We start from the raw sequence: 112,275 nt of genomic DNA on the forward strand, positions 1-112,275 counted from the left end.
CAAGACGAGCCAGATGGGCGTGTACGGCCAGTTGAGCTTCAACGTGGCCGACCCGCTGACGCTGATCGTGGGCGGACGCCAGAGCTGGTATCGCACCTCGACCCAGGCCACCCTGCCGGTCGCCGGCGACACGCGGCGCGACCCCGAGGTGCGCAAGTTCGTGCCTTACTACGGCGCGGTGGCGCAGTTGAACTCGTGGCTGTCGGCCTACGCCAGCTATTCGGACATCTACGCCTTCTCGGAGGCCTGGCAGATGACGGCCGATGGCAAGCCGCTCAAGCCGCGCACCGGCAAGCAGTACGAGATCGGCCTGAAGGGCCAGTTCCTGGACGGCGCGGCCAACGCCTCGCTGGCGCTGTTCCGCATCCGCGACAAGGACCGCGCGGTGCCCGACGACGCCAACCCGGGCCGCTACCTGGCGCAGGGCGAGGCCCAGAGCCAGGGCGTCGAGGCCGAGATCACCGGCCGCCTGCTGCCCAACTGGGACGTGTACGCCGGCTACACCTACCTGCAGACCCGCTACCTGTCCGACCCGACGCAGGAAGGCCAGATCGTCAATCCGGAAACGCCCAAGCACCTGTTCAAGGTCTGGACCACCTACCGCTTCACGCCCGACGTGTTGCCGGGCTGGCGCGTCGGCGGCGGCGTGCGCACGCAAAGCCGCACCAGCCGCAACAACGTCTCGTGGCAAGGCGGCTACGCGGTGGTCGACGCGCAGATCGGCTACAAGGTGAACCGCAACCTGGACGCCTCGCTGACGCTGAACAACGTCTTCGACCGCCACTACTACGCCCGCGTGCCGTCCAACTTCTACGGCATCTACGGCGAGCCGCGCAACGTGATGCTGACCCTGCGCGCCACGTACTGAGCCCGCGCCCTCCCCCGGTCCGACAACGGGCCGGGCGGGCCCGCCATGTCAAACGGACACCAGGATGGATCGGTTAAGGTGTAGCCCCACACCCCTTAACCCTTCATTCCTGGAGTAATGAATGACCGGATTGATTATCGTGGTGGCGGCGCTGGCATTCCTGATGCTGGCGGCGTATCGAGGCTACAGCGTCATCCTGTGCGCGCCCATCGCGGCCATGGGCGCGGTGCTGCTGACCGACCCGTCGGCGCTGGCGCCGGTGTTCTCGGGCATCTTCATGGAGCGCATGGCGGGCTTCGCCAAGCTCTACTTCCCCGTGTTCCTGCTGGGCGCGGTGTTCGGCAAGCTGATCGAACTGTCGGGTTTCTCGCGCGCCATCGTGCGCGCGGTGCTGCGGCTGATCGGCGCCGAGCGCGCCATCGTCGCCATCGTGCTGGTGTGCGCGGTGCTGACCTACGGCGGCGTGTCGCTGTTCGTGGTGGTGTTCGCGGTCTATCCGTTCGCGGCCGAGATGTTCCGCCAGGGCGGCATCCCGAAGCGGCTGATGCCGGGCGCCATCGCGCTGGGCGCGTTCACCTTCACCATGACGGCGTTGCCGGGCACGCCGCAGATCCAGAACATCATCCCCACCACCTTCTTCGAGACCACCACCTGGGCCGCGCCCTGGCTGGGGCTGATCGGCGCGGCCTTCACGCTGACCGTCGGGGTGGCCTACCTGGAATGGCGCCGCAAGCGCGCCGCGCTGGCGGGCGAAGGCTACGGCACCGAGCTGCGCAACGAGCCGGACACGCCGGCCGGCGGACGCGAGCATCATCCGCTGATCGCGCTGCTGCCGCTGGTGGTGGTGGGCGTGGCCAACTACCTGCTGACGCGCTGGATTCCCGGCTGGTACCCGGCCGGCTCGCAGGTCGACCTGCCCGGCCTGCCGCAGCCCATGCCGGTCAACGCCCAGGACCAGGTGGCGCTATGGGCGGTGATGGGCGCGCTGATCGCGGGCATCGTCACCATCCTGCTGTTCTCGTTCTCGCACATCAAGGCCCACTTCGCCGAGGGCAGCAAGAGCGCGGTCTCGGGCGCGCTGCTGGCCTCCATGAACACCGCGGCCGAATACGGCTTCGGCGGCGTGATCGCGGCGCTGCCCGGCTTCCTGATGGTGGCCAGCGCGCTCAAGGCGATTCCCGATCCGCTGGTGGGCGAGGCGGTGGCGGTGACGTCGCTGGCCGGCATCACCGGCTCGGCCTCGGGCGGCATGAGCATCGCGCTGGCGGCCATGGCGCAGACCTTCATCGACAGCGCCCAGGCGGCCGGCATTCCCATGGAAGTGCTGCACCGCATCGCCGCCATGGCCAGCGGCGGCATGGACACGCTGCCGCACAACGGCGCCGTCATCACGCTGCTGGCCGTCACCGGCCTGACCCACCGCCAGTCTTACGGCGACATCTTCGCCATCACGCTGATCTCGACGCTGTCGGTGTTCCTGGTGATCGCCGTCTACTACCTGACCGGCATCGTCTGACCGGCCGGCCCGAAGGCCTGGCCGAAGATCTCGGCCAGCCACTGGCTGAACACCCGTACCCGCGCCGACACCTGGCGGTTCTGCGGGTACAGCACCGACACCGGCATCGGCGCCGGCGGCGCGTCGGGCAGCACCACCCTCAGGCGGCCCGACGCCAGTTCGTCGGCGACCCGGTAGCGCGGCACCTGCGCCAGTCCCAGGCCGGCCAGCGCCGCGCTGGCGTAGAGTTCGGCGCCATTGACGCTGATCACCGAACCGGGCCGCGCCAGCACGTTGCGGCCGTCCACCATGAAGTCCAGCGGCAGGCTGCGGCCGGTCGATGACGAGATGTAGTCCACCGCCCGGTGGCCTTCCAGGTCGTCCAGCGTGGCCGGCTCGCCGTAGCGCGCCAGATAGGCCGGGCTGGCCACGGTGACCTGCGGCATCAGGGCGATCTGCCGCCCCACCAGCGACGAATCCTGCAGCGTGCCGGCGCGCAGCACGCAGTCCACGCCCTCGCGCACCAGGTCGATCAGGCGGTCGTCCTCGCCCAGGTGCAGCACGATGTCCGGATAGCGTTCGAGAAACGCCGGCAGGCCCGGCATCACGAATACCCGCGCCAACGTGCCTTGCAGGTTGACCCGCAGCAATCCCTTGGGCGCGGTGTTCAGGAACGCGCCGTCCGCTTCCTCCAGGTCGGCCAGCAGGCGCACGCAGCGCCGGTAATAGGCCTCGCCGTCATGGGTCAGCCGCACCTGCCGGGTGGTGCGTTCCAGCAAGCGCGCGCCCAGCCGCTTTTCCATGCGCTTGATCAGGTTGGTGACGGTGGCGCGAGGAATCTGCAGGTCTTCGGCGGCCTTGGAGAAACTGCGCCGTTCGGCGATGCGGACGAACACCTGCATTTCCTGGAAGCGATCCATGCCGGTCCTTATTATTAATGCAAATGAAATTATGATAGCAAAACCAAGGTAATTATCTTCCACTTGGAATAGTCCATGATTCGTCTCACCCACTCACCCAAGGACAATCCATGACTTCCCAAGCTTCCCAACGCGTCGCCCTGGTCACCGGCGCCTCGCGCGGCATCGGCGCCGCCATCGTCCGCCGCCTGGCCGCCGACGGCTTCGCCGTCGCCATCAACTACGCCTCCAGCGCCGCCGAGGCCGACGCCCTGGCCGGCGAGATCCGCGCGGCCGGCGGCCGGGCGCTGGCGGTGCGCGCCGACGTCTCCAAGGCCGCCGAGGTGCGCGCCATGTTCGACCAGGTCGAAGCCGGCCTGGGCCGTATCGACGTGCTGGTCAACAGCGCCGGCGTGCTCAAGCTGCAGACGCTGGCCGAGGCCAGCGACGAACTCTACGACCAGACCTTCGACATCAACACCCGCGGCACCTTCAACACCCTGCGCGAGGCCGGCACGCGGCTGGCCGACGGCGGCAGCATCGTCAACGTCTCCAGCACCACGCTGGCGCTGAACATGCCCACCTACGGCATCTACATCGCCAGCAAGGCCGCGGTGGAAAGCTTCACCCGCGTGTTCGCCAAGGAACTGCGCGGCCGCCGCATCACGGTCAACGCCGTGGCGCCCGGCCCCGTCGCCACCGAACTGTTCAAGCAGGGCAAGAGCGCCGAGCTGATCGAGCACTTCGCCAAGATGCCGCCGCTGGAACGCCTGGGCCAGCCCGAGGACATCGCCGGCGTGGTGTCGTTCCTGGCCAGCGCCGACGGCGGCTGGATCAATGGCCAGGTGCTGCGCGCCAACGGCGGCCTGGCCTGAACCACGACCCGTTTCCGGAGACTTCCATGGCATCCGTCATCCTCATCACCGGCGCCGGCAGCGGCATCGGCAAGCTGTCCGCCGAAACCCTGGCCCGCGCCGGCCACACCGTCTACGCCACCATGCGCGATATCGCCGGCCGCAACGCTGGCCGCGCGCAAGCCATGCGCGACTGGTCCGCGGCCCACAAGGCCGACCTGCATCCGCTGGAACTGGACGTGCTGTCGCAGGCGTCCGCCGACGCCGCCGTCGCCGCCATCATCCGCGAACAGGGCCGGCTCGACGTGGTCATGCAGAACGCCGGCCACCTGGTGATCGGCCCGACCGAGGCGTTCACGGCCGAAGACATGCAGCACGCCTTCGACACCAACTTCTACGGTGCCCAGCGCGTCAACCGCGCCGCCCTGCCGCAGCTGCGCCGGCAGCAGTCGGGCCTGATGCTGTGGATCAGCAGCACCACCACCAAGGGCGGCTTTCCGCCGTTCATGGGACCGTACGGCGCGGCCAAGGCGGCGATGGATTCGCTGGCGGTGAGCCTGTCGTACGAACTGGCGCGCTTCGGCATCGAGACCTCGATCGTGGTGCCGGGCGCCTTCACCCGCGGCACCGAGCACTTCCCCAGCGCCGGCAAGCCCAGCGACCAGGCGCGCGTGGCGGCCTATGCGCGCTACGACGGCGTGATGGACCAGGTCGGCGCGCGCCTGAGCGCGCTCACCCCCGACGACGCCACGCCGCAGGCGGTGGCCGACGAGATCACGCGCATCGTCGGCCTGCCGGCGGGCAGCCGGCCGGCGCGCTCGGTGGTCGACTTCGTCGGCGATGGCGCCGAGCAAGTGCTGGCGCTGGCCGAGGAACTGCGGATCGCGTTCGCCGAGCGCATCGGCATCGCCGACCTGCTGCATCCGTCGGCGCCGCGCGCCTGAAAAAGGCGGCGTCCTCGCCAGACGGCAACGCGGGCGGGAACGGTAGAATCCGCCATCCCTCGCACTCGCTCGACGACGCGCGACGAATGGCTTTTCATGGGGAACCGCCATGCCCGCACCGCAGCCTTCAGCATTGCCGCAAGACCGCCGCGCCGCGCGCGACGGACGCCAGCAACAGGCCCCCGCGTGGACACGCATCGGACGACGCAAGCCGGCCGGCGCGTGGGCCGGCGCCTTCGCCGCGGCCGCGCTGTGCGCCGCGTCCTGGACCGCCCGCGCCGCGCCGGACGTGCAGACCGGCGACCTGATCTTCCAGCAATCCCGCTCCGCCCAGAGCCTGGCGATCCAGCAGGCCACGCACTCGCCCTACAGCCACATGGGCATGGTCGTGATACGCCAGGGCGCGCCCTACGTGCTGGAAGCGGCCGCCACGGTCAGCTACACGCCGCTGGCCAAATGGGCGGCGCAGGGCGAAAACGGAAAATACGTCGTCAAGCGCCTGCGCGACGCCTCGCGGCTGACGCCCGAGACGCGCGAACAGCTGGCCAGTACCGGCGCGCGCTATCTGGGCAAGCCCTACGACGCGGCCTTCGGCTGGTCGGACGAGCGGATCTACTGCTCCGAGCTGGTCTGGAAAATCTACCAGCGCACGCTGGGCCTGCAGATCGGCGCGCTGCAACCGCTGAAGCAGTTCGACCTGAATTCGCCCGACGTGCGCGCCAAGATGCAGGAACGCTACGGCAAGGACATCCCCTGGGATGAACCGATCATCTCGCCCGCCGCGATGTTCTCCTCGCCGCTGTTGGCCACGGTGCCGGACCGGTAACGCGGCGGGTGGCGTGACCGGTCACGCAATCGGCTGCGCCACCGGCCGCCCGGCCCGCGCCTATTGCGGCATGTCGAAGCCCTGCTCACGCAGGAATTTCGCCACCACCGGCTCCCACTTGCGCGGCGAATGGGTGAACAGGCTGTGGCCGTTCTCGCCGTCCGGCCCCATCGGCACGAAAGTGGCGTGGCCGCCGGCCTGGTTGTAGGCCTCGACCCAGCGCTTGGGCCAGTCCGGCCCCCAGTACAGGTCGTTCTCGGTGTAGACCCACAACATCGGCAGGCCCGTGGCCTGGCCGTAGGCGGCGTAGCTGGCCTCGATCCGTTCCGGCCCGCACGGCTTGCCCGGCGAACGAACGGGATCGCCGCCCGCGCCGCCGGCGAAGTTGATGGCGGCCTTCACCCCCGGCGGGTTCTGCGCCGCCAGCGCCACGGTGGACCCGCCGCCCACCGACTGCCCCAGGACCACCACCCGGTCCGGGTCCACATCCGGGCGCTGCGCCATCACCCGCAGCACCTGGTCGATCTGGCTGGCGGCGCGGTCGAACATGGGCGTGAAGCGGCGGTCGCCGCAGGGGCCGCTGTTTTCCAGGTCGGGACCGCCGGTGACGCCGTAGCCCAGCCGCACCGGCAGCGCGACCACGAAGCCGGCGTCGGTGAAGAACCTGGACGCCGCCGCGTAGCGCGCGCGTCCCAGCTTGGCGCGGCCGGCCGCATCGCCGGCCCGGCCGTGATTGATCAGGATCAGCGGATGGCGACCCTCGCCCGCCGGGGTGAAGACGGTCACCACCAGTTCGCCCGTGGCGCTGCCGCCGTTTTCCAGCGCCACCCGCACCGGCACTTTCTGCACGCTCTCGTTGGCGGCCAGCTTGGGCGGCGGGGCGGCGCACGCCGTCAGCAAGCCGATGCCGCCGATCATCACGATTCTTGCCAGAACACCCATGTTGCCCCTCGTCAGGAATAGGCTCGCCGCCCGGGTGAGCGCAAGATACTCCGAGCGCGCCCGCCCCGCCATCGTCGCGAACCCGGCCCGCGGCGATTTATTCCGGGTTGGACTCATTCCATGAAAATTACTTGTTTGTCGTGATCAACGGCCGGGCCTAGCATGACCGGCATCGCCCACGATTCCAATGGAGACAGCAAGCCCATGAGCGCCCCGATTCCCGCCTTCCCCCACAGCCACATCGAGCGCGACGCGCGCGGCGTCTACACGCTGCGGATCGACGACGCCAAGAGCCTGAACATCCTGGCCTCGCCGGTCACGCTGGGCCTGACCCAGGCGGTGCGCTGGATCGCCGCGCAGGCCGACGCCCGCGCGCTGGTGCTGCGCGGCAGCGGCGACAAGGCCTTCGTCGGCGGCGCCAACATCTATGAAATGGCCGAGCTGGATCCCGACGGCGGCCGCGCCTTCATCACCCGCCTGCGCGACCTGTGCGAAGCGGTGCGGGCGGTGCCGGTGCCGACCATCGCCCGCCTGCCCGGCTTCTGCCTGGGCGCCGGCATGGAACTGGCCGCGGCCTGCGACATCCGCCTGGGCTCGCGCGACGGCGTCTTCGGCATGCCCGAGGTGCAGGTCGGCATTCCGTCGGTGATCCACGCCGTGCTGCTGCCGGCGCTGATCGGCCCGGGCGCCACCCACTGGCTGCTGCTGACCGGCGCCACTGTCGACGCCGAGCAGGCGCTGCGCTGGGGCTTCCTGCAATTCCTGTGCGAGGCCGGCGAACTGGACGCGCTGGTCGAGCGCACCGTCGCCCCGATCGCGCACAGCGGACCGCTGGCCGTGCGCTCGCAGAAGGCGCTGCTGCGCTATTGGGAAACGTCCACGGTCGAGGCCGGCCTGGACCGCAGCGTCGACGCCTTCGGCGCGGCCTTCACCACCGACGAGCCGCGCCAGCACATGGCGCCGTTCCTGGCCCGCAAGCGCGCGCGGGAGGCGCAATGACGACGGCAGCTCCGGCCAGCGGCCCGCTGGCCGGCGTGCGCGTGATCGACATGACCTCGGTCGGCATGGGCCCCTACGCCACCCAGATCCTGGGCGACATGGGCGCCGAGATCATCAAGGTCGAAGCGCCCGAGGGCGACGTGTTCCGCGCCTCGGCGCCGGCCGCCTCGCCCGGCATGGGCGCGGTCTACCTGAACCTGAACCGCAACAAGCACAGCGTCACGCTGAACGCCAAGGACCCGGACGACCTGCAACGGCTGCTGCGGCTGATCGACGGCGCCGACGTCTTCATCTCCAACGTGCGGCCGCGCGCGCTGGCGCGGGCCGGCCTGGACGCCGCCAGCCTGCGGGCGCGCAACCCGCGCCTGATCTATTGCTCGGCGGTGGGCTTCAGCCAGGACGGCCCCTACGCCGCCCAGCCGGCCTTCGACGACATCATCCAGGCCATGAGCGGCCTGGCCGACCTGCAGGGCCGCAACAGCGGCGCGCCGGCCTACATCAACACCATCATGGCCGACAAGGTGGCCGGGCTGACACTGGCCTACGCCATCCCGATGGCGCTGTACGAGCGCGAGAAATCCGGCCAGGGCCAGGCGATCGAGGTGCCGATGTTCGAGACGCTGGTGTCCTTCACCCTGATCGAGCACATGGGCGGGCGCACCTTCGAGCCGCCGCGCGGCGGCATGGGCTACAGCCGCGTGCTGTCGCCGGAGCGCCGGCCCTACCGCACCCGCGACGGCTTCCTGGCGCTGCTGCCGTACACCGATGCCCAGTGGCAGCGCTTCTTCACCCTGGCCGAACGCGCCGACCTGGCGGCCGACCCGCGCTATGCCAGCGCCCAGACCCGCGCCCGCAACTTCGACGCGCTCTACACCGACCTGGCGGCCATCGTCGCGCTGCGCACCACCGGCGACTGGCTGGCGCTGCTGGCGGACGCCGACATCCCGCACTCGCGCGTCAACCCGCCCGAGGCGCTGTTCGACGACCCGCACCTGGCCGCCACCGGCTTTTTCCAGCGGGTCGAACACCCCACCGAAGGCACGCTCACGGCCACCGCGATCCCGGTGCGCTTCTCGCGCACGCCGGGGTCCATCCGCCGCCTGGCGCCGCGCCAGGACGCGGATCGCGATATGCTCGATCCGGATTGATCCCCCGGGACGCGGCGGGCGCGTGCTTGCGCGTCCCGGCACCACCCGGGGCGCCCGCCCCCTTTCCGTCGCGACCATGAACGTCACCCTGAAGCAGTTGCGCGTGTTCTGCGCGCTCTACGAGTTACGCAGCTTCACCGCCGCCGCCCGCGCCGCCTTCGTCACGCAATCGGCCGTCAGCAAACTGTGCGCCGAACTCGAGGCCGAGGTCGGCCAGCCGCTGTTCGAGCGCTCGACCCGCAGCGTCACGCCGTGCGAGGGCGCGGCCGACTTCTACGCCTATGCCCAGGAGATCCTGGGCACGGTGCGCGCGGCCGAGCGCAGCATGTCCGGCCTGCGCTCGCTGGAACGCGGCGTGGTCGGCGTGGCCTGCTCGCCGATGATGATGGTCGGCCTGCTGGGCGGCGTGATCGCGCGCTACCACCGCCGCCATCCGGGCGTGAAGCTGGACCTGTTCGAGCTCAACACCGACGAGACCATCGAGCACGTGCGCCATGGCCGCGCCGACTTCGGCATCGTCTCCACCGACATCGACGGCGACGAACTGGCCGCGCGCGTGATCTACCGCGACACCATGCATGCCGTCTTCGCGCCCGACCATCCGCTGGCGCGCCGCAAGCAGGTGCGCTGGGCCGACCTGGCCGCCCACGAGCACATCACGCTGCGCAATGTCTACAGCGTGCGCCGCGCGGTGGACCGCATCAGCGGCGAACTCGACCTGCAATTCCAGTCCGGCATCGAGGCCGGCATGCTGACCTCGGTGCTGAACCTGGTGCGCGCCGGCCTGGGCATCACCGTGGTGCCCGGCTACGTCTGCGCCTTCGCGCGCCAGCTGGGCCTGACCACCGCCCCCATCGGCGGCGCCGGCCAGCGCGGCCACGCGCTGTGGCTGATCCAGCGCCACAGCGCGCGCCTGTCCTTGGCGGCGGACGCGTTCCTGGCCGACCTGGAAAAGACGCTGCGCGCCCGCGAGGCCGCGCCCGATCCCACCCGCTACGACGAGGACGCCGCCGGCCAGTGAGGCCGCGCCGGGCCGATGCGCACGACGCGGGACTTATCCGGATACGGAATAGGTCTATGAAAATTAGTCCCTTGTTGCGATAAGCCACGCGGCCGCATCATGGCGGAAATCGCGGCCGCCACATGCCATCGCGGCCGGAGAAAAACACAGGAGACTTTCATGACCCGATCCCCGGAACGCAGCCGCGCGCGCCAGTTCGCCGCCGCCTGCGCCCTGGCCCTGGCCGCCGCCAGCGGCGCCGCGCAGGCCGACGACGCCTACCCCAGCAAGCCCATCACCATCGTGGTGCCGTTCTCGCCCGGCAGCGCCACCGACACCAGCGCCCGCATCCTGACGGAAAAGCTCGGCCCGCGCCTGGGCGTGCCGATCGTGATCGAGAACAAGCCCGGCGCGTCCGGCACCATCGGCTCGTCCACCGCCGCGCGCGCCGCGCCCGACGGCTATACGCTGATCCTGACCAGCAGCTCGACGCACTCGGCCACGCCGGCCCTGTTCCGCAAGCTGCCCTACGACCCCACCGGTGATTTCATCCACGTCATCCGCATCGCCACCATCCCGATGATGCTGGTGGTGCGCGCCGACTCGCCCTACGACTCGGTGTCCAAGCTGGTGCAGGCCACCCGCGCCAAGCCGCTCAACTACGCCTACGGCTCGCCCACCAGCCAGATCGCCGGGGCCACCTTCAACAGCGTCGCCGGCGCCGCCGCCAACGCCGTGCCCTACAAGAGCCAGCCGCCCGCCGTCACCGACCTGCTGGGCGGCCACGTCGACTACCTGTTCGCCGATCTCTCCGTGGTGACCTCGTTCATGCACAGCGGCAAGCTCAAGGGCATTGCCTTCACCGGCCAGGCGCGCTCGAAGGATTTCCCCGACGTGCCAACGCTGGCCGAGCTGGGCTACAAGAATTTCGACCTGGTGGTGTGGGTGGGCGTGGCCGCGCCCAAGGACACGCCGGCGCCGGTGGTCGAGCGCCTGAACCGCGAGATCACCCGCATCCTGCACGAGCCCGACAGCGTGGCCAAGTTCGAGACGCTGGGCATGCAGGTCGCCCCCAACACGCTGGCCGAGCACCAGGCCTTCGCGCAGTCGCAGCGCCAGATCTGGACCCAGCGCGCGATCGACGCGAAGATCGAGCCGCAATAAACGCCCCGGGCGCGGCCTCAGCCCATCCGGACCGGGGCCGCCGCATCCGCCCGCGGCACCACGGTCAGCCGCAGGCCCATCGCCCTGAGAATCGCCAGCAGGCTGGCCAGCGACGGATTACCCTTGGACGACAGCGTGCGATAAAGCTGCGTCGGATTCAGCCGCGCCTGCTCCGCCACCGCCTGCATGCCACCGAACGCCTGGGTCATCTGGCGCAGCACCACCAGCAATTCCCCCTGGTCGCCATCGGCGAGAATGCTGTTGACTGTCTCCAGCGCGAGGGCGGGGTCGCTGCGATAGACCTCGACCATTGCTTCATCATGGGGCTTGCTTCTCATCATCCGTTCTCCGTTGCCAGTCATGCCAATACTCCACCGCGCGATGGATGTCGGCATCCTGCGTGCGCTTGCTGCCTCCGGCCAGCAACAGCACCAGCCGTTCACCGGACAGCGCGTAATAGACGCGCAGGCCCGGCCCTGAATCGATACGCAATTCCCACACGCCCTCGCGGCAGAAGCGGTGATCGCCGAAATTGCCGGACGCCAGACGCGCCACACGGCGAATGACCGCCACCTTGTCGCGCATGCCGCGCAGGCCGCGTAGCCAAGTGGCATAGGAATCCTTGAGTTTTCCGGGGGTGAGGTAGTGTTCGATTCGGTACATACCATATTCGTCAAAAGACGAAGTCCAGTCAAGTCAGCACAGTCAGTCCGCCAACAAGATAAGACACTCCCTTGGTTCCTGCCGGGCGGTGCGTGACCTTTTCCTCCCCACTCGCGCGTCTTCCTGCAAAGAGAAAACGGGCGCCGAAGCGCCCGTCCGTCCTGCCTGGATCGTGTCTACCCGTCAGAACCGGTACTGCGCCGTCGCCACCACCGTGCGCGGTTCGCCCACGCGGATCTGGGCGGCGCTGGTGGCGGAGGCGTAATAGGTCTTGTCGGTGATGTTGCGCACCGCCAGGCGCCAGTCCCACTGGCCGGTGCGGTAGCCGACCAGCGCGTCCCAGGTGGCGTAGCCGGGCAGCACCGCCGTGTTGGCGTTGTCGGCGTAGCGCTGGCCGACGAAGGTCAGGCCGGTCTCGCCGTACAGGCCCTCGGCCGGCTTGTAGGTCAGGAACACGCTGCCGTTGCGCCGCGCCACGTTGCTGACGCGGTTGCCGGCGAGGCCGTTGTTGTCCTCGACGATGGAGGCGTTTTGCATGCCGATGCCGCCGCGCAGGTACCAGTTGCCCGTCAGGCGGCCGGCGGCGGTCAGCTCGATGCCGCGCGAACGCTGCTTGCCGGTCAGCAGCACGATGGTCGGATCGACCGGGTCGGTGGTGCGGCGGTTGTAGAGTTCCAGCTGGTACAGCGCCAGGGTGGTGCTCAGGTTCCCGTCGAGCCAGTCGCTCTTGACGCCCACTTCGTACTGGCGGGTCTGCTCCGGATCGACGTCATTGGTGTTGCCGCGCGCGTTCGGCGTAATGCCGATGAGGCTGCCGCCGACCGGCGAGAAGGTCTTGCTGTACGACGCGTAGAACGAGTGGTCGCGCACCGGCGTCCACACCACGCCGGCGCGCGGGCTCAGGCCATGGCTGTCGCGGCGGGCCGAGAGGTCCAGCAAGCGGTTGGTGGAATCGACGCTGAAGCGGTCCATGCGCAGGCCCAGCAGCACCTGCCAGGCATCATCCAGCTTGATCTGGTCCTGCACGTAGTAGCCCTGGCTGCGGGTCTTGTGGCGGGCGGAACTGTTGAGCGCCATGGCGCCGTTGTGCTGTTGGGACAGGTCCGGGTCGTACAGGTCCAGCGACGGCACCGGCTGCGCGCCCGGCCCGCGGGCCAGCGTGGTGTAGAGATCGGGCGTACGGTCCTGGTTGGCCACTTCCACGCCGAACAGCACCCGGTGCTCGATGCTGCCCGTGTGGAACAGGCCCTCGGCTTCCAGGTTGTTGCTGATGCTGCGGGTGGTCAGGTCCTGCTGCCAGCGGGTGCGCGTGACCTTGCCGGTGGCGGCGTTGTAGCCCGTCAGGTAGGTGTTGTCGAACTTGCTGTCGAGCGCGAACACGCCCAGCGTGTAGCGCAGCTGCCAGCCCGGCGCCAGGGCGTAGGCCAGGCGCGAGCGGAACGATTGCGCGCGGTCGTCGATGTAGTCGCGGTCGGGGTCGCCATAGACGGTCGAGCGGCCGACGTCGGCGGGCCGTCCGTTGACGCTGGGGATGCCGCGATCCGGCGTGCGGTCATAGCGGCTGTATTCGTATTGCACCAGCCAGTCCAGGTCGGGCGTGATGCGCCAGTTCAGCGACGGCGCCACCAGCTGGCGGGTGCCGCCGATCTTGTGGCGGAAACTGTTGCTGTCTTCCTGGCCGAGGTTCAGGCGCACGCTGACGTTCTCGCCGGGGTCGGCGCTCAGGTCGCCGTAGAAACTGCGCAGGTCCCAGCTGCCGGCCTTGACCTCGAGCGTGGATTCGCGGCCCGGCTGCGGCGCCTTGCTGACGCGGTTGACGATGCCGCCCTGGCTGCCGCGGCCATACAGCACCGCGGCCGGGCCCTTGAGCACCTCGATGCGCTCGATGTTGTGCAGGTCGCGCACATATTGGCTGTCGTCGCGGATGCCGTCCAGGTAGAAGTCATTGCTGGCGTCGAAGCCGCGGATGCGCAGCGAATCGAAGCGCGTGTCGGCGGCGTTGGTGACGTTGGGAATGCCGGCCAGCGCCTCGCCCAGCGTGCTGATGCCGTAGCTCTGCACGTTCTCGACCTTGATCGTGTCGATGGCCTGCGGCACGTAGCGCGCGGGGGTCTGGGTGCGGGTGGCGGTGGTGACGTCGGGGACCCGCGGATCGTCGGCGTTGGCGCCTTCGACGCTGATGGCGGGCAGATGGGCCGGCTCGGCCTGGAGGGGTACGACGGGGGCCATCAGGGCCAGCGCGGCCCCCAGGGTCAGGGTGCGCGGGACAGGGAAAACGGGCATCGCAAGCTATCTGTAAGTTTTATCGAGCCGCGATAATATCGAGAATGAAACTTATTTGTAAATGAGAATCCTATCATTTACATAGGCCTCGCCTGCGCTGTTGCAACGTCACAACGGCGGGCGCGCGCCAGCCCCTCATTCATCGTTCCGGGCGCCCTGCCCCCCGCCATTCGCATGAGTCGATCATGCCGCTCGCGCGCATCGTTAACCTCGCGAATTTGCGACGGTCCTCGTCCGCATCGGCGAGGCGCGCGTCCTCCATGCGGACGACGACACGACACACAACGCAATGTTTTTCAAACAATCACTCCGATATCCGCACTAGGGAGAACTCTGGCCGATCGGACGAGGTTTGCATGAGCGGAACGAGGCGCCAGCTGTATTAGGCTGGCCCCGCAGTACTTCGACTCACCTTGACCGATTGGACGAAAGCAAATGAATCAACTCATTCATCCGGACTGCCATCCCTTTACCGCCGCAGGCAATATGCAGCAAGTCTCCGCGTTCTATGAAGAAGGACGACGTGTCATGTGGATGATGCTGCGCGCCCAGCCGCGCCCCTGCTTCAATCACGAACTGATCGACGAAATCATGACCCTGGCGCGCGCCGCCAAGGACTCCGGCCTGCCCATCGACTTCTGGGTCACGGGCTCGCTGGTGCCGCAGATCTACAACGTCGGCGGCGACCTCAACTTCTTCGCCGAGGCCATCCGCACGGGCCGCCGCGAGGCGCTGCGCGCCTATGCCCGCGCCTGCGTCGATTGCGTGCACGCCGCCACCCGCGGCTTCGATACCGGCGCCGTGTCGCTGGCCATGATCGAAGGCACCGCGCTCGGCGGCGGCTTCGAGGCGGCGCTGGCGCACCACTTCGTGCTGGCGCAGAACAACGCCCGCATGGGCTTCCCCGAAATGGCCTTCAACCTGTTCCCGGGCATGGGCGGCTATTCACTGGTGGCGCGGCGCTCGGGCATGAAGCTGGCCGAGGAGCTGATCAGCAGCGGCGAATCGCACACCGCCGAATGGTTCCAGGCGCGCGGCCTGGTGGACGTGGTGTTCGAGCCGGGCGACGCCTACAAAGCCACCCGCACCTTCATCGACGTGATGCGGCCCAAGCTCAACGGCATGCGCGCCATGCTGCGGGCGCGCCAGCGCGTGCTGCAGCTGACCCGCTCCGAGCTGATGGACATCACCGAGGACTGGGTCGACGCGGCCTTCTCGATCGACCCGAAGGACCGCGCCTACATGGAACGCCTGGTGATGGCGCAGAACCGGCGCGCGCCGGCCGGCCCCGAGGGCATGATGGACGCGACCATGCATTGAGCGCGGCGGACGCCGGCGGTGTCAGGCGATCAGGTGCAGCCGGCGCCGCTGCGCCAGCCAGGTGGTCAGTTCGGCCGCGGGCATGGGCTTGGCGTACAGGTAGCCCTGCTTGGCGTCCACGCCCAGCGTGTCCAGGAAGGCGGTTTCTTCCTGGGTCTCGACGCCCTCGGCGATCACCTTCAGTTCGAGCGTGCGGGCCACCGCGACGATGGCCCGCGCCAGCGCCTGCGACACCGGGTTCTCGTTGACGCCGCGCACGAAGCTGGCGTCCAGCTTGATCGCGTCCAGCGGGATGCGCGCCAGTTGCGACAGCGACGAATAGCCGGTGCCGAAGTCGTCCAGGTGCACGCGCGCGCCCAGCTGGCGGAACTGCTTCATCAGCTCGATCGCGGCGACCTCGTCCTCGATCAGGCAGCTTTCGGTGAGTTCGATGTCGAGCAGGCAGGGATCCAGGCCGGCATCGTTGACCGCGCGCATGAATTCGCTGACCACGCCCTTGTCGTCCAGTTGCCGCGCCGACATGTTGATGGCGACGCGCAGGTCCAGGCCCTCGCGCTTCCAGGCGGCGGCCTGGCGCGCCGCTTCGCGCATCACCCACACGCCCAGCTGCGAGATCAGGCCGGATTCCTCGGCGTACGGAATGAAGACGCTCGGGCAGATCATGCCGCGCTCGGGCGAGCGCCAGCGCAGCAGCGCCTCGACGCCATCGACCTCGCCGCCGCGGCCGGCCAGCTTGGGCTGGTAGTACAGCATCAGGTGGCCTTCGGCCAGCGCCTTGCGCAGGTTGGTGTCGAGCCAGACGTAGTCGGCGTTGCGCCGGTCCATCTCGGGCTGGAACACGCGGTAGGTATGGCGCCCGGCTTCCTTGGCCACGTACATGGCGATGTCGGCGCTGCGCACCACGCTGTCGAGGTCATCGCCGTGCTCGGGGTACATGGCGATGCCGATGGAGCAGCTGGTGTAGACCTCGATCAGTTCCTGGCGGAACGGTTCGCGCAGGCGCTCGATGATGCGCGCGGCGGTGGCCTCCAGGTGGCAGGCCTCGGCGCCTTCCTGCAGCACCAGGAATTCGTCGCCGCCCAGCCGCGCCAGCGTCTGGCCGGGCGACAGGCAGCTGGAGATCGCCACCGCCACCGATTTCAGCAGGCGGTCGCCGAAGCCGTGGCCGTAGTGGTCGTTGATGCGCTTGAAGTTGTCCAGGTCCAGGAACAGCACGCCGCCGCTGGCGCCCTCGCCTTCGGCCAGCGCCGCCTTCAGGCGCGTGGTGATGGCGTGGCGGTTGGGCAGGTTGGTCAGCACGTCGGTGTTGGCCAGCACCCGCAGGCGTTCCTGCGCCTGGCGTTCCTCGGTGATGTCGGTGCCCGAGCAGATCAGGTAGACGCGCTTCTCGCCGCTGCCGCTGGTGACGAACTTGTTGCGGAACAGGAACAGCCGCGGGCCCTTGACCGTGTTGATCAGGCGCTCGACCTCGTACGACTGTCCGCGCTTGTAGAACTCGGCGATGTTGCGGCGCGAGGCCGCGGCCTCTTCGCGCGTCATGAACATCTCGAACACGCTGCGTCCGACGATGTCCTGCTCGCGCTTGCCGGTGTATTCCTCGCTGACCTTGTTGAAGCGCTGCACGCGGCCGTGCTGGTCGACGATGACGATGACCGAGTTGGCCTCGGACACCACGGTCTCGGCGAACGACAGGCCTTCGACCAGGTCGCGCGCGACCGAGTCGGTGTCGGTGTGGGCCGACGCGGTGCCGGCCCATTCGGTGGGGTTGATCTTGCGGCCGACCAGCCGCAGCTGGATCGGGTCGCCATACAGCACGATGTCGATGCGCAGGCTGGCCGTGATGCCGGTCAGGGCGCGGATGGCCTGCGCCTGGTCAGGCTGCAGCGCCAAGGCAATGTTGGTGGCGCCCTTGACGGCGGCCAGTTCGATCGCGTTGCTGTCGGCCGCCAACCGCCAATAGGGGCTGGACGTACCGAAATGCAGGTACAGGATCGATTTTTCGTCCTGAGTCTCAGTCATTGGAGTCCCCCGCCATCCTAGGAAGGCCTGCGAGAAACATACGGCCTAGTCAGTTCGGGGTCAACCACCCGCGTGAACAGCGTTTTAGCTGTATTGCGGATTATTTCAACAGACTTGGCAACTGTCTCCCGTCACCCCCTACCCACGCTACGAATATTTCGCGGGAGGAATGCAGGCCTCGCGATTGTTGCTCATCTGGCGGCGCAGCATGCAAACAATAACGTCGAAAATTTGTGACCATTTCCTGCATGTGGCGTAAAAGAAGCAACAAGAGGGGACATATGTCCCCTCTTGTTCGCATCGCCTATTCCGGCTTGACGCCGGCTTCGTCGATGACCTTGGTCCAGCGCGCCAGTTCGGCCGACACGCGGGCGCCGGCATCGGCGGGCGTGGTCCACTCGGCGATCGCGCCCTGGTTCAGCAGCGACGCCTTGACGCCCGGCTTGGCCAGGATCTTCTTGAGCTCGCCGTTCAGGCGGTCGATCACCGGCGCCGGCGTGCCGGCCGGCGCGACGATGCCGAACATAGAGCTGACCTCGAAGCCCGGCAGGCCCGCCTCGGCCGCGGTCGGCACGTCCGGCAGCGCCTCGACGCGTTGCGCCGAGGTCACCGCCAGCGCGCGCAGCTTGCCCGCCTTGATGCTGGCCTGGGCCGCCGGCACGGTCTCGATCATGCTGAGCACCTGTCCGCCCATCAGGTCGGTCATGGCCGGGCCGCTGCCCTTGTACGGCACGTGCAGGATGTCCACGCCGGCGGCGCGCTTGAACATTTCGCCGGCCAGGTGCTGCGGCGAGCCGTTGCCCGCCGAGCCCATGGTGATGTAGCCGGGACGCGACTTGGCCAGCGCGATCAGCTGCTTCAGGTCATTGGCCTGCACCGACGGGTTGACCACGAACACCAGCGGCACCGTGCCGACGATGGACACCGGCGCGAAGCTCTTTTCCACGTCGTAGGTGACGCGGCCGCGGTACAGCGCCGCGTTGATCGAGTGGCTGGTCAGCGCGCCCATCAGCAGCGTGTAGCCGTCGGGCTGCGCCTTGGCGACCTGGTCGGCGCCGATGTTGCCGGCGGCGCCGGCGCGGTTCTCGACGATCACCGACTGGCCCAGCGCGCCGGTCAGCTCCTGCGCCAGCACGCGGCCGATCACGTCGGTGGCGCCCCCGGGCGGGTACGGCACGATCAGGCGGATGGGCTTGTCGGGGTACGCGTCGGCGGCCAGGGCCGGCGCGGCGGCGCCGGTACACAAGGCCAACAGGGAAAGCAGCAAGGCGCGGCGGGGCCGCAGACGCAGGTCTGACATGTAGGTCTCCTGCCGGGATGGGTATAGGAATGGAACGGACGCCCGGCTCGTCAACGGCGCCAGTGTAGGAGGCCATTCTTGATTGATGAATCAGAATTTTTCTATCGACTGATCTTTTTTCAAGATCAATAAATATTTCAACGGTAAACCCTTGCATGCCATTTCCAAGGGTGGATATGATCTCGATCCTGGATTATCAATAATATTATCGGGAAGAAAAATGACGGACGAGACCAAGGGCGGCAAGCCCGCCAAGGGCCCCTTCGACAGCGACGGCGAGCGCAGCACCGGCGTGGCGCGCGGGCTCACCAACTACGGCGACACCGGCTTTTCGCTGTTCCTGCGCAAGGCCTTCATCAAGGGCGCCGGCCTGTCCGACGACGCGCTGGCGCGTCCCATCATCGGCATCGTCAACACCGGCAGCAGCTACAACCCGTGCCACGGCAACGCGCCGCAACTGATCGAGGCGGTCAAGCGCGGCGTGATGCTGGCCGGCGGCCTGCCGATGGACTTCCCCACCATCTCGGTGCACGAGAGCTTCTCGCAGCCCACCAGCATGTACCTGCGCAACCTCATGTCGATGGACACCGAGGAAATGATCCGCGCCCAGCCGATGGACGCGGTGGTGCTGATCGGCGGCTGCGACAAGACCGTCCCGGCGCAGCTGATGGGCGCCTCGTCCGCCGGCGTGCCCGCGATCCAGCTGGTGACCGGCTCGATGCTGACCGGCTCGCACCGCGGCGAACGGGTCGGCGCCTGCACCGACTGCCGCCGCTACTGGGGCCGCTACCGCGCCGAGGAGATCGACGCGCCCGAGATCGCCGACGTCAACAACCAGCTGGTGGCCAGCGTCGGCACCTGTTCGGTGATGGGCACCGCCAGCACCATGGCCTGCCTGACCGAGGCGATGGGCATGATGGTGTCGGGCGGCGCGTCCGCCCCCGCCGTCACCGCCGACCGCGTGCGCGTGGCCGAGCGCACCGGCGCCACCGCCGTCGCCATGGCGGCCTCGCGCCTGACGCCCGACCGCATCATCACCGGCAAGTCGATCGAGAACGCCCTGCGCGTGCTGCTGGCGATCGGCGGCTCGACCAACGGCATCGTGCACCTGACCGCCATCGCCGGCCGCCTGGGCATCGGCATCGACCTGGCCGGGCTCGACCGCATGAGCCGCGAGACCCCGGTGCTGGTCGACCTGAAGCCCTCGGGCCAGCACTACATGGAAGACTTCCACCACGCCGGCGGCATGCTGGCCCTGCTGCGCGAGCTGCGCCCGCTGCTGCACCTGGACGCGCTGACGGTGTCGGGCCGCACCCTGGGCGAGGAGCTGGACGACGCCCCCGCGCCGTTCAAGCAGGACGTGATCCGCAGCGTCGCCGCGCCGATCTATCCGGTGGGCGGCCTGGCCGTGCTGCGCGGCAACCTGGCGCCCGGCGGCGCCATCATCAAGCAGTCGGCCGCCAATCCCAAGCTGATGGAGCATGAGGGCCGCGCGGTGGTGTTCGAGGACGCCGAGGACATGGCCCGCCGCATCGACGACGAGGCGCTGGACGTGACCGCCGACGACGTGCTGGTGCTCAAGCGCATCGGCCCCACCGGCGCGCCCGGCATGCCCGAGGCCGGCTACATGCCGATCCCCAAGAAGCTGGCGCGCGCCGGCGTCAAGGACATGGTGCGCATTTCCGACGGCCGCATGAGCGGCACGGCGGCCGGCACCATCGTGCTGCACGTCACGCCCGAGGCCGCGATTGGCGGACCGCTCGCCTACGTGCAAAATGGCGACCGGATCCGCCTGTCGGTGGCGCGGCGCGAAATCGCCCTGCTGATCGACGCGGCCGAGCTGGCGCGCCGCATGGCCGCCGGCCCGGTCGAACGCCCGGCGGCCGACCGCGGCTACCGCAAGCTGTTCCTGCAGACCGTGACCCAGGCCGACCAGGGCGTGGACTTCGACTTCCTGCGCGCCAGCGCCACCCGCGACACCGTGCCCAAGCAATAACCTTCCCGCCACGCCCATGAACGCCATCACCCCCGCCGCCCTCGAACCGCAAGCGCCCGACGCCCTGGCGGCGGCCGTGGCCGCGCTGGAGGAAGACATCGTCTTCGGCCGGCTGCATCCGCGCGAGCGGCTGACCGAGGACGAACTGATGGCGCGCTTCGACATGAAGCGCCACGCGGTGCGCCAGGTGCTGGTGGAGCTGGAGTTGCTGGGCGTGGTCGAGCGCAAGCGCAACGTCGGCGCGGTGGTGCGGGCCTTCTCGGCGCGCGAGGTGCTGGAGCTGTATGCGCTGCGCGAAGTGCTGGAGGTGCACGCCGCCAGCCTGATGCCGCTGCCGGTGCCGCCGGCGCGGCTGGCGGCGCTGACCGCGGTGCAGCGCGAACACGACGCCGCCGTGGCCGAGGGCGACGCGCGCCGCGTGTTCCGCAGCAACCAGCGCTTTCACCGCGAGTTCTTCGGCCTGCTCGACAACGCGGTGCTGGGCCAGGCGATCGAGGAATACGCGCGCCGCACCCACCCGATCCGCTTCGGCTCGCTGGCCGCCGCCAATTACCGCGAACGCGCCCGCCAGGAGCACTGGGCCATGATCCACGCGCTGCGCGATGGCGACCGGACGGCGCTGATGACGCTGTGCCGCGAGCACCTGCTGCCCTCGCGCGACGCCTACCTGGCGTCGGAACAGGCGCGCCGCGGCGCCTGAGCCGCACCGCGCGCGACACCGATACGCCGGGCGCCTGAGCCGGCCGGCATACTGCGCCGCGATTTCCGGACGCCGCCCGCTCGCCTCGATCACCCCCGCCGCGAACTCAACGCGCCTCGTCCGCCAGGTACTGCCGCAGCAGCGCCACCAGCGCCGCGGCCGCCGGCGGCAGGCTGCGGTTGCGCGCCGTCACCAGCCCGATCGAACGCTCGGCCACCGGGCCGGTCAGCGGCCGCTGCACGATGCCGTTCTGCGCCACCGCGCCCGCCGCGATCTCGGGCAGCGCCGCCACCCCGAAACCGCACTCCACCATCGCCACGATGGTGGTCAGGTGTTCGGCCTCGAAGGCCGGCGTGAAGCGGATGCGGTTCTGCAGGAAAGCCCATTCGGTGTACTGGCGCACGCTGCTCGGGTGCACCATCGACACGTGCGCCGCGCTGGCCGTGTCGGCCCAGCGCAGCGGCCCCTTGGCGCGCGCCAGCGGGTGCGCCTCGGGAATCAGCAGCAGGAAGCTGTCGGACATCAAGGGCTGGTAATGCAGGTCGGCGTGCTGCGGGTCGGCGGCGGTCAGGGCGAAGTCCACGTCGCCGGCGCGCACCAGGTCGAAGGCCGGACCCGACAGCGTGTCGCGCACCTTCAGCGCCACCTGCGGGTGCGCCTGGCGGTAGGCCATCAGCACCCGCGGCAGCAGCCGCGCGGCCAGCGACGGCAGCGCCGCCACCGACACCTGGCCGTGCTCGGCGCTGGCGATGCCGCTGACCGCGGCGATGGCGTCGCGAAACGCCACCTGCAGGGCGGCGGCCTGCTGCATGAAGACCTCGCCCGCCGCCGTCAGCCGCACGGTGCGGGTGGTGCGGTCGAACAGCCGCACGCCCAGGGCGTCCTCGATGCGCTGGATTTGCGTCGACAGGGCCGACTGCGACAGGTGCAGCTGCGCCGCCGCCTGGCGGAAGTTGAGGGTGCGGCCCAGCACCAGGGTGGTGTCGATGTCGCGCATCGAAAGATTGATCTGCATGCCGCCGGGCGCCTTGTCCATTGATCCGATTTATCGATCATTCTATCCAAAAAATCTGATTCATCAATCAAACAAGCTTCTCTACACTCGGCGCCCAATACAGACACAGGCGCAGACACAAGCGCAGATGCAACAGCGGTTTCAGAACAAGGAGCAAACCATGCAGACGGACGCGAAGGCCCTGCCCAATCCGGGCGCGGCGCATGCGGTGGTGGTGGGCGGCGGCACCATGGGCGCCGACGTGGCGGTGGTGCTGACGCGCGCCGCCTGCCGCACGACGGTGATCGAGCCGGACGCGGCGCGCGCGGCCGCGCTGCCGGCGCGCGTGGCCGACAATCTCAAGACCATCGGCCGCGAGGCCCAGGTGGCGCAGCTGGCCACGGCGGCCAGCCTGGACCAGGTGGACTGGGCCAGCGTCGACCTGGTGATCGAATGCGTGCCGGAACGGCTCGACATCAAGCAGGCGCTGTTCGCCGAGCTGGTGCGCCACGCGCGGCCCGACGCCGTCCTGGCGAGCAACAGTTCCAGTTTCCCGATCAGCGCCATCGGCCAGGGGCTGGCCACGCGCGAACGCATGCTGGGCCTGCACTTCTTCATGCCGGCGCACCTGGTGCCGCTGGTCGAGGTGGTGATGGCCGAGACCAGCGACGAAGCCCGCGCCGATGCGCTGATCGCCTTCATGCGCCGCTGCGGCAGCGTGCCGGTGAAGGTGCGCCAGGACCTGCCGGGCTTTCTGGCCAACCGCCTGCAGCACGCGCTGTCGCGCGAGGCGTTCAACCTGATCGACCGCGGCATCGCCTCGCCCGAGGACGTGGACGCGGCGGTGCGCTTCGGTTTCGGCTTCCGCTTCCTGGCGGCCGGGCCGGTGATGCAGCGCGACCACGCGGGCATCGACGTGCACGCGGCGGCGGGCGCGACCATGTACCCGACGTTCTGCAATGACGACCACCCGGCGCGCTGCCTGACCGAGCGCGCCGCCGACGGCCGCTACGGCATGAAGGCGGGCGAAGGCTTCTACGCCTGGACGCCGGAGACCATCGCCGCCGAGCGCGCGCGCTATGACCGGCTGCTGCGCGCGGGCCTGGACCTGATCGCGCCGGAATTGCCGGAGATCCAGCCGTGAGCGCCGTGAACATTCCCCGTCCGGCCCTGGCCGAGTCGCCCGTCATCGTGACGGTGGCGCCCAACGGCGCCTACAAGAAGGCCGCCGACCATCCGGCGGTGCCGCTGACGGCCGAGGCCCTGGCGCTGGAGGCCCGCGCCTGCCTGGACGCGGGCGCGGCGATGATGCACATGCACGTGCGCAAGCCGGACGGCAGCCATCTGCTGGACGCGCAGGCGTACCGCGACGCGCTGGCGGCGGTGCGGCGCGCGGTGGGCGACGAGCTGCTGGTGCAGGTGACGAGCGAAGCGGCGGGCGTGTACCAGGCGGCCGAGCAGATGGCGCTGGTGCGCGAGCTGGAACCGGAGGCGGTGTCGATCGGCCTGCGCGAGATCGCGGTGCCGGAGATCGCGGAGGCCGAGCTGGCGGCGTTCCTGGCCTGGGTGGCCGAGCGGCGCATCATGACGCAGATCATCCTGTACGACGAGGGCGACGTGCGGCGCTGGCTGTCGCTGCGGGCGCGGGGGCTGGTGCCGCCGGGCGCATGGTCGGTGCTGTTCGTGCTGGGGCGCTATAGCGTGGGGCAGACGTCGTCGGCCTATGACCTGCTGCCGTTCCTGGCGGCGTATGACCACTCGCTGCCCTGGGCGGTGTGCGCGTTCGGGGCGCAGGAGAATGCCTGCGTGACGACGGCGGCGGCGTTCGGGGGGCATATGCGGGTGGGGTTCGAGAATAATTTGAAGCTGCGGGATGGGGCGGTGGCTTCGGGGAATGGGGAGTTGGTGCGGCAGGCGGTGGAAGGGGCGATTGCTTTGGGGCGGCCGCTGGCGGATGCTGCGCAGGCGCGGCGGATCTATGGGGCGGTTGCCTAACGGCTGGGTTTGCGCTCGATGTGTCGAGGCCTGGTTGCGGGTAGGTGATCCGATCGGCCTGGTCTTTGATTGCACGTCTTTGATTGTCTTTCTTTGATTGCCCGTTTTTGATTGCTCGCTCTGGGCAATTTGCTTGGGCCGCCAGGGGCGTCGGCCCCCCGGCGGGCGCGGCCTCCGGGGGTGGTCCGGCCCGCGGGGGCCGGACTGCCCCGCGCTCATCCTCGTTGGCGCCTGCGGCGCCTGCCTTCGGATTCCGCCGGGCACCCCCTGGACGGCCGCGCCCGCCGGGGGGCCGACGCCCCTGGCTACAGTTCTTGCTGGCCTTGGGGAGCTGGGACGACGAGGGATCCTGGCGTTCTTTTGGCGGGATTTTTTTGCTGGAAGACTTTGTATTGCCCGTCATCGAGGGCCGCCCTGCGCGGCCCTCGATGACTTACACGCTGACTTACACGCTGACTTACACGCTGACTTACACGCTGACTTACACGCTGACTTACACGCTGACTTACGCGGTGGCTTGTTCGGTGACTTGTGCGGTGGCTTGTGCCGGGGTGTTTTTAGGGGGGTGTTTCTTTCTGGGTTGGGTTGCGCAATATATATAAGTACATAGCGGCGGCGCGGGGTTTTGCGCTGTGCTGCAACATTGCGTGTTGAAAAGGCATCTGCTAAAAACTTCGACATCCGCACGTTAAACGCAATACCCCGACTGTCTGGTGAGGTGGTGTGTGTCAAACGAGTCTGATGGCTACACGAAGCCGCAGGAGCTGCGCAGTTTTCTGTTCCTGACGGCGGTCATGGCCCCCGTTCTTACGGTGATCATCGTCGCGGGCTACGGTTTCATTGTCTGGTTCTATCAGTTGTTTGCCGGTCCTCCGGGCAGCTGATGCGTACCGACGGAACCGCCCTCATGTCCGCGCCTCCTTCCCTGCCGGCCGCTGCGCCGGTTTCCCCTGAATTGCATATCGCCAGCCTGGTCGTGCATGCCACGCCGCGTCGGCTGGACGAGGTGCGCCGTGCGGTGCTCGCGATCGCGGGCGCCGAGATCCATGGCGCGTCCGAGACGGGCAAGCTGGTGGTGACGCTGGAAGCCCCCTCCACTGACGACATGATGGCGCGGATCTCGCAGATCCAGCGACTGGATGGCGTGCTGGCATCGGCGCTGGTGTACCAGCACGCCGACACGCTGGCCGCGATGAACGAGGAGATCGACGATGGCAATGGCCCGTAGGGAGTTCATCAAGCAGTCCGCCGCCGCCGCGGCCGCCACGGTGGCGGGGATTCCGGTGGTGGGCTACACGCAGAACATCGTGACCGAGTCGGAGGCCGCCAAGCTCAAGTGGTCCAAGGCGCCCTGTAGGTTCTGCGGGACCGGCTGCGGCGTGAACGTCGCGGTGAAGGACAACCAGGTGGTGGCCACGCACGGCGACTTCAATGCCGAGGTCAACAAGGGGCTGAACTGCGTCAAGGGCTATTTCCTGTCCAAGATCATGTATGGCAACGACCGGCTGACGCAGCCGCTGCTGCGCATGAAGGACGGCAAGTACGCCAAGGATGGCGAGTTCGCGCCGGTGTCGTGGGACCAGGCCTTCGACGTGATGGCCGAGCAGTTCAAGCGCGTGCTCAAGGACAAGGGGCCGGAGGCCGTCGGCATGTTCGGCTCGGGCCAGTGGACGGTGTGGGAAGGCTACGCCGCGCTCAAGCTGATGAAGGCGGGGTTCCGCTCCAACAACCTGGACCCGAACGCGCGCCACTGCATGGCGTCGGCGGCGGTGGGATTCATGCGCACCTTCGGCGCCGACGAGCCGATGGGCTGTTACGACGATATCGAAAACGCCGACGTGTTCGTGCTGTGGGGCTCGAACATGGCGGAGATGCATCCGATCCTGTGGACCCGCGTCACCGACCGGCGGCTGTCGGCGCCCAAGACCAAGGTGGCGGTGCTGTCGACCTTCGAGCACCGCTCGTACGAGCTGGCCGACCTGACGCTGACCTTCACGCCGCAGACCGACCTGGCGATCCTGAACTACATCGCCAACCACATCATCCAGACCAAGCGCGTGAACCGCGAGTTCGTCGACAAGCACACGGTGTTCCGCGAGGGCAATACCGATATCGGCTACGGCCTGCGGCCCGACCACCCGTTGCAGCAGGCGGCCAAAAATGCCGGCGATGCCGGCGGCTCCAAGCCGATGACGTTCGACGAGTTCGCCAGGTTCGTGTCGCGCTACGACCTGGACTACACCGCCAAGCTGACCGGCGTGCCGAAGAAATCGCTGCAGGACCTGGCCGAGCTGTACGCCGACCCCAAGCTGCGGGTGACGTCGTTCTGGACCATGGGCTTCAACCAGCACACGCGCGGGGTGTGGGCCAACAACATGGTCTACAACATCCACCTGCTGACGGGCAAGATCTCGACGCCGGGCAACAGCCCGTTCTCGCTGACCGGGCAGCCCTCGGCCTGTGGCACGGCGCGCGAAGTGGGCACGTTCTCGCACCGGCTGCCGGCCGACCTGGTGGTGACCAATCCCAAGCACCGCGCCCACGCCGAGGACATCTGGCAGTTGCCGGCCGGCACCATCCCCGAGAAGGTCGGCGCGCACGCGGTGCTGCAGAACCGCATGCTGAAAGACGGCAAGATCAACGCCTACTGGGTGATGGTCAACAACAACATGCAGGCGGCCGCCAACCTGATGAACGAGGGGCTGCCGGGCTACCGCAATCCGGACAACTTCATCGTCGTGTCCGACGCCTACCCCACCGTCACCACCATCTCGGCCGACCTGATCCTGCCGGCCGCCATGTGGGTGGAAAAGGAAGGCGCCTACGGCAACGCCGAGCGCCGCACGCAGTTCTGGCACCAGCTGGTCGACGCGCCGGGCCAGGCGCGTTCCGACCTGTGGCAGCTGATGGAGTTCTCCAAGCGCTTCAAGGTCGAGGAAGTCTGGCCGGCCGACCTCCTGGCCAAGAAGCCCGAATACCGCGACAAGACCCTGTTCGACGTGCTGTTCGCCAACGGCAAGGTCAACCGCTATCCCAACACCGAGCGCGACAAGGACTACGCCAACCAGGAGGCCGAGGCCTTCGGCTTCTATGCGCAGAAGGGCCTGTTCGAGGAATACGCCGAGTTCGGCCGCGGCCACGGCCATGACCTGGCGCCGTTCGACACCTACCACGAGGTGCGCGGGCTGCGCTGGCCGGTGGTCAAGGGCAAGGAAACGCTGTGGCGCTACCGCGAGGGCAGCGATCCGTACGTGAAGCCGGGCGCCGGCTTCGAGTTCTACGGCAACCCGGACGGCCGCGCCATCATCTACGCCCTGCCCTACGAGCCGCCGCCAGAGTCGCCGGACAAGGAATACCCGTTCTGGCTGTCGACCGGGCGGGTGCTGGAGCACTGGCATTCCGGCTCGATGACGCGGCGCGTGCCCGAGCTGTACCGGGCCTTTCCCAACGCGGTCTGTTTCATGCACCCCGACGACGCGCAGGCCATGGGCCTGCGGCGCGGGGTCGAGGTCGAGATCATCTCGCGGCGCGGCAGGATGCGCACCCGGCTGGAGACCCGCGGGCGCGACAAGCCGCCGCGCGGGCTGGTGTTCGTGCCGTGGTTCGACGCCGGCCAGCTGATCAACAAGGTCACGCTGGACGCCACCGACCCGATCTCGTTCCAGACCGACTTCAAGAAGTGCGCGGTCAAGATCGTCAAGGTCTGACGCGCGCACCGGAGACAGCCATGAACCGACGCGCTCTCGCTTTCGTATTGTGCGCAGCCTGTAGCATCGCGGCCTGGGCCGCGCCACCGCTCGAGGTGCAGGACCCGATGCGCGGCCCCACGCCCATCGCCGACGAGACCGACCCGCCGCTGATCAGTCCGATCGAGAACAAGGACATCAAGCGGATGCGCACCTATTCGATGCAGCCGCCCACCATCCCGCACAGCATCGACGGCTACCAGATCGACAAGAACTTCAACCGCTGCCTGGCCTGCCACGCCCGCGTCAACACCGAGGAGACCCAGGCGCCGCCGCTGAGCGTGACCCACTACATGGACCGCGACAGCAACGTGCTGGCCGAGGTCTCGCCGCGGCGCTACTTCTGCGTGCAGTGCCACGTGCCGCAGGCCGAGGCCAAGCCGCTGGTGTCCAATACCTACCAGGACATCGACGTGATCCTCAAGCGCCTCTCCGCCCCGGCGTCCGGCAAGAAGTAAGGCACGGGGAACCGCCATGGTCAAACTCATCAAGCGCTACTGGAACATCATCCGCCGGCCCAGCGTGCACTTCAGCCTGGGCTTCCTGACGGTGGGCGGCTTCATCGGCGGCATCCTGTTCTGGGGCGCCTTCAACACCGCCATGGAGTTCACCAACACCGAGAAATTCTGCACCGGCTGCCACGAGATGCGCGACAACGTCTACGCCGAGCTCAAGGGCACCATCCACTTCACCAACCGTTCCGGCGTGCGCGCGCTGTGTTCCGACTGCCACGTGCCGCACAACTGGACCGACAAGATCGCCCGCAAGATGCAGGCGTCCAAGGAGGTCTGGGGCAAGATCTTCGGCACCATCGACACGCGCGAGAAATTCGTCGACAAGCGGCTGGAACTGGCCAGGCACGAGTGGGCCCGCTTCAAGGCCAACGATTCGCTGGAATGCCGCAACTGCCACAACTACGACTACATGGACTTCACGCGCCAGAGCGTGCGCGCGCAGAACATGCATTCGACCTACCTGGCCGACAAGAGCAAGACCTGCATCGACTGCCACAAGGGCATCGCCCACAAGCTGCCCAACATCCCGCCCGGCGAACTGTCGTCGGTGCCCGGCCTGAACGGCCCGGACGGCCCGCATGCGGCCCGTTGAGCCGCCCTTCGCCGCCCTGGCCGGCGCCGCGGCGGACAGCGCCGGGACGGACAGCGACACCGCCACGGCGGACGCCGGCCTGCGCGCGGTCGGCCTGGTCGGCCGGCGCGGCGCGGCGGCCCCGATCGACCTGGCGCTGGCCCCGGGCCAGCTGCTGCGGGTGCGCGGCGCCAACGGCAGCGGCAAGACCAGCCTGCTGCGCATGCTGGCCGGCCTGCTGCGGCCGCTGGCCGGCGGCGTGCAATGGCGCGGCCGCGACATCCGCCGCGACCCGGCCTCCTATCACGCGCGGATGGCTTTCCTGTCGCACGGCAACGGCCTGTGCGGCGAGCTGAGCGCGGCCGACAACCTGCGCTATGCGCTGGCGATAGCCGGCGCGCCCGCCATCGACACCGGGCCGGCCCTGCGCGCCTGGCGTCTGGAAGCCTGCGCCGAGCAGCCGGCGGCGCGGCTGTCGCAGGGCCAGGGCCGGCGGCTGGCGCTGGCGGCCACGGTGCTGGCGGGCAAGCCGCTGTGGCTGCTGGATGAACCCGACGCGGGGCTGGACGCCGCCAGCCTCGACCTGCTGGACCAGGCGCTGGCCGCGCACCTGGCCGGCGGCGGCCTGGCCGTGGTGGCCTCGCACCGCCCACCCGGCCTGGCCTTCGCCGATATGCAAACCCTGGACATGGATGACTACGCCGATGCTGGCAACGCTGTGGCAGTTGGCGCGCCGTGAACTGCGGCTGGCCTGGCGGCGGCCGGCGGAAACGCTGGGCGCGACGCTGTTCTTCGTGGTGGCGGGCTCGCTGTTCCCGCTGGCCATCGGCCCCGACCCGGCGCTGCTGGCCGCCATCGGCCCCGGCGTGCTGTGGGTCTGCGCCCTGCTCGGCATCCTGCTGACGCTGCAACGCCCTTTCGCCCAGGACTACGACAACGGCGCGCTGGAACAGCTGCTGGTGTCGCCGCATCCCCTGCCCGTGCTGGTGGCCACCAAGCTGGCCGCGCACTGGTTCAGCAGCTGCCTGCCGCTGATCCTGGCCAGCCCGGTGCTGGCGCTGCAGTTCGGCCTGACGCCGGGCGCCATCGGCGTGCTGGCGCTGTCGCTGCTGTTGGGCACGCCAACGCTGGCGCTGGTCGGCGGGCTGGGCGCGGCGCTGACGCTGGGCCTGCGCGGCGGCGCGCTGTTGCCGCTGCTGGTGCTGCCGCTGTACGTGCCGGTGCTGATCTTCGGCAGCGGCGCGGTGGCCGCGGTGCATGCCGGCCTGGGCGCCGGCCCGCAATTGTCGTTGCTGGGCGCCGGCCTGTGCCTGGCGTTGCTGCTGTGCCCGTGGAGCGCCTCGGCCGCGCTGCGCGTGGCGTTGGACTGAGGACCGGCCATCATGCATTCGCCTCCGCATCTGACCCTGCTGCCAACCCCGCCCGCGCGCCCCGGCTGGCTGCGCTACGCCGCGCCGCAGCGCTTCTATCCGCTGGCCGGCCGGCTGATCCCGTGGCTGGCGCTGGCCGCGGCGCTGTTCGCCGCCGCCGGCCTCTACGTGGGCCTGGTCAAGGCCCCGGTCGACAGCCAGCAGGGCGAGGTCTACCGCATCCTCTTCATCCACGTGGCGGCGGCCTGGATGTCGATGTTCCTGTACCTGGTGATGGCGCTGTACGCCGCGCTCGGCCTGATATTGCAGACGCGGCTGTCGTTCATGATGATGCGGGCGCTGGCGCCCACCGGCGCGCTGTTCACCTTCCTGACCCTGTGGACCGGCGCGCTGTGGGGCAAGCCGACCTGGGGCGCCTGGTGGGTGTGGGACGCGCGCCTGACCTCGGAACTGATCCTGCTGTTCCTGTACCTGGGCTTCATGGCGCTGCAGGCGGCCAGCGACGATCCGCGCCGCGGCGACCGCGGCGGCGCCATCCTGCTGCTGGCCGGCGTGGTCAATGTGCCCATCATCTATTTCTCGGTGCGCTGGTGGAGCACGCTGCACCAGGGCGCCTCGATCAACCTGACCACCGCGCCCAGCATGGCGCGCGTCATGCTGGCGGCCATGCTGCTGATGGTGGCGGCATTCTGGCTGTACAGCGCGGCCGCGTCGCTGGCGCGGGTGCGCGGCATCATCGCCGAACGCGAACCGGCCTCGACCGAACCGCCCCGGGAGCGCCGATGAGCTGGGACGCGCTGTTCTCGCTGCAGGGCCACGGCCCCTACCTGCTGGGCGCCTATGGCGTGACGCTGGCGCTGATCGCCTGGGAAGCCGGCACGCTGTGGCGGCGGGCGCGGGCGCGCCGCCGCGCCGCCCGCCTGCACGCCGGAGGCGGCCGATGAGTCCGCGCCGGCGCCGCGTGCTGGCGCTGCTGGGCGGCCTGGGCCTGCTGGCCGCGGCCGTCGCGCTGGTGCTCAATGCGCTGCAATCGAACCTGGTGTTCTTCTTCACGCCGACCCAGGTGGCGGCGCGCGAGGCGCCGACCCATGGCAGCTTTCGCGTCGGCGGCCTGGTGCAGGAAGGCTCGGTGCAGCGCGACGGGCTGAAGCTGCGCTTCATCGTCACCGACACCGCGCACGCGGTGCCCGTGACCTACCAGGGCCTGCTGCCCGACCTGTTCCGCGAGGGCAAGGGCGTGGTGGCCGCCGGCAAGCTCGACGCCGACGGCGTGTTCCAGGCCTCCGAAGTGCTGGCCAAGCACGACGAGAACTACATGCCGCCCGAAGCCGCCGACGCGCTCAAGCGGGCCGCGGCCGGCGCCACCGCCAACGCGGCGCGGGCGGACGCGCGATGATCCCGGAAATCGGCCTCTTCAGCCTGATCCTGGCGCTGCTGGCGGCGCTGGTGCAAGGCACGCTGCCGCTGCTCGGCGCCGCCACGGGCTGGCGGCCGGGCATGGCGGTGGCGCGACCCGCCGCCGTGGCGCAGTTCGGCCTGGCCACCGTGGCCATCGGCTGCCTGGCCTGGTCGTTCCTGCAGAACGATTATTCGGTGCTGTACGTGGCCGCCAACTCGCACGCCGACCTGCCCGCCGCCTACCGCTTCGCCGCCGTCTGGGGCGGCCACGAAGGCTCGCTGCTGCTGTGGCTGTACCTGCTGAGCGCCTGGACGCTGGCGGTGGCGCTGCGCAGCGGGCGCCTGCCGCTGGCCTTTCTCGCCCGGGTGCTGGCGGTGATGGGGTGGATCAGCGCCGGCTTCCTGCTGTTCCTGCTGTTCCTGTCCAACCCCTTCGAGCGCCTGATGCCGCCGGCCATGGCCGGCCGCGACCTCAACCCGCTGCTGCAGGACCCCGGCATGATCGTGCACCCGCCCATGCTGTACATGGGCTACGTCGGCTTCTCGGTCGCCTTCGCCTTCGCCATCGCGGCGCTGCTGTCCGGCGAGCTGGACGCGCTGTGGGCGCGCTGGGTGCGGCCCTGGACGCTGGCGGCCTGGACCTTCCTGACCATCGGCATCCTGCTCGGCAGCGCCTGGGCCTATTACGTGCTGGGCTGGGGCGGCTGGTGGTTCTGGGACCCGGTCGAGAACGCCTCCTTCATGCCCTGGCTGGCCGGCACGGCGCTGATCCACTCGCTCATCGTCACCGAACGGCGCGGCGCGTTCCGCAGCTGGACGGTGCTGCTGGCCATCTGCGCGTTCTCGCTCAGCCTGCTGGGGACCTTCCTGGTGCGCTCGGGCGTGCTGACCTCGGTGCATGCCTTCGCCGTCGATCCCGGGCGCGGCCTCTACATCCTGGGCTTCATGACGCTGGTGGTGGGGGGCTCGCTCACGCTCTATGCCTGGCGCGCGCCCAAGGTCGGCCTGGGCGGCGGCTTCGCGCTGCTGTCGCGCGAATCGCTGCTGCTGGCCAACAACGTGGTGTTGACCGTGGCGGCCGCCTCGGTGCTGCTGGGCACGCTGTATCCGGTGGTGCTGGACGTGCTGGACTGGGGCAAGATCTCGATCGGCCCGCCCTACTTCGAGGCCGTCTTCGTGCCGCTGATGACGCCGGCCATCTTCCTGATGGGCGTCGGCCCGGTGGCGCGCTGGAAGCAGGCCAAGGTGCCCGAGCTGGGCCGCCGGCTGCGCATCGCGTTCGGCGTCAGCGTGGCCACGGCGGTGCTGCTGCCGCTGGCCATGCCGGGCCCGGCGCGGCTGGGCTCGCCGCTGGTGATCCTGGGCCTGTGGCTGGCGGCCTGGTCGATCGCCAGCGCGGCGGCGCATGCCTGGCAGCGCCTGACCGACGGCGATGGCCACTGGCCGCGGCGCCTGGGGCGCCAGCCGCGCGCCTGGTACGGCATGCTGCTGGCGCACGCCGGCATCGGCGTCTTCATCGCCGGCGCCACGCTGGCCAACGGCTACGAGGTCAAGCAGGAATTGCGGCTGGACCTGGGCGCGGCGCAGGACGCTGGCGGCTACCGCTTCACCTTCGCCGCGCTGGCGCCGGCCAGCGGCCCCAACTACAGCGCGCAGCGCGCCGAGTTCCGCGTCACCCGCGCCGACGGCCGGCCCGCGACCACGCTGTACCCGGAAAAGCGCCACTACACGGTGCAGGACATGCCGCTGAGCCAGGCCGCGATCGATAGCGGCTTCACCCGCGACCTGTTCGTGGCCCTGGGCGAACCGGCCGGCGGCACGGCCTGGACGGTGCGCATCCAGGTCAAGCCGTTCATGGCGTGGATCTGGTCGGGCTGCCTGCTGATGGCGCTGGGCGGCCTGCTGGCGGCGGGCGACAGGCGCTACCGCCAGGAAGCGGCGCGCGCGCCGCTGCCCCGGTCGCACGCCGACCCCGTGCCGGCCACGCCGCGCGAGGGCTACTGATGCTGCGCTACCTGGTGCCGCTCGCCGTCTTCCTGGCCATGGCCGTGTTCCTGGCCATGGGCCTGTCGCGCGATCCGCGCGCCGTGCCCTCGGCCATGATCGACAAGCCCGCCCCCGCCATCGGCCTGCCGCTGCTGCACGCGCCCGGCGAGCGGCTGGACGTGCGAGCGATGCGCGGCAAGGTCTGGCTGCTGAACGTGTGGGCCTCGTGGTGCGCGCCGTGCCGCGAGGAACTGCCGGTGCTGCGCGAGGTGGCGCGGCGCCACGACGTGCCGCTGTACGGCCTGAACTACAAGGACAAGCCCGAGGATGCCCTGGCCTGGCTGGGCCGCCACGGCGATCCGTACATTGCGTCCGCCAGCGACGTCGACGGCCGCGTCGGCATCGAATACGGCGTGTACGGCGTGCCCGAGACCTTCGTCATCGACGGCGCCGGCCGCATCCGCTACCGCCAGCTGGGCCTGATCACGCCGGAGATCTGGCGCACCCGGCTGCAACCGATGATCGAGGCGTTGCAATGATGGCGCGGTCCCTCCATCCCGCGCCCGCCCCGGCCTGGCGCCCGGCGCAATCGCCGGGCATCCAGGAGGGGCGCGGCGTCCAGCCGCCGCGGCGCCGCCCGGGCCATGGCCTGGCCGCGCCGCTGCTGGCATTGCTGCTGGCGCTGGGGTCGCTGGCGCCCGTCCAGGCCCAGGCCCCGTCGCCCCCGCTGCCGCCCGCGCTGGAGCAACGCGCCGAGCAACTGGCGCACGGCCTGCGCTGCCTGGTGTGCCAGAACCAGTCGCTGGCCGAATCCAACGCGCCGCTGGCGCACGACATGCGCAACCTGATCCGCGGCCAGCTGGCCGAGGGCCGCAGCGACGCCCAGATCATGCGTTTCTTCGAAGACCGCTACGGCGATTTCGTGCGCTACGAACCGCCCTTCAAGCCCGTCACCTGGCTGCTGTGGCTGGGCCCGTTCGCGCTGCTTGTGCTGGGCTTCGTGGTGCTGTGGCGCACCGTCGCGCGGCGGCCCCGCAGCCGGCCGCCGCTGACCGCCGACGAACGCGCCCGCGCGGCGCGCTACCTGGATAGCGGGTCATGACCGCGCTCTGGCTATCCGTACTGGCGCTGTTGCTGGCCACCCTGCTGTGCCTGGTGCCGCCGCTGCTGCGCCGTCCGCCGCCGGCCGAGGACAACGCGGCCGATGCCGGCCTGCGCGCCTTCTACCTGGCGCAGCGCGAGCAGTTGCGGCGCGACCAGCGCGATGGCGCCCTGAGCGCCGACGCGGCCATGCGCGCCGACGAGGAACTGCAACGCGACCTGCTGCAGGACCTGGCCCGGCGCGGCGCGGCAGCGCCGTCGGCCGCGGGCCAGCGCGCCGGCATCGCCGTCGCCTGCCTGTTGAGCCTGGCGGTGCCGCTGGCGGCGGCCCTGCTCTATCAGCACCTGGGCAACCCGCGCGCCGCCGCCACCGTGGCCACGGCCAACGCCGCCGAACCGCACGCCGGCGACGACGGCGACGCCATGGCGCTGGCCATCAACGCGCTGGCCCAGCGTCTGCGTGCCGCGCCGGACGACGCCGACGGCTGGTACACGCTGGCGCGTTCCTATGAAACCCTGGGCCGCTACGACGACGCGGCCGCCGCCTATCGCGAAGTGCTGCGGCTGGCGCCGGCGCAGCCGCAGGTGCTGGCCGACCTGGCCGACGCGCTGCTATCCGCCAACCAAGGCGCGCCGGACGCGGCCTCGATCGCCGCGGTGGCGCAGGCGCTGGCGGCCAACCCCGACCAGCCCAAGGCCCTGGCGCTGGCTGGCATGATGGCCCTGCGGCGCGGCGACGCCGCCCAGGCGCTGGAATACTGGCAACGCCTGCAGGCGCTGCTGCCGCCGGATTCCGAGGCCGCGCGCCAGATCGAATCGAATATCGCCCAGGCGCGCGCGGTCGCATCGGCCGGTGGCGCGCAGCCCGCGACGCCGGGCCAGGCCCAGGCTACGGCGCAATCCTCGCCCCCGCGGACGTCCGCCACCACGCCCCCGCCAGCCCGGCCGCCGCCCCGGGCCGCGTCAGCGGCCAGGCGCGCATCGCGCCCGCCCTGATGGCCCAGGTGCAGCCGACCGACACCGTCTTCATCCTGGCGCGGCCCGCCTCGGGCTCGCGCATGCCGCTGGCCGTGCTGCGGCTGCGCGCCGCCGACCTGCCGCGCGCCTTCACGCTCGACGACAGCAACGCCATGTCGCCGCAGGCCCTGCTGTCCAGCGCCGGCCGGGTGCGCGTCGAAATCCGCGTCAGCCGCTCGGGCACGGCCATGCCGCAAGCCGGCGACCTGGGCGGCACGCCAGTGGAGGTCGACGTGCCGACCAGCGGATTGGAGCTGGTGGCCGACACCGTGCTGCGCTAGCGCGGCACTTCACGCCCTTTCGATGCGCGCCGGCAACCCCTGCCGCACCGCCGCCCCCGAGACCCAGTCGATCCAGACGTTGGCATGCTCGCCGCGCGTCGCGTCGCCAAAGCCCAGGTCGTTCAGGTTCACGCCCGCCGCCAGCGCCGGATCGTGCGGCATCGGCTTGCCGTCGACCAGGTGGGCGCGCGCGCCCAGCTCGGTATGGCCATAGCCATGCTCGATGCCGACCGCGCCCGGCTGGATGCCGTCGCGCAGCAGCGCCAGGCCGGTCACCGCGCCGCCCGGCGTGACGATGCGCACCCGGTCGCCGTTGCGCAACCCAAGCCGTTCGCCGTCCTGCCGGTTGATCGACACCGGATTGTGCGGATGCACCTGGCGCAGACGGTCCACCCCGATCGACATCGAACTCATCAGGTTGGACTTGAACGAACTCAACAGGAACGGCCAGTCCGCCCGCGGATACTGCTGGCGCACGTCGCGCCCGTCCGCCAGCCGCGCCGGATACCAGGTGGGGCAGCCGCTGTAGCGCTCGCCCGTCATGGCGTGGCGGAACCCGGCCAGTTCCTCGCTCCACACCTGCAACGGCTTGGCCCAGGCCTGGCGGGTCTGGCCGGCGTCGTTCCAGGCATCCGGCATGCGGTCGAAGCGCCCGCCGCGGCTCATCACCATGGCCACGCGGCGCCACTCTCCGGGCTTGAGCTTGCCTTGCAGCACGTCGCGGTAGCGTGCCACGCCGGTCAGTTCCAGGTCGTCGTCGCTGGCCTCGGGCACGGGCCGCCCAGCGCCGAAGGCGATGTTGGCGATGCCGCGCAGGAAGAAGTCCTCGGCCGTGTCCAGCGAATAGCGGTTGCCGTCCGCGTCGGCGATGGCGTTGGCGCCGAAGCCCGGCATGCCCAGCCGCTTGGCGCAGGCAATCAGGAAAGATTCCAGGCACACCGGCGCGCCGTCGGCAGTGCGCGTCACCGTGGGCTCGACCGCCGGCCAGCGCACCGTCGAGGCCTTGGCCACCACGTCCGCCCACGGCGCCGACACGCCCCAGCTTTCGTAGGTGACGGTGTCGGGCACGATGTAGTCGGCCAGCGCATTGGTCTCGTTGATGAACGGATTGATCGACACCGACAGCGGCAGGACCTTGGGATCCTTCATCTTGTCCAGCAGCACGTTCTTCAACCCGGCGATGCCGTAGATCGGGTTGCTCATGTGGTTGAACCAGACCTTGGCGCGGTACGGATAGCCCGCCAGCGCCGACGCCAGCATCTCGGAACTCAGGCCGCCGGTGGCCGGATACCAGGGCGCGGCGGCCGGATAGACCGGCTGGCCGGCGGCCTGCTTGCGCTTGAACTCGCTCGACTTCTCGTACGGGAAGCGGTTGCGCGACAGGCCCACGCCCTTGGGCGTGGCGCGGTTGGCAAAGCCCGCGATGTTGTAGCGCGGCCCCGCGCCATAGGGCGGGAACGGGCCGGCGTCCAGCACCAGGCCGCCCTCGACGTTGAGGTTGCCGACCAGCGTGTTGAGCATGGCGATGGCGTAGGCGGTGTAGAAGCCCGCGCCGCTCATGGTGCCGCCGTGCGCATCGGCCACGGCGCGCTTGCCGTGGCTGGTGAAGCGCTCGGCCAGCTCGGCGATCTTGGCCGCCGGCACGCCGCACAACGCGGCGTATTCCTGCGGCGACTTGCGCCGCGCCTCGTCGCGCAGCAGCGCCAGCGCGCTGCATACCCGCAACGTGGCCGGCGCGCGCGCCAGGCCCGGCGCCGCCACCGCCTCGTCCACGAACAGCGTGGCGGGCAGCTCGCCGGTATGCGGCGCCAGCGTGCCGTCTTCCCGCCGCACCACGTACACGTCTTCCCATTTGTCGCCGGCGTCGGCCGGCTTGGCCCAGCCCAGGTCGGCGCCGCGCAGGAAGCTGCCCAGGCGCGCATGGCCGGGCTCGGCGATCACCAGGTGCGTGGCATTGGTCCACGCCGCCTCGCCCGCCGCCTTCATCGCTGCCGGGCCGGGCTGCGCCAGCGCCCGCGCATCGAAGCGCTCGTGGTCCAGGATCCAGCGGATCAGGCCCATCGCCAGCGCCAGGTCGCTGGCCGGATTGACCGGCACCCATTCATTGCCCGATCCCGCCGACAGGCTGGACGAGGCCGGCAGCATCGGCGACACCACCACATAGGTGAAGCCGGCTTCCTCGGGCCGGGTGCGGGCCTCGGCCAGCTGGCGCGCCTGGCGCTGGAACGGGTTGCCGGCCTGCGCCGGCGCCGCGCCGATGAACAGGCCGAAGCGGGCGTTGTCCCAATCGGGCTTGCCGTGCGGCATGCCCTTCAGGTCGCCCAGCGCCGCGCCCGCGCCGACGCGGAAGCTCTGCCCGCAATACGAGCCGTGGTTGCTGAAGTTGACGGTGCCGAACGACTGGCCGGCAAAGCGCTGGATCAGCGGCGTGCGGCCTTCGTTGGAGGCATCGGTGAACAGGAACTGGTTGACCTTGGCGCCGTACTCCGGGTTGGCCGGATCCAGCGGCGTGTCGCGGTCGAAAATCGCGCGCAGGCCCTCGACGTGGCCCTCGCCGAACAGGTCGCCGCCCTCGCACACCTCCTGCACCAGCTGCTCGAAGGAAATCGTCTGCCACTTGCCTTCGCCGCGGCCGCCGACGCGCTTGAGCGGCTGCAGCACGCGGTACGGGCTGTGCATCTGCTCCAGCATGGCCGAGCCGCGCGCACAGGACGTGGCGCGCCCTTCCAGGCCGGCGTCGCCGCCCAGTTGCGCGTAGGTCTCGCGCACCGGCGTGTCCATCGCGGCCGGCCGGGTGGTGGCCAGCGGATGATAGGGGTTGCCGGCCACCCGCAGGATGCGGTTGGTCGCGGTATCGACGCGCAGGCGCACGCCGCATTGCGTCCAGCACCCCAGGCAGCTGGAGGGACTGACGGTCTGGCCCGGCTGGGTCGACAGCAGGCCCGTGACCGCGTCGATGCGGAATTCCGGCGTCAGCGAATTGCCGCGCACGGCATGCGCGGTGGGCACGCCGGCCGTGCCCTGCGCCAGGCCCTTGACGGCCTTGGCGACGGTCTCGCCGTAGCCGGCCGCGAAGGCGGCCAGGCCACCGGCCACCACGCCGCCGCGCGCGATCAGCTTGCGGCGCGCGGCGTTGTCGGGTTGATCGGGTCCGTCCGCGTGGGCGTCGGGCGTATCGTCTTGGTGTTGCTTGTCCATGGTCATCTCGATGCGAATTCGTGTCGGGCCGGCGGCGTCAGGCCGCCAGGCCGCGGGTGCGGGCCGGGAACAGTTCCAGCGCGTAGGTCACGGCGGCCACCAGCGCGACGCACAGGCCCAGCACGCCGATCATGCCGAGCAGGCCGTCGCTGCCCCAGGGCATGTCGTAGAGGTACAGGCCGGCGCCATACTTGGGCACGCCCTGCACGCTCATGAACACCACCCAGCGGAAGATCCAGGCGGCCGCCAGCATGGTCAGCGCCAGCGCGGCCGACGGCAGCGGCGCGGCCAGGGTGCGCGGCGCGCGCTGCAGCAGCGCGATCATGCACAGCCCGGTGATCACGGCGCCCGCCAGGCTGGCGCGCCACACCGGGAAGCCGCCGAACAGGCGCAGCGCGGCGTCGAACGACGGGTCCTGGCCCAACAGGCCCAGCAGCACCCAGGCGCCCGCCCCGATCAGCATCATCACCACCGCCGTCACGCTCAGGCGGCGCAACAGCTCGACCGGCAGCGCCTTCAGGCCGCCCGGCAGCCAGCGCGCCACCAGGAACATCGCCCCCAGCGCCCCCAGCCACGCGGTCAGCGCGAAATTCAGCGGCAGGAACGGCGTGTGCCACAGCGGCCGCGCCCGCAGCACCATCACTTCGGCGCCGGTGTAGACCAGGATCGACACGGCCGACAACGCCAGCGCGATGCCCAGCAGGCGCACCCAGACCATGCGCCCCCACCACCAGGCGGCGCAGAACAGCACCGCCAGCCCGGTGAAGACCGGCAGCAGCAGCGCGCCCAGCCACATCCACGACCACGGCGTCAGGCGGGTATAGAAATGCCAGAAGCGGCCCGGCTGGTGCAGGTCGGCCAACAGCGACACGGGCGCGGCGATGGCGCACACCAGCAACACGGTGACCGCGGCCGGCAGCAGGCGGCGCGCCGGCGATCCGGCCTCGCCAAAAGCGGCGCCGGCGGCGGTCAAGGCCGCGGTGGCGGCGATGCCGATGAGGAAAAAGTACTGCACGGCCCACGGCAGCCAGGCGGCGTCGTAGACCGGCGTCAGCAATTCGGTGATCTGCATGGTGGTCCCCTTCTCAATGGCCGCCGGCCAGCCGCACGCCGGCCTGGCCATCGATCTGGTGCACGAAGGCATCGGGCAGGCCGATGTAATAGACGTGGGGGTCGGTCTTCATCTCGGGCTTGAGCACCTTGATGTCGGCGCGATGCTCGGCCAGCTGCCGCGAGATGGCGCTGTCCGGATCGTTCAGGTCGCCGATGACGCGGGCGCCGCCCACGCAGCTTTCGACACAGGCCGGCAGCAGGCCGGCTTCGAGCCGGTGCTCGCAGAAGGTGCACTTGTCGGCGGTCTGGGTGTCGTGGTTGATGAAGCGGGCGTCGTACGGACAGGCTTGCACGCAGTAGCCGCAGCCGACGCAGCGCTGGTTGTCGACCAGCACGATGCCATCTTCGCGCTGGAACGTGGCCTGCACCGGACAGACCGGCACACAGGGCGGGTTGTCGCAGTGGTTGCACAGGCGCGGCAGCATCACCATGGCACAGGGGCCGCCGCTGTCGGGCTGCACTTCGTATTGCAGGACGGTGGTGCGGAACTGGCCGACGGGCGGCAGGTTCTCGAGCGAACAGCTGACCGTACAGGATTGGCAGCCGATGCATTTGCGCAGGTCGACGAGCATGCCATAGCGCTTGCCGGGGATGCCGGGACGACGGGGGGGTTGCTGGTTGATGCCGGTGCCGGCTTCGGCACGGATGGGGATGATGGTGGCCGCGGCGCTCAGGCCGAGCAGGTTTTTCAGGAAACCGCGTTTGCCCGGGAGGGGGACTTCGGGTGGGGGGTGAGGCACAGACTTCTCCGCGAATTATGTCGTTGTGCCATTAACTTATCGCTTTTAGTTATATAGAGAGTTGATGCCGATCAATGGGGGACGGGTTTATATCAGACCCTCCCTAACCCCCTGCCTCGAAAGACCCCAGGTAGTCCCGATCCAGGTGAACAAAGGCGACCAGCAGCGCCGCGACCGCCGGATAGAAGCGGAACGCCAAGGTGTCCACGGCATCCATCCTGGCCTGCCACTGCCCCACCCAGGGCATCAGCGCGGCGTCCAGATAGACGGCCTGCTCCCTCGCGCAGCCGGCAACATCATCCGCCCGCCCGCACTCCCGGCTCCAGCGCGCCAGCACCCCCAGGATGACGGCAATGTGGTCTTCGGGCTCCTTGAACTGCGCGTCGAGCTGCAACTGGCTGGACACCAGGAACGCGCGCATCACCCGCGCCGATTCGCCGTACAGTTGCCCGCCCCCTTCCAGGTAATGCGAGGCGTAGGGAATCGGCGCCCCCCGGCCTTCCAGCAGGAACAGCGCGGCGAAGTCGGCCGCGTTCTCCAGCGGCGCGTCGGAGTGTCCCGCCCACGCCTTGAACACGGCGGCCACGGCATCGGCCCGCCGGCCCAGCCCGAGCGCCTTGAACACCGCCAGCAAATGCTCGGCGCCCCCCTGCAGGCACAACGCCATCGCGTCGGGCTCCATTTCCCTGGCAAAGACGGTGGAAAACCACCCATACAGCTGCGACCGCATCTGGCAGGCCGCGCCCCAATCCGGGTCCGATAATGCACCGTTCAACGCGCGCTCCATGAAATCACAGGGTTCACTCCGGCCAGCCACATCGCGCCGGCCGCGGCCTCAATGCCGGACCAGCGCCTTGCCATCGATGTCCACCTCGATCGGGCCGCCAAACGCGGTCACGGGCGGCGCCACGCCCTTGTACGGTTCGATTTCCACCAGGCAGGTATTGGGGCTCGGCGCCTGCGCCAATTCCGAGGTGCCGATGTCGAGCGTCAGCGTGTTGGGATCGCCATAGGTGTCCAGCGCGCCGATCTCCGGCCCGGTCGGCCCATACCAGGCGCCCTCCTGGATGCGCACCACCCCAGGGGGAAAGTTGGTGGAAAGAGACGCGCCGGCCAGCAACTGGCCACGGTCGTTGAACACCCGCACCAGGTCGCCATGCCTGATACCGCGCCGGCGGGCGTCATCGGGGTTGAGGTAGACCGGTTCGCGCCCCTGGATGGTGTAGGTGGCGCGCCGCGTGGGCGATTCGCAGGTCTGCGAATGCAGGCGGGTATCCGGGTGCGCCGACTGCAGCCACAGCGGATACTTGTCCGAGCACGGGCCGTTGTGGGACCGCTCGGCCTTTTCCATCCAGACCGGATGCCCCTTGCAGTCGCGGTAGCCGAAGCCGGCGATCTTGCGGCTGTAGATCTCGATGAACCCGGACGGCGTGCCCAACGCGTTGACCTCGGGATCCGCGCGGAAATCGGCATGGCGCACCCATGGCTTGCCCTCGGGGAACAGCACGTAGCCCTGCTCCCAGAATTGCGCGAAAGGCGGCATGTCGAAGCCCTTGCCGGCATTCTCCTTGCGGCACTCCTCGTACAGCGACTCGACCCATTGCATCTCGCTCATGTTGCGCGTGTATTCCACGTCGCGGCCCATGCGCTTGCAGAAGTCCGTCCAGATGTCGAAGTCCGAACGCGAGTGGTACAGCGGATCGACCAGCTTGTGCATGGCGATCACCCCGCGGTTCGAATAGGAACCGTAGGCATCGATGTCGTTGCGCTCGTAGGGCGTGCAGGCCGGCAACACGATATCGGCGAAACGGCAGGTGGCGGTCCAGTTGTAGTCGATGGCCACCACCGTTTCCAGTTCCTGGTAGGCGCGCTTCATGCGATTGCGGTCCTGCTGCCGGTGCCACTGGTTGCAGCCCGAGAAGATCGCCACCTTGTAGGGCGGCAGCTTGACCTTGTGGCCGTTGAAATTGATTTCCTTGCCCGGCTCCAGCAATGCGTCGATCACCCGCGACACCGGCACGACGGCGCTGTACCCCTGGTAATCGTCGTTCTCGTGCCGCGGCTTGCGGCCGGTATCCAGGTTCAGCGGAAACGCGCCCGGCATCGAGGCGCCCGAGGCCGACACGCCCACCGAACTGTAGTGGTGCGAATAACTGATGCCGCCGCCGGGCAGGCCGATCTGGCCCAGCATGGCGGCCAGGATCGCCCCCATCCAGTAAGGCTGCTCGCCATGCTGCTGGCGCTGGATCGACCAACCGAACATCAGCTGCGTGCGATTGGCCGCCATCAGGCGCGCCAGCTCGCGGATGCGCTGCGCCGGCACGCCGCAGATCGATTCGGCCCATTCGGGGGTGCGTTCGATCTTGTCCTCGGTCTTGCCCTCGACGTAGGCGATGAACTCGTCGAAGCCCACCGCATAGGTCTCGAGGAACTTGGTGTCGTACAGGCTCTCTTTCCACAAGGTGTGGGCGATGCCCAGCATGAAGGCCACGTCGGTCAGCGGGTTGACGTACTGGTGTTCGCAGTCCAGGTAATTGCGCGTCTTGCTTTTCACCGGGTCGACGCAGATCACCGTGATTTCCCGGTTCGCGACCTTCCGCTTGAGCTGCTCGAAATAGGCATAGGCCTCGTGCGTTTCGGTGTTCCAGCCGACCTGCAGGTTCTTGATCGGATCGCTGGCCCAGAACACCAGCACCCGCGTTTCCTTCAGGATGATGTCCCAGGACGTGCCCTGCGAATACACCTCGGTCGAACCCAGCACGTAGGGCAGGATGGTCTGGCCAGCCCCGGTCGAATAGTCGCCCGCCGTGCCGACGCTGTAACCGTGCATGCCCATGGCGCGCAGCATGTGGTTGCCGCAGCTGTGCATCAGCCCCACCGAGCGCCAGCCGACGTTGCCCACGTGCAGCGCCCAGGGGCCGTGGTCCCGTTGCACCCGCTCGAGCTCGTGGTAGACCAGGTCCAGCGCCTCGTCCCAGCCGACCCGGATGAAGCGGTTGTCGCCGCGCAGCGCTTGGCCTGCCGCGCCGCGCTTGCGATACCAGTCGAGCCGCACCATCGGATAGCGCACCCGCGAGGCGCTGTACAGCACGTCCAGCGTGCCGTCGAGGATCGGCGTCGGATGCTTGTCGAACTCGAAGGGCTTGATTTCCACCACGTGGCCGGCCACGACCCGGGCGCGGAATGCGCCCCAGTGCGCGCCGGAGAACCGCCAGCGGCCCGCTCCGGCGCCCTCCTCGTCAAGCGTGGCGGCGCGCAGCACCCGGCCATTGCGCAGCAGCGGCGGCACCACCATGGAACCCAGCGAGGCGGCGACACCGCCCAGGAAACGACGACGGGAGAGTTTCATGTCTTTCTCAGTGGGCCGCGGCCACACTGTCCTTTGCAGCAAAATCGGAGGAATGCAGTTGCAGGTATTTCAGGACCAGCTTGGCGGTCTGGTCGTCCATGTTGGTGAAGCCGACCATGCCGCCGAACAGCCCGGGCCATTGGTTGGCGTCGTGCGAGGCCTCGTTCGGCTGGCGGTGGCAGACGCTGCAGCTTTGCGAATAGCTCTTCCTGGCCACGGCCCAGATCGGCCCGACGTCATCGACCAGGCCGCCGCCACGCAGCCACACCGTCGCGGCGATCTTCTGCCATTGCAGGCCGGTCACGTCGTCGATCCGGCTTTCGACCACATGGACCACGCTCTCGTCGCGCGACACCTCCTGGCTCAACACGGCGCTGGTGATGTTCAGGCCGAACCGGCCGTACAGCACCCGGGCGTAGCCCTTGTTCTTTCTCCAGAGCTGCAACTCGACCTGCACCGCGTCCTTGTTCTTCTGCAGCACCTTCACGCCGGTGGCGATCTCGATGGCGCCGATTTCCCGGGCCAGCCCCTCGTCCGCGTAGATCGGCTGCGGCATGACGCTGTAGTAATCGTGGCCGGCGTCGATGGCCGCGCCACGAGCGCCGGCCGTCAGCGCCGCCAGCGCCGGATTGCCCTGTGACTTGACCTCGGGCAGCCGGTGCGCGATGCCCTTGTGGCAGTCGACGCAACTGGCATTGCGCTCGGCCGCGCCGTGCATGGTGGTCTGCGAGGTCACCCGCATCTTGTCGAAATCCATGCTGGCGTAATCATGGCAATTGCGGCATTCCTTGGAATTGTTGGCCTTGAAGCGGGCCCACTCGCGCGTGGCCAGCACGATGCGATGTTCCTGGAATTTTTCGGGCGTGCCGATCGTGCCCATCAGGTGCCCCAGCACTTCGCGCGAGGCCTGCATCTTGCGCGCGACCTTGGAAGTGAAGTCGTGCGGCACGTGGCAGTCCGGACAGTGGGCGCGCACGCCCGAACGGTTCTTCCAGTGCACGCTCTGCTGCAGCTCCGGCAGCACGGTGTCGCGCATCGAGTGGCAGGAAATACAGAACGCCTCGGTATTGGTGGCGTTCATGCCGGTGTTGAACAGCGCGAGGAACGTCACGCCGCCCAGGAACCCGCCGATGACCAGCACGCCCAGGCCGATGCGGGTGGCGGGGCGCAGCAACAGCGCGCCCGTCCATTGGAAGACGGATTTAGCGATCTTGAAGGGATTTTTCATGTCGATGGCTCAGGCTGCGTTTTTCTCGGACCACGCATTCATGTCGGCGGCCCCCAGAACAGGATCTGGCCGAACCACACGATGAATCCGTACACGCAGATCATCAGAAACGCCACGACGGGACACGCCACGAAGGCCAGCGAGAGGAACTTCGTCCACTCGGCCCCACCACCACTACTACTGTGCTTGGGTTTGTTTTTCACGGGATACAACGATTTGGAGATGAACGACTACCGCCTCGAACCGCGCCGCGACTAAAGCAAGGCCGCGAGTCCCGCGAGGGCCGCTGGCGGTTCGATGCCTTTCCATGATCGACGCGCGACCGGCACCCGCATGTTGATCTCCGTCAAGTGCCCCATGCCGCGCGCGCCGCGGCGCGCATTACTCAGACCGATCTGAAGCCGCGGCCGGGATACGCCCCAAAAACGCACACCGGAGCGTGGCAATCGACATCGCGATGTCCGGGACGGTAAACGCGTCCGACATAAATCGAAATGCGCCGCGGCCGCGCAAAACCGCGGTCCGGAGTCATTAATATCCCATCCCGTTATCGGCTTCGCGCCGCCCTTGATGCAGCGGGGATTGTTGTCATGAGTATCTGGATGGGCACCGGCCATGCTTGAGGCGGAAGGGCTCACCTGTTCGAAAGGAACCCGTCTTCTGTTCGAAGACGTGTCGTTCCAGTTGCCCGCGGGGCAACTGCTGCGCGTGACCGCGCCGAACGGCCATGGCAAGACCAGCCTGCTGCGCATCCTGTGTGGCCTGGCGCGCGCCGACGCCGGCACGGTGCGCTGGTGCGGGATCGACATCCACCGCCTGGGGCCGGCCTTCCGCCAGCATCTGCTCTACCTGGGCCATGCCGACGCCCTCGCCGACTCCCTGACTCCGCTCGAGAACCTGCGCTTCCTGTGCCAGGCCCAGGCCGATGCCGTCTCCGCGGCGGCCTGTCGCGACGCCCTCTGCCAGATGGACCTGGCGGCGATGCTCGACCTGCCGGCGCGCGTCCTCTCGCGCGGCCAGCGGCGCCGCGTGATGCTGGCGCGGCTGTCGCTGCGTCCGGCGCGGCCGCTGTGGATCCTGGACGAACCCTTCAACCTGCTCGATGCGGCCACGGTGGCGGCGCTGACGCGGACGCTGGCAAGCCATTGCGATAACGGCGGACGCGTTCTCCTGACCACGCACCAGGAGGTTGCCTTCGACCGTCCGGTGCGTACCCTCGATCTCGGTCCGGACGCGCCATGACGTGGCTGGCCAGCCCCTTCTTCGCCGTCCTGCGGCGCGACCTGCTGCTGCTGGGCCGCGGCCGGGCCGACGTCATTGTCTCGCTGCTTTTCTTCGTGCTGGTCGCCTGCCTGTTCCCGCTGGGCGTCGGCGCCGATGCATCCTTGTTGCGCACGCTCGGGCCGGGCGTCCTGTGGGTCGCCGCGCTGCTCGCCACCCTGCTGTCGCAGCATCGGCTGTTCGCGCAGGACCACGCCGACGGCACGCTCGAACAACTGCTGCTTTCACCGGGCGCCGCCACGCTCTGGGTGCTGGCCAAGATCACGGCGCACTGGATCGGAACCGGTCTGCCTTTGGTGGCCGTGGCGCCCGTCATGGGCCTGCTGTTTGACCTGGGTCAGTGTTCCCGCCTGACCCTGTCGCTATCTTTCGCGCTGGGAACGCCGGTACTGGCCCTGGTCGGCGCGATCGGCGCCGCGCTCGCCCTCGGGGTGCGCGGCGGCGGCGTGCTGCAGGCGCTGTTGCTGCTGCCCTGGTTCGTGCCGGTGCTGATCTTCGGCGCGGGCTCGGTGGCCTCCTGTGCCACCGACCAGGCGCCGACGACGGCGTTCCTGCTGCTTGGCGGTGCGCTGCTGGCGGCGCTGGCGCTGGCCCCGCCCGCCTGTGTCCTGGCGCTGCGCTTCGCCGTCGAAGAATGAGGATGCCTGCCATGCCGCCCACTCCCCCCGCCCGCCGCGCCACGCGCCTGCTGCGGTTCGCCGCGCCGCAGGCCTTCTATCCGCTGGCGGGCAGGCTGGTTCGCTGGTGCGCCGCGCTCGCCGCCGTGCTCGGCGCCTGCGCCTTGGCGATCGGCTTTTTCGTCGCGCCCACCGACGCCACCCAGGGCGAGGTTTACCGCATCATTTTCATCCACGTCGCCGCCGCGTGGATGTCGCTGTTCATCTATCTGCTGATGGCGTTCTGGTCCGCGCTCGGCCTGATCCTGCGCACCCGCCTGTCGTTCATCATGGCGCGCGCGCTGGCCCCCACCGGCGCACTGTTCTGCTTCGTCGCGCTCTGGAGCGGCGCGTTGTGGGGCCGGCCCACCTGGGGCGCCTACTGGGTCTGGGACGCGCGGCTCACCTCGCAATTGATCCTGGGGTTCCTGTACCTGGGCTACCTGGCGCTGACCGCCCTGACCGTCGATCCCCATCGCGGCGACCGCGCCGGGGCGCTGGTGGCGCTGGTGGGCGCCATCAACGTACCCATCATCTATTTCTCCGTGTCCTGGTGGAGCACGCTGCACCAGGGCGCCTCGGTCAGCCTGACCCGCGCGCCGTCCATGGCGACGACCATGCTGGCCGCCATGCTGCTGATGGCGCTGGCCGCGTGGGCCTACACCGCCGCCGTCGCACTGGCGCGTGCCCGCGTTCTGGTGCTGGAACGGGAATGGCCGGCCGGCTGGGTGCGCGACCTGGCGCGCCGCGAGGCGGTGACACGCAAGGAGCCGGCATGATGCACTGGGAATCCTGGGCCGCGTTCTGGCACATGGGCGGGCGCGCCGGCTTCGTCTGGGGCAGCTATGGCGCGCTGGCCCTGCTGGTGCTAGCCGAATGCGCATCGCTGGCGCGCCGGCGCCGCCGCGCGCTGCAACGCCTGGCCGCGCTCGATCGCGCCACCCGCCCGGCGGCCAGGCGGCAACGGCAGGACGGAGGAACCGCATGACGACACCCCGCCGCCGGCGCCTGTTCCTGCTGCTCTGTGCCTTCGCGCTGCTGAGCGCGGCCGCCGCCCTGATCCTGACGGCCATGCGCCAGAACCTGGTGTTCTTCCACACGCCCAGCGAAATCGCGCGCGGCGAGGCGCCGCGGCAGCGGCTGTTCCGCGTCGGCGGCATGGTGCTGGCCGGATCGCTGCAACGCCACGCCGACGGCCTGGGCGTGCGTTTCATCGTCACCGACACCGCCCACGACGTACCGGTGGTGTATCGCGGCGCCCTGCCCGACCTGTTCCGCGAAGGCACGGGCGTGGTAGCCCAGGGCACGCTGGACGCCGACGGCGTGTTCACCGCCACCAGCGTGCTCGCCCGCCATGACGAGAACTACACGCCGATCGAGGTCCGCGACGCCATCGAGCGCGCCCACGACGCCGGCAGGACGGTGCGGCCATGATCGCCGAGGTCGGCCACTTTGCCCTGATGCTCGGCTTCGCGCTGGCGCTGGTGCAGGCCATCGTGCCGCTGTATGGCGCCTGGCGCGGCCGCGCCGCGCTGATGGCGGTCGGCCGCGGCGCCGCGCGCGGGCAACTGCTGTTCGTGCTGCTGTCATACGCCTGCCTGCACCTGCTGTTCATCGCCAATGATTTTTCCGTGCGGCTGGTGGCCGACAACAGCCACACCCGCACGCCGCTGATCTACCGGATCACCGCGGTCTGGGGCAACCACGAGGGCTCCATGCTGCTGTGGATCGTCTCGCTGTCGCTATGGACGGCGGCGGTGACGCGCTGGAGCCGCGCGCTGCCCGAGGCGTTCACGGCGCGGGTCCTGGGCGTGCTGGGCGCGGTCAGCGCGGGGTTCACCGCCTTCACGCTGCTGACCTCCAACCCCTTTGCGCGCCTGTTGCCCGCGGCGCAGGAGGGCCGCGACCTGAATCCGCTGTTGCAGGATCCCGGCATGATCATCCACCCGCCGTTGCTGTACCTGGGCTACGTGGGTTTCAGCATTGCCTTCGCCTTCGCCATCGCGGCCCTGATGACGGGGCGGTTCGACGCCGCCTGGGCGCGCTGGTCGCGGCCCTGGACCGTGGCCGCCTGGGTCCTGCTGACCGCCGGCATCGCGGTGGGATCGAGCTGGGCCTATTACGAGCTGGGCTGGGGCGGCTGGTGGTTCTGGGATCCGGTCGAGAACGCCTCGTTCATGCCCTGGCTGCTGGGCACCGCGCTGATCCATTCGCTGGCCGTGACGGAAAAGCGCGGCGCGTTCCGCGGCTGGACCGTGCTGCTGGCGATCGGCACCTTCTCGCTGTCGCTGCTTGGCACGTTCCTGGTGCGGTCCGGCGTCGTCACCTCGGTGCACTCATTCGCCACCGACCCGGCGCGCGGCCTGTTCATCCTGTGCCTGCTGGCGGCGGTGGTCGGCACATCGCTGCTGCTGTACGCCTGGCGCGCCCCGCGGCTGCAAGGCGGCGGCCACTTCCAGCTGGTCTCGCGCGACGCCGCCCTGCTGGCCAATAACGCGCTGCTGTCCGTGGCCTGCGCGGCGGTGCTGCTCGGCACCCTGTACCCGCTGTTGCTGGACGCCCTGGGACTGGGCAGGATCTCGGTGGGTCCACCCTACTTCGACACCATCTTCGTGCCGTTGATGACGCCGGTGCTCATCCTCCTGGTGCCCGGCGCCCTGGCGCGCTGGAAGGCCGACACCTGGCAACGGCTGGCGCGCCGGCTGGGGCCGGCCGCGCTCGCCAGCATGCTGCTGGGCCCGGCGCTGGGCTACGGGCTCGGGCACCTCACCTGGCGCACCTGCCTGGGCCTGTCGCTGGCCGCCTGGATCGTGCTGGGCAGTGTGCAATTGCTGGGCGAGCGCCTGCGCGGCGGCGGCCGGGCCGACGCCGCTACCCGCCTGCGCGGCATTCCCGGAGGCTGGTGGGGCATGTGGCTGGGCCACCTCGGCCTGGGCGTGTTCATCGTCGGCGTCACCATGGTCAACAGCTTCCAGTCCCAGCTGGACGTGCGCATGCTGCCCGGCCAGACCGCCCACCTGGCCGGGTACACCTTCACCTTCGGCGGGGTCGAGCAGGTCGCCGGCCCCAACTGGATCGCCGCGCGCGCCACCCTCGATGTCACGCGCGGCGACAAGCATGTCGCCACGCTGCGACCCGAAACCCGCCGCTACGTGGCGCAGGCGATGCCGATGACGCAGTCGGCCATCGACGTCGGCCCCTTGCGCGACCTCTACACCGCCCTGGGCGAGGCCCTGCCCGACGGCGGCTGGATCGTGAACCTGTTCCACAAACCGTTCATCAGCTGGATCTGGGCCGGTTGCGCGCTGATGATCCTGGGCGGCCTGGCCGCCGCCGGCGACCGCCGCTACCGCAAGCCGGCGTCGCGGCGCGACGCCGCGCCCCCGGCCTCCCCCCAGCCACCCGAAGGCGGACAACCATGAAACTCCGATCCCTCGTGCCCCTGCTGCTGTTCCTCGGGCTGACGGCCATGCTCGCCGTCGGCCTGGGGCTGGACCCGCGCGAACTGCCCTCGCCCCTGGTGAGTCAGCCCGCGCCGCCTTTCACCCTGGCACGGCTGGACGCGCCCGACCGCCGGTTCGGGCTGGACGACATGCGCGGCCAGGTCTGGCTGCTCAACGTCTGGGCCAGCTGGTGCGTCGCCTGCCGCGCCGAACACCCCGTGCTGCTGCGCGCCGCCCGCGAAGGCCGCATCGCCATCGTCGGGCTGGACTACAAGGACGAAGACAGCGCCGCCCGGACGTGGCTGGCGCGCCTGGGCGACCCCTATACCGCCACGGTGGTCGATCCCGGCGGCAAGCTCGGCATCGACTATGGCGTCTACGGCGTGCCCGAGACCTTCCTCATCGACGCCCGCGGCGTCATCCGCTACAAGCACGTCGGGCCGGTCACGCAGGACGTGCTCGACAACATCCTGATCCCCCGGGCGCGGGAGGCGCTGAATGAACCTTGACATCTCCCGCCCCGCAACCGCACGGGCCGCCTTGGCCAGCGGTCTGCAGGCGACCTGCCGCGGCATCGGGCTGGCGCTGGTCATCGCGGCCCGGGCCGTGGCCGGCGAAGCGCCCGCCGCCGCGCCCGACCCCGCCCTGGAGGCGCACGTCCAGGCCTTCACGCGCGACCTGCGCTGCCTGGTGTGCCAGAACGAATCCCTGGCGGACTCGCGCGCGCCATTGGCGCGTGACCTGCGCGACGAAGTGCGCCGCCTGTTCCAGGCGGGCCAGGGCGACGTCCAGGTGCGCCAGTTCCTGGTGTCGCGTTATGGCGATTATGTGCTCTACCGCCCACCGCTGAAGACCCGCACCGCGCTGCTCTGGATCGGGCCCGGCGTGCTGCTCGCCGGCGCCATGGGGGGCCTGCTGTGGCGCTTGCGGCGTCATGCCCGCACGCCCGAGCCGCCCCTGCCAGCGCGGCAGGCGCAAGCAGCCCGGGCCCTGCTGGCCGAGCCTGCCGAAGGCGCCGGCCCGTTCCCGCCCGACCGGGAGCGCGCGCCGTGACCCTGTTCTGGATCCTCGCGGCCGGCATGGTCGCCGTCGCGCTGCTGTTCGTGCTGCCGCCCCTGCTGGCGCCGCCTGCCACCGGCCGCCGCGACGGTCCGCCCCAGGCGCAGGCAGCGCTGGCGGTGTTGCGCGAACAACTGGCACAGTTGCAGGCCGACCATGCCTGCGGGCGCATCGCGCCGGACCACTATGCCCTGGCGCGCGCCGAGATCGAACGGCGCGCCCTGCGCGAAGGACGCCCGGCGCCGGACAGCCGCGACACCCGGCCCGCGCCACGCTGGGCGCTGGCCGTGGCCTTGGGGCTGGGCGCGACCAGCGTCGGCCTGTATGTCGCGCTCGGCACGCCATCCGCCCTGGTTGCAGCGGATGCCGGCCCGGATGCGTCGATCCCCGCCGGCGCCGGCGACGACGCCGGCGATCCCGTGGCCCAACGGCTGGCCGGCTTGATCCGACACCTGCAAGCCCACCCGGACGACATTGCCGGCTGGACGACATTGGCCCACACCTACGCCTCGCTGGGTGATTTCGCCGGCGGCGCGGCAACCTGGGCCCGCATCGGCGCCCGCGCGCCGCAAGATCCCGGCGTGCTGGGAGAATGGGCCGACCTGCTGGCCACGGCGGCGGACGGGGATTTTGCCGGCGAACCCGACCGCCTGATCGACCGGCTGCTGGCGCTCGCGCCCGATGACGTGAAAGGCCTGGCCCTGGCCGGCACCCGCGCGTTTTTCCGCGGTGACTTCCACGGGGCCATTGGCTACTGGGAACGCCTGCTGCCCCTGGTCGACCCGGAGGGTCCCGTCCATGAACAGGTCCAGGCCAGCCTGGCGCAGGCCCGCCGCGCGGCCGATCGTGCGGCGTCCGGCGCCGAAGGCGCCGCTTTCCCGCCCGGCTCTTCAGCCGCTGGCGCAGGGAGTCGCGGCCCGCAGGATTGACCGGCTGCACCTCGGGGGCACCGGCTGCGCCGGCGCCCCGGACGCAGGATCAGGCGGGCACCGTCAGCGCCTCGCGCCAGGCGGCCAGCTTCTTCTCGAACGACGCGGCCGCGTGCGCCGGGCTGGTGGATGGCAGGTCGACGTACTGCAACGGGTGGTCTGCCAGCCGCGGCAGCACGTGGCGGCGGTAGAGGGTGGCGGCCTTGGCGCCGTTGAAGCAGATGCGGATGAGGTGCGGGTGGGCCTGGAGGAACGCCGGGAAGTCGTTGGGGACCAGGGTGTCTGCGCGGATGTCGGCGTCGAGGCTGCCGGGGCGTTCGCAGGCCTGCAGCACGTCCCAGAGGGCGATGCCGGCGTGTTGCAGGGCCTGCAGGCGCGCGGGGTAGTCGGCGGCGGGGTCGAAGCCGAGGACCTGGGCGGCGATGGGCCAGAAGGCGTTGCGGGGATGGGCGTAATAACGCGCCTGCCTGAGCGAGGCGACGCCGGGCATGGAACCCAGCACCAGGATGCGGGCGTCGGCGGCGGCGACCGGGGCGAAGCTCTGGACGTGGAGGGATCGCGCTGTCCCGGCGGTATCGGCTTGAGGTGGCATGGTGCAAGGATACCCGTACGGCAGTCAGCGTCCTATTCCTGGAACGGTGCTTATCAATAGGGGGGACTACCGCAACCGGCGTCCCGCCCTTATCTTGATAGATATGACGAACGGCCCCGCAGGGGCCGCGCAACAGGAATGACGATCATGAAGAAGATTCTGGGTGTGCATGCCAGCCCGCGTCCCCACTGGGTGGGCGACGGCTTTCCGGTGCGCTCGATGTTCTCCTACAACGACAAGGGCAAGAACGTAAGCCCGTTCCTGCTCCTGGACTACGCCGGGCCGGCGCAATTCACGCCGGCCACGCAACCGCGCGGCGTCGGCCAGCATCCGCACCGCGGCTTCGAGACCGTGACCATCGTCTACAGCGGCGAGGTCGAGCATCGTGACTCCACCGGCAACGGCGGCGTCATCGGGCCCGGCGACGTGCAGTGGATGACGGCCGCCTCGGGCATCCTGCATGAAGAGTTCCACTCCCCCGCGTTCACCCGCAAGGGCGGCGAGCTGGAGATGGTGCAGCTGTGGGTCAACCTGCCGGCCAAGGACAAGAAGGCGCCGGCCGGCTACCAGAGCCTGCTGAATGCGGATATCCCGGTGGTGTCGCTGCCCGACGGCGCCGGCTCGCTGCGCGTCATCGCCGGCAGCTACGGCGGCCAGACGGGTCCGGCGCGCACCTTCACGCCGATCGACGTGTGGGACGTGCGCCTGTCCGCGGGCAAGCGCGCGACCTTCGCGATCCCGGCGGGCCGCAACAGCATGCTGGTGATGCTGCGCGGCACGGTGCTGGTCAATGGCGACGCCGTGGCGCGCGACGCGCAGCTGACGCTGTTCTCGCAGGACGGCGACGAGATCACGGTCGAAGCCAACAACGACGCCGTGTTCCTGGTGCTGAGCGGCGAGCCGATCGACGAGCCGGTGGTGGGGTATGGCCCGTTCGTGATGAACTCGCAGGCCGAGATCGTCGAGGCGATCCAGGACTTCAATGCCGGGAAGTATGGGCAGATGCACTGAGGGGCGGGGCCGGCGTTGATTCGTCGGCGCCGCTGAGTGGGGCCGCGTTTCCTGTCGGGGGAACGCGGCCTTTTGCTTTGATCCGCGGGATAGCGCGAGCGTCCCGCTACGACGCGCAGCGGTCAGCTGCCCTCCACGGTCATCGGTTTTGCAAGACGTCAGGATCTGCGGGATCCATGTCCGAAACTTCACTGTCATGCACCAGTCCCCAACGGCTATAAAGCCTGGGGCGCCAACTCGGCGCGGCGCAATTTCATGTATCGAACCTATCTCCAATTGGCCAAGCCAGGCATCGTGGCCGGCAATCTCATATCCCTCGCTGGAGGCTACTTGCTCGCATCGCAAGGCGTCGTGCAGGCAAGTCACCTTGCACTGGTGATATCTGGCGCCGCGCTCGTGATCGGATCCGGATGCGCCGCCAACAACGTGATTGACCGCGACATCGACAGGCTCATGGAACGCACCCATGCGCGGCCGATGGCCACCGGGAGCATTTCGATAAGGGCGGCGCTCGCCTTCACCTGTATTCTGGCGCTCATCGGGTTCTCGCTCCTGTATGCCGCGACGCATCGCATCGAGCCGCTGTGCCTGATGCTCATCGGATACATCGTCTATGTCGGCCTGTACTCGCTTTTCCTGAAACGCAGATCGGTCCACGCCACCCTGGTCGGCAGCATATCGGGAGCGATCCCTCCCGTGGTGGGCTATTGTTCGGTGCGCGGAACCATCGACACGGCGGCCGTCGCGCTCTTCGTGATCTTCGGGATATGGCAAATGCCTCATTCGTATGCCATCGCCATGTTCAGATGGAAGGATTACGAAGCGGCGTCCATCCCCGTCCTGCCCCGGGTGAAGGGACGACCTCAAGCGAAGAGACGCATCGTCCTGTACATCGCCGCATTTCTCGCGGCCGCGCTTTCGCTCCCGGCGTTGGGATACGTGGGTAATCTCTACATCTCAGCGGTGCTGCTGAGCGGCCTCTACTGGCTGAAAACCGCGCTGGCCGGGTTCTCGGCCAGCGATGATGCGCGCTGGGCGCGGCGGGTGTTCGCGGCCTCCATCGCGGCGGTGGTCGTGATCAGCGTCGCGATGTCCATCGATGCGGCTTGAGGAATTCAGCAGTCCTGGAGATTGGGACGAATGAAATCCAGAAACGCCCGGACTCTCGCCGGCACCTTGCGCGTGGGTAGCAAGGCGACCAGGGGAACCCGCGGCAGGGACCATCGTTCCAGGACATGGGCAATCTTGTCGCCGCCGCTGGCTCCCCCGGCCTCGAACTTCAAGAGGGGCCCGATTCCGACTCCCGCGCGGACCAAGGATCGAATCATGCCGGAATCGTTGGCCGCCACCTTGCCCGATACGCGCACCCTCTCCTCCCGCGCTTCTGATCGCAATACCCATTGGAACTCGCCTGTCGGCGCGCCGACCAGGCATTGATGCCTGGCCAGGTCGGCCGGCGTCCGCGGTGCGCCGTGTCTATCGAGATAGTCGACGGAGGCATACAGGCGCGGCGTCATCGCGCTGATGACGTGGACGATCAGGCTGGAACTCGGCTGCTGGCCAAAGCGCAGCGCGATGTCGCAGGTGCTGCTGATCGGGTCGACACGCTGATTGCCCAGTTCGAAATGGCAATGGATGTCCGGATACCGGCGGTGGAAGGCGTCGATCACCGTCGGCACGAATACCTGGGCCAGCGAGGCCGGCAGCGACACGCTCAGCTGGCCACCGGGGCAGGCGATGCCGGCCTGCAACTGCTCATGCGCGACGCGCGCTTCATCGATGAGGTCCCGGCAACGCTCGAAGTAGAGCGCGCCGGCCTCGGTCAAGCCGATTTTCCGGGTGCTGCGCTTGAGCAGCGGCATCCCCAGATCGCGTTCCAGTTCGCTCACTCGCCGCGACAGCGTCGAGGGGGGAACGCCGAGCGCGGCGGCGGACAGGCTGAAGCTGCCCCGCCTCGCGACCTCGACGAACAGGGCAATATCGTTCAGCTGTATGTTCGCCCGGGGCGCGCCGGCCGATGCGCGGGCCGCGCCGGGATCCGCGGCCTGGCGTTCTGTTTTCATGCCTTGCGCCCTCCTTCCAGAAACAAACCGCCCCCCCCTCCATCCGGAAAACCGCGGGCTACCTGGCCACCACGCGCTCGGCGCTGGCAGACTCCCAGCCTCCGCCAAGCGCCTTGAACAGGTCCACCTGTGCATTCACGACCCGCGCGTCGCCCTCGGCAAGCTGCGCCTGCGCGTCGGCGTAGGTGCGCTCCGCGTCCAGCAAGGCCAGGCTGTCTGCGCGCCCTTCCCGCGCCTGCGCCCGGACGATGCGCGCCACGTTCTGCGCCTGGTCCCTGGCCGCGGCCAGGGACACGCGCCGGTCCAGGCTTTGGGCGTAGTTCGAGAGCGCGGTTTCCGTTTCGCTCAAGGCCTGAATCATCGTGCCGTCAAACGCCGCCAGCGCGGCCTGGGCGTCGGCGGTGGCGCCGTCGATACGGGCGCGGATCGCTTCCTGGTTCGGGAACGACCAGGACAGGAGCGAGCCGGCCAGCCAGCGTAGCGGGCCGCTCCCAAAGAAATCGTTCAGGCCGAGCCCGGTGGAGCCGACCGACGCGCCGATGGATACGCGCGGGTAAAGCTCGGCCGTCGCCACGCCGATCCGGGCCGTTTCCGCCGCCAGTCGCCGCTCCGCGGCGCGCACGTCGGGACGCCGGGCGAGCAGAGCCATGCCGTTGCCGACAGGGATGGGCTGCAGGATCGTGGGCGGCGCCGCGAGCGCGCCGGCCTCGGACGGGAGGTCCTTGGGCGATCGGCCGGTCAGCAGCGAGAGCCGGAACAGCTCGGCCTGGCGCTCGGCGACGATCTGGGGAATGTCGGATCGCCGCTGGTCCCGAAGCGCCGCGATACGCGCGGTGTCCAGGGAAGTCGTCAGGCCCGCGTCCTCCCTGCTGCGCGTCACGCTGACCGCGCGGTCCAGCAGCTCCACGATCTGTCTTGCCACGGCCAGGCGATGCGCGGCGCTGGCGGCGCCCAGGTAGGCGCGGGTCGTCGCCGCCACGGTCGATACCCGCACGGCGTCCAGCTCGGCCTGCGCCGCCTGGTAGTCGCCGCGTGAGGCTTCGACGTTCCGTCTCACGCGGCCGAACAGGTCGACCTCATACGCCACGGACAGACCCGCATCGACCACGGTATTTTCGCGATCGACGCTGGGCGAGGCCTGGATGGCGGATTGCCGCTGTCGGTTCGCGCTTGCGCCAATCTCGGTGGTCGGCAGCCGATCGGTGGACGTTTGGCGAAGTTGGGCGCGCGCGCGGGCGAGCCGCGCGATCGCCACGCGCACGTCGGTGTTCGCGGCGAGCGCATCCTGCACCAGCCTGTCCAGCACCGGGTCCCGGTACAGCTTCCACCAGTCCCCGGAAACGGGAACGGCATCAGGCGCGGTGGCATCGCTTCGGGACAGGAACGGCCCCGCCGCGGAAACCGGCACCGGCGGCTTTTCGTAGTTCGGGCCGACCGCGCACGCGCTCAGGAGCAGCGGCGCAACCAGCATGGATAGGGTGTGCAATCGAGTCACGTGAGGGTTCCTGGTTGTTCGTGTCGCGGCGCCAGCGAACGGGCGCCGGTCCGTCGGGACAGCCGATCTCCGAGCTTGCGGCACACGACGTAGAACGTGGGGGTATAGAGCAGGCCGAAGACGGTGACGCCGACCATGCCGAAAAAGACGGAGGTGCCCAGCGCCTGCCTCAGCTCGGCGCCCGCGCCCGTGGCCAGGAGCATCGGCACGGCGCCAAGAATGAAGGCAAAGCTCGTCATCAGGATCGGGCGCAGGCGGGTCTGCGCCGCGCGCACCGCCGCGGCCGCCGGACTCAGGCCGTCTTCCTCTTCCGCCTGTTTCGCGAACTCGACCACCAGGATCGCGTTCTTGGCGGCAAGGGCGATCAGCACCACGAGACCGATCTGCGTCAGGACGTTGTTGTCCATCCCGCGCAGATTGACGCCGACCATGGCCGCGAACAGGCACATGGGCACGATGAGGATGATGGCCAGGGGCAAGGTGAGGCTTTCATATTGGGCGGCCAACACCAGGAACACGAACACCACCGCCAGCGCGAAGACGAGGCCGGCGGTGTTGCCCGCGATCTTCTGCTGGAACGCGATGCCCGTCCATTCGTAGCCGTATCCCGAGGGCAGCGTCTCGCCGGCGAGCCTTTCCATCGTGGCGAGCGACCTGCCCGTGGAAGAGCCCGGCGCGGTGTCGCCATCCACCTCGACCGCCGGGAACAGGTTGTAGCGCACCACCCGGAACGGCCCGGTTTCGCTCTTGAACGTGGCCACCGAGCCGATGGGCACCATTGCCCCGCTGTCGGAGCGCGTCTTCAGATTGGCGATGTCGGATTCGCTGTTGCGCTGGCCTTGTTCGGCCTGCGCGATCACCCGGAACGTGCGTCCCAGCAGGTTGAAGTCATTCACATAGGCCGATCCCAGATAGACTTGCAGCGCTTCGAAGACGCGATCCGGCGGGACGCCCAGCGCCTCGGCCTTGCGCCGGTCGATGTCGGCGAAGATGCGGGGCGTGGCTGTGTTGAAAAACGAGTAGACCTGCGATAGCCCCGCGGTGCCGTTCGCCTTGGCCATGAGCTGATCGGCAGTCGACCCCAGCGGCTTGTAGCCGTGGCCGCCACGATCCTGCACCATCATCCGGTAACCGCCCGCCGAGCCGATGCCGTCGATCAGCGGAGGCGGAATGATGAGCACCCGCGCCTGATCGATGTCCGCGACGGCCTTGCGGGCTTCATCCAGGATGGCGCTGGCGGGCCGGGACCGTTCTTCGAATGGCTTGAGCGGGATGAAGGCGGTAGCGGTGTTCGGCGAATTCGTGTTCGACGCGGCGTCGTAGCCGGGCAACATGATCGTGCCACGAATCCCGTCGATCTTCAGCAGCCGCCTGGATACCTCCTGCACCACGGCGTCGGTGCGCGCCAGCGAGGCGCCTGGCGGAAGTTGGGTGATCGATATCAGATAGCTCTGGTCTTGCGCGGGAATGAAGCCGGTGGGCGTCACCCAGAAAATGCCCAGGGTCGCCAGCACCAGGCCGCCATAGCTGACCAGGACGCGCTTCGGACGGGCCACCAGCCACTGCGTCAAGCGGCCGTAACGGGCGCTGAAGCGGTCGAATCGTTCATTGAACCCGTCGCCGGCAAGCTGCATGCGCCGGATGACGGAATGCCGGCTTTTCTCCTTGCTGTGCGTGCGCAGCAGCACCGCGGCCAAGGCGGGCGACAGCGTCAGCGACAACACGAGGGAAATGACGGTGGCGCCGGAAATGGTGAGCGCGAACTGCTTGTAGAACGCCCCGGAAAGGCCGGTCAGAAAGAACGTGGGAATGAATACCGCGCAAAGCACCAGCACGATGGCCACCAGGGCCGCCGACACTTCGTCCATCGAAACGCGCGCGGCTTCCAGCGGGCTCAGGCCCAGCGCCAGGTTTCGTTCCACGTTTTCGACCACGACGATGGCGTCGTCCACCACGATGCCAATGGCCAGGACCAGGCCGAACAACGACAGGCTGTTCAGGCTGTAGCCAAACATGGCCAGCAAGGCGAAGGTGCCCACCAGCGAGATGGGAATCGCCACGACCGGGATGATTGCGGCGCGCCAGTTCTGAAGGAAGATGAAGATGACGAGGACAACGAGTGCCGCCGCTTCGAACAGCGTGTCCCGGACCGCTTCGGTGGACTGCGCGATGAAGCGCGTCGAATTCCACATGATCCGGTACTCAAGGCCCGGTGGAAACGCCTTTGCGGCCGCCTGCATCTCGCGTTCGAGGGTGATGCCGGTTTCCAGCGCGTTCGTGCCAGGCCGCTGGAAAATGGCGATCATGACCGATGGCTTGCCCGAGAGATAGGAATTGGTTCCGTAGTCGTCGGCGCCCAGTTCGACCCGGGCGACGTCGCGAACACGCGTCTGGCGGCCAGCGGCATCCGTGCGGATGACAATGTCGGCGAACTGCTCCGGCTCGCTCAACCGCCCCTGCGTTCGGACGTTCAGCTGGAAGGCCTGGGCGCCCGGGTTGGGCGGCTGGCCCAGCGCCCCGGAGGCGACCTGTACGTTCTGGGCGCGCATGGCGGCGACAATCTCGCCGGCGGTCAGCTCAAGCGCCGCGGCGCGCCGGGGATCGATCCAGACGCGCATGGCCACTTCGCGGCTACCGAAAATCCGGGCCTCTCCGACGCCGTCGATACGGCTCAGCTTGTCGCGCAGTTGGGTAAGGGCGTAGTTCGACAGATAGGCTTGATCCAGCGAGCCATCCGGAGAAACCAGGTTGATCGCCATCAGGGCGCTTGGCGACGTCTTGCGGGTGGTGACCCCCAGCCGCTGCACCTCTTGCGGCAGGCGAGGCACGGCCGCCGCCACCCGGTTCTGCACCAGCATCTGCGCGGCGTCGAGATCGGTCCCGACCCTGAACGTAATCGAGATGGACACCTTTCCATCCGCCGTGGACTGGCTGGACTGGTAAAGCATGTTCTCCACGCCATTGATCTCCTGCTCGATGGGAGCGGCGACGGTTTCCGCGACGGTTTCGGCCGATGCGCCGGGGTAGGTCGCGGACACGACGACGGTGGGTGGAATGATGTCCGGGTATTGCGCAACGGGAAGCGCGAAATAGGAGATCGCCCCCACGATCGTGATGACGATCGCCAGCACCGCGGCGAATATCGGGCGCGTAATGAAAAAGCGCGACAGGCGCATGAGATTTTTTCCTTTATGGCAGCCGCCGGGGCCTCGTTACGACGCGAACGCCGGTTCTGGCTTCGTCTGCACCTTCGCGCCCGGAATGGCGTGCTGCAGTCCGCCGACGATCACCCGGTCATCGGCGGCCAGGCCGGCACGCACGATCCGGAGCCCGTCGACGAGCGGGCCCAGTTCGACGGTCCTGACAAGCACCGTGTCCTCGGCGGAAACGGTGAGAACCGTCTTGCGCGTCTGGTCGATCTGGACCGCGGAGTCGGGAATCAGCAAGGCAGGCGCGCCGGATCCGCTTGCCAGCCTCATGTTTCCGAACAACCCTGGCGTCAGGAACAACGTCGGATTCTCAACCACGGCGCGCATGCGTATGGTCCCCGAGCGGGGGTCGATGCCGTTATCCGTGAAGTCGAGCTTTCCGCGCCAGGTGTAGTCCGGTTCATCCTGAAGCCGCACCTCGACCTGGGTTTGCGCCGCACCCGGTTCCCGAGCACGCATGGCTTTCAGGTACAAGGCTTCGGATGCGTCGAATGTGAAATAGATCGGGTCCAGCGCATTGATGGTGGTCAGGCGGGTGCCGTTGCCCGCTTCTCCACTCATGACCAGGTTGCCGGGGTCGACACGGCGATCGGAAACCCTGCCCGTTATGGGCGAGCGTACCTCCGTGAATTCGAGTTCGAGCGACTTCAGCGCAACGCGGGCTTGCGCACCGGCAACGTTTGCCGTGCCGGCCCGCACGCGCGCCTGCAACTGATCGATGTCGCTCTTTGAAATCGCGCTGTCGCCCACCAGCCGCTGCGCTCGAGCCAGGTCGGCGCGCGCGAGCTCGAGCTCGCTGGTCGCGCTCGCGAGGCCGGCCTGCGCCTCGGCGTAGGCCGCCTTGTAGGGGCGCGGGTCGATGGAGAAGAGCAACTGGCCCTGCTGGACGATTTCGCCGTCCTTGAAATGCACCCCCACGATTTGGCCAGACACCCTGGGCCGGACTTCCACCCGGCGACTGGCCTCGAAACGGCCGACATAGTCGTCCCATTCAACGACGGTGCGCTGCTCCGGCAATGCCACGGATACCGTGGGAAGCGCGACGGCGCTGACTGCCAGCGACTTTTTGGGGGGCAGGAGAAACAAGGCGCAGGCCGTCGCCGTGGCGAGCCCCGCGGCCAGCAGCGCCGTGCGCAGGAAGACCGGTTTTTTACCCGTGCGAGAGGAAAGGCGTGGAGGGGTCATGCGGCCGCTCTCCGCGCAAGGTTGGACTTTCTAGGGTTCATGTTGAATGTCACTCTGTAAGAGAACTCGGATTCTCCCGCTGGCGCGCCGATGCCAAAAGGACTTAGTTCCCTCCTTTTTCGCCACGCCGGGTCAGGCGGACTTCCCGCATGCGTCGCTGCGTGGGCCATGCAATCCGGCTTGCCTGCGCGCCGCGTCACATGTCTTTTTTTGAGGGATATATGTCTTACTGGCCACCATGAAGGCTGGGTAACATCCATTCCAGGCCACGCGCCGGCCATGGCCGGGATGCGCTGGAACCTGCTTCCGAACGTGGTGCAAGAGTGTCATGAACCCAATATCATCCGGCGCGAGCCGCACCCCGCGGGATATCGCTTTCCTCGTATTCCACGATTTCCAGATCCAGGACCTGACGGGTCCGCTGGCGGCGTTCGAGGTGGCCGGCGGGCTCCTGGGCGATCATTCCTACCGATACCAGGTCATATCGCTGGCGGGAGGCCCCGTGCGCAGCTCGGCAGGCCTGGAAGTCACCACGCAGAGGGCTGGGTTTTCCCCCTACGACACCGTGATCGTGGCGGGCGCCGGCCTTGGCGCCTACCCCGACGCGGCATTGCCGGAAACCTGCGACTACCTGAATCACGTCGTCGCCAAAGGCGCTCGGCGCATCGCAAGCGTATGCACGGGCGCCTTCATATTGGCGGCAAGCGGCCTTCTTGACGGCCTGTGCGCGACGACGCATTGGAAATACGCCGCACGCCTGCAACGCGAGTACCCCAGGGTGAAGGTGGATGGCGACCGGATCTTTACCCGGGAGGGCGGCATCTGGACGTCGGCAGGCGTCACCACCGGCATCGACATGGCATTGGCGATGATCGAAGAGGATCACGGCGCAGGCTTGTCTCACGCCGTCGCCCAGATGCTGGTCGTCTACCATCGCCGGCCCGGCGGGCAATCCCAATTCTCAGCCATTGCCGATATGGAGCCCGAGTCCGACAGGATTCGCAACGTGCTGACTTATATTCGCGAACACCTGCATGAATCATTGTCGACCGAGCTTCTGGCTTCCGTCGCCTGCTTGAGTCCCCGGCAGTTCGGACGCGCATTCCTTGCCGAAACGGGGGAAACGCCGGCCAAGGCCGTCGAACGCCTGCGCGTCGAGGTGGCCAGGCAACGCGTCGAGCGCGGCGCGGAACCGATCGAAATCATCGCTCACAGAATCGGCTTCACCGATCCCGAGAGAATGCGCAGGGCCTTCATTCGCGTACTGGGGCATCCGCCGCAGAGCATCCGACGCATGGCTTCGCGGCCAGCGCCGCTACTGGCCTGACGCGGGTTCCGGCGCGGCCGCGAGGCCGGTCTTTGCATTTGGCACCTTTCCGGCGGTTCGCGGCGACTGTCCCCCCGCGGGAGGCGCCGGCCCACCCGCCGATCAAACGTGCTGGCCGCCGTTCACGTCGATTTCCGCGCCGTTCACATACGAGGCGCCGTTCGAACACAGGAAGAACATGACGCCTGCGATTTCCGTCGGGTCGCCCAGCCTGCTCATCGGCACGCTGGCCTCGACCAGGGCCTCGGTGCCCGGAGACAGGATGGACGTGTCTATCTCCCCGGGCGCGATTGCATTGGCCCGGATTCCCATCGGACCGAACTCGAAGGCTTGTTCGCGCGTGAGCGCGGCCAGCGCCGCCTTGGAGCAGGCATAAGCCGCGCCCGCAAAGGGGTGAACGCGAGAACCGGCTATCGACGTCACGTTGACGATCGCGCCTCCCGCCAAGCGGAGCTCCGGCAGAAGCAGGCGGACGATCATCGCGGCCGAGAAAAGATTGACGTTGAAAAGCGAGAGCCACTCTTCGTAGGTCGTCATGCTGACGCCCTTGCGCCCGCCATTCGCCAGCTTCGGTGAAATCGCCGCATTGTTGATAATCGCGGCCAGCTTCGCGCCGCCCAGGCGCCGGCGCACTTCGGCCGCGATCCGCTCATACGAACTCGGGTCCGCCAGATCGGCGGTAATGTGGTCGTCGACACCGCCCGCCCACGCGCATTCGCTAGAAAAGCTCGCTCGCGATACGGTCAAGACACGCCACCCGCTTTGGTGAAACAGTTTCACCGTCGCATGGCCGATACCACGGCTCGCGCCGGTTAGCAGGAGAGTGGGCCGCGCCGGGCAGGCGCCCGCCAAGTCGTTCATGCTTCGGTCCTTTTTTTGCCAAAGGTGCCAGCCTTTGCATAGGCAATACCGAAGTTTCTCCCGCCAGGCGCTCTGCGTAAAAGACGTTGATCCCTCAGATTTCGTCAGTGCGGCCGGCGCGCTTGCACCCGGTCATGGGTCGTTGGGGATCCCGCGGCACGCATGCGCGACATGCGAGCCTTTTTGCATGGCGCTGTGCGCAGCGCCCACCCAGACTCTGTTTCGGGGGGCATCGTGGCGACTGACGCCGAGCAACGTAAAATGTCAGGTCTCCAGCCTCCACATGCTTACCTTATGAACCTTGACCGACTGCGTCGCGAATTTCCCGACTTCGACATCACAACCCTGCCGACCCTGCCCGAAGGGTATATCGACACGTCGAGCTACATCGATGCAGCGCCTTCTTTCGAGAACGCGGAGCGCGGCTTGAAAGTCTATGTCGACTACGCCAACTACGACGACCGCGAATCCGGCAGGAGCCAGCGCTTCTGTGTTTCGCGCTACGACGAGGAAGAGGGCGACTACGAGGACGTCGCCCTGTCGACCAACGATTGGGCCGAAGTCACGCGCTTCCTGACCGCCTGAACGCCTTCGCCCGCGGGCGATCGGTTTCCCCTCCGATCGTCGGATGATCGGCCGAATCGCCCATCTCAGACAAACCCGATTTCCCGCCCGTCCCCTCCGAATTCGCCGGATTCCCCCACCCCATCGACTATAAAAACATAACGCTTTCCATTCGCACTCCCATCCCGCCGTTCCTCCATGAAAAAGTGCCTCGCCACCACCGCCCACCAGGTCGGAGGCCTCTACCGCGAGCATCACGGCTGGCTGCGCAACTGGCTTCGCACCAAGGTCCGCCGCGCCGAGGACGCCGATGACCTGACCCAGGACACGTTCGTCCGCGTCCTCTGCGCCGCCCCTCCCCCCCATACCGACACCTCCCGCCTGCGCGAACCCCGGGCCTACCTGGCTACCGTGGCCGGACGGCTGGTCGCCAATTTCTACCGCCGGCAGGCGCTCGAGATCACCTATCTCGAAGTGCTGGCGACGCTGCCACCGCAGCAGGTCCCTTCCGTCGAGACCCAGGCGCTGGTGCGCGAAGCGCTGTTCGAGTTCGACCGCATGCTCGACGGCCTCGACCCGAAGGTGCGCCTGGCCCTCGTGCTATCGCAATTCCAGGGGCTGCCCTACGCGCAGATCGCCGTGCGCCTGAACGTTTCACTGCGCACGGTCAAGAACTACATCGCCCAGGCCATGGCGCACTGCTGCCTGGCCGCCGTCTGACGGCCGATTGACCGCATGGCCGAGGCCCTCACCCCCGCCCCGCCCTGCGCCGAACAGTTGGCCGTGCACGAGGCAGCGCGCTGGTTCGCCTGCCTGATGGCCGAAGACGCCACACCGCGCGATCATCTCGACTGGCAGGCCTGGCTCGACGCCAGCGCCACGCATCGTCAGGCCTGGGAACGGTTGCAGACCGTGCGTTGCGCGTTCGGTCGCGTGCCCGGCAACGTCGCCGCCGCCGTGCTGAGCCAGCCCACCCGCCGCCAGGCGCAGCGCCGCAGCCTGCTGTCGCTGGCGGGCATGGGCCTGCTGGCCGGCAGTGTCTATGGCGTGGTGCGCGACAGGGACCCGGACGCGTGGCATACCGCCACCGGCCAACAGCGCCGGCTGCGGCTGGACGACGGCTCCGAGCTCTATCTCAATACGGCCACCCGCGTGACGCTGGATTTCAACGACGCGTGGCGGCGGGTCGTGCTGCGCACCGGCGAGATCCTGGTGCAGGCGCACCCGGACGACGCCGCGCGGACGACGCGGCGCCCCTTCGTCGTCAGCACCCCGCACGGCGACATCCTGCCGCAAGAGGCCCGTTTCACGGTGCGTCTGCATGATCGCTCCACGCGAGTCGAGGTGCTGCAACAGCGCGCCACGATTCGACCTGGCCGTGCGGCGTATCCGCCCGCCGTTCTGCTGCAGGCTAGCCAGGCGGTGTCATTCGACGGCAGCGGCGCCGGCCCGGTAGGCGCCGCGGTCGCCGACGCGGCCGCATGGCTGCACGGCCAACTGGCGGTGGTCGACCGGCCGCTGGCCGAGGTCATCGCCGAACTGGCGCGCTATCGCCCCGGCATCCTGCGCTGCGACCCGGCCGTGGCGGACCTGAAGGTCTCCGGTGTCTTCTCGTTGCGCGACACCGACGAAGCGCTTGCGGCAATCTCGGACAGTTTCCCCGTACAGGTGCGACGGCATACGCGCTACTGGGTAACGGTCATGGCGCGCCCGGTGGCGTAGCCGGGCGGCGGCGGGCGGCTCGCCCATGCGTGGGTCGCCGGCCTCCAAGCGCAAATACGATCACATAAGTATTTTTTTCAATCGCATTTGCACTTTTGCATCGCGTCGCGTGTCCTCGTAGCGATGGCGCCCGCCCTGAACGCGAACCGAACTGCTTCCGGGCCCGCCGCATGTTCAATCTTCCTATCGCCGCATCGCCATGTCCGCTACTTCCCTCGCATCACCGACCACCCGCCCCGTCCACCCGCGCACGCGGCGTCCATCGCGCCAATTCACGCTGAATCTCACGCTGCTATGCCTGCTGGCCGCTTTCGCGCCGCTACGTGCCGGCCATGCGCAAACGCCACCGGCATCCCTGGCCGCCAGCACCTTGCAGGTGGACATCCCGGCCGGTCCGCTGGCCAATGTGCTGAACCAGTTTGCGCAGGCGACCGACGTCAGCCTGTCGTTCGACGCATCCCTGCTGGCGGGAAAGGAATCCGCCGGGCTGCGCGGCAGCTTTGACGTGGAGACGGGTTTCCGCCGCATCCTGCAAGACAGCGGCTTCGAAGCGGTAGCGCGCGCGCCGGGACGCTACATGCTGCGCGGCTTGCCGAAGGCGGCGGATGCGCGGGGCTCGGGTTCGGACTCGTCGGACGTGACCCAGCTGAACGCCGTCACCGTCAGCGGCTACCGCGAAGGCGACGCGCCCAACCGGGGCTACACCGTCAGCAGCACCTCCAGCGCCACCAAGCTCGACCTGGCGCCGAAGGAGACGCCGCAGAGCATCACGACGTTCACGGCGCAGCAGATCCAGGATCAGGGCTTGTTGACGGTGGGCGAAGTGCTGGACCAGACGCCGGGGATCACGCTGATCACCGCCGGGGTGGCGGGGGCCGGCAACCAGCCGATCTTTTCGCGCACCTTCCCGGTCACGTCGGTGCAGATGGACGGCGTCATGGCCAGCAGCTACATCCTGTCGGGCCGTGCGGATGGCAACATCGGGCTGCAGGACTCCTTCCTCTACGAGCGCATCGATATCCTGCGCGGCTCCACCAGCCTGACCGGCGGCGAGGGCGACGCCTCGGCCAGCCTGAACTTCGTGCGCAAGCATCCCTACCTGGACCGCCACCTGTCGGCGAACCTGAAATACGGCAGCTGGAACAATCGCCGCGCCGAGCTGGACTTTTCCACGCCGATCAATGATCGGCTTCGGGTGCGGCTTGCGGCGGCCATGCAGAAGGGCAACCACTGGGTCGAGCGGGTCAAGAGCGACCGCTCGGCGGTGTCGCTGATCGGGGACCTGGACGTGACCGAGAACAATCGTATCAGCGCCGGGGTGACGCAATTCGACTTCAAGCTGGACGGGGCCTCGCCGCATGGCGTAGCGCGGTTTTCGGAGGTGTACAACAATAGGTTTACAAAAAACGAAATCAAATATCTGCCCGAGGGCCTGCGCGACCTGCCGCCAGGCACCACCATCTTGCCGACGACCGGCGTTGCGCGCAGCTTCAACAACGCCACCCCGTGGTCGCGCACCCATCGCGCCTACACCAATCTGTTCCTGACCTGGGATCATGATTTCAACGACGACTGGTCCTTCAATGCGAGCTACAACCATGCCAGCAACAAGGACGATATCCTGTACGGGGAAATGGGCAGCGCGTTTTACGTGCCGCAGGCGGCGGCCGATTACGCGCCGGGCGGCATCGCCAGTTACGTGGCGCGGCGCGACAATGATGTGAACATCGTCAACGCCGTGGACGTCCACCTGAAAGGCCGTATCGAGGTGCTGGGCCGGACGCAGGAATTCGTCGTGGGCGCCAATGCCTATAACACGCATCACATGAGGTATGGCGGTTATGCCAGTTACGGGACAACGGACTATCCGTATCTCGGGCTCAACCCGTGCAGCCGCTGGGGTAATTTAAATCGGTGCGACCCCCCCCAAAAAAACCCACTAAATACGATATCGAGCGGCATTCCCATCGACAGCATTGCCTCCAGACCTCCAGAGGATTGGGGCATCCTTTGGGGGGATGATAGTAGTGGCCGCAATATGTACCGCTCAGTAGAACGATACCTCACCACGTATCGGCAGACCGGATACTACTTCAGCAGCCATTTGCGCCCCATGGAGCGCGTGCACCTGATCCTGGGCGGCCGCTGGGCCAAGGATGAAAAGAGGGATGCCGGAACTGACTGTTTCGAAGAGGGGCGCTGCTCCAATTATGAGACCACGGCCCCGCTCACCAACCCTGTGCTGCGCCCGAAATTCCTGCCCTATGGCGGCCTGATCGTCGAACTGACGCCGCAGATCAACGCCTACTACGGCTATGCCACGTCCTACGTGCGCGACCCCCAATACAACGGCGAAAATGGCGGCACCAGCCTCCAGACCGGGGCCTATCTGCCGCCGGTGCGCTCGGTCACGGAGGAAGGCGGCGTCAAGGGCGCGTTCTTCGATGACCGGCTCAATGTCGCGGCCTCGTATTTCCGGATGACACAGAAGGACTTCCCCAGCCAAAGCTACGATCCCAATGCCCCGACCACCAACAACAAGGGCTGGCGCGTCTATGGCTGGGAGTTCAACGCCACCGGCGCCATCACCAAGGACTGGAACATCGCGCTGGGCTATGTAAAGCAAAAGCAGATCCTGCCGCCCTACGAGGGCGAAGTCATGTTCTCCGCCGTGGACGACCTGACCGGCAGCTATCGCGCCCCCGAGAAGTCCCTCAAGCTGTTCACCACCTACCGCCTCAAGCGCCTGACCTTGGGCGCGGGTGTGCGCTGGCAAAGCGCCACGCAGTCCGCGTGGATTCCCATGGACACGCGGAAGCGCAAACAGGACTGGATGATGAAGCAGGATGCCTACTATCTGGTGGACCTGATGGCGCGCTACCAGATCGACCAGCGTTTCGCCGTGCAGTTGAACGTCAACAACGTGTTCGACAAGATCTATTACCAGCATGAGCGGTCCCTGAATTCTGGCGCGCCGCGCAATGCGCTGTTGACTCTGAGCTACCGCTTGTGAGTGATCGAGCCAATCCTTCTACAGCCCGCAAGGAAAACCCATGCAGATACAAATTTTTCGGGCCAACCCTTGCACTTTCGCGGGCCGTCGCGTGTCCTCGGTAGTGTGGGCACTGACTGGACCGGATTTCCTTGAATGTTCCGGAAACGCCGTCGGGCAGTGAATTCACGTCCCCCAGGACCAACCCGGTTGTTCCTTGGTTGCCACTGGGATTTCTTACCCTCCTTTTTCAAGGAAATGATCATGAACAGACTCACCCAGATCTCCGCCGCGCTGCTTCTGGCCGGCTTTGCCGGCGCCGCCTCCGCCGGATGGAACCAGTTGGACCTCAACCAGCCCAGCAACCTGGAAGGTCAGACAGACGTGGTCTACCAGGGTTCGTTCAACTACAACGGCCAGACCTACGGCCCGTCCACCGCCGTGGCCGCGCCCACCCAGGCCAGCGCCGGAATCGCCAACGTGTTCGACCTGAACGCCCTGCAAGCCTTCACCCTGTACGGCAAGAACGGCCCCGGCGGCACGGGCCACAACGATGACTTGAGCCTGACTTCCAACGACAGTTCCTCGGCCGCTGGCGTCAAGACGCCGGTGGTCTACCGTGTGTACCGCCAGAACTATTCGGCAGCGGTGGTCAACCTGGCGCGCGGCACCGAGGCCCGCCATTTCGTCAAGAGCATCGTCGGCGACCGGACCGCGCCGGGCACGTTGGTGAACGGCACGTACAACTACGCCGGGGTGACCTTCTCCAACTTCCCGCGCGGCATGTTCGACTATCAGGTCACGGTGACCGGGCCGAGCGCGGCCACGGGAGAGGGATCGTTCTCGCTGGACGGCATCAAGATTCCGGCCAGGATTTCGCCGACCGCCAAGGATATCGTCTTCAACATCGACGATGGCAAGCTGGATCAGACGGCCCTGGCCGCGACCGATAACGGGTTGGTCTTCAAGGGGTCGGTGACGGTCAACAGCGCGGATGTCAGCAATCCGGAGGCATGGAAAGAAATCAACAAAGGACCGCAAGGTACGCCAGAGTACGCCCTGACCCTGTTCGGCCCGAACGGCGCGGAAATCGCCGGCGCCATCACCGGCCTGCCGGATCGTATCGGCGGCGTGGCCGTCATCGGCGCCAAGCAGTAAACACCGTGGCAAAGCCGGATCAGGGATTTTCATTTAATAGATATCAATCTCACTTGCACTTCTATTTGAAATTTCAAATTCCCTGACCGCCGGTCTCGCCCATCACGGACTGCAAGGAGTTTTCCTTGCAGTCCTTTTGCCTATCTCTCTTCACCGCCGCATCCGGGAGACCCGTGCCCCCTCGTCCTCCGCGCCACCCCGTGCATTTCGCCGCGCCCGCGCTCATCCTCGCGCTGCTCACCCTGGGCCTGCCACCCGTCCTCCAGGCCCAACCCGCCGCGCCGCTCCCCGCCACCCTGCCCGCCCCCGTCCGCCCCTTGGAGCCGGACACCCCCGCCCTACCGCCCCCGCCGCGCCCCACCCCCGCCATCACGCACCGCCAGCCCGCCCAGCCCGCGAATCCACCGCTGGAACTGACCGACCAGGACCTGGCCCACAACCTCAAGCTGACCGAACGCATCCTCAACCAGGCCATGCTGCAGGAAGACTGGAGCACCTTGCGCCGGGTGATGCGCTTCTACCCGTGGATGGCCGGCGTCGACCCGATCCTGCGCGACTACGTCCATGGCGCCCTGCTGCGCCACGACGGGCGGCTGGCCGAGGCCATCGCGCTTTACCGCCAGTTGATCGCGCAGCATCCCGACCTGGACTACGTGCGGCTGGAATTGGGCACCCTGTTGATGGAGGACCGCCAATTCGCGCAGTCCGACGCCGAACTGGCCGACCTGCGCCTGGCATCGCTGGAGCCGGCGGCGCAGCGCAGCGTGATGCAGTACCGGCAGGCGCTGGCGCAGCAGCGCCGCTGGAATTTCCGCCTGGGCGCGGGCACCGTCTACAGCGACAACGTCAACTCGGCCAACCGCGATCCGATGTTGTATCTGCCGGTCGCGACGCGGCGCGGGCCACTGTGGGTGCCGTTCGCCAAGAGCCGGGATGCCCTGCCCAAATCGGATTGGGGCTTGAAGTACAGCGGCGGCGCCAATGTCGAGCGCAATCTCGGCGGACATCACTACTACACGCTGGGCGCGGATATCGATGGCACCGCCTACCGCATGCAGCGCGACTACAGCGACCGCGCCCTGACCCTGCGCGGCGGCTACAAGTGGCAGGACGCCACGCGTTGGTTCGCCGCGACGCCGCAGGCGGGCCGCAGCTGGATGGGCAGCCGGCGCTACAGCCACAACCACGGCATGAGCCTGGAATACGGCTGGCGGCCAACGCCCGGGTGGCAATTGATGGGAGCCTGGCTATGGCTAAAGCGCGGCTATGACGACCGCGCCTACGCCGCCTACGACGGCCACCTGGACGTGCTGTCGTTGACGGCGATCCGCATCTTCTCGCCGGCGCTGCTGGCCTACGGCAGCGTTGGCCTGCAGCGCGAGGCGGTGGCGGCGGGCGAGTACGGCTATCGCTTCCCCTGGGCGCAGCTCGGCGTGGTCAAGACCTTCGGGCGGATGCTCGGCGCGCGCTTGAGCGCCCGCTACGGCCAACAGTCGTATAAGGCGCCCTACGCCCTGTTCCTGAACCAGCGGCGACACGATCATGAATTGCGCGTGGACGCTTCGGTCTGGACGCCGGATTTCACGATCGCCGGCCTCGAACCGAAGCTGAACCTCAGCTACCTCAAGGTCACCAGCGACTTGCCCATGTATGCGCGGGACAGGACCGAGGTCAGCCTGATGTTGGAGAAACGGTTCTGACGGCATCCACGCCGGGTTCGGCTCAAGGTGGACGTGTTGAGCACAGCCTCCCTAACGAAGCTTGCCCGCCTGGGTTACGTTCACACATCGTGACTGGCCGTCTCACTCGACATATGTCGGCGGCCAACGCCGCCCCCTGAGCGAGGTTTCGCAAATAGGACGAAAGCCCCTGCGAAATACGCGCTTGAGCGACCCAAATCATGCCCGTATCGGGTACATTTAGGAGACACCGATGAAACGCATGCTGAAGCGAAAGCGCTTTGCCCGATGGCAGGCAGAGGAACGCCTGCCTGACGCCGCGCTCTGCATGGCAGTCAGGGCAATGGAACACGGCTTGATCGACGCCAGCCTGGGAGGCCTGCTCTACAAACAACGAGTCGCCCGGCCGGGCGGGGGCAAGAGCCATGGATATCGCGCGCTGCTTTCCGCCCGACTTGGTCACCGCTACGTGTTTCTGCATGGCTTCTCCAAGAACGATCAGGAGAACATAGCGCCGGACGAACAGAAGGCACTGCAATTCGCAGGAAGAGTGTTCCTCGATCTATCCCTGAAGCGCTATCGAAAGCGATAGCGTCCGGCATCTTATTGGAGATCCCTTGTGAGCAAGATCATTGAAGGCATCCGCGACGATCTGGCCGCGCTGCACGATGCGGGCGTAGTCAGCAAAGTCACCATGCGCGAATTCGACAGCATCTGCCCGCCGCCGGTCCGTCCCCTTGCCGCGGCCGACATCCGCCGCCTGCGCGAATCCCTGAATTTCAGCCAGCCGGTGTTCGCGTTGCACCTGCACACCACCGCCTCGACCGTGCGCAAGTGGGAACAAGGCGAAACCCGCCCCACGGGCCCGGCGCTCAAGCTGCTCAATCTGATCGCGGACAAGGGGTTGCGCGCCATCCTCTGATGGCACCCGCCGGCCCCTTCCCCCAAGAACAGCCGCCGGCGCCGGACAGTTTTCGCAGTCGGTGGACAGGCTGTGCAGAAAACGGATAGCCCGATACCGGCTGGGACGGGTTTTCCAGCAGTCCCGCCCGGGGCGCGGCGTTTTACTATGAGGACCATCATAAAGGCCTGCCGCGGACGTGGCAGCCAGGGGAACCGGTGGCCGTTGCCCGCCGGACATCAGGACCAGCGCAAGGAATCCCGGCCATGCTGAACACGATGCAGTCCGATGCCGAGACATCATGGCAACCCGCCGAGCCGCGCCCGGCAGGCGCAGGAACGGCCGGCGCCTCGGGATGGCGCATCGACACCATCCTGGCGACGCCGGCGCAGCAACTGTTCGCCTCGGGCGACCTGGACGAGGCGCGCGCGATGGTGGGCCGGGTGATGCGGCCGCACCACCTGGGCGTGGTGGGGTCGACGCAGCGCCTGAACGCGCGCATGCACCACCAGCCGCTGGGCGAGGTATCGCTGAACCGGCTGCGCTACGGCGCGAACGTCGAGATCCGGCCGGGGCCGCTGGAGGACTTCTTCCTGGTGCAGATGCCGCTGTCGGGCACCGCCCTGATCGAAAGCGGGCCGCAGCGGGTGGATTCGACGCCGGACGTGGCGTCGGTGGTCAGCCCGGACGACGACCTGGCGATGCATTGGGCCGACGACAACGACCAGTTCATGTTGCGCGTGGGCCGCTCGCTGCTGGAGCGCACGCTGGTGGGCCACCTGGGCTGTACGCTGGAGCGGCCGCTGCGCTTCCAGCTGGGGTTCCGCTGGCGCGAGTGTCCGGCCTGGCGCTGCCTGATGGCATACCTGCTGGATTGTTCATCGCAGCATGCGGATCTGGCCGAGCACAAGCTGATCGTGCACCAGATGGAACAGCTGGTGGCGGCGACGCTGCTGTCCACCCTGCCCCACAACTACAGCGCCACGCCGGCGGGCCGGCGCGGCGCGGTGCTGCCGCGCCACGTGCGCTGCGTGCAGGATTATCTGCAGGCGCATGCGCATGAACCGGTCAGCGCCGAACAACTGGCGCGCATCGCGGGGGTCAGCGTGCGCAGCCTGTATGCGGGCTTCAAGGAATTCCTGGGAATCAGCCCCATGCATTATCTGCGCGACCTGCGCATGGAGCGGGCACGCGCCGAGCTGGTGGCGGGCGAATGCCAGAACGTCGCGGGCGTGGCGCTGCGCTGGGGTTTCGCCCACCTGGGGCGCTTCAGCGCCAGCTACAAGGCGCGCTATGGCGAAAGCCCCAGCCAGAGCGTGCGGCGGCACGGCTGAAGCGGCAACATCAACCGCACGCGCGGGACCTTCGGTTCAAACCACCGTGGGGAGAGCCCATCGCAGACGATCATCCGCGCGCGCTGAATGCGTTCAGCGCGGCTTCCAGGTCAGCCCGTCGGTCGAGCGGTATTCCGGCGTGCCGGTGCAGCAGCCGCCGGCGCCGAACGCCTGGCGGCCGATGAAGGCCTTCACGTAGCCCTTCTCCGCCGTCAGTTCCTGGCGCACGCAGAGCGTGGGCAACAGGTAGAAATCGCCTTCCAGCACTTGTGTCCAGGTGACATTGCCGCCCTCTGCCGGGTCCACCTTGTAGACCTTGCATTCATGCATCAGCAGGTGGATGGGCTTGCCCGCCAAGGTGCCCTTGAACTGGAGTTCGGGCGGCGTCTCCTGCGTGGCCAGGGTCTCGGCCGTCAAGCGGGACACGGCGGGCGGCGGCAGCGACGAATCGCAGCCCGCCAGCGCAACCGCCGCGCACAGGGCAAGGCGGGCGGCGCGTGTCATGGCGCGGCCCGGTCAAGCCACGTTTGCGTAGCGTTGTTCAAGGTACGCGATGATGTCGTTGGACTCGTACATCCAGCGCGTGCCGCCCGCTTCTTCGATGCGCAGGCACGGCACCTTGACCTTGCCGCCGCCGGCCTGCAATTCAGCGCGCGCCTGGGGATCCCCCTTGGCATCGCGCAGCGCGACGGGCACGTTCAGGCGATGGATGGCGCGCCGCGTCTTGACGCAGAACGGGCAGGCATGGAATTGGTAGAGCGACAGCGCGGTCGCCTCGCGGTCGACGGCGGCCTGGCCCTGCGCCGAGCGTTGCTGCGGGCGCGGACGTGTCAGCGCATCGCCCAGAACAATCAATTGACCCAAACCGACACGCAAGGCTTTGACAATCATGGATGGCAACTTGAAACGAAAAGAGGCCTTGAGTCTAGCCGATTCGCGGCGACAGGCGGTTTACGCCCGCCTTGCCATCGCCCCTTCCCCGCGGCGGGCCCGCTGCCGGGCCGGCCCGCCGCACGCTGCCCCAAGGGCCTGTTCACCCAAAAAGGCGCCTGGCACAGGTCCTAGAACGGAATCGCCAGCTTGACGTACAACTGCGCGCCTTCCGGCCGGTTCTTGACCTGGAATTCCTGCTGCCACTTGGCGGTGAACAGCCAGCCGCGGTCGTTCATGTAGCGCACCGACGGCCCCACCCCAAAGGCGCGGGCGCGGCCGGCGGCGCTGTTGGGGCCGTTGTCGTCGGTGACCTGCTGGAAGGCATGGCCGCCCACGCCCAGCACCCAGCCCTTGCCCACGCCCCAGCCCAGCGCGTAGTCGGCGTGGATGGCCTGGCCGGAACGGGTGTCGGTGGCGCTGTTGCGGAAGTTGAAGTCGTACATCAGCTTGAGGTCGGCGTTGAAGCCGTCGGGGCTGATGCGGCTGAGCGCGAACACGGGCTGGGCGGTCCAGTAGTTCTTGCCCAGGCTGGACGGGTCCTTGCGGTCGTATTCGCCGGTGGGCGCGTACATGTCCAGGCCAACCACGTAGTGCAGCGATTCGGACAGGTGATAGCCGAGCGCCACGCCCAGCGTCATGTCGCCCAGGCCGGTGCTGCGGTAGCGCTGGCCGCCGGCCTTGAAGGTGACGTCCAGCAGCGGCGCGATGGCATGGAAGGCCAGCTGGCCGCCGAACACCTGCTGTGGCGTGACCCAGATCAGGCGCGGGGCCAGCACGTTGACGTCGACCTTGAAGTCCGGCACCGGCAGGCGCTCGCCGTCGTTGCCGCGCAGCTTGTCGTAGCGGGCGCCGCCGCCATAGACCAGCATGTGCACGCCGGGCGGCGGCAGCGCGCCCGACATGAAGTTCTCCAGGCCGTCCGGATAGATGCCCAGGCCGCCGCCTTCAGTGGCGTGCGCCACGCCGCCGGCCAGCGCCAATGCCGCGGCGCAAGCCAGCCGGCGTGTCAGGTGTCTGCTCATGTTCCGCTCCTGCCCCCGCGGGGCGCGAGATGTTGTGCGACGAGATAGCCGGAACCGCCGCCCAGTCCGGGACCCGGGTGGGTGGCGGCGCCGATGTGGAAAAGGTTGCGCAGCGGCGTGCGGTGTCCGCGCGCGCCATGGCTGCCGGCAAAGGGCCGCAGCCAGAAAAACTGGTCGGGCGAACAGACACCCGAATACGGATCGCCGCCCACCAGGTTGCAGTTCAGCGCCTCCAGGTCGGCCGGCGAGTAGCTGCGGCGGCCGATGACGCGCTGCGCCAGGCCCGGCATGACCTGCTCCAGGCGCGCCTGCACGCGGTCGGCGACGGCTTCGCGCAGGGCCTCGGTCCAGCGGCCGTCGGCGGGCGTCTCGATCTGGCCGGCGGCGTCGCCTTTGACGCGCACCGGCAGTTCCTGCATCTGCACCCACAGGATCCAGCCGCCGGCCGGCGCGCGCGACGGGTCGACGGCGACCGGCTGGCCGATGGCCAGCGTCGGCCGCGCAGGCAGCAGGCCATTGTTGGCTTCGGTGACCGAGGCGCAGACCTGCTCCATGCTTTCCGTCAGGTGCACCAGCGGCACGTGGCGCAGTTCCGGCGTGCGCCAGTCGGGCGGCGCGTCGAGCGCGAAGTGGATCTGCATGCCGCCACGGCCGTGGCGGTAGCCGGCGGCGCGGCGCCGCACCGGCTCCGGCGCGTCGGGCAGCAGCGTGCCGTACAGCTGGCCCGGCGTGACGTTGCAGACCACGGCTTCGCTGGCGCGGTATTCGCGGCCGGCGGCCACCACGCCGACGGCGCGGCGGCGGCGGCCCTCGCCGCGCGTCAGGATGCGTTCGACCGCGCAGCCGGTCAGCAGCTGGCCGCCGTGGTGTTCGATCACCTTGGCCAATGCGTCCACCACGCCCTGGCTGCCGCCCTTGACCACCGGCATGCCGCCGGCCACCACCGCGGCGAAGGTCAGTTTGCCGATCAGCGCCGAACAGGCGTCGTCCGGGCCCAGGCCGGTGTGCAGCACCCACGGCGCGATCAGCGCGCGCACGGCGTCGGATTGCAGTTCGCGGTTCGACCAGCGGCGAAAGCTCTCCAGCGAATCGGCGGCGAACGCCATCAGGCCGTCCAGGCCGCGCCGGCGCCACTCGCCGAACAGCAGCTTGAGCATGCCGGCGCCATAGGGGTTCTGCCCCAGCAGGCCGAAGGTCAGCGCGGCGTCTTCGCCGAACAGGCGTTGCGCCATGGCGCCGAAGGCGGCGCCGTCGCCGGGCGCCCAGGCGTCCAGGCGCCGCGCGCTGTCCGCGATGTCCTGCTTGAGCGCGATGCCGCTGCCGTCGGGCAGCACCAGGCCGGTGGTGTAGTCGCACTGGGCGAATTCCAGGCCGGCCGCTTGCAACGCCGGCTTGAGGGCGGCGTAGGCGGGACTGCCGACGAACAGCGGGTACCAGCTGGACAGCACGTCGTGGCGGTAGCCGGGAAACAGCTCTTCGGTACGGATGCAGCCGCCCAGGCGGTCGTTGCGTTCCAGCACCAGCACCGATTTGCCGCGCTGCGCCAGCAGCGCCGCGCACACCAGCGAATTCATGCCGCTGCCCACCACGATGATCTGGGCGTCGGACGCTGAAGGTAAGGACATCACAGGCTCCGGCCGGTCACGCGGACCGGGAAGGTTGATGAAGCAAGAACGCGCGGGGTGCCGGACTTGTCGCGCCATCACGCGCTGGCGCGTCAGGTCAGCGCGGTGAAGCGTCCCGCGTGGAACACCAGCGGCGTGGCCTCCAGGCTGGCCACGCGCAGCACCCGGCCGAACAGCAGCAGGTGGTCGCCGGCCGGGCTCTGCTGATCGTTGGCGCAGACCAGCGTGGCCACCGCGCCGGCGATGGCGGGCACGCCCTCGGGCACCTCGTGCAGCTCGGCGCCCTCGAACTTGTCCGGCACCGCCGGGTCGGCGAAGCGCCGCGCCAGCGCCTCCTGGCCGCAGGCCAGCACGCTGATGGTGAAGTGGTCGCAGTCGCGGAACGCCGCCAGGTTGGGCGAGCGGTTCACCAGGCTCCACAGCACCAGCGGCGGATCGAGCGACAGCGAGGCGAACGAGTTGATGGTCAGCCCGACCTTGCGGCCGTCCGGACAGCGCGTGGCGACGATGGCCACGCCGGTCGGGTAGCTGCCCAGCACGCCGCGCAGGACCTTGGGATGCAGGTCGGTGCTGCCCCAATCCAGGGCCGCCATCACGCCGCCGCCCGGGTGGATTTCTCAGCGATGAAGGCCTCGCAGGCCGTGGCGTCGGTCCACCACGGGAAGAAGCTGGGCGGATGGTTGAAGCCGTTGGCGACGGCGCTGGCCAGCGCGGGCGCATCGCCGGCGGCCTGCAGCAGCTGCAGCAGGTGCGGCGGCGGCGGCAGCAGCATCGAGTTGGTCCAGTCGACCACGGCGCTGGCGTAGTCCCAGAAGCGCTCGAAGGTCTGCTGCATCCACTCGGCCGCGAAAGCCTGGTCGCCGCGCGCCAGGATCGCCTCCAGATAGACGGCGCAGGCCTTGGTGGCGTTGTTCGAGCCCTGGCCCGTGATGGGGTCGTTGGTGACCACGGCGTCGCCCAGCCCGAACACCAGGCGGCCGGACGGCAGCGTCATGACCGGCTTGCGCACCGTGGGCGCGAAGCTGCCGGCCAGGATGCCGTTGGCATCGGTCAGCTCGACCGACGCGCAGCGCTCGGCCTCCCAGGGCAGGAAGGTGCGCAGGATGTCCAGACTCCTGGCCAGGTGATCCTGCGGCGTCTTGATATCGCGCCAGCAGTCCATCGGGCCGCCCGGCACGCCTTCGAACACCATGATTTCGCAGGGGCCGGTGGTGGTGAGCGCGGGGAACACGAAGTACTCGCCGACGCCGGGGATCAGGTTGAAGGCGACCCGCGAGAACACCGGCGCCGGGCGCATGCCGTGCACGTAGGTCAAGGCCAGCGCGCGCTGCGGCTTGTCGAAGCGCGAGCGCGCGGTGTCGCGCTCGAACAGCTTGACCACGTCGCCCTTGCCGGCGGCCAGCAGCACCAGGTCGTGCGAGGCCGCCAGCAGTTCCAGTTCGGCCACGCCGCCGTCCTGGATCAGCAGCCGGCCGCCGCGCGCCGCGAACAGTTCCATCCAGGCGGGCATCTTGATGCGCTGGTCCACCGCCTGGGCCGGGCGGTCCAGGCGCGCGGCCCAGTCGATCAGCTTGTGGCCGGGGCGCTCGGGGTGCGGCACGGCCAGGCCGATGCCTTCGACCGGCGGACACGCGGCTTCCCACTGGTTCAGGCCCAGGTCGCGCTCGATCTGCAGCGAGGCATCGAACATGCACTGGCTGGACATGACCTTGCCGCGGCGGATGTCGTCCGGCTCGCGGTTGGTGACCACGGTCACCTCGTAGCCCTTGTCCAGCAGGCCCAGTGCCAACGGCAGGCCGGCCTGCCCGCCTCCGACGATTGCGATTCGACGCATGATGGATCTCCAGTGTGATGTGCGGGCCCGCCACATGGGCGGCGGGCCGGTGAACGTCAGGCCGGCCTTATTCGGCCAGGCGCGGGATGGCGGGACGGGCCTGTTCGGGGCCCATGGCGGAATAGCCGCCGTCCACGGCGTAGTCGGCGCCAGTGACGAAGCTGGCGTGGTCCGACAGCAGGAAGGCGACCACCTCGGCCACTTCGGCCGGATCGCCGGCCCGGCCCAGCAGGTGGAAGTCGGCGGCGACCCGGTCGGTCTTGGCGCGGTCGCCGTGGGTCAGTTCATCCATCACGCGCGACCAGGTCCAGCCGGGCGAGACGGAATTGACGCGGATGCGGTCGCCGGCATAGTCCATCGCCAGGCTGCGGGTGACCTGCAGCAAGGCGGCCTTGGAGACCGGGTAGAGCCAGCGGCCGGTCTGCGCCACGCTTGATGAGATGCTGGTGAAGTTGACGATGGCGCCGCCGCCGGCGGCGACCAGATGCGGATGCACGGCGCGGGCGGCCATGACGGCGCTGACGACGTTGATGTCCAGGGCGCGCAGCCAGTCGGCGCGGCCGGAGGCGGCGCCGTCGTCGAGGTAGGTGGCGGCGAGGTTGACCAGGTAGTCGATGCGGCCGAAGTGGGCGGCGGTCTCGGCGACGGCGCCAGCCAGCTGGGCGTCGTCGGTGATGTCGAGCGGCCAGGCGCGGATGCCGTCGGGGTCGATGGCGGCGACGCGGGCGGCGCCTTCGGCGTCGATGTCGAAGATGGCGACGCGCACGCCCTTGGCGCGCAGCGCGGCGACGACGCCGGCGCCGATCAGCGTGGCGCCGCCGGTGACGATGGCGGTTTTATCGGCCAGTCCCTTCATTTGTTTGCCTCTTGGGTTGCTGAGATCGTGAGGCGGATGTTGAGGGCGGGCGCGGGCGGGGCGGTAGCCGGATTTGGCGGTGGGTATCCGGGGAGTGCGGGTATTGCGGGGTGGGTTGATGCCCGTCAGGGGGGGATGGCCGGTGGCTGCTGTGGGTATCCGGTTTTTGCTTCGTATGTATGCGAGCGGGGAGAGTTGTGGCTTTGGGAGGAGGTGCTTCGTAGGTCGCCCCTCGGTCTGTCGCGCTGCTGGACCCGTGTGCAGGGAATGGAACTTTCAGGGCTGCCAATCTTGGCCGCGCGGGCGGCCAAGATTGGCGTCCAGGCGTTTGAGGGGGTGGCGAATGCGCTGCGCGCCGGTGATCGATGCATATCCATCTTCCGCAACTTGCGGGGAGATAGAGAGAGGTTGGCCATTCCACCGATGCGGGGAGCGGAGGGTGAAGCGCGTATCGGGTCGTGCGGTCAGTCCACCCTTCTCCACACGCTGGCGAGCCAGGGTTGTTGTTCGCGCGGCAGGCCGTCGGGGCGGTAGTAGTGTTCGAGTTCTTCGAAGCCGGCGGCTTGCAGCAGGGTGTGCCAGCCGTCCAGGTCGTGGTAGGCGCCGTAGCGGCCGCGGTTCCAGCCTTCCTGGTTGCCGCCGCGGGGGTTGGAGCTGAAAAGGACGCCGCGGGGTTTTAGGGTGGCGCGCAGGTCTCGCAGGACGCGGGGCAGTTCCTGGGTGGGGACGTGGAACAGGACGGCGTTGGCGAAGATGCCGTCGAAGCGGGCGGCGGGCAGTTGCAGGTGCAGGAAGTCCTGGTGCCAGACCTCGCAGCCGCTGGCGGCGCGGGCCATGGCGACGAAGCTGGGGGTGCCGTCCAGGCCGACGGCGCGGTGGCCGAGGGCGGTGAAGGTCTTGAGGTCGCGGCCGGGGCCGCAGCCCAGGTCGAGGATGTCGCAGGGGGGCTCGCCCTCGATGTGGCGCAGCAGCGCGGCGATGTTCTGGCTGACGTCGTGGTCGCGCGTGCCTTGCTCGAAGGACTGGGCGCTGTCTTCGTAGTGGGCCAGCGTCAGCGAGGTGATCTTGGCGAGGTCTTCGGCGTCGAGTTTCATGGGACGATTGTGCCGCAAAAAAAACCGCGCACGTCACCGTGCGCGGGTTTGTGGTCGAGAGCGGCCGGCTAAGGTTCGGCCGACTGCATTGCGACCGTCGTCAGGCGGCCAGGCGGCCTTCGATCTTGATCTTGGTGGCGGGCAGGTCTTGCGGCAGGCCCTGGGCCAGCTGGCCGAACAGCTCGTCGTGCAGCGCCAGTTCGTCGCGCCAGGCGCCGGCGTCGACCGACATGACCTGCTCGAACTTGTCGGGACTGAATTCCAGGCCGGTCCAGTCGATGTCCTGGTAGCTGGGCGAGACGCCGAACACCTGGTCGACGCCGCTGGCCTGGCCGTCGATGCGGCCGAGCATCCAGCGCAGCACGCGCATGTTCTCGCCGAAACCGGGCCAGACGAACTTGCCGTCGGGGCCCTTGCGGAACCAGTTGACGCAGTAGATGCGCGGCAGCGTGGCGCCGGCGGCTTCGAGCTGCTTGCCCAGGTTGAGCCAGTGGTTGAAGTAGTCGCTCATGTTGTAGCCGCAGAACGGCAGCATGGCGAACGGATCGCGCCGCACCACGCCCTGCTGGCCGACGGCCGCGGCGGTGGTTTCCGAGCCCATGGTGGCGGCCATGTAGACGCCTTCGACCCAGCTGCGGGCCTCGGTCACCAGCGGCACCGTGGTGGAGCGGCGGCCGCCGAAGATGAAGGCGTCGATCACCACGCCCTGCGGGTTTTCCCATTCCGGATCGATCGACGGGCACTGCGCCGCCGGGGCGGTGAAGCGCGCGTTGGGGTGGGCGGCCTTGCGGCCGGTCTCGCGGGCGATGGCCGGGGTCCAGTCCTGGCCCTGCCAGTCGATCAGGTGCGCGGGCGGCGTGTCGGTCATGCCTTCCCACCAGACGTCGCCGTCGTCGGTCAGGGCGACGTTGGTGAAGATGACATTGGCCTTGAGCGTGGCCATGGCGTTGAAGTTGGTCTGCTCGCTGGTGCCCGGGGCCACGCCGAAATAGCCGGCCTCGGGGTTGATGGCGTGCAGGCGGCCGTCGGCGCCCGGCTTGATCCAGGCGATGTCGTCGCCGATGGTGGTGACCTTCCAGCCATCCATGCCCTGCGGCGGGATCAGCATGGCGAAGTTGGTCTTGCCGCAGGCCGACGGGAACGCCGCGGCCACGTGGTACTTGCGGCCCTTGGGCGATGTGACGCCCAGGATCAGCATGTGTTCGGCCAGCCAGCCCTGGTCGCGGCCCATGGTGGAGGCGATGCGCAGCGCGAAGCACTTCTTGCCCAGCAGCGCGTTGCCGCCGTAGCCCGAGCCGAAGCTCCAGATCTCGCGGCTCTTGGGGAAATGGACGATGTACTTGGTGGCGTTGCAGGGCCAGACCACGTCGGCCTCGCCGGCGGCCAGCGGCTTGCCGACCGAGTGCACGCAGGGCACGAAGTCGCCGTCGGCGCCGAGCACGTCGTAGACCTGCTTGCCCATGCGCGTCATGATGCGCATGTTGACCGCGACGTAGGGGCTGTCGGACAGCTCGACGCCGATGTGGGCGATGTCGGAACCCAGCGGGCCCATCGAGAACGGCACCACGTACAGCGTGCGGCCGCGCATGGCGCCGTCGAACAGGCCATTGAGCGTGGCGCGCATCTCGGCCGGGTCGGCCCAGTTGTTGGTCGGGCCGGCGTCCTCGGGACGGTCGGAGCAGATGAAAGTGCGGTCTTCGACGCGCGCCACGTCGGACGGGTCGGAACAGGCCAGGAACGAATTGGGCCGCTTGGCCGGGTTCAGGCGGCGCATGGTGCCGGCCTGGACCATCAGTTCGCACAGGCGGTCGTATTCTTCCTGCGAGCCGTCGCACCATTCGACGCGATCCGGTTTGGCCAGCGCCACCACACTGGCGACCCAGTCGATCAGGCCGCGGTGCTTGACGTACGCGGGTACGTTCAAGGCCGCCAGGCCCCCGTCCAAGGGCTTATTCATTAGGGTTATCTCCATACTAAGGCTAATGGCGATACGGCCCCTTTTGAGTGGGGCCGTATACATGTTTGCGCCATCATACTTGCAGCGCCGGGTCGGCCGTCAACCCGACCAAACGGACGAGTTTGTCACCGGGTTTGTCATCGCTTTTTTCAATGGCTGGCGCGCTCAGGCATAGCTGCCGTCACGCAGGGAACGGCGGATGATCTTGCCGGTGGCGGTGGTCGGCAAACTGGTTACAAAGCGGATGCGGCGCGGGTATTCATGCGCCGCCAGGCGGGTGCGCACGTGCGCCTGCAGCGCCTTGACCAGCGCCTCGTCGCCGGCCACGCCGTCGTGCAGCACCACGTAGGCCATCACCACCTCGGTGCGCTCGGCGTCGGGCACGCCCACCACGGCGGCCATGCGCACCGCGGGGTGGCCCAGCAGGCAGTCCTCGATCGGCCCGGGGCCGATGCGGTAGCCGGCGCTGGTGATGACGTCGTCGTTGCGGCCGACGAAGCGGATGAAGCCGTCGGCGTCGCGCACGCCCATGTCGCCGGTCAGCAGGTAGTCGCCGGCGAATTTCTCGGCAGTGGCCTGGGGGTTGTTCCAGTAGCCCAGGAACATCACCGGGTCGGGCCGCAATACGCCGATATTGCCCTCCTGGCCATCGGCCATTTCGGCGCCCTGCTCATCCACGATGGCGACCCGGTGTCCGGGCGCGGCGCGGCCGATGCTGCCGATGCGCGGCGCGAACAGCGACGAGCACGACGACACCAGCATGTTGCACTCGGTCTGGCCGTAGAACTCGTTGATGGCCACGCCCAGCACGCGGCGGCCCCAGTCGATCAGCTCGGCGCCGAGCGACTCGCCGCCGCTGGCCACCGAGCGCAGCGCCAGCGCGCCTGGCGCGGGCGGCTGGGCCACGCCACGCATCATCTTGAGCGCGGTGGGCGGCAGGAAAGTGTGGCTGACGCCGTGGCGCGCCATCAGGTCGAAGGCCGCGGCGCCGTCGAATTTCTCGAAGCGCCGCGCCAGCACCGGCACGCCGTGGTGCCAGGCCGGCAGCAGCACGTCCAGCAGGCCGCCGATCCAGGCCCAGTCGGCCGGCGTCCACATCAGCGTGGCGCGCTCGGGGAAGAACTCGTGCGACATCTCCACGCCGGGCAGGTGGCCCAGCAGCACGCGGTGGGCGTGCAATGCGCCCTTGGGCTTGCCGGTGGTGCCCGACGTGTAGATGATGACGGCCGGGTCGTCGGCCGCCGTGGGCGCCGGTTCGAACTGCTCGGACTCGGCGTCCAGCGAGGCATGGAACGGCAGCGCCCCGCCCTCGCCCGGGCCGTCGATGCAATAGACCGTGCGCAGGGCCGGCAGCGTGGCGCGGATCTCCTGCAGGCGGCGGCAGCCCTCGGCGTCGGTGACCAGCGCGGCGGCGCCGCTGTCGGCCAGCCGGTACTGGATCGCGTCGACGCCGAACAACGTGAACAGCGGCACCGCCACCGCGCCCAGCTTGTAGACGGCGATGTGGGTCACGGCGGTCTCGGGCGCCTGCGGCAGGTAGACCGCCACGCGGTCGCCGCGCCGCACGCCCTGGCGCCGCAGCGCGTTGGCCAGCTGGTTGCTGCGCGCCTTGATCTGGTCGAAGCTGTAGCGCGTCTGGCTGCCGTCGCTCTTCTCGTGGATCAGCGCCAGGCGGCCGCTGCCGTCGGCCCACTTGTCGCAGGCGTCCACGCCGATGTTGTAGGCCGCCGGGACGCGCCATTGGAAGGAGGACGCCAACTGCGCGTAGGTATCGGTTCTGGACAGCATGATGCTCGGGTCTCCGTGTCGCGGTTCTTGTGTTCGCTGTTCTTGTGGTCGTTTTTGTAGTCGTTATGATAGTAAGCCCCGGCCACTTCCGATCGTCCCAGCCACCCATGCAGAAAACCGCCGCCGTCCCGATGCGCCGCCCACCGGCCAGCGCCAAGTCCGAGCAACGGATACGGGACATCCTGCGGGTCGCGCGGCAGGTGTTTTCCGAGGCCGGCTTCCAGGCCGCCACCACCACCGAGATCGCGCAGCGGCTGGGCGTGTCCGAAGGCACGGTGTTCACTTATTTCGGCGGCAAGCGCGAGCTGTGCGTGCGCGTCATCAGCGACTGGTACGACGAGATCATCGCCAAGGTCGAGGACAACCTGCCGCTGGTGCAGGGCACGCGCGCCCGGCTGCATTACCTGGTGCATGCCCACCTGCGCCACCTGCTGGCCGAGGGCACCGGGCTGTGCGCCTTCATTCTGTCCGAAGGCCGCGCCCGCAACGACGATTTCGGCGAGATCTACGCCGGCCTGCAGCGGCGCTACACGGCGCCGCTGATGCGCATCCTGGCGCAGGGCCAGGCCGACGGCCACATCCGCCAGGACATGCCGCTGCGCCTGCTGCGCTCGGCGGTCTACGGGCCGATGGAACACGTGCTGTGGGACGCCATCCTGGGCGGCGCGCGGGTCGACGTGGCCACCACCGCCGACCACCTGGTCGACTTCCTGTGGCAGGCGCTGCAGCCGCCGCGCCGCGATGCCCTGGCGCTGGCGCAGTTCCGCGGGGAAGTGCAAGACGCCCTGCATCGGCTTCAGTCCGCCGAGAACAAGGACGGCGGCGCGTACTGAGGAAAGCCGTCGTAGGTGTCGCCGCGCTCGGCCGGCGGCAGGGTCCAGGAATGGCGCGCGTTGGGCACGCCGCCATCGACGCGGATGACGCTGCCATTGATGAAGGCCGCCGCCGGCGACAGCAGGAACACCACCGCCGCCGCCAGCTCGGCCTCGGTGCCGAAGCGCTGCAGCGGCACCTTGGCGGCCAGCCCGCGCAGCACCGCGCGGTATTCCTCGTCGTAGCTGTCCATGCCGCTGGAGGCGATCCAGCCCGGCGCCACCGCATTCACGCGCACGCCGGCATGGGCCCATTCGCAGGCCGCCGTCTCGGTCAGGTTCCAGACGCCGGCGCGGGCCGCGCCGGAATGCCCCATGCCCGGCATGCCGCCCCAGATGTCGGCCAGCATGTTGACGATGGCGCCGCCGTGCTGGCGCATGTGCTGGGTGTAGACCTCGCGCGCCACCAGGAAAGTGCCGTGCAGGTTGTTCTGCACCACCGCGTTCCAGCCGTTGAAGCTGATCTGCTCCAGCGGCGCGGGGAACTGGCCGCCGGCGCAGTTGAACAGGCCGTCGATGGCCCCATGCGCGGCCAGCGCGTCGGCCACCGCGCCGCGCACGCCGGCTTCGTCGCGGATGTCGCAGGCGTGCAGTGTGATGCGGCCGGCGGCCTCGGGGTAGACGCGCGCCAGTTCATCGCGCGTGGCCGTCAGCTTTTCCGGCTTGCGGCCCACCAGCGCCAGGCCCGCGCCCAGCGAGGCCAGCTCGTGCGCGGTGCAGCGGCCCAGGCCGCTGCCGCCACCGGTCACCATGACCGTCTTGCCATCGAACAGGCCCGGCCGGAAGACCGACGCGTAGCGCGCCGCGGCGCCCGCGCCGTCGGGGGAATGGCTCATGTCTCGCTCCATCGTTATTTTTTTGAGGATAACTCAATATTCGTCCTACAAATATCCCGTATTGGCGTAACACCCTATATCTTCATTGAATTGGTCCGGGTTATTAATTGAGTTGAAATCAATATACGGAGACCCGCATGACATCCGACAGCCCGCTGCTGGCGACCCGCGACGGCCCCGTCGCCCGCCTGACGCTGAACCGCCCCGACCTGCGCAACGCCTTCGACGAGACGCTGATCGCGGCCCTGACCGCCGCGGTGCGCGAGGCGGCGGACGATGCGGCCGTGCGGGTGCTGCTGCTGACCGGCGCGGGCAAGGCCTTCTGCGCCGGCGGCGACCTGAACTGGATGCGCCAGATGGGCACGCTGACGGACGCCGACAACCGCGCCGACGCCGCCCGCCTGGCCGACATGCTGCGCGTCATCTGGACCTGCCCCAAGCCGGTGGTGGCCGCCGTCAATGGCGACGCCTATGCCGGCGGCATGGGCCTGGTGGCCGCGTGCGACATCGCCATCGCCGCCGACCATGCGCAGTTCTGCCTCTCGGAAACCCGCCTGGGCCTGCTGCCGGCCACCATCAGCCCCTACGTCATCCGCGCGATGGGCGAGCGCGCCGCCAACCGCTACTGCCTGACCGCCGAGCGCTTCGACGCCGCGGCCGCCTACCGCATGGGGCTGCTGCACGGCGTGGCGCCGGCCGCGCGATTGCAGGACGAAGCCGAGGCGATCTGCCGCGCCCTGTGCGACAACGGCCCGCAGGCGGTGCAGGCCAGCAAGCGGCTGGTGCGCGACTTCGCCGGCCAGCCGCTGGACGCCGCGCTGATCGCCGATTCGGTCGAGCGCATCGCCACCGTGCGCGGCTCGGACGAAGCGCGGGAAGGCGTCAGCGCCTTCCTCGAAAAGCGCCAACCCGCCTGGCGCGCGCGGTGACACGCCATGTGACGCGCCACACAGCAGGCCGCGGCGCCCCGCCCGCATTGCGGACGATGCCCCGCGCGGGCCAGGGGAAATATCCGGGTTAACCCCAGCCGGCGTTTAACATGCGGGCTTCGTCCACAAGAGAAGCCGCATGTCCGCCTGCCGTCGCGCCGCCTGGAAACGTGAAATCGTCGCCACCCTGCTGCTGAGCCTGCCGCTGGTGCTGACCAATCTCGCCCAGATCGCCATGACGGTGACCGACGTCATGTTCATCGGCCACCTGGGCTCGCAGCCGCTGGCGGCGAGCGCGCTGGGCGCCAACCTGTATTCGGCCATCGCTTTCTTCGCGCTGGGCCTGGTCAGCGCCACCGCGCCGATGGTGGCGCGGGCCGAGGGCGCGCGCCGCAACTCGGTGCGCGATGTGCGCCGCACCGTGCGCCAGGGCCTGTGGACCGCGGTGCTGGTCTCGGTGCCGGGCTGCCTGGCGCTCTGGTATGGCGAGCAGATCCTGCTGTTGCTGCGCCAGCCGCCCGAGTTGGCGGCGCCGGCCGGCCAGTACCTGCGCGCCCTGCTGTGGGCCATGCCGCCGTTCCTGGGGTTCCTGGTGCTGCGTTCGTTCGTGGCCGCGCTGCAGCAGGCGCGCTGGGCCTTCATCGTGGCGGTCGGCGCGATCCTGTTCAACGTGCTGGGCAACTGGGTGCTGGTGTTCGGCAACCTCGGCTTTCCGGCGCTGGGCCTGATCGGCGCGGGCGTGGCCAGCGCGATCGCCAGCCTGAGCCTGTTCCTGGGCATGGTCGTGGTGGTGCTGCGCGACCGGCGTTTCCGCCGCTATCGCCTGTTCGGCGACCTGTTGCAGCCCGACTGGAAGCGCCTGAAGGCGTTCTGGAAACTGGGCCTGCCGATCGGCGTGGCCACCGCCTTCGAAGTCACCATCTTCAACGCCGCGGCCTTCCTCATCGGCTGGCTGGGCGAATCCGAGCTGGCGGCGCACGCCATCGCCATCCAGATCGCCAGCGTGACCTTCATGATTCCCTACGGCGTGGCCCAGGCGGCCACGGTGCGGGTCGGCTACGCCCAGGGCGCGGGCGACAGCGTGGGCGTGACCCGCGCCGGCTGGAGCGCCTTCGGCCTGGGCATCGGCTCGATGGTGATCGCCGCGGCCCTGATGGTGACCGTGCCGTACGCGCTGGTGTCGGTGTTCATGGACGTGCGCGATCCGGCCAACGCCAAAGTGCTGGCCTTCGCGGTCAGCTACCTGGCGGTGGCGGCGGTGTTCCAGATCGTCGACGGCGCGCAGGTGCTGGGCGCGGGCATGCTGCGCGGCCTGCACGACACCCGCGTGCCGATGATCTACGCGGCCATCGGCTATTGGGGCGTGGGCCTGCCGTGCGGCGCCTGGCTGGCATTCCAGGCAGGCTGGCGCGGGGTCGGCATCTGGAGCGGACTGGCGATCGGCCTGGCGGTGGTGGCGGTGCTGATGATGCAGCGCTGGACCCGTCGCGGCACGCTGGGGCTGGTGGGGCGGCACGTGTCCCACATGCCATAATCGCCGATGCATTTCCTGGAACCCCCATGCCCACCGATTCGCCCGCTTTGCCCCCGTCCTTTCCGCCCCTGAACGCCGAGCGCCTGTGGGCGCGCGTCGAAACCCTGGCGCGCTACACCCTGCCCGACCAGCCCTGGACCCGGCGCGCGTTCTCGCCGCTGTTCCTGGAGGCGCGCGAGTGGCTGCGCGGCGAATTCGAAGCCGCAGGCCTGACCACGCGCCTGGACGCCGGCGGCAACCTGGTCGGCGCCCGCGCCGGCCGCAACCCCGCGGCAAAGCCCATCGCCACCGGCTCGCACTGCGACACCGTCATGAGCGGCGGCCGTTTCGACGGCATCATCGGCGTGCTGGCCGGCATCGAGGTCGCCCACGCGATGCAGGAACACGGCATCGAGCTGGAGCACCCGTTCGAGGTCATCGACTTCCTGTCGGAAGAGCCCAGCGACTACGGCATCTCGTGCGTCGGCAGCCGCGCCCTGAGCGGCCAGCTCAGCGCCGACATGCTGGCCGCCCGCAACGCCGACGGCGAGACGCTGGCGCAAGGCATCGCCCGCATCGGCGGCGACCCCGCCGCGCTGGCCCGGCCCTTGCGCGGACCGGACGGCACCGCCGCCTTCGTCGAACTGCACATCGAGCAAGGTCCGGTGCTGGAGTGCCGCCAGCTGCCGATCGGCGTGGTCACCAACATCGTCGGCATCCGCCGCGTGCTGATCACGGTCGAGGGCCAGCCCGACCACGCCGGCACCACGCCCATGGACATCCGCCGCGACGCCCTGGTCGGCGCGGCCCGCATCATCGACGCCGCCAGCCGCCAGGCCAGCGCCGCCAGCGGCAATCCGCACTACGTGGTCGCCACCGTCGGCAAGCTCGCCATGACGCCCAACGCCGCCAACGCCGTGCCCGGCCGCGTCGAGCTGACGCTGGAAATGCGCAGCGACAGCAACGCGGTGCTGGACGCCTTCCCCGAGACGCTGATGGCCGGCGTGGCCGCCGACCTGAAGGCGCTGCGCCTGAGCGCCGGCTTCGTGCCACTGAGCCGGGCCCAGCCCACGGACTGCACGCCGCTGGTAATGGACGCGGTGCAAGCCGCCGCCGACCAGCTCGGCTACGCCAACATGCGCCTGCCCAGCGGCGCCGGCCACGACGCCGTCTACATGGCGCCCACCGGCCCCATCGGCATGATCTTCATCCCCTGCCTGAACGGGCGCAGCCACTGCCCCGAGGAATGGATCGAGCCGGCGCAGCTGCTGGACGGCACCCGCGTGCTGTACCAGACCGTGCTGGAACTGGATCGCAGGCTGTCCCGATAACCTCCACCCCGATGCCGCCATGGACCAGATAGAACTGAACGACAGCACCGCCGACCGCTACCTGCTGGACACCCCCGGCCTGACGCTGCTGGTGTTCCACAGCCGCACCTGCGGCACCTGCCGCATCGCGCGCGAACAGTTGCCGAAGCTGGACCTGCCGGTGGAACGCGTGTGCTGGGTCGATGCCGGCGAGAACGGCGGCCTGGTGGAACGCTACGAGGTCTTCCACCTGCCGGCCATGTTCGTGACCCGCGACGGCGCTTTCTTCGGCCCGGTGCAGGCCAGCCTGGCCGAATGGGACCTGCGCCAGCAAATCGGACTGGCACTGGACAGCTACCCGGCCGAACTGCCATGAGCGCCGTCGCCGCCCTCGCGCCCCCGGCCCGCCGTCCGCTGGACTCGCTGGCCACCGGCGTGATGCTGCTGCTGTGCGTCTGCTGGGGCTTCCAGCAGATCGCCATCAAGCTGGTGGCTGCCGACATCTCGCCCATCATGCAGGTCGGCCTGCGCTCGGCCTTCGCGGCGCTGGTGCTGGGCGTGGTGGTATGGCGCGGCGAAGGTTCGCGCGCGCTGCGCGACGGCACGCTGGGCGCCGGCATCCTGGTGGGGCTGCTGTTCGGCTTCGAGTTCCTGGCGATCGCGCAGGGGCTGGTCTACACGACGGCCTCGCACATGTCGGTGTTCCTCTACACCGCGCCGATCTTCACCGCGCTGGGGCTGCACTGGCGCGTGCCCGAGGAACGCATGGCGCCGCTGCAATGGCTGGGCGTGGCGGTGGCGTTCGGCGGCATCGCCGTGGCCTTCCTGGGCAATGGCCAGCCGCAGGCCGCGGCCGCCGCCAGCAACATGCTGCTGGGCGACGCGCTCGGCCTGCTGGGCGGGCTGCTGTGGGGCGCCACCACGGTCGCGATCCGCCGCACCGCGCTGTCGGAAGCGGCGCCGTCCAAGACCCTGTTCTACCAGATGGCGATCGCCGCGCTGGTGCTGCTGGCATATGCGGCCGCGACCGGCAACGCCGGCATCCGCTACACGCCTTCGGCCATGCTGAGCGTGGCGTTCCAGTCGGTGGTGGTGGCGCTGTCGAGCTACCTGGCGTGGTTCTGGCTGCTGCGGCGCTACCTGGCCTCGCGCCTGTCGATCCTGTCGTTCATGACGCCGCTGTTCGGTGTGTCGTTCGGCGTGCTGATCCTGGACGAGCCGCTGGACGGCGCATTCGTGATCGGCGCGCTGATGGTGCTGGCCGGCATCTCGCTGGTGAGCGGCGCCGGCCTGCTGCGCGAGAAGCTGCGGCGCGGCCGGCGGGTCTGACCGGCGCCGGGCCACGCGCCGGCCTTCAGGCCCGGCGCGCGCCGCCCAGGTTCAAGACGATCAGCGCCGCGCCCGCCAGCACCAGCGCGAAGCCCCACCAGTCGGCCGCGGCCGGGCGATCCCCCACCAGCGCCATCGCGCCCAGCACGCCGACCACCGGCACCATCAACGTGGTCAGGGCCGCCACCGTGGCGCTGACCCGTTCGCTCAGCACGAACCACAGCCAGTACGCCACCGCCGTGCCCAGCACGATGTGGAACGTCAGCGCCGCCGCCACCCGCGGGCTCCAGCCCTGCAGCGGAAACGCCTCGCCGGCCAGCAATACGCCCGCCAGCGCGCAGGCCGCGCCCACCGCCAGCTGCCACGCCGTCACCACGATGCGATGCCCCATCACCGGCCAGCGCTTCAGGTAGACCGTGCCGGCGGCCCACCCGAAGGCGGCGGTGAGCGGAAACACCAGGCCGCGCGCGGCGGCCAGGTCGTGATCGGCAAAGATGGCGCGCAGCACCGGCCAGGCCAGCACCGCCACGCCCAGGCCGCCCAACAGCAGCGCCAGGCCGCGGCGGCGATCCAGGCGTTCACCCAGCACGGCCCAGGCCAGCAGCGCCGACATCATCGGCATGGTGAAGGTCAGCACCGCCGCGCGCGAGGTGCTGGTGCTGAGCTGGGCCCAGGCCACCGCCAGGTTGAACACCGCCACGGCCAGGATGCCGCCGATGACGATGCCCGGCCAGGAGGCGCGCGGCGGCAGCAGCGACAGCCCCTTGGCGCGCGCCAGCGCCAGCAGCAGCAAGGCGCCGCTGCCCAGCCCCAGCAGGCGCAGGGTGAACGGCGGGCAGATCGACAGCACGATCTTGACCGCCGGCCAGTTCAGGCCCCAGAACAGGGCCAACGCAACGGGGATCAGGCGCACGCGGCCTTTTCCCGGGCGATCAGCGCTGCCAGGCCCTGGCGCTGGTTGCCTTCGGCGTCGAAGTTGTCGGGGCTGAGCCAGCTTTCGTAGGCCGCGCGCAGGGCGGGCCATTCGCTGTCGATGATCGAGAACCAGGCGGTGTCGCGGCTGCGGCCGCGATAGACGATCGCCTGGCGGAAGATGCCCTCGAACTGGAAGCCCAGGCGGGCTGCCGCCGAGCGGGACGGCGCGTTCAGGCTGTCGCACTTCCATTCATAGCGGCGGTAGCCCAGCTCGTCGAAGGCGCGGCGCATCAGCAGGAACTGCGCCTCGGTGGCGATGCGGGTGCGCTTGAGCAGGCGCGAAAACGCCACGTGGCCGACCTCGATCACGCCGTGCGCGGGTTCGATGCACATCAGCGACAACGAACCGACCGCGCGGCCGCTGGCCAGGTCGATGACGGCGTGGTGGAACGGGTCGCTGCCCGGCTGCGCCTGCGCCTGCTCGGCGAACTTGCGGTAGGCGGCCTCGTCGGCAAAGGGGCCGGCGGTCATGTAGGTCCAGTCGCTGCCATCGGGCGCCTGGTTGAAGGCATGGAACAGGTCGGCCGCGTGGCGCTCGGCCGACAGCGGTTCGAGGCGGCAGTAGCGGCCCTGCGCGTTCGCCATGGGCGGGCGCGGACGCGGCCTCCAGTCGGGGAGCGCGGGGCCGACGGGTTGTTGGTATTCATTGACGCGGGGTTGCATGCTGCGAGGCCTTGTCCAGGTTGGAAAGCAGGTGGGGTGACGCCGCCGCCATCGGCGGGCGCCAGCCAGGTTTTTCCGTCGCGGCGGGCCTGGCATGCTCCCACGATAGCCAAATCGTGGCATGATAAAAAGCACCACGACCCTTGAATTTAATAGAGCCATGACCGACCAAGCCGCCCTGCTCTCCAGCCCGCTGGCGCGCGGGCCGGGCGCCCTGCCGCGCCAACGCCAGCTGATCCAGCGGCTCAAGCAGGCCATCCTGGCGGGCCAGTTGCCCGCCGGCGGCAAGCTGCCGGCCTCGCGCGTGCTGGCCGACGAGCTCGACATCTCGCGCAACACGGTGCTGATCGCCTATGAGCAGCTGACGGCCGAGGGTTATGTCATCGCCGACCGCCAGGGCACCCGCGTGGCGCCGTTGTCGGCCACGGCCGCCAGCGCCGCGAGACAGGCCGCCCAGCGGACCACCGGGCGGGGCTCCCTCCCCGAAGCGCCGGCCTTCCGCACCGCCACGCGGCTGTCGCGCATCGTCTCGACGCGCGCGCCCAACGACGGCTCGCTGCCGCTCACGCCGGGCACGCCGGCCCTGACCCAGTTCCCCATCAACGCCTGGCGCCGGGCCCAGGACCGGGCGCTGCAGGCCGCCCCCGCCGCCACCCTGGGCTACGGCCCGCCGGTGGGCGAACCGGCGCTGCGCGAAGCTATCGCCCAATACCTGCGGGTCTCGCGCGGGGTGCGCTGCGACGCCTCGCGCATCGTCATCACCGAAGGCGCCCAGGGCGCGCTGGCGCTGTGCGTGCAACTGCTGACCAACCCCGGCGACACCGCCTGGCTCGAAGAGCCCGGCTACCGGGGCGCCAAGTCGGCCTTCCACGCGGGCGACCTGAACGTGGTGGCGATGCGGGTCGATGTCGATGGCGTGGCGATCAGCGACGACGACTGGCGCGCGCGGCCGCCGCGCCTGATCCAGACCACGCCGACGCACCAGTACCCGACCGGCGCCGTGCTGTCGCTGGCGCGCCGGCTCGACCTGCTGGAACGGGCGCGCCGCGCCGGCGCCTGGATCATCGAGGACGACTACGACAGCGAATTCCGCCACCAGGGCGAGCCGATCGCCGCGATGCAGGGCCTGCTGCCGGACGCGCCGGTGCTGTACGTGGGCACCTTCAGCAAGACCATGTTCCCCGCCCTGCGGCTGGGCTTCCTGGTGCTGCCGCAGGCCATCGCCGAACCGGCCATGCCGTCGATCACGGAAATGCTGCGCGGCGGGCACCGGCTGGAACAGCTGACCATGGCCGCCTTCATCGACAACGGCCAGTTCTCGCGCCACCTGGGCCGCATGCGGCGGCTGTACCGCGACCGCCAGGCGGCCCTGCGCGAGGCGCTGGCGCAGCACCTGGGCGTCGACCATGAAGTGCTGGGCGGCCACAGCGGCCTGCACCTGACGGTGCGGCTGCCGCCGGACATCCCGGACCGCGCCATCGTCGAACAGGCGCGCCAGCTGGGCATGAATCCCAACGCGCTGTCGACCTTCGCCATCACGCCGCAGCCGCAGGACAACGGCCTGGTGATCGGCTACGGCAACACCAGCGCCGACCGTTTCCCGGCGCTGGTCCGGCAATTGGGAAGGCTGGCCGCGACGCCGCGACGCTGACGCGCGGCCGGGGCCGCGTTCAGCGGAGAATGTTCAACGGCGCGAATCCAGCGCCATGCGCACCGCCAGGCCGGCCAGCACCGTGCCCATCAGCCAGCGCTGGATCACGATCCACAGCGGCCGGCCGGCCAGGAAACCGGCGATCGAGCCAGCCATGATGGCGATGACCGCGTTGACCGACAGGCTGATGGCGACCTGCGTCAGGCCCAGCGCGATCGACTGGGTGAATACGCTGCCATGGTCGGGCTGGATGAACTGCGGCAGCAGCGACACGTACAGCACGGCGATCTTGGGATTGAGCAGGTTGGTCACCAGGCCCATCGTGAACAGCGTGCGCGGGCTGCTGGCCGGCAGCTCGCGCACCTGGAACGGCGAGCGGCCGCCCGGGCGCACCGCCTGCCAGGCCAGGTACAGCAGATAGAGCGCGCCGCCAAAGCGCAGCGCGTCGTAGGCGAACGGCACCGACATCAGCAGCACCGTCAGGCCAAAGGCCGCGCACAGCACATAGAAGATGAACCCCACCGCCACCCCGGACAGCGAAATCAGGCCGGCCTTGGGCCCCTGCGAAATCGAGCGCGACACCAGATAGATCATGTTGGGCCCGGGCGTGAGCACCATGCCCAGGGCGACCAGGGCGAACGTCAGGAGATTGGCAATGTCAGGCATGATGCGCCGGCGCGGGCCGGTCGGTAGTGGGGGGATGAGCCGTCACATTATCTGAAATCTGTATCGGAACAGCGCGATTTTTCTGGGACCGCGGCGCGCCTGTTGCGCGGCCGCCGCGGACCGGCCCGCGCAGGCGGCGGCGCCGGCGCGCGGCCCGCATACAACAATCGCGCCGCTTTTAAATGTGGCCGGATGGGCCGCCCGGCCGGACCGGGATACAGTGGTCGGGTCGCACCGCCAGTCGCGGGAGGATCCGCCCATGCCGCCACGCCCATCGTCCCCGTCCGCCGCCCCTCGCGCCGGCGCCATCCGCGTCGGCATCGGCGGCTGGACCTACGCGCCATGGCGCGGCCCCTTCTACCCGGAAGGCCTGCCGCACGCGCGCGAACTCGAATACGCCAGCCGCCAGCTCACCGCCATCGAGATCAACGGCACCTATTACAGCAGCCAGAAACCGGCCACCTTCGCCAAGTGGCGCGACGAGACGCCGGATGGCTTCGTGTTCTCGCTCAAGGCCTCGCGCTACGCCACCAACCGCCGCGAACTGGCCGGCGCGGGGGAATCCGTGCACCGCTTCGTGCATGGCGGCATCGCCGAGCTGGGGCCCAAGCTGGGACCGATCGTGTGGCAGTTCGCGCCCACCAAGGTGTTCGACGCCGACGACTTCGGCGCCTTCCTGGCGCTGTTGCCGGACCAGGTCGACGGCCTGCCGCTGCGCCACGTGATGGACGTGCGCCATGCCAGCTTTGCCTGCGAGGCCTACCTGGCCCTGGCGCGCCGCTACCGCGTGGCCACGGTCTACACCGACAGCGAGGACTATCCGTCGCTGGCCGACCGCACCGCCGATTTCGTCTATGCCCGCCTGATGCGCGCCAGCGCCGCCTTCAAGGCCGGCTACGCGCCCAAGGTGCTGGACGCGTGGGCCGAGCGCCTGCGCACCTGGGCGCAGGGCGGCGATCCGGCCGACCTGCCGCGGGTGGACCCGCGCAAGCCGGCCGGCGCGGCGCATGCGCGCGACGTGTTCGCGTTCTTCATCAACGGCGCCAAGGAGCGCGCGCCGGCGGCGGCGCGCGCCATGATCGAGCGGCTGTAGCGGGCGCGCGGGCGTCCGCCGCCGCCATGCCGGCCGGGGTCGCATGGAATGCCGGCCCCGGGGAAGGCCGGCGCCGGCCTTAGTTCGCGACCGGCGTGCGCAGCGTCACGAACTCTTCGGCCGCGGTCGGGTGGATGCCGATGGTGTCGTCGAACACGCGCTTGGTGGCGCCGGCCTTGAGCGCGATGGCGATGCCCTGCACGATCTCGCCGGCTTCCGGGCCGACCATGTGCACGCCCAGCACCTTGTCGGTGTCGGCGTCCACGATCAGCTTCATCAGGGTCTTTTCCTGCGACTCGGTCAGCGTCAGCTTCATGGGGCGGAAGCGGCTTTCGAACAGCTTGACCGTGTGGCCGGCCGCGCGCGCCTCTTCGGTCGTCATGCCGACGGTGCCGATGTTGGGCAGGCTGAACACGGCGGTCGGGATCAGCTTGTAGTCGACCTTGCGGTATTCCTCGGGGCGGAACAGGCGGCGCGCCACCGCCATGCCCTCGGCCAGCGCCACCGGCGTCAGCGGCACGCGGCCGATGACGTCGCCGATCGCCAGGATCGACGCTTCGCTGGTGCGGTATTCGTCGTCGACCGCGATGAAGCCCTTGGCGTCGAGCTTGACGCCGGTGTTCTCCAGGCCCAGGTTGTCCAGCATCGGGCGGCGGCCGGTGGCGTAGAACACGCAATCGGTCTCGATCACGCTGCCGTCCTTGAGCGTGGCGGCCAGAGTGCCGTCGGCGCGCTTGTCGATGCGGGCCACGTCGGCGTCGAACTTCAGGTCGATGCCCTTCTTGAGCAGCTCGTCGCGCAGGTGCTCGCGCACCGCCTGGTCGAAGCCGCGCAGGAACAGCGGGCCGCGGTAGACCTGGGTGGTCTGCGCGCCCATGCCGTTGAAGATGGAGGCGAACTCGACCGCGATGTAGCCGCCGCCCACCACCAGCACGCGGCGCGGCAGCGTCTCCAGGAAGAAGGCCTCGTTCGAGGTGATGGCGTGTTCCTTGCCAGGGATGTCCGGCACCTGCGGCCAGCCGCCGGTGGCCACCAGGATGTGGGCGGCGGTGTAGGTCTTGCCGTCGACCTCGACCGTGTGCGGATCCTTGATGCGGGCATGGGCTTCCAGCAGCGTCACGCCGCTATTGACCAGCAAGTTGCGGTAAATGCCGTTAAGACGCTCGATCTCGCAGTTCTTGTTGGCGATCAACGTGGGCCAGTCGAAGCTGGGCTGGCCGGCGCTCCAGCCAAAGCCGTGGGCCTGCTCGAAATCTTCGCTGTAGTGGGCGCCGTAGACCAGCAGCTTCTTGGGCACGCAGCCCACGTTGACGCAGGTGCCGCCCAGGTAGCGGCTTTCCGCCACCGCCACGCGGGCGCCGAAACCGGCCGCGAAGCGGGCCGCGCGCACGCCGCCGGAGCCCGCGCCGATCACAAACAGGTCGAAATCGAATGCCATGGTGTTTCCTTCGCCGTCCCGGAGCCGGGACGCGTTCACTGTCGGGAGAAGCGCTATTTTGCACCACCGCGCCCTTGCCTGCCGGCTTGCCCCCACTGGCCATGGCCCCTTGCGCCGCCGGAATCCGGCGAATGCCCGGGGCGCGCCGCCTTGCGCTACAGTGGCCGCCTGGGGCGCCATCGCCGTCCCGTCCTTCCACGGAGCAAGATCCATGTCGCTCGACACCTGGCTGGCTTTCGTCGGCGCGTCCGCCCTGCTGCTGATGCTGCCCGGCCCCACGATCCTCACCGTCATCAGCTATTCCATCACCCATGGCCGCCGCGCCCGCCTGCCGCTGGTGCTGGCGGTGGCGCTGGGCGATTCCACCGCCCTGGCCCTGTCGCTGCTGGGCCTGGGCGCGCTGCTGTCGGCCTCGGCGTTCTGGTTCACCGTGGTCAAGACCGCAGGCGGCCTGTACCTGCTGTACCTGGGCGTCAAGCTGCTGCGCGCCGGGGTGGCTCCCGCCACGCTGCCGCAGGCCGGCGCGGCCGGCTCGCGCTGGAAGCTGTTCGCCAACACCTACCTGGTGACGGCGCTGAACCCCAAGGGCATCATCTTCTTCGTCGCCTTCCTGCCGCAGTTCATCGATCCGGCGGGCGACGTCACGCGCCAGCTGTGGACGCTGTCGGCCACCTTCGTGGCCTGCGCCGGCCTGAACGCCACCGCTTACGCGGTGTTCGCCGGTTCGGCGCGCCGCCTGCTGGCCTCGCCGCGCGCGCAGCGCGGCTTCAACCTCGGCGGCGGCGCGCTGCTGTCCGCCGCCGGCATCTGGGCGTTGCTGGCGCGCCGCGCCTGAAGATCGACGGGGCGCGGGCGACGGCAGCGCCGCCGCCCGGTCCGCGCCCCGCCTTACGGCAAGGCCGCCGACACCGCCTCCGGATCCAGCCCGTAGCGCCGGATCGCCTCGGCCGCCCGCTCGGCCGGCAACACGCCCTCGTCCGCCAGCGCCTTGAGCGTGGCCAGCACGATGTGGTGCCGGTCCACCTCGAAGAACGCCCGCAGCGCCTGGCGCGTGTCCGAGCGGCCGAAGCCGTCGGTGCCCAGCGTCACGTAGCGGCGCCCCACGAAAGGACGGATCTGCTCGGCCACCGTCTTCATGTAGTCGGTGGCCGCGATCACCGGCCCCCGGGTGTCGGCCAGGCGGGTCTCGACGAACCCCTGGCGCGCCGCGTCCAGCGGATGCAGGCGGTTCCAGCGCTCGGTCTCCTGCCCGTCGCGGCGCAGCTCCGAATAGCTGGTGACGCTCCAGACGTCGGCCGCCACGCCGAAGTCCTGTTGCAGCAGGTCGGCCGCGGCCAGGGTCTCGCCCAGGATGGCGCCGCTGCCCAGCAACTGCGCGCGCGCCTCGCCCGGACCGCCCTCGCGCAGGCGGTACATGCCCTTGAGGATGCCGGCCTCGGCGCCTTCCGGCATCGGCGGGTGGGCGGTCTTCTCGTTGATCAGCGTCAGGTAGTAGAAGACGTCTTCCTCCTCCTGGTACATGCGGCGCATGCCGTCCTGCACGATCACCGCGATCTCGTAGGCATAGGCCGGGTCATAGGCGATGCACGACGGGATGACCGAGGCCAGCACGTGGCTGTGGCCGTCGTCGTGCTGCAGGCCCTCGCCCTCCAGCGTGGTGCGGCCCGAGGTCGCCCCCAGCAGGAAGCCGCGCGCGCGGATGTCGCCGGCCGCCCAGGCCAGGTCGCCGACGCGCTGGAACCCGAACATCGAATAGAAGATGTAGAACGGAATCGTGGCCACGCCGTGGGTGCTGTAGGCGGTGGCGGCGGCGATCCACGAGGCCATGGCGCCTGATTCGTTGATGCCTTCCTGCAGGATCTGGCCGCGCCGGTCCTCGCGGTAGACGCTGAGCTGATCGGCGTCCTGCGGCGTGTACAGCTGGCCCACGTGCGAATAGATGCCGACCTGGCGGAACATGCCGTCCATGCCGAAGGTGCGCGATTCATCGGGCACGATGGGCACCACGCGCGCGCCGATCTCCGGATCCTTGAGCAACTGCGCCAGGATGCGCACGAACGCCATGGTGGTGGAAAACTCGCGGCCGTCGCTGCCCTTCAGGTGCGCGGCGAACGCCTCCAGCGCGGGCGTGGCCTGCGGCCCGGGGCCGGCCGGGCGCAGCGGCAGGTGGCCGCCGGCGCGCCGGGTGGCCGCTTCCAGGTAGGCCTGTTCCGGCGTGCCGGGTTCCGGCCTGATGTACGGGATCTCTTCCAGGCGCTCGTCCGGCACCGGCAAGGCGAAGCGATCGCGGTAGGCGCGCACCGCCGGGTCGGCCATCTTCTTCTGCTGGTGGTTGGTGTTGGCGGCCTCGCCGGCCGCGCCCATGCCGTAGCCCTTGACCGTCTTGGCCAGGATCACCGTGGGCTGGCCGCGATGCGCCAGCGCCGCGGCGTAGGCCGCATGCATCTTGACCGGGTCGTGGCCGCCGCGGTTGAGCGCGCCGATCTCGTCGTCGCTCAGGTGCGCCACGCGTTCCAGCAGCACCGGGTCGGCACCGAAGAAATGCTCGCGCACGTAGGCGCCGCCGCGCGCCTTGAACACCTGGTATTCGCCGTCCACGCACGCCATCATGCGACGCCGCAGGCGGCCGTCGTGGTCCTGCGCCAGCAGCGCGTCCCAGCCGCCGCCCCAGATCACCTTGATGACGTTCCAGCCGGCGCCGCGATAGACGCTTTCCAGTTCCTGGATGATCTTGGCGTTGCCGCGCACCGGGCCGTCCAGGCGCTGCAGGTTGCAGTTGACCACGAAGATCAGGTTGTCGAGCTTTTCGCGGCCGGCCATGGCCACCGCCGCCAGCGTCTCGGGCTGGTCCTGCTCGCCGTCGCCCAGGAAACCCCAGACGCGCCGGTCCTGCGCCGCGATCAGGCCGCGGTCTTCCAGGTAGCGCATGTAGCGCGCCTGGTAGGCCGCCATCAGCGGGCCCAGGCCCATCGACACGGTCGGGAACTGCCAGAACCCGGGCATGGTGCGCGGGTGCGGATACGAGGCCAGCCCGCCGCCGCCGATCTCGCGGCGGAAGCGGTCCAGTTCGGCCTCGGACAGGCGCCCTTCCAGGTAGGCGCGGGCGTAGATGCCGGGCGCCGAATGGCCCTGGATGTAGAGCATGTCGCCCAGGTAGTCCGGCGTGGCGGCGCGGAAGAAATGGCGGTAGCCGGTTTCGTACAGGGTGGTGGCCGAGGCGTAGGTGGCGATGTGCCCGCCCACGCCGGAATGCTTGCCGGCGCGCAGCACCATGGCCATGGCGTTCCAGCGCAGGTAGGCGTCCAGCCGCGCCTCGATGCGGGTGTCGCCGGGGAACGGCGCCTGGGCCGGCAGGCCGATCGTGTTGACGTAGGGCGTGACGCCGGCCGTGGCGTAGCCGCCGCTGCGGTCGCGGTCCTGGTCGATCAGGCGGTCCAGCAGGTAGTGCGTGCGCGGCAGGCCTTCGTGGGCCAGCACCGCCTGCATCGCGTCCAGCCACTCACTGGTTTCTTCGGGGTCGATGTCGACGCAGTCGATCTCGGGTTCCATGGGCATCCTCCTTGTGGTGCGGAAGCGGCGCCTGGACACGAAAGGTCGGCGCCATCGTTTCACATCGTGAATTGCATTTGCATAATGTGCAATTGCAATCGTATGGAGGTTTTTGAACAATTGCAAGTGCAACTATTCAGAAGGATCGCCAGGAAACGGCCGCTGGCCGCAAAAGACGCGGGGCCACGACCCGACTGGCGGACCGTGGCCCCATCGCGCCGCGCTAGCGCGCGGCGGCCATCATGTACGCCACGGCGGCGCGCAGCGAGGCCTCGTCGGCGGCGGTGCCGCCGCGCGGCGGCATGGCGCCCTTGCCCTTGAGCACGGTGGCCAGCAGCGCGTCGGCGCCCTGCGCCAGGAACGGCGCCCAGGCCTGTTTGTCGCCCAGCTTGGGCGCGTTGGCCACGCCGCTCGCGTGGCACACCACGCAGGCCGAGCGGTAAAGCTTTTCACCGGCCGGGTCGAGCTGCGCCGGGGACTCTGCCGCGGCGGTGGCGAGCCCGCCCGCGGCCAGGCCGACGGCCACGGCGATTCTGATTGCGGGAAACATGGCGGGTTCCTCTTCAGCGCGGGATCGGCGCGGGCGCCTTGATCTGCTTCATCAGGTCGTCGTTCCACTTGCCCTCGACCTTGATGTGGCCGGCCGCGCCCAGCTCGAACGCCTCGATCAGGTTGTGGTTCAGGTAGGCGTACACCCCGGGCTGCTTGAAGGTGTAGAGCGCGGCGCCAGCCGACCCGCCACGGATGAACCAGGTCTCCAGGTTGCGCTGCGGCGGATTGGCGAACTTGCCGGTCTCCCAGACCCAGTCGCCATGGCCGCCGATCAGGTGCGGACGGGTGTCGCGGTTGGCCTGCGAGTGGATCAGCAGCACGGTCTCGCCAACCTTGGCGGTGAGCGCATTGGCGCCGGTCAGCGCGCCGACCTTGCCGTTGAAGACGATGTGCGACGGCGTCAGCGTGCGCATCACCTGCACCGTGTCACCGTAGCTTTCGGCCAGCGTGGCGTAGTCCTTGTACTTGCCGTCCGCGCCCTTGGGGATGTACAGGTCGAACTCGCCGATGGTGTAGGCGCGGTCGTAGTGCAGCGGCTTGCCCTGCGGGTCCTTGAGACCGTCGCGCGGCAGCACCATCAGCGTGCCGCTCATGCCCGACACCACGTGCCACGGCACCATGCCTTCGGGCGCACAGTGGTAGACGAAAGTGCCGCTGCGGTCGGCCTTGAAGCGCAGCGTGGCCTGTTCGCCCGGATTGACGTTGGTCAGCTTGGCGCCGCCCAGCGCGCCGGTGGCTGCGTGGAAGTCGACGTTGTGCGGCATGGCGTTGGTGGCCGGGTTGACCAACGTCAGCTGGACGTAGTCGCCCTCGTGCACCACCAGCGTGGGGCCGGGCATGGAGCCATTGAACGTCATGGCCTGCAGCGTCGTGCCCTTGTCGTCGATCACCATCTTCTTTTCCTCGATGGTCATGGTGAATTCGACGACCTTGGGACCCGACTTGGTCGCCTGCTCGTGCGGATGCACCTGGGGCGGGGCCACCAGCGTGACCTTGGTGTGGGGCAGCTTGTCGGCGTCCTGCGCCCAGGCGGTCCCCGCGGCCATCGAGAAAGCCAGCGCCGCCGCCAGCAAAGTGGGCCGTAATGCGTTCATGTCCAGCTCCTTATCGGGTTTTCAACTGCCGTGTAGGTCGGCAGCCCTATTGAAAGGCGCGCGCCCTCCCCGTTCTTTGCTGTAGCGCAAACTCGGCGCCAACCTGACGCGGCGCGCGCATTGCCACGGCCGCGTGGCGATGCCACCATGAAAGCGGCATCCCCGCCCTGTCCGGAGCCCGTCATGTCGTCGCCCCTTTGTCATGCCCTGCTGCGCAATCTGGACCTGTTCAAGCCCCTGTCCGACGCGCAGCTGGAATCCGCGTTGCGCGGCGCGCAGCCCTGCCGGCTCGAGGCCGGCGCCGTGGTCTACCACCAGGGCGCCAGCGCGGCGCATTTCTTCGTGCTGCTCAGCGGCTGCCTGAAAGTGGCGCAGGTCACGCCCGAAGGCGGCCAGGTGGTGGTGCGCTACGTCAATCCCGGCGACCTGTTCGGCCTGGCCTGCGCCATGCGCCAGCCGCGCTATCCCGCCACCGTGCTGGCGGTGCAGGAAAGCGTCTGCCTGGCCTGGCCGGACGCGCTCTGGGAACGCTTCACCAGCCACCATCCGCAACTGGCGGCACTCGCCCTGCAGACCATGGGCCAGCGTCTGCAGGACGCGCACCTGCGCATCCAGGAGCTGTCCAACGAAGAGGTTGAACAGCGCGTGGCGCGCGCCATCCTGCGGCTGGTGGACAGCGCCGGCCAACCCACCGCCGACGGCATCGGCATCGCCTTCCCGATCACGCGCCAGGACATCGCCGAGATGACCGGCACCACGCTGCACACCGTCAGCCGCCTGCTCAGCGGCTGGAAGCAGCGCGGCATCGTCGACAGCGGCCGCAAGCGCATCGTGCTGCGCTCGCCCGCCGCGCTGGCGCGGGTCGGCGCGCATGCGCCGGCGGCGGGCTGTGCGGGCTGCGCGTCCTGTATCGACGGGCCGCCAGGCATCGCTACGGATTTGAGCGCTGAAAAGCGGTAGCTGCTGCTACTGCTCGACCACCTTCTCGGCCCGCTGATATCGTTTCTTGCGACAGGAATTGCGTCCACCAGAAGCTGCGCACAAATCGACCCAGTGTCAAAAATGACACCCTCATGCCCGGCATGCCCGGTGCTAAACTGGATTCCACCTTTTCAGCACTTTCACCATGTACAACGGCACTGGAATCTATTCTCTGCGGGAAGCCGGCAGACTGGTGCAGGCCAAACCGCGCGACTTGAACCGTTGGCTATTTGGGTATCACTTTCCCAAAAAAGGCCCGGACGGCGAACACATGCGAGCGTTTTCTCCACCGCTCTGGCAGACGCAGGTGGACACCTCCGAATACGAAGAGCCGATCATTGGCTTCCAAGACCTTCTGGAAGTCCGGTTCGTCCGAGCGTTTATCCAACATGGAATTCCGCTCATCGTCATACGGAAATGCCTGGAAAGCGCGCGCTCCATCTACGGTGTCGCATATCCGTTCACGAACCTGCAATTCAAGACCGATGGCAAGACGATCTTTGGCGAAGCGCTGAAAGAGGCTGAAAGCGAAGGAGCGTCGCTCGTCGATTTGAAGAATCGTCAAAACGTCTTCCGCGACATCATTACGCCATCGCTATACACGGGTATCGAATACAACGGCACCCAGGCGACAAAGTGGTATCCAACCCCAAAACGCGAACGGATTGTCCTTGATCCATCAAGGCAATTCGGCAGCCCCATCATCGAAGATACAGGGACGCCGACGGACGTTCTTTACGCCTCATATCTTGCGGAAGGTGAAAACGAAGGCGCCATCGTGACTACGTCGGCGATCTACGATGTTCCGCACAGATTTGTGCGCTCTGCTGTCCGGTTCGAATCCGGTCTGAAGCAGAGGAATCATTGAACTTTCTCTTCGACAACAATCTACCGCCTGCCTGGGCGGCCACCATGGCCGTGGCAAGCATACGCAGATTTACAAGCACCGCACTGGGAAAGGTTGTTCAACTGCGCGAACGATTCCCCGCCAACACCAAAGACCTGGAATGGCTCGAGCTGCTGGGCCGGGAAAAGAACTGGTCCAGGCGAATGCCGTGGAGGCCTCCGCACTGGAAGTACCGTGGCGTATTTCGAGTCGATTTCGGCAGTTATAGGTCGATCTCGGCCCCATCGATTGTTGGCTTCGACATGTCCGACGCCGCCCCCGCGCATCAGGCCGGGCCGCGCTAGGCCGGCCCCTCCTCCCGCACCAGCCGCAGCCCCAGGTTGGCCGGCGGCACGCCGACCGAGCAGGCGCCGCCCTTGGGGTCGCGGATGAAGTCCGGCAGATAGGCGATGTGCCGCCCCGCCGCCACGCGGATGCCGCAGTTGCGGTCGGCGCCGTCATCGGCGCCCGCTGCTCCCGCCGCGCCGCCCTGCGTGAGCGCCAGGATGCGCCGCGTGTAGCAGTCATCGGTCCATTCCCACACGCTGCCCGCCACGTCCATCAGGCCCGTCGCATTGACGCCGTACGCGCCGAAGGCCCGCACCTCGGTGGCCTCCTGGCCGCGCCGGGCCTGCGCGTCGTACTCGGCCAGCCAGCGCTGCGCCGGATCGCCGTCCGCGGCAGGCAGCGGCGTTTCCTCGCGGTAGGCGTCGCCCGCCGCATAGACCCATTCGGCATAGGTGGGCAGCCGCCAGCGCTGCCCGGTGCGGGCCGACAACCAGGCCGCGTAGGCCGACGCGTCGGTCCAGCTCAGGCCCACGGCCGGCAGGTCCGGCGCGCGCAGTTCACGGAAGGCCGGATCCAGCGGCTTGCAGCCGCCCGCGCGGACACAGGCCGCGTATTCGGCCTGGCTGACCTGGCGCTTCATGATGAGCAGGCCTCGCGCCATGTCCGCGGTCAGCGGCGCCGGCGAGACCGGATAGCCGTTGCGCAGCGTTTCGCCCGGCGGCAGGTAGGCCACCTGGCCGGGCGGCAGCCGCGACACCTCGGGAGAAATGGAATGGGCCCGCTCGGCGGGCCCACAGGCGGACAACGGCAGGACGAGAAAGACGACGGCCAGCAGGCGGCGCATGACGGCGCTCCGGTTGTGCCCGGGGCCGCGATGCCCCGAGGTCCGCTGTCATTGAAGCCCCGTCCGGCCCCGCTCTCTTTGCGCTGGCGCAATGAGCGGGATGGACGGGGCGCAAACAAGCGGGTCGGTGCGCCGCCCCGCGGACGCGCCTGAGGCGCGCATCCACGGAGCAAGCCGCTAGCGGCGCGCGGGCTCGGCCCGCAGCACCGGCTCGGCCGCGGCCGGCTTGCCGCTCAGCAGGCCCAGGATGACCTGCACCACCATCGCCAGCGCCCCCAGCAGGAACACCACGTCGCCAAACGTGCGGCCCCAGCGCAGGGTCTTGAGGATGTCCTGCTGCATGAAGGCCTCGCTGCGCGCGTACCACATGCCTTCGCTGACGCTGGCGTGGAACTGGATCAGGCCGATCGGCAGCAGGCTGGTGAAGATCATCAGCGCCAGGCCCAGGTTCAGCCCCCAGAACGCCAGCTTCATCAGGCCGGGGCTGAGCGCGTATTGCGGCCGGATGTAGCGCAGCACCAGCAGCGTGAAGCCCAGCGCCAGGAAACCATAGACCCCGAACAGCGCGGCGTGCGCGTGCACCGGCGTGGTGTTCAGGCCCTGGATGTAGTACAGCGACACCGGCGGGTTGATCATGAAGCCGAACACGCCCGCGCCCAGCATGTTCCAGAAGGCCACCGCGACGAAGCACATCAGCGGCCACTTCAGGTTTTCCATCCACGGCGCGCGCGTCTTCAGGCGCCAGTTCTCCCAGGCCTCGTGGCCCAGCACGATCAGCGGCACCACTTCCAGCGCCGAGAAGCTGGCGCCCACCGCCATCACCGGCGTGGTGGTGCCGGCGAAGTACAGGTGGTGGAAGGTGCCGGGAATGCCGCCCAGCATGAACAGCGAGGCCGAGGCCAGGCTGGCGGTGGTGGCCATGCGGCGCGACACCAGGCCCAGGGTCGAGAAGATGAAGGCCAGCGCGGTGGTGGCGAACACTTCGAAGAAGCCTTCGACCCACAGGTGCACGATCCACCAGCGCCAGTACTCCATCACGGTCAGGTGGGTGCGCTCGCCGTAAAAGAAGCCGGCGCCGTAGAACAGGCCGATGGCGCCGACGGATGCGGTCAGCAGCGCCAGCAGGTTCTTGTCGCCGCCCGGCGTGCGCAGCGCCGGCACGATGCCGCGCAGCATCAGCACCAGCCAGAAGCAGATGCCGGCGAACTTGCCGATCTGCCACAGGCGGCCCAGGTCGACGTATTCATAGCCCTGGTGGCCCAGCCAGAAGTTCAGGTCCGGCGGCATGATCTGGGCGATCGCCAGGTAGTTGCCCGTGAACGAACCGGCCACCACCAGCACCAGCGCCCAGAACAGGATGTCGACCCCGACCTTCTGGTACTTCGGATCGCGCCCGCCGTTGATCAGCGGCGCCAGGAACAGGCCCGCGGCCAGGAAGCCGGTGGCGATCCAGAACAGCGCGCTCTGCAGGTGCCAGGTGCGCACCAGCGAATACGGGAACCACTGAGACAGGTCGATGCCGTAGAACTTCTGCCCCTCGACCGTGTAGTGCGCGGTGAAGCCGCCCAGCAGCACCTGGAAGCCGAACAGCGCCACCACCAGGAACAGGTACTTGCCCAGCGCGCGCTGCGACGGCGTCAGGGCGAAGGTGGTCAGCGGGTCCTGCGCCGGCGCCGGCGGCTCGGGTTCCTCCTTGCCGCGCAGGAAGGCCCAGGCCCACACCAGCAGGCCGATGCCGGCCAGCAGCACCACCACGCTGATGATCGACCACATCACGTTCTCGCTGCTCGGATGGTTGCCGATCAGCGGTTCGTGCGGCCAGTTGTTGGTGTAGGTGACCGAGGTTCCTTCGCGCTCGGTGGCGGCGGCCCAGGCGGTCCAGAAGAAAAAGTGCGTCAGCTGCTGGCGGCGCTTCGCGTCGGGCAGCGTGTTCTCCTTCATGGCGTAGTGCTCGCGGCTGGTGTGCAGCGCCGGCGCGTCCGAGAACAGCTGGTCGTAGTAGGCCGCTGTCTGCGCCACCGCCTGCGCGCGGCGTGGGCTCAGCACCAGCTTGCCGCCGGCCGCGTCGGCGCGGTTGGCGCGGTACTCGGCCTTGAGCTGCTCGCGCAGCGCGGCCTGGGCCGGCGCGTCGAGCTGGCCGTAGTCGCGGCCATGCGCGTCGCGCGCCGCCAGGTCGAGCCAGGCCGTCAGCTCGCGGTGCAGCCAGTCGGCGGTCCAGTCGGGCGCCTGGTAGGCGCCGTGGCCCCAGATCGAGCCCAGCTGCATGCCGCCGATCGACTGCCAGGCGGTCTGGCCGTCCAGGATGTCGTCGCGGCCGAACAGGCGCGTGCCGTCGGCGCTGGCGACCTCCTGGGGAATCGGCGGCGCCTGGCGGTAGACTTCGCCGCCGTAGAAGCCGAGCAATGCGAACGTGACCGCCAGCACGGCGATCAGCGTGAACCATAACTTTTTATACGGGCCCATGATGGGGACACCCTCCTGTGTTGCGTTGTGGGGTATGTCCGCTAACGCGAATTCCGTGCCAGGGAAAAGCGCCGCAAAATCATGGAGTTGAAACCGGCGCGGTGGTATCTACCCGGGTCGGTCGCGGTATAAAGGACCCGCCCGCGGTGTTTTCGACCCTGCCCGCGACGGCCGGGGCCTCTACAATCCGGGCAGCGAAAATCTCAAGACAAGGAAGCGACCGCATGGCCACGGGCAAGCCCGACGCGTGGAGCCTCTTCCTGACCGCGCATGCGCTGGTGGTGGAAGAGATCGAAAAACGACTGTCCGCCGCCGGCCTGCCGCCGCTGGCGTGGTACGACGCGCTATGGGCGCTGGAACGCGCGCCAGAGGGCACCGCGCGCATGTTCGAGATGGCCGAGCGCATGGTCATCGCGCGCTACAACCTGACGCGCCTGATGGACCGCATCGAGGCCGCCGGGCTGGTCGAGCGCTTCCGTTCCGACGAAGACCGCCGCGCCACCTATGCCCGCATCACGCCGGAAGGCCTGGCCCTGCGCCGCAAGATGTGGAAGGTCTACGGCCCGGCCATCGACGAACTGTTCCTGTCGCAGCTGCCGCAGGCGCAGCAGGACGCCATGGCCGAGCAGTTCCGCCAGATCGCCCGCCATGTGCGGGCCTTGTCCAAACCCGCCGCCTGATCCGGCCGCCACGGAGTCCGCATGCCCGCCCGTCCGCCCCTGCACATCGGCATCGTCGCCTGCTCGGCGGAAGGCGCCGCGCTCTGCTATCGCACCCTCTGCGCCGAGGGCGCGCAACGCCTGGGGCCGCACGCGCACCCCGAGGTGTCGCTGCACAGCCTGTCGCTGGCGGACTACGTGGCCTGCCTGGAACGCGATGACCTGGCCGGCGTGGGCGCCCTGATGCTGACCTCCGCCGACCGCCTGGCGCGCGCCGGCGCGGATTTCCTGGTCTGCCCCGACAACACCATCCACCAGGCCCTGGGCCACGTGCTGCCACAGTCGCCGCTGCCGTGGCTGCACATCGCCGAGGAAGTCGCGGCCGTGGCCGCCGCCCGCGGCCTGCGCCGCATCGGCCTGCTCGGCACCCGCTGGCTGGTCGACAGCGCGGTGTACCCCGACAAGCTGCGGGCGCGCGGCCTGGACTACGTGCGCCCGGCGCCTGACGACCGCGACCTGCTGGCGCGCGTCATCATGGACGAACTGGTGTACGGCGTCTTCAAGCCCGAATCGGTGGTCTTGCTGCAAGGCGTGGTGGCGCGGCTGCGCGATGCCGGCTGCGACGCGGTGGTGCTGGGCTGCACCGAATTGCCGCTGGTGCTGAACGACGCCAATTGCGCGCTGCCGGCGCTGGACTCCACCCGCATCCTGGCGCGCGCCGCCCTCGACCGCGCCCTGGCCTGACCCCGCGCGCTCAGAGCTGATCCAGCCCGTACTGGCGCAGCCGGTCCAGCGTCAACACCTTGATCTGGTTGTACGACAGCGCCAGCATGCCCTGGTCCGCCAGCGTCTGCAGCGCCTGGTTGACGCGCTGGCGCGACAGGCCGGTCAGGTAGCCCAGTTCTTCCTGCGAGATCGCCAGCGTCAGGTCGGTGGACGGATACAACTGCGGGTTGAACAGCTGCGCCAGCGACTGCGCCACGCGCGCATCGGCATCCAGCAGGCGATGGTTCTGGATCGAGGCGATGAACTCGCCCATGCGATCGTTCAGCTGGCCGATGACGAAATGCGAGAACGGCAGGCTGGCCGCCA

The 112,275-nt window shown here is 68.9% G+C and carries 104 protein-coding genes and 2 pseudogenes (2 of these 106 only partly in view); 64 read left to right on the forward strand and 42 right to left on the reverse strand.

The window, feature by feature from the left end:
• Window positions 1-868 carry the end of a TonB-dependent siderophore receptor gene (locus I6I07_RS27440; protein WP_232625772.1) on the forward strand. Its footprint begins 1,292 nt before the window's first position, so the window shows 868 of its 2,160 coding nt (coding positions 1,293-2,160); its start codon lies off the left edge, out of view; the stop codon is at window positions 866-868.
• A gap of 121 nt (window positions 869-989) precedes the next feature.
• Window positions 990-2,384 carry a GntP family permease gene (locus tag I6I07_RS27445; RefSeq protein ID WP_198484487.1) on the forward strand — a complete coding sequence of 465 codons (1,395 nt, stop codon included), beginning with the start codon at window positions 990-992 and terminating at the stop codon, window positions 2,382-2,384.
• On the opposite strand, the gene I6I07_RS27450 is transcribed toward I6I07_RS27445, so the two are convergent.
• Window positions 2,363-3,283, reverse strand: coding sequence for a LysR family transcriptional regulator (locus I6I07_RS27450; protein WP_198484488.1), 921 nt, complete (start codon window positions 3,281-3,283; stop codon window positions 2,363-2,365). The genes I6I07_RS27445 and I6I07_RS27450 overlap by 22 nt on opposite strands.
• A 110-nt stretch (window positions 3,284-3,393) precedes the next feature.
• On the opposite strand from I6I07_RS27450, the gene I6I07_RS27455 reads away from it, so the two are divergent.
• The 3 genes from I6I07_RS27455 (at window position 3,394) to I6I07_RS27465 (ending at window position 5,886) form a co-directional block, all read left to right on the forward strand.
• Window positions 3,394-4,137: an SDR family oxidoreductase gene (locus tag I6I07_RS27455; RefSeq protein ID WP_198484489.1), complete on the forward strand. Its 744-nt coding sequence runs from the start codon at window positions 3,394-3,396 to the stop codon at window positions 4,135-4,137.
• Window positions 4,138-4,163: 26 nt separating this feature from the next.
• On the forward strand, window positions 4,164-5,060 hold the full coding sequence (locus tag I6I07_RS27460; protein ID WP_198484490.1) for an SDR family NAD(P)-dependent oxidoreductase: 897 nt from the start codon (window positions 4,164-4,166) through the stop codon (window positions 5,058-5,060).
• 109 nt (window positions 5,061-5,169) lie between these two features.
• On the forward strand, window positions 5,170-5,886 hold the full coding sequence (locus tag I6I07_RS27465; RefSeq protein ID WP_198484491.1) for a YiiX family permuted papain-like enzyme: 717 nt from the start codon (window positions 5,170-5,172) through the stop codon (window positions 5,884-5,886).
• Window positions 5,887-5,946: 60 nt separating this feature from the next.
• Here the strand turns inward: I6I07_RS27465 and I6I07_RS27470 are convergent, their stop codons facing one another.
• On the reverse strand, window positions 5,947-6,828 hold the full coding sequence (locus I6I07_RS27470; RefSeq protein WP_198484492.1) for a dienelactone hydrolase family protein: 882 nt from the start codon (window positions 6,826-6,828) through the stop codon (window positions 5,947-5,949).
• A gap of 204 nt (window positions 6,829-7,032) precedes the next feature.
• Between I6I07_RS27470 and I6I07_RS27475 the strand changes: the two genes are divergently transcribed.
• The 4 genes from I6I07_RS27475 to I6I07_RS27490 all read left to right on the forward strand — a co-directional run bounded on the left by I6I07_RS27475 (window position 7,033) and on the right by I6I07_RS27490 (window position 11,139).
• The gene (locus I6I07_RS27475) at window positions 7,033-7,827 is read left to right on the forward strand and encodes an enoyl-CoA hydratase (protein WP_198484493.1); all 795 of its coding nucleotides are present in this window, start codon (window positions 7,033-7,035) and stop codon (window positions 7,825-7,827) included.
• Window positions 7,824-8,975, forward strand: a complete 1,152-nt coding sequence (locus I6I07_RS27480; protein WP_198484494.1) for a CaiB/BaiF CoA transferase family protein — start codon at window positions 7,824-7,826, stop codon at window positions 8,973-8,975. The genes I6I07_RS27475 and I6I07_RS27480 overlap by 4 nt, the downstream gene beginning before the upstream one ends.
• Window positions 8,976-9,051: 76 nt before the next feature.
• On the forward strand, window positions 9,052-9,996 hold the full coding sequence (locus tag I6I07_RS27485) for a LysR family transcriptional regulator (protein ID WP_198484495.1): 945 nt from the start codon (window positions 9,052-9,054) through the stop codon (window positions 9,994-9,996).
• A 159-nt stretch (window positions 9,997-10,155) separates the two neighbouring features.
• On the forward strand, window positions 10,156-11,139 hold the full coding sequence (locus tag I6I07_RS27490; RefSeq protein WP_198484496.1) for a Bug family tripartite tricarboxylate transporter substrate binding protein: 984 nt from the start codon (window positions 10,156-10,158) through the stop codon (window positions 11,137-11,139).
• A 17-nt stretch (window positions 11,140-11,156) separates the two neighbouring features.
• Here I6I07_RS27490 and I6I07_RS27495 read toward each other — a convergent pair whose 3' ends face one another.
• The 3 genes from I6I07_RS27495 to I6I07_RS27505 all read right to left on the reverse strand — a co-directional run bounded on the left by I6I07_RS27495 (window position 11,157) and on the right by I6I07_RS27505 (window position 14,085).
• Window positions 11,157-11,477 carry a DNA-binding protein gene (locus tag I6I07_RS27495; protein ID WP_198484497.1) on the reverse strand — a complete coding sequence of 107 codons (321 nt, stop codon included), beginning with the start codon at window positions 11,475-11,477 and terminating at the stop codon, window positions 11,157-11,159.
• Window positions 11,458-11,802 (reverse strand): type II toxin-antitoxin system RelE/ParE family toxin, encoded by a 345-nt coding sequence (locus I6I07_RS27500; RefSeq protein ID WP_061071654.1) that lies wholly within the window; start codon window positions 11,800-11,802, stop codon window positions 11,458-11,460. The genes I6I07_RS27495 and I6I07_RS27500 overlap by 20 nt, the downstream gene beginning before the upstream one ends.
• 183 nt (window positions 11,803-11,985) lie before the next feature.
• Complete coding sequence (locus I6I07_RS27505) at window positions 11,986-14,085, reverse strand: TonB-dependent receptor (RefSeq protein WP_198484498.1); 2,100 nt, start codon at window positions 14,083-14,085, stop codon at window positions 11,986-11,988.
• 435 nt (window positions 14,086-14,520) lie between these two features.
• On the opposite strand from I6I07_RS27505, the gene I6I07_RS27510 reads away from it, so the two are divergent.
• Window positions 14,521-15,405, forward strand: a complete 885-nt coding sequence (locus I6I07_RS27510) for a crotonase/enoyl-CoA hydratase family protein (RefSeq protein WP_198484499.1) — start codon at window positions 14,521-14,523, stop codon at window positions 15,403-15,405.
• A gap of 21 nt (window positions 15,406-15,426) precedes the next feature.
• On the opposite strand, the gene pdeR is transcribed toward I6I07_RS27510, so the two are convergent.
• Window positions 15,427-17,424, reverse strand: a complete 1,998-nt coding sequence (gene pdeR / locus I6I07_RS27515; protein WP_198484500.1) for a cyclic di-GMP phosphodiesterase — start codon at window positions 17,422-17,424, stop codon at window positions 15,427-15,429.
• 304 nt (window positions 17,425-17,728) lie between these two features.
• Window positions 17,729-18,724: a tripartite tricarboxylate transporter substrate binding protein gene (locus tag I6I07_RS27520; RefSeq protein ID WP_198484501.1), complete on the reverse strand. Its 996-nt coding sequence runs from the start codon at window positions 18,722-18,724 to the stop codon at window positions 17,729-17,731.
• A 220-nt stretch (window positions 18,725-18,944) separates the two neighbouring features.
• On the opposite strand from I6I07_RS27520, the gene I6I07_RS27525 reads away from it, so the two are divergent.
• On the forward strand, window positions 18,945-20,720 hold the full coding sequence (locus I6I07_RS27525; protein WP_198484502.1) for an IlvD/Edd family dehydratase: 1,776 nt from the start codon (window positions 18,945-18,947) through the stop codon (window positions 20,718-20,720).
• Window positions 20,721-20,736: 16 nt separating this feature from the next.
• Window positions 20,737-21,420, forward strand: a complete 684-nt coding sequence (locus I6I07_RS27530; RefSeq protein WP_061071659.1) for a GntR family transcriptional regulator — start codon at window positions 20,737-20,739, stop codon at window positions 21,418-21,420.
• A gap of 106 nt (window positions 21,421-21,526) precedes the next feature.
• On the opposite strand, the gene I6I07_RS27535 is transcribed toward I6I07_RS27530, so the two are convergent.
• A complete protein-coding gene (locus I6I07_RS27535; protein ID WP_035361366.1) occupies window positions 21,527-22,435 on the reverse strand; it encodes a LysR family transcriptional regulator in 909 nt (302 codons plus the stop codon).
• A 160-nt stretch (window positions 22,436-22,595) separates the two neighbouring features.
• Here I6I07_RS27535 and I6I07_RS27540 point away from each other — a divergent pair, with 160 nt between their 5' ends.
• The 17 genes and pseudogenes from I6I07_RS27540 to ccmI (I6I07_RS27620) all read left to right on the forward strand — a co-directional run bounded on the left by I6I07_RS27540 (window position 22,596) and on the right by ccmI (I6I07_RS27620) (window position 36,394).
• Window positions 22,596-23,558 (forward strand): 3-hydroxyacyl-CoA dehydrogenase family protein, encoded by a 963-nt coding sequence (locus I6I07_RS27540; protein WP_198484503.1) that lies wholly within the window; start codon window positions 22,596-22,598, stop codon window positions 23,556-23,558.
• Entirely contained in the window at window positions 23,555-24,409 is an 855-nt protein-coding gene (locus I6I07_RS27545) for a 3-keto-5-aminohexanoate cleavage protein (RefSeq protein ID WP_198484504.1), read from the forward strand. The genes I6I07_RS27540 and I6I07_RS27545 overlap by 4 nt, the downstream gene beginning before the upstream one ends.
• A gap of 314 nt (window positions 24,410-24,723) precedes the next feature.
• On the forward strand, window positions 24,724-25,011 hold the full coding sequence (locus I6I07_RS27550; RefSeq protein WP_198484505.1) for a hypothetical protein: 288 nt from the start codon (window positions 24,724-24,726) through the stop codon (window positions 25,009-25,011).
• 123 nt (window positions 25,012-25,134) lie between these two features.
• Window positions 25,135-25,293, forward strand: coding sequence for a periplasmic nitrate reductase, NapE protein (gene napE / locus I6I07_RS27555; RefSeq protein WP_054432195.1), 159 nt, complete (start codon window positions 25,135-25,137; stop codon window positions 25,291-25,293).
• Between the two features lie 23 nt (window positions 25,294-25,316).
• The gene (locus I6I07_RS27560) at window positions 25,317-25,637 is read left to right on the forward strand and encodes a chaperone NapD (protein ID WP_198484506.1); all 321 of its coding nucleotides are present in this window, start codon (window positions 25,317-25,319) and stop codon (window positions 25,635-25,637) included.
• Window positions 25,621-28,116 (forward strand): periplasmic nitrate reductase subunit alpha, encoded by a 2,496-nt coding sequence (gene napA, locus I6I07_RS27565; protein ID WP_198484507.1) that lies wholly within the window; start codon window positions 25,621-25,623, stop codon window positions 28,114-28,116. The genes I6I07_RS27560 and napA overlap by 17 nt, the downstream gene beginning before the upstream one ends.
• A gap of 20 nt (window positions 28,117-28,136) precedes the next feature.
• On the forward strand, window positions 28,137-28,613 hold the full coding sequence (locus I6I07_RS27570) for a nitrate reductase cytochrome c-type subunit (RefSeq protein ID WP_035360239.1): 477 nt from the start codon (window positions 28,137-28,139) through the stop codon (window positions 28,611-28,613).
• A gap of 16 nt (window positions 28,614-28,629) precedes the next feature.
• Complete coding sequence (locus tag I6I07_RS27575) at window positions 28,630-29,262, forward strand: cytochrome c3 family protein (RefSeq protein WP_054432198.1); 633 nt, start codon at window positions 28,630-28,632, stop codon at window positions 29,260-29,262.
• The gene (gene ccmA, locus I6I07_RS27580; RefSeq protein WP_232625773.1) at window positions 29,249-29,980 is read left to right on the forward strand and encodes a heme ABC exporter ATP-binding protein CcmA; all 732 of its coding nucleotides are present in this window, start codon (window positions 29,249-29,251) and stop codon (window positions 29,978-29,980) included. The genes I6I07_RS27575 and ccmA (I6I07_RS27580) overlap by 14 nt, the downstream gene beginning before the upstream one ends.
• A complete protein-coding gene (gene ccmB / locus I6I07_RS27585; protein ID WP_006394227.1) occupies window positions 29,946-30,611 on the forward strand; it encodes a heme exporter protein CcmB in 666 nt (221 codons plus the stop codon). The genes ccmA (I6I07_RS27580) and ccmB (I6I07_RS27585) overlap by 35 nt, the downstream gene beginning before the upstream one ends.
• A 12-nt stretch (window positions 30,612-30,623) precedes the next feature.
• Window positions 30,624-31,397, forward strand: a complete 774-nt coding sequence (ccmC, locus tag I6I07_RS27590; protein ID WP_076411053.1) for a heme ABC transporter permease CcmC — start codon at window positions 30,624-30,626, stop codon at window positions 31,395-31,397.
• Window positions 31,394-31,555, forward strand: a complete 162-nt coding sequence (ccmD, locus tag I6I07_RS27595; RefSeq protein ID WP_198484508.1) for a heme exporter protein CcmD — start codon at window positions 31,394-31,396, stop codon at window positions 31,553-31,555. Before ccmC (I6I07_RS27590) ends, ccmD (I6I07_RS27595) begins: the two co-directional genes overlap by 4 nt.
• On the forward strand, window positions 31,552-32,007 hold the full coding sequence (gene ccmE / locus I6I07_RS27600) for a cytochrome c maturation protein CcmE (RefSeq protein WP_198484509.1): 456 nt from the start codon (window positions 31,552-31,554) through the stop codon (window positions 32,005-32,007). Before ccmD (I6I07_RS27595) ends, ccmE (I6I07_RS27600) begins: the two co-directional genes overlap by 4 nt.
• Entirely contained in the window at window positions 32,004-34,013 is a 2,010-nt protein-coding gene (locus I6I07_RS27605; protein WP_198484510.1) for a heme lyase CcmF/NrfE family subunit, read from the forward strand. The genes ccmE (I6I07_RS27600) and I6I07_RS27605 overlap by 4 nt, the downstream gene beginning before the upstream one ends.
• The gene (locus tag I6I07_RS27610; protein WP_198484511.1) at window positions 34,013-34,534 is read left to right on the forward strand and encodes a DsbE family thiol:disulfide interchange protein; all 522 of its coding nucleotides are present in this window, start codon (window positions 34,013-34,015) and stop codon (window positions 34,532-34,534) included. Before I6I07_RS27605 ends, I6I07_RS27610 begins: the two co-directional genes overlap by 1 nt.
• Entirely contained in the window at window positions 34,534-35,097 is a 564-nt protein-coding gene (locus tag I6I07_RS27615) for a cytochrome c-type biogenesis protein (protein WP_232625776.1), read from the forward strand. The genes I6I07_RS27610 and I6I07_RS27615 overlap by 1 nt, the downstream gene beginning before the upstream one ends.
• Window positions 35,094-36,394 (forward strand): annotated as a pseudogene (gene ccmI, locus I6I07_RS27620) (c-type cytochrome biogenesis protein CcmI). Before I6I07_RS27615 ends, ccmI (I6I07_RS27620) begins: the two are co-directional and overlap by 4 nt.
• A 9-nt stretch (window positions 36,395-36,403) precedes the next feature.
• Here the strand turns inward: ccmI (I6I07_RS27620) and I6I07_RS27625 are convergent.
• The 7 genes from I6I07_RS27625 to I6I07_RS31880 all read right to left on the reverse strand — a co-directional run bounded on the left by I6I07_RS27625 (window position 36,404) and on the right by I6I07_RS31880 (window position 46,225).
• On the reverse strand, window positions 36,404-39,592 hold the full coding sequence (locus I6I07_RS27625; RefSeq protein ID WP_198484512.1) for a tetrathionate reductase subunit A: 3,189 nt from the start codon (window positions 39,590-39,592) through the stop codon (window positions 36,404-36,406).
• Window positions 39,593-39,629: 37 nt separating this feature from the next.
• A complete protein-coding gene (nrfD, locus tag I6I07_RS27630) occupies window positions 39,630-40,664 on the reverse strand; it encodes an NrfD/PsrC family molybdoenzyme membrane anchor subunit (RefSeq protein WP_198484513.1) in 1,035 nt (344 codons plus the stop codon).
• Window positions 40,665-40,677: 13 nt separating this feature from the next.
• A complete protein-coding gene (gene dsrO / locus I6I07_RS27635) occupies window positions 40,678-41,445 on the reverse strand; it encodes a sulfate reduction electron transfer complex DsrMKJOP subunit DsrO (protein ID WP_061071666.1) in 768 nt (255 codons plus the stop codon).
• A gap of 103 nt (window positions 41,446-41,548) precedes the next feature.
• Entirely contained in the window at window positions 41,549-42,220 is a 672-nt protein-coding gene (gene torD, locus I6I07_RS27640) for a molecular chaperone TorD (RefSeq protein WP_232625781.1), read from the reverse strand.
• Window positions 42,221-42,280: 60 nt separating this feature from the next.
• On the reverse strand, window positions 42,281-44,794 hold the full coding sequence (torA, locus tag I6I07_RS27645) for a trimethylamine-N-oxide reductase TorA (protein WP_198484515.1): 2,514 nt from the start codon (window positions 44,792-44,794) through the stop codon (window positions 42,281-42,283).
• A 7-nt stretch (window positions 44,795-44,801) separates the two neighbouring features.
• Window positions 44,802-46,022, reverse strand: coding sequence for a pentaheme c-type cytochrome TorC (gene torC, locus I6I07_RS27650; protein WP_198484516.1), 1,221 nt, complete (start codon window positions 46,020-46,022; stop codon window positions 44,802-44,804).
• 38 nt (window positions 46,023-46,060) lie between these two features.
• A complete protein-coding gene (locus tag I6I07_RS31880; RefSeq protein WP_116522479.1) occupies window positions 46,061-46,225 on the reverse strand; it encodes a periplasmic nitrate reductase, NapE protein in 165 nt (54 codons plus the stop codon).
• A gap of 412 nt (window positions 46,226-46,637) precedes the next feature.
• On the opposite strand from I6I07_RS31880, the gene ccmA (I6I07_RS27660) reads away from it, so the two are divergent.
• From ccmA (I6I07_RS27660) to ccmI (I6I07_RS27700), 9 genes are read left to right on the forward strand one after another with little or no spacing between them, the layout of a single operon-like run.
• On the forward strand, window positions 46,638-47,264 hold the full coding sequence (gene ccmA / locus I6I07_RS27660; protein ID WP_198484517.1) for a cytochrome c biogenesis heme-transporting ATPase CcmA: 627 nt from the start codon (window positions 46,638-46,640) through the stop codon (window positions 47,262-47,264).
• The gene (gene ccmB / locus I6I07_RS27665; RefSeq protein ID WP_198484518.1) at window positions 47,261-47,941 is read left to right on the forward strand and encodes a heme exporter protein CcmB; all 681 of its coding nucleotides are present in this window, start codon (window positions 47,261-47,263) and stop codon (window positions 47,939-47,941) included. Before ccmA (I6I07_RS27660) ends, ccmB (I6I07_RS27665) begins: the two co-directional genes overlap by 4 nt.
• Before the next feature lie 11 nt (window positions 47,942-47,952).
• The gene (gene ccmC / locus I6I07_RS27670; protein WP_232625782.1) at window positions 47,953-48,738 is read left to right on the forward strand and encodes a heme ABC transporter permease CcmC; all 786 of its coding nucleotides are present in this window, start codon (window positions 47,953-47,955) and stop codon (window positions 48,736-48,738) included.
• A complete protein-coding gene (ccmD, locus tag I6I07_RS27675) occupies window positions 48,735-48,947 on the forward strand; it encodes a heme exporter protein CcmD (protein ID WP_232625783.1) in 213 nt (70 codons plus the stop codon). Before ccmC (I6I07_RS27670) ends, ccmD (I6I07_RS27675) begins: the two co-directional genes overlap by 4 nt.
• Window positions 48,944-49,393 (forward strand): cytochrome c maturation protein CcmE, encoded by a 450-nt coding sequence (ccmE, locus tag I6I07_RS27680; RefSeq protein WP_198484520.1) that lies wholly within the window; start codon window positions 48,944-48,946, stop codon window positions 49,391-49,393. The genes ccmD (I6I07_RS27675) and ccmE (I6I07_RS27680) overlap by 4 nt, the downstream gene beginning before the upstream one ends.
• Window positions 49,390-51,381 (forward strand): heme lyase CcmF/NrfE family subunit, encoded by a 1,992-nt coding sequence (locus I6I07_RS27685; protein ID WP_198484521.1) that lies wholly within the window; start codon window positions 49,390-49,392, stop codon window positions 51,379-51,381. The genes ccmE (I6I07_RS27680) and I6I07_RS27685 overlap by 4 nt, the downstream gene beginning before the upstream one ends.
• On the forward strand, window positions 51,378-51,911 hold the full coding sequence (locus tag I6I07_RS27690; RefSeq protein ID WP_061071674.1) for a DsbE family thiol:disulfide interchange protein: 534 nt from the start codon (window positions 51,378-51,380) through the stop codon (window positions 51,909-51,911). The genes I6I07_RS27685 and I6I07_RS27690 overlap by 4 nt, the downstream gene beginning before the upstream one ends.
• Entirely contained in the window at window positions 51,901-52,455 is a 555-nt protein-coding gene (locus I6I07_RS27695; protein ID WP_198484522.1) for a cytochrome c-type biogenesis protein, read from the forward strand. The genes I6I07_RS27690 and I6I07_RS27695 overlap by 11 nt, the downstream gene beginning before the upstream one ends.
• On the forward strand, window positions 52,452-53,390 hold the full coding sequence (ccmI, locus tag I6I07_RS27700) for a c-type cytochrome biogenesis protein CcmI (protein WP_198484523.1): 939 nt from the start codon (window positions 52,452-52,454) through the stop codon (window positions 53,388-53,390). Before I6I07_RS27695 ends, ccmI (I6I07_RS27700) begins: the two co-directional genes overlap by 4 nt.
• A gap of 49 nt (window positions 53,391-53,439) precedes the next feature.
• Here ccmI (I6I07_RS27700) and I6I07_RS27705 read toward each other — a convergent pair whose 3' ends face one another.
• Window positions 53,440-53,982: a DNA-deoxyinosine glycosylase gene (locus I6I07_RS27705; protein ID WP_198484524.1), complete on the reverse strand. Its 543-nt coding sequence runs from the start codon at window positions 53,980-53,982 to the stop codon at window positions 53,440-53,442.
• A 147-nt stretch (window positions 53,983-54,129) separates the two neighbouring features.
• Between I6I07_RS27705 and I6I07_RS27710 the strand changes: the two genes are divergently transcribed.
• Both I6I07_RS27710 and cyoE read left to right on the forward strand, forming a co-directional pair.
• Window positions 54,130-54,993, forward strand: a complete 864-nt coding sequence (locus tag I6I07_RS27710) for a pirin family protein (RefSeq protein WP_198484525.1) — start codon at window positions 54,130-54,132, stop codon at window positions 54,991-54,993.
• Between the two features lie 255 nt (window positions 54,994-55,248).
• The gene (gene cyoE, locus I6I07_RS27715) at window positions 55,249-56,103 is read left to right on the forward strand and encodes a heme o synthase (protein ID WP_198484526.1); all 855 of its coding nucleotides are present in this window, start codon (window positions 55,249-55,251) and stop codon (window positions 56,101-56,103) included.
• Between the two features lie 5 nt (window positions 56,104-56,108).
• On the opposite strand, the gene I6I07_RS27720 is transcribed toward cyoE, so the two are convergent.
• Genes I6I07_RS27720 through I6I07_RS27735 form a run of 4 tightly spaced genes read right to left on the reverse strand, consistent with a single transcriptional unit; the run spans window position 56,109 to window position 62,945 of the window.
• Window positions 56,109-57,056: a LysR family transcriptional regulator gene (locus I6I07_RS27720; RefSeq protein ID WP_232625784.1), complete on the reverse strand. Its 948-nt coding sequence runs from the start codon at window positions 57,054-57,056 to the stop codon at window positions 56,109-56,111.
• 58 nt (window positions 57,057-57,114) lie between these two features.
• Window positions 57,115-58,551 (reverse strand): efflux transporter outer membrane subunit, encoded by a 1,437-nt coding sequence (locus I6I07_RS27725; RefSeq protein ID WP_198484527.1) that lies wholly within the window; start codon window positions 58,549-58,551, stop codon window positions 57,115-57,117.
• Window positions 58,548-61,727 carry an efflux RND transporter permease subunit gene (locus I6I07_RS27730; protein ID WP_198484528.1) on the reverse strand — a complete coding sequence of 1,060 codons (3,180 nt, stop codon included), beginning with the start codon at window positions 61,725-61,727 and terminating at the stop codon, window positions 58,548-58,550. The genes I6I07_RS27725 and I6I07_RS27730 overlap by 4 nt, the downstream gene beginning before the upstream one ends.
• A gap of 36 nt (window positions 61,728-61,763) precedes the next feature.
• Complete coding sequence (locus I6I07_RS27735) at window positions 61,764-62,945, reverse strand: efflux RND transporter periplasmic adaptor subunit (RefSeq protein ID WP_198484529.1); 1,182 nt, start codon at window positions 62,943-62,945, stop codon at window positions 61,764-61,766.
• A 328-nt stretch (window positions 62,946-63,273) separates the two neighbouring features.
• On the opposite strand from I6I07_RS27735, the gene I6I07_RS27740 reads away from it, so the two are divergent.
• Window positions 63,274-64,272, forward strand: a complete 999-nt coding sequence (locus I6I07_RS27740) for a GlxA family transcriptional regulator (protein WP_198484530.1) — start codon at window positions 63,274-63,276, stop codon at window positions 64,270-64,272.
• A 102-nt stretch (window positions 64,273-64,374) separates the two neighbouring features.
• Here I6I07_RS27740 and I6I07_RS27745 read toward each other — a convergent pair whose 3' ends face one another.
• Window positions 64,375-65,133, reverse strand: a complete 759-nt coding sequence (locus tag I6I07_RS27745) for an SDR family NAD(P)-dependent oxidoreductase (RefSeq protein WP_198484531.1) — start codon at window positions 65,131-65,133, stop codon at window positions 64,375-64,377.
• A 294-nt stretch (window positions 65,134-65,427) separates the two neighbouring features.
• Between I6I07_RS27745 and I6I07_RS27750 the strand changes: the two genes are divergently transcribed.
• The 9 genes and pseudogenes from I6I07_RS27750 (at window position 65,428) to I6I07_RS27790 (ending at window position 75,483) form a co-directional block, all read left to right on the forward strand.
• Window positions 65,428-65,718: a hypothetical protein gene (locus I6I07_RS27750; RefSeq protein ID WP_198484532.1), complete on the forward strand. Its 291-nt coding sequence runs from the start codon at window positions 65,428-65,430 to the stop codon at window positions 65,716-65,718.
• 177 nt (window positions 65,719-65,895) lie between these two features.
• The gene (locus I6I07_RS27755) at window positions 65,896-66,417 is read left to right on the forward strand and encodes a sigma-70 family RNA polymerase sigma factor (protein ID WP_006394192.1); all 522 of its coding nucleotides are present in this window, start codon (window positions 65,896-65,898) and stop codon (window positions 66,415-66,417) included.
• Window positions 66,418-66,432: 15 nt separating this feature from the next.
• On the forward strand, window positions 66,433-67,419 hold the full coding sequence (locus I6I07_RS27760; RefSeq protein WP_198484533.1) for a FecR domain-containing protein: 987 nt from the start codon (window positions 66,433-66,435) through the stop codon (window positions 67,417-67,419).
• A 199-nt stretch (window positions 67,420-67,618) separates the two neighbouring features.
• Window positions 67,619-70,432: a TonB-dependent siderophore receptor gene (locus I6I07_RS27765; protein WP_198484534.1), complete on the forward strand. Its 2,814-nt coding sequence runs from the start codon at window positions 67,619-67,621 to the stop codon at window positions 70,430-70,432.
• Window positions 70,433-70,675: 243 nt separating this feature from the next.
• Window positions 70,676-71,569, forward strand: a complete 894-nt coding sequence (locus tag I6I07_RS27770; RefSeq protein ID WP_198484535.1) for a hypothetical protein — start codon at window positions 70,676-70,678, stop codon at window positions 71,567-71,569.
• Between the two features lie 173 nt (window positions 71,570-71,742).
• On the forward strand, window positions 71,743-73,269 hold the full coding sequence (locus I6I07_RS31845) for a porin family protein (RefSeq protein ID WP_269784301.1): 1,527 nt from the start codon (window positions 71,743-71,745) through the stop codon (window positions 73,267-73,269).
• Window positions 73,270-73,501: 232 nt separating this feature from the next.
• Window positions 73,502-73,884: pseudogene (locus I6I07_RS27780) on the forward strand (type II toxin-antitoxin system RelE/ParE family toxin).
• A complete protein-coding gene (locus I6I07_RS27785) occupies window positions 73,868-74,170 on the forward strand; it encodes a helix-turn-helix domain-containing protein (protein ID WP_198484536.1) in 303 nt (100 codons plus the stop codon). Before I6I07_RS27780 ends, I6I07_RS27785 begins: the two are co-directional and overlap by 17 nt.
• Window positions 74,171-74,415: 245 nt before the next feature.
• A complete protein-coding gene (locus I6I07_RS27790) occupies window positions 74,416-75,483 on the forward strand; it encodes an AraC family transcriptional regulator (RefSeq protein ID WP_198484537.1) in 1,068 nt (355 codons plus the stop codon).
• Between the two features lie 93 nt (window positions 75,484-75,576).
• On the opposite strand, the gene I6I07_RS27795 is transcribed toward I6I07_RS27790, so the two are convergent.
• From I6I07_RS27795 to I6I07_RS27840, 10 genes are all read right to left on the reverse strand, one after another.
• Window positions 75,577-75,987: a hypothetical protein gene (locus tag I6I07_RS27795; RefSeq protein ID WP_198484538.1), complete on the reverse strand. Its 411-nt coding sequence runs from the start codon at window positions 75,985-75,987 to the stop codon at window positions 75,577-75,579.
• Window positions 75,988-75,999: 12 nt separating this feature from the next.
• Complete coding sequence (locus tag I6I07_RS27800; protein ID WP_198484539.1) at window positions 76,000-76,374, reverse strand: glutaredoxin family protein; 375 nt, start codon at window positions 76,372-76,374, stop codon at window positions 76,000-76,002.
• 170 nt (window positions 76,375-76,544) lie between these two features.
• Entirely contained in the window at window positions 76,545-77,438 is an 894-nt protein-coding gene (locus I6I07_RS27805) for a SphA family protein (protein ID WP_035360232.1), read from the reverse strand.
• Window positions 77,435-79,063, reverse strand: a complete 1,629-nt coding sequence (locus tag I6I07_RS27810) for a phytoene desaturase family protein (RefSeq protein WP_198484540.1) — start codon at window positions 79,061-79,063, stop codon at window positions 77,435-77,437. Before I6I07_RS27810 ends, I6I07_RS27805 begins: the two co-directional genes overlap by 4 nt.
• A 92-nt stretch (window positions 79,064-79,155) precedes the next feature.
• A complete protein-coding gene (locus I6I07_RS27815; protein ID WP_006394178.1) occupies window positions 79,156-79,656 on the reverse strand; it encodes a flavin reductase family protein in 501 nt (166 codons plus the stop codon).
• Window positions 79,656-80,897 carry a styrene monooxygenase/indole monooxygenase family protein gene (locus I6I07_RS27820; RefSeq protein WP_198484541.1) on the reverse strand — a complete coding sequence of 414 codons (1,242 nt, stop codon included), beginning with the start codon at window positions 80,895-80,897 and terminating at the stop codon, window positions 79,656-79,658. Before I6I07_RS27820 ends, I6I07_RS27815 begins: the two co-directional genes overlap by 1 nt.
• Window positions 80,898-80,964: 67 nt before the next feature.
• On the reverse strand, window positions 80,965-81,753 hold the full coding sequence (locus I6I07_RS27825; RefSeq protein WP_198484542.1) for an SDR family oxidoreductase: 789 nt from the start codon (window positions 81,751-81,753) through the stop codon (window positions 80,965-80,967).
• Between the two features lie 464 nt (window positions 81,754-82,217).
• Window positions 82,218-82,847, reverse strand: a complete 630-nt coding sequence (locus tag I6I07_RS27830) for a class I SAM-dependent DNA methyltransferase (RefSeq protein ID WP_198484543.1) — start codon at window positions 82,845-82,847, stop codon at window positions 82,218-82,220.
• A gap of 100 nt (window positions 82,848-82,947) precedes the next feature.
• Window positions 82,948-84,804 (reverse strand): phosphoenolpyruvate carboxykinase (GTP), encoded by a 1,857-nt coding sequence (locus tag I6I07_RS27835; RefSeq protein WP_006394171.1) that lies wholly within the window; start codon window positions 84,802-84,804, stop codon window positions 82,948-82,950.
• Window positions 84,805-84,969: 165 nt separating this feature from the next.
• Window positions 84,970-86,592, reverse strand: a complete 1,623-nt coding sequence (locus I6I07_RS27840) for an acyl-CoA synthetase (RefSeq protein ID WP_198484544.1) — start codon at window positions 86,590-86,592, stop codon at window positions 84,970-84,972.
• A 107-nt stretch (window positions 86,593-86,699) separates the two neighbouring features.
• Here I6I07_RS27840 and I6I07_RS27845 point away from each other — a divergent pair, with 107 nt between their 5' ends.
• On the forward strand, window positions 86,700-87,425 hold the full coding sequence (locus I6I07_RS27845) for a TetR/AcrR family transcriptional regulator (RefSeq protein WP_006394169.1): 726 nt from the start codon (window positions 86,700-86,702) through the stop codon (window positions 87,423-87,425).
• Here I6I07_RS27845 and I6I07_RS27850 read toward each other — a convergent pair.
• Window positions 87,389-88,300 (reverse strand): SDR family oxidoreductase, encoded by a 912-nt coding sequence (locus tag I6I07_RS27850; protein WP_198484545.1) that lies wholly within the window; start codon window positions 88,298-88,300, stop codon window positions 87,389-87,391. The two genes, I6I07_RS27845 and I6I07_RS27850, sit on opposite strands and share 37 nt — an antisense overlap.
• A 137-nt stretch (window positions 88,301-88,437) precedes the next feature.
• Between I6I07_RS27850 and I6I07_RS27855 the strand changes: the two genes are divergently transcribed.
• From I6I07_RS27855 to I6I07_RS27875, 5 genes are all read left to right on the forward strand, one after another.
• Window positions 88,438-89,229 carry an enoyl-CoA hydratase/isomerase family protein gene (locus I6I07_RS27855; RefSeq protein ID WP_198484546.1) on the forward strand — a complete coding sequence of 264 codons (792 nt, stop codon included), beginning with the start codon at window positions 88,438-88,440 and terminating at the stop codon, window positions 89,227-89,229.
• A 139-nt stretch (window positions 89,230-89,368) separates the two neighbouring features.
• Window positions 89,369-90,763 (forward strand): MATE family efflux transporter, encoded by a 1,395-nt coding sequence (locus I6I07_RS27860; RefSeq protein WP_198484547.1) that lies wholly within the window; start codon window positions 89,369-89,371, stop codon window positions 90,761-90,763.
• Window positions 90,764-90,810: 47 nt separating this feature from the next.
• Window positions 90,811-92,073, forward strand: a complete 1,263-nt coding sequence (locus I6I07_RS27865) for a Zn-dependent hydrolase (RefSeq protein ID WP_198487699.1) — start codon at window positions 90,811-90,813, stop codon at window positions 92,071-92,073.
• Between the two features lie 19 nt (window positions 92,074-92,092).
• Window positions 92,093-92,428: a thioredoxin family protein gene (locus tag I6I07_RS27870; RefSeq protein WP_006394163.1), complete on the forward strand. Its 336-nt coding sequence runs from the start codon at window positions 92,093-92,095 to the stop codon at window positions 92,426-92,428.
• A complete protein-coding gene (locus tag I6I07_RS27875) occupies window positions 92,425-93,381 on the forward strand; it encodes a DMT family transporter (RefSeq protein ID WP_198484548.1) in 957 nt (318 codons plus the stop codon). The genes I6I07_RS27870 and I6I07_RS27875 overlap by 4 nt, the downstream gene beginning before the upstream one ends.
• A gap of 25 nt (window positions 93,382-93,406) precedes the next feature.
• Here I6I07_RS27875 and I6I07_RS27880 read toward each other — a convergent pair whose 3' ends face one another.
• Entirely contained in the window at window positions 93,407-94,294 is an 888-nt protein-coding gene (locus tag I6I07_RS27880) for a DMT family transporter (RefSeq protein ID WP_198484549.1), read from the reverse strand.
• Window positions 94,285-95,019, reverse strand: coding sequence for a GNAT family N-acetyltransferase (locus I6I07_RS27885; RefSeq protein ID WP_198484550.1), 735 nt, complete (start codon window positions 95,017-95,019; stop codon window positions 94,285-94,287). The genes I6I07_RS27880 and I6I07_RS27885 overlap by 10 nt, the downstream gene beginning before the upstream one ends.
• Before the next feature lie 121 nt (window positions 95,020-95,140).
• Here I6I07_RS27885 and I6I07_RS27890 point away from each other — a divergent pair, with 121 nt between their 5' ends.
• Entirely contained in the window at window positions 95,141-96,670 is a 1,530-nt protein-coding gene (locus tag I6I07_RS27890) for a PLP-dependent aminotransferase family protein (protein ID WP_198484551.1), read from the forward strand.
• A gap of 33 nt (window positions 96,671-96,703) precedes the next feature.
• On the opposite strand, the gene I6I07_RS27895 is transcribed toward I6I07_RS27890, so the two are convergent.
• A complete protein-coding gene (locus I6I07_RS27895) occupies window positions 96,704-97,336 on the reverse strand; it encodes a LysE family translocator (protein ID WP_006394158.1) in 633 nt (210 codons plus the stop codon).
• Between the two features lie 259 nt (window positions 97,337-97,595).
• Between I6I07_RS27895 and I6I07_RS27900 the strand changes: the two genes are divergently transcribed.
• On the forward strand, window positions 97,596-98,429 hold the full coding sequence (locus I6I07_RS27900) for a DUF72 domain-containing protein (protein WP_198484552.1): 834 nt from the start codon (window positions 97,596-97,598) through the stop codon (window positions 98,427-98,429).
• A gap of 79 nt (window positions 98,430-98,508) precedes the next feature.
• Here the strand turns inward: I6I07_RS27900 and gorA are convergent, their stop codons facing one another.
• Window positions 98,509-99,867 (reverse strand): glutathione-disulfide reductase, encoded by a 1,359-nt coding sequence (gene gorA, locus I6I07_RS27905; protein ID WP_198484553.1) that lies wholly within the window; start codon window positions 99,865-99,867, stop codon window positions 98,509-98,511.
• A gap of 211 nt (window positions 99,868-100,078) precedes the next feature.
• Between gorA and I6I07_RS27910 the strand changes: the two genes are divergently transcribed.
• A complete protein-coding gene (locus tag I6I07_RS27910; RefSeq protein ID WP_198484554.1) occupies window positions 100,079-100,702 on the forward strand; it encodes a LysE family translocator in 624 nt (207 codons plus the stop codon).
• 53 nt (window positions 100,703-100,755) lie between these two features.
• Here I6I07_RS27910 and aceE read toward each other — a convergent pair whose 3' ends face one another.
• The 3 genes from aceE to nirK form a co-directional block, all read right to left on the reverse strand.
• Window positions 100,756-103,416, reverse strand: coding sequence for a pyruvate dehydrogenase (acetyl-transferring), homodimeric type (gene aceE / locus I6I07_RS27915; protein WP_198484555.1), 2,661 nt, complete (start codon window positions 103,414-103,416; stop codon window positions 100,756-100,758).
• Window positions 103,417-103,639: 223 nt separating this feature from the next.
• Window positions 103,640-103,966 (reverse strand): c-type cytochrome, encoded by a 327-nt coding sequence (locus I6I07_RS27920; protein WP_198484556.1) that lies wholly within the window; start codon window positions 103,964-103,966, stop codon window positions 103,640-103,642.
• Window positions 103,967-103,979: 13 nt separating this feature from the next.
• Window positions 103,980-105,062 (reverse strand): copper-containing nitrite reductase, encoded by a 1,083-nt coding sequence (nirK, locus tag I6I07_RS27925; protein ID WP_035360229.1) that lies wholly within the window; start codon window positions 105,060-105,062, stop codon window positions 103,980-103,982.
• A gap of 183 nt (window positions 105,063-105,245) precedes the next feature.
• Between nirK and I6I07_RS27930 the strand changes: the two genes are divergently transcribed.
• From I6I07_RS27930 to I6I07_RS27940, 3 genes are all read left to right on the forward strand, one after another.
• Entirely contained in the window at window positions 105,246-106,022 is a 777-nt protein-coding gene (locus tag I6I07_RS27930; protein WP_198484557.1) for a Crp/Fnr family transcriptional regulator, read from the forward strand.
• Window positions 106,023-106,188: 166 nt separating this feature from the next.
• Window positions 106,189-106,911, forward strand: coding sequence for a DUF433 domain-containing protein (locus tag I6I07_RS27935; RefSeq protein WP_198484558.1), 723 nt, complete (start codon window positions 106,189-106,191; stop codon window positions 106,909-106,911).
• A complete protein-coding gene (locus I6I07_RS27940) occupies window positions 106,908-107,234 on the forward strand; it encodes a hypothetical protein (protein WP_198484559.1) in 327 nt (108 codons plus the stop codon). Before I6I07_RS27935 ends, I6I07_RS27940 begins: the two co-directional genes overlap by 4 nt.
• Here the strand turns inward: I6I07_RS27940 and I6I07_RS27945 are convergent.
• Both I6I07_RS27945 and I6I07_RS27950 read right to left on the reverse strand, forming a co-directional pair.
• Entirely contained in the window at window positions 107,231-108,061 is an 831-nt protein-coding gene (locus tag I6I07_RS27945) for a formylglycine-generating enzyme family protein (RefSeq protein ID WP_198484560.1), read from the reverse strand. The genes I6I07_RS27940 and I6I07_RS27945 overlap by 4 nt on opposite strands.
• A 177-nt stretch (window positions 108,062-108,238) precedes the next feature.
• Window positions 108,239-110,524 (reverse strand): nitric-oxide reductase large subunit, encoded by a 2,286-nt coding sequence (locus I6I07_RS27950; RefSeq protein WP_198484561.1) that lies wholly within the window; start codon window positions 110,522-110,524, stop codon window positions 108,239-108,241.
• Between the two features lie 224 nt (window positions 110,525-110,748).
• Between I6I07_RS27950 and I6I07_RS27955 the strand changes: the two genes are divergently transcribed.
• A complete protein-coding gene (locus I6I07_RS27955) occupies window positions 110,749-111,204 on the forward strand; it encodes a MarR family winged helix-turn-helix transcriptional regulator (RefSeq protein WP_198484562.1) in 456 nt (151 codons plus the stop codon).
• Window positions 111,205-111,225: 21 nt separating this feature from the next.
• Complete coding sequence (locus I6I07_RS27960; RefSeq protein WP_198484563.1) at window positions 111,226-111,927, forward strand: aspartate/glutamate racemase family protein; 702 nt, start codon at window positions 111,226-111,228, stop codon at window positions 111,925-111,927.
• Window positions 111,928-111,937: 10 nt separating this feature from the next.
• On the opposite strand, the gene I6I07_RS27965 is transcribed toward I6I07_RS27960, so the two are convergent.
• A protein-coding gene (locus tag I6I07_RS27965; protein WP_198484564.1) for a Crp/Fnr family transcriptional regulator crosses the window boundary here: on the reverse strand, window positions 111,938-112,275 show its 3' portion. 373 nt of this gene lie beyond the right edge of the window; only the last 338 of its 711 coding nucleotides appear in the window; its start codon lies off the right edge, out of view; it ends in the stop codon at window positions 111,938-111,940.

Source organism: Achromobacter deleyi (assembly GCF_016127315.1).
GTDB lineage: Bacteria > Pseudomonadota > Gammaproteobacteria > Burkholderiales > Burkholderiaceae_B > Achromobacter > Achromobacter insuavis_A.

Excerpts from the sequence above, each read along its gene's own strand:
- I6I07_RS27835 (WP_006394171.1), bottom strand. The coding sequence starts at position 84,804 with ATGAATAAGCCCTTGGACGGGGGCCTGGCGGCCTTGAACGTACCCGCG.
- I6I07_RS27745 (WP_198484531.1), bottom strand. The coding sequence starts at position 65,133 with ATGAACGACTTGGCGGGCGCCTGCCCGGCGCGGCCCACTCTCCTGCTA.
- I6I07_RS27470 (WP_198484492.1), bottom strand. The coding sequence starts at position 6,828 with ATGGGTGTTCTGGCAAGAATCGTGATGATCGGCGGCATCGGCTTGCTG.
- I6I07_RS27890 (WP_198484551.1), top strand. The coding sequence starts at position 95,141 with ATGATAAAAAGCACCACGACCCTTGAATTTAATAGAGCCATGACCGAC.
- napA (WP_198484507.1), top strand. The coding sequence starts at position 25,621 with ATGGCAATGGCCCGTAGGGAGTTCATCAAGCAGTCCGCCGCCGCCGCG.
- I6I07_RS27960 (WP_198484563.1), top strand. The coding sequence starts at position 111,226 with ATGCCCGCCCGTCCGCCCCTGCACATCGGCATCGTCGCCTGCTCGGCG.
- I6I07_RS27790 (WP_198484537.1), top strand. The coding sequence starts at position 74,416 with ATGCTGAACACGATGCAGTCCGATGCCGAGACATCATGGCAACCCGCC.
- torA (WP_198484515.1), bottom strand. The coding sequence starts at position 44,794 with ATGAAACTCTCCCGTCGTCGTTTCCTGGGCGGTGTCGCCGCCTCGCTG.
- I6I07_RS27460 (WP_198484490.1), top strand. The coding sequence starts at position 4,164 with ATGGCATCCGTCATCCTCATCACCGGCGCCGGCAGCGGCATCGGCAAG.
- I6I07_RS27690 (WP_061071674.1), top strand. The coding sequence starts at position 51,378 with ATGAAACTCCGATCCCTCGTGCCCCTGCTGCTGTTCCTCGGGCTGACG.
- nirK (WP_035360229.1), bottom strand. The coding sequence starts at position 105,062 with ATGAACGCATTACGGCCCACTTTGCTGGCGGCGGCGCTGGCTTTCTCG.
- I6I07_RS27850 (WP_198484545.1), bottom strand. The coding sequence starts at position 88,300 with ATGAGCCATTCCCCCGACGGCGCGGGCGCCGCGGCGCGCTACGCGTCG.
- ccmB (WP_006394227.1), top strand. The coding sequence starts at position 29,946 with ATGCTGGCAACGCTGTGGCAGTTGGCGCGCCGTGAACTGCGGCTGGCC.
- I6I07_RS27795 (WP_198484538.1), bottom strand. The coding sequence starts at position 75,987 with ATGACACGCGCCGCCCGCCTTGCCCTGTGCGCGGCGGTTGCGCTGGCG.
- I6I07_RS27875 (WP_198484548.1), top strand. The coding sequence starts at position 92,425 with ATGAGCGCCGTCGCCGCCCTCGCGCCCCCGGCCCGCCGTCCGCTGGAC.
- I6I07_RS27800 (WP_198484539.1), bottom strand. The coding sequence starts at position 76,374 with ATGATTGTCAAAGCCTTGCGTGTCGGTTTGGGTCAATTGATTGTTCTG.
- I6I07_RS27770 (WP_198484535.1), top strand. The coding sequence starts at position 70,676 with ATGAACAGACTCACCCAGATCTCCGCCGCGCTGCTTCTGGCCGGCTTT.
- I6I07_RS27705 (WP_198484524.1), bottom strand. The coding sequence starts at position 53,982 with ATGCCACCTCAAGCCGATACCGCCGGGACAGCGCGATCCCTCCACGTC.
- I6I07_RS27750 (WP_198484532.1), top strand. The coding sequence starts at position 65,428 with ATGAACCTTGACCGACTGCGTCGCGAATTTCCCGACTTCGACATCACA.
- I6I07_RS27845 (WP_006394169.1), top strand. The coding sequence starts at position 86,700 with ATGCAGAAAACCGCCGCCGTCCCGATGCGCCGCCCACCGGCCAGCGCC.
- I6I07_RS27525 (WP_198484502.1), top strand. The coding sequence starts at position 18,945 with ATGACGGACGAGACCAAGGGCGGCAAGCCCGCCAAGGGCCCCTTCGAC.
- I6I07_RS27860 (WP_198484547.1), top strand. The coding sequence starts at position 89,369 with ATGTCCGCCTGCCGTCGCGCCGCCTGGAAACGTGAAATCGTCGCCACC.
- I6I07_RS27505 (WP_198484498.1), bottom strand. The coding sequence starts at position 14,085 with ATGCCCGTTTTCCCTGTCCCGCGCACCCTGACCCTGGGGGCCGCGCTG.
- I6I07_RS27615 (WP_232625776.1), top strand. The coding sequence starts at position 34,534 with ATGGCGCGGTCCCTCCATCCCGCGCCCGCCCCGGCCTGGCGCCCGGCG.
- I6I07_RS27495 (WP_198484497.1), bottom strand. The coding sequence starts at position 11,477 with ATGAGAAGCAAGCCCCATGATGAAGCAATGGTCGAGGTCTATCGCAGC.
- I6I07_RS27490 (WP_198484496.1), top strand. The coding sequence starts at position 10,156 with ATGACCCGATCCCCGGAACGCAGCCGCGCGCGCCAGTTCGCCGCCGCC.
- I6I07_RS27830 (WP_198484543.1), bottom strand. The coding sequence starts at position 82,847 with ATGAAACTCGACGCCGAAGACCTCGCCAAGATCACCTCGCTGACGCTG.
- I6I07_RS27570 (WP_035360239.1), top strand. The coding sequence starts at position 28,137 with ATGAACCGACGCGCTCTCGCTTTCGTATTGTGCGCAGCCTGTAGCATC.
- I6I07_RS27810 (WP_198484540.1), bottom strand. The coding sequence starts at position 79,063 with ATGTCCTTACCTTCAGCGTCCGACGCCCAGATCATCGTGGTGGGCAGC.
- I6I07_RS27605 (WP_198484510.1), top strand. The coding sequence starts at position 32,004 with ATGATCCCGGAAATCGGCCTCTTCAGCCTGATCCTGGCGCTGCTGGCG.
- ccmA (WP_198484517.1), top strand. The coding sequence starts at position 46,638 with ATGCTTGAGGCGGAAGGGCTCACCTGTTCGAAAGGAACCCGTCTTCTG.
- torC (WP_198484516.1), bottom strand. The coding sequence starts at position 46,022 with ATGAAAAATCCCTTCAAGATCGCTAAATCCGTCTTCCAATGGACGGGC.
- I6I07_RS27955 (WP_198484562.1), top strand. The coding sequence starts at position 110,749 with ATGGCCACGGGCAAGCCCGACGCGTGGAGCCTCTTCCTGACCGCGCAT.
- I6I07_RS27455 (WP_198484489.1), top strand. The coding sequence starts at position 3,394 with ATGACTTCCCAAGCTTCCCAACGCGTCGCCCTGGTCACCGGCGCCTCG.
- I6I07_RS27730 (WP_198484528.1), bottom strand. The coding sequence starts at position 61,727 with ATGCGCCTGTCGCGCTTTTTCATTACGCGCCCGATATTCGCCGCGGTG.
- I6I07_RS27575 (WP_054432198.1), top strand. The coding sequence starts at position 28,630 with ATGGTCAAACTCATCAAGCGCTACTGGAACATCATCCGCCGGCCCAGC.
- ccmD (WP_232625783.1), top strand. The coding sequence starts at position 48,735 with ATGATGCACTGGGAATCCTGGGCCGCGTTCTGGCACATGGGCGGGCGC.
- I6I07_RS27540 (WP_198484503.1), top strand. The coding sequence starts at position 22,596 with ATGCAGACGGACGCGAAGGCCCTGCCCAATCCGGGCGCGGCGCATGCG.
- I6I07_RS27920 (WP_198484556.1), bottom strand. The coding sequence starts at position 103,966 with ATGTTTCCCGCAATCAGAATCGCCGTGGCCGTCGGCCTGGCCGCGGGC.
- nrfD (WP_198484513.1), bottom strand. The coding sequence starts at position 40,664 with ATGCAGATCACCGAATTGCTGACGCCGGTCTACGACGCCGCCTGGCTG.
- ccmA (WP_232625773.1), top strand. The coding sequence starts at position 29,249 with ATGCGGCCCGTTGAGCCGCCCTTCGCCGCCCTGGCCGGCGCCGCGGCG.
- I6I07_RS27740 (WP_198484530.1), top strand. The coding sequence starts at position 63,274 with ATGAACCCAATATCATCCGGCGCGAGCCGCACCCCGCGGGATATCGCT.
- ccmC (WP_232625782.1), top strand. The coding sequence starts at position 47,953 with ATGCCGCCCACTCCCCCCGCCCGCCGCGCCACGCGCCTGCTGCGGTTC.
- aceE (WP_198484555.1), bottom strand. The coding sequence starts at position 103,416 with ATGGAACCCGAGATCGACTGCGTCGACATCGACCCCGAAGAAACCAGT.
- I6I07_RS27450 (WP_198484488.1), bottom strand. The coding sequence starts at position 3,283 with ATGGATCGCTTCCAGGAAATGCAGGTGTTCGTCCGCATCGCCGAACGG.
- I6I07_RS27480 (WP_198484494.1), top strand. The coding sequence starts at position 7,824 with ATGACGACGGCAGCTCCGGCCAGCGGCCCGCTGGCCGGCGTGCGCGTG.
- I6I07_RS27950 (WP_198484561.1), bottom strand. The coding sequence starts at position 110,524 with ATGGGCCCGTATAAAAAGTTATGGTTCACGCTGATCGCCGTGCTGGCG.
- I6I07_RS27610 (WP_198484511.1), top strand. The coding sequence starts at position 34,013 with ATGCTGCGCTACCTGGTGCCGCTCGCCGTCTTCCTGGCCATGGCCGTG.
- I6I07_RS27885 (WP_198484550.1), bottom strand. The coding sequence starts at position 95,019 with ATGCAACCCCGCGTCAATGAATACCAACAACCCGTCGGCCCCGCGCTC.
- I6I07_RS27625 (WP_198484512.1), bottom strand. The coding sequence starts at position 39,592 with ATGGACAAGCAACACCAAGACGATACGCCCGACGCCCACGCGGACGGA.
- I6I07_RS27485 (WP_198484495.1), top strand. The coding sequence starts at position 9,052 with ATGAACGTCACCCTGAAGCAGTTGCGCGTGTTCTGCGCGCTCTACGAG.
- I6I07_RS27805 (WP_035360232.1), bottom strand. The coding sequence starts at position 77,438 with ATGAGCAGACACCTGACACGCCGGCTGGCTTGCGCCGCGGCATTGGCG.
- I6I07_RS27445 (WP_198484487.1), top strand. The coding sequence starts at position 990 with ATGACCGGATTGATTATCGTGGTGGCGGCGCTGGCATTCCTGATGCTG.
- I6I07_RS27870 (WP_006394163.1), top strand. The coding sequence starts at position 92,093 with ATGGACCAGATAGAACTGAACGACAGCACCGCCGACCGCTACCTGCTG.
- I6I07_RS27755 (WP_006394192.1), top strand. The coding sequence starts at position 65,896 with ATGAAAAAGTGCCTCGCCACCACCGCCCACCAGGTCGGAGGCCTCTAC.
- gorA (WP_198484553.1), bottom strand. The coding sequence starts at position 99,867 with ATGGCATTCGATTTCGACCTGTTTGTGATCGGCGCGGGCTCCGGCGGC.
- I6I07_RS27895 (WP_006394158.1), bottom strand. The coding sequence starts at position 97,336 with ATGCCTGACATTGCCAATCTCCTGACGTTCGCCCTGGTCGCCCTGGGC.
- I6I07_RS27900 (WP_198484552.1), top strand. The coding sequence starts at position 97,596 with ATGCCGCCACGCCCATCGTCCCCGTCCGCCGCCCCTCGCGCCGGCGCC.
- I6I07_RS27710 (WP_198484525.1), top strand. The coding sequence starts at position 54,130 with ATGAAGAAGATTCTGGGTGTGCATGCCAGCCCGCGTCCCCACTGGGTG.
- I6I07_RS27855 (WP_198484546.1), top strand. The coding sequence starts at position 88,438 with ATGACATCCGACAGCCCGCTGCTGGCGACCCGCGACGGCCCCGTCGCC.
- I6I07_RS27465 (WP_198484491.1), top strand. The coding sequence starts at position 5,170 with ATGCCCGCACCGCAGCCTTCAGCATTGCCGCAAGACCGCCGCGCCGCG.
- I6I07_RS27560 (WP_198484506.1), top strand. The coding sequence starts at position 25,317 with ATGTCCGCGCCTCCTTCCCTGCCGGCCGCTGCGCCGGTTTCCCCTGAA.
- I6I07_RS27475 (WP_198484493.1), top strand. The coding sequence starts at position 7,033 with ATGAGCGCCCCGATTCCCGCCTTCCCCCACAGCCACATCGAGCGCGAC.
- I6I07_RS27825 (WP_198484542.1), bottom strand. The coding sequence starts at position 81,753 with ATGAAGGGACTGGCCGATAAAACCGCCATCGTCACCGGCGGCGCCACG.
- I6I07_RS27760 (WP_198484533.1), top strand. The coding sequence starts at position 66,433 with ATGGCCGAGGCCCTCACCCCCGCCCCGCCCTGCGCCGAACAGTTGGCC.
- I6I07_RS27945 (WP_198484560.1), bottom strand. The coding sequence starts at position 108,061 with ATGCGCCGCCTGCTGGCCGTCGTCTTTCTCGTCCTGCCGTTGTCCGCC.
- I6I07_RS27695 (WP_198484522.1), top strand. The coding sequence starts at position 51,901 with ATGAACCTTGACATCTCCCGCCCCGCAACCGCACGGGCCGCCTTGGCC.
- I6I07_RS27530 (WP_061071659.1), top strand. The coding sequence starts at position 20,737 with ATGAACGCCATCACCCCCGCCGCCCTCGAACCGCAAGCGCCCGACGCC.
- I6I07_RS27520 (WP_198484501.1), bottom strand. The coding sequence starts at position 18,724 with ATGTCAGACCTGCGTCTGCGGCCCCGCCGCGCCTTGCTGCTTTCCCTG.
- ccmC (WP_076411053.1), top strand. The coding sequence starts at position 30,624 with ATGCATTCGCCTCCGCATCTGACCCTGCTGCCAACCCCGCCCGCGCGC.
- I6I07_RS27685 (WP_198484521.1), top strand. The coding sequence starts at position 49,390 with ATGATCGCCGAGGTCGGCCACTTTGCCCTGATGCTCGGCTTCGCGCTG.
- I6I07_RS27820 (WP_198484541.1), bottom strand. The coding sequence starts at position 80,897 with ATGCGTCGAATCGCAATCGTCGGAGGCGGGCAGGCCGGCCTGCCGTTG.
- I6I07_RS27765 (WP_198484534.1), top strand. The coding sequence starts at position 67,619 with ATGTCCGCTACTTCCCTCGCATCACCGACCACCCGCCCCGTCCACCCG.
- I6I07_RS27930 (WP_198484557.1), top strand. The coding sequence starts at position 105,246 with ATGTCGTCGCCCCTTTGTCATGCCCTGCTGCGCAATCTGGACCTGTTC.
- pdeR (WP_198484500.1), bottom strand. The coding sequence starts at position 17,424 with ATGACTGAGACTCAGGACGAAAAATCGATCCTGTACCTGCATTTCGGT.
- I6I07_RS27500 (WP_061071654.1), bottom strand. The coding sequence starts at position 11,802 with ATGTACCGAATCGAACACTACCTCACCCCCGGAAAACTCAAGGATTCC.
- I6I07_RS27910 (WP_198484554.1), top strand. The coding sequence starts at position 100,079 with ATGTCGCTCGACACCTGGCTGGCTTTCGTCGGCGCGTCCGCCCTGCTG.
- I6I07_RS27935 (WP_198484558.1), top strand. The coding sequence starts at position 106,189 with ATGTACAACGGCACTGGAATCTATTCTCTGCGGGAAGCCGGCAGACTG.
- cyoE (WP_198484526.1), top strand. The coding sequence starts at position 55,249 with ATGTATCGAACCTATCTCCAATTGGCCAAGCCAGGCATCGTGGCCGGC.
- ccmD (WP_198484508.1), top strand. The coding sequence starts at position 31,394 with ATGAGCTGGGACGCGCTGTTCTCGCTGCAGGGCCACGGCCCCTACCTG.
- I6I07_RS27535 (WP_035361366.1), bottom strand. The coding sequence starts at position 22,435 with ATGCAGATCAATCTTTCGATGCGCGACATCGACACCACCCTGGTGCTG.
- ccmB (WP_198484518.1), top strand. The coding sequence starts at position 47,261 with ATGACGTGGCTGGCCAGCCCCTTCTTCGCCGTCCTGCGGCGCGACCTG.
- I6I07_RS27735 (WP_198484529.1), bottom strand. The coding sequence starts at position 62,945 with ATGACCCCTCCACGCCTTTCCTCTCGCACGGGTAAAAAACCGGTCTTC.
- I6I07_RS27720 (WP_232625784.1), bottom strand. The coding sequence starts at position 57,056 with ATGAAAACAGAACGCCAGGCCGCGGATCCCGGCGCGGCCCGCGCATCG.
- ccmE (WP_198484520.1), top strand. The coding sequence starts at position 48,944 with ATGACGACACCCCGCCGCCGGCGCCTGTTCCTGCTGCTCTGTGCCTTC.
- I6I07_RS27815 (WP_006394178.1), bottom strand. The coding sequence starts at position 79,656 with ATGGCGGCCCTGGATTGGGGCAGCACCGACCTGCATCCCAAGGTCCTG.
- ccmE (WP_198484509.1), top strand. The coding sequence starts at position 31,552 with ATGAGTCCGCGCCGGCGCCGCGTGCTGGCGCTGCTGGGCGGCCTGGGC.
- I6I07_RS27510 (WP_198484499.1), top strand. The coding sequence starts at position 14,521 with ATGAATCAACTCATTCATCCGGACTGCCATCCCTTTACCGCCGCAGGC.
- I6I07_RS27840 (WP_198484544.1), bottom strand. The coding sequence starts at position 86,592 with ATGCTGTCCAGAACCGATACCTACGCGCAGTTGGCGTCCTCCTTCCAA.